Annotated in this window: 104 protein-coding genes (2 of these 104 only partly in view); 33 read left to right on the top strand and 71 right to left on the bottom strand. The window is 68.3% G+C overall.

The window, feature by feature from the left end:
- The 4 genes from RAN53_RS01835 to RAN53_RS01820 form a co-directional block, all read right to left on the bottom strand.
- Nucleotides 1-813 carry the 5' portion of a hypothetical protein gene (locus tag RAN53_RS01835; protein ID WP_305795115.1) on the bottom strand. It extends 348 nt beyond the left edge of the window, so only the first 813 of its 1161 coding nucleotides appear in the window; the start codon lies at nt 811-813; its stop codon lies off the left edge, out of view.
- Nucleotides 814-884: 71 nt separating this feature from the next.
- Nucleotides 885-2312 carry a polyphosphate kinase gene (locus RAN53_RS01830; RefSeq protein WP_305795114.1) on the bottom strand — a complete coding sequence of 476 codons (1428 nt, stop codon included), beginning with the start codon at nt 2310-2312 and terminating at the stop codon, nt 885-887.
- Nucleotides 2313-2336: 24 nt separating this feature from the next.
- Nucleotides 2337-4931, bottom strand: a complete 2595-nt coding sequence (locus RAN53_RS01825) for an ABC transporter permease (RefSeq protein WP_305795113.1) — start codon at nt 4929-4931, stop codon at nt 2337-2339.
- The gene (locus tag RAN53_RS01820; protein ID WP_305795112.1) at nt 4928-5644 is read right to left on the bottom strand and encodes an ABC transporter ATP-binding protein; all 717 of its coding nucleotides are present in this window, start codon (nt 5642-5644) and stop codon (nt 4928-4930) included. The genes RAN53_RS01825 and RAN53_RS01820 overlap by 4 nt, the downstream gene beginning before the upstream one ends.
- Between RAN53_RS01820 and RAN53_RS01815 the strand changes: the two genes are divergently transcribed.
- On the top strand, nt 5643-6314 hold the full coding sequence (locus RAN53_RS01815; RefSeq protein WP_305795111.1) for an arylesterase: 672 nt from the start codon (nt 5643-5645) through the stop codon (nt 6312-6314). The genes RAN53_RS01820 and RAN53_RS01815 overlap by 2 nt on opposite strands.
- A 50-nt stretch (nt 6315-6364) precedes the next feature.
- Here the strand turns inward: RAN53_RS01815 and RAN53_RS01810 are convergent, their stop codons facing one another.
- Nucleotides 6365-7255, bottom strand: a complete 891-nt coding sequence (locus RAN53_RS01810) for a DMT family transporter (protein ID WP_305795110.1) — start codon at nt 7253-7255, stop codon at nt 6365-6367.
- Between the two features lie 122 nt (nt 7256-7377).
- Between RAN53_RS01810 and RAN53_RS01805 the strand changes: the two genes are divergently transcribed.
- The 5 genes from RAN53_RS01805 to RAN53_RS01785 all read left to right on the top strand — a co-directional run bounded on the left by RAN53_RS01805 (nt 7378) and on the right by RAN53_RS01785 (nt 13011).
- Nucleotides 7378-8691, top strand: coding sequence for an MFS transporter (locus RAN53_RS01805; protein WP_305795109.1), 1314 nt, complete (start codon nt 7378-7380; stop codon nt 8689-8691).
- A 173-nt stretch (nt 8692-8864) separates the two neighbouring features.
- Nucleotides 8865-9299: a PAS domain-containing protein gene (locus tag RAN53_RS01800; protein ID WP_232912348.1), complete on the top strand. Its 435-nt coding sequence runs from the start codon at nt 8865-8867 to the stop codon at nt 9297-9299.
- A gap of 190 nt (nt 9300-9489) precedes the next feature.
- Nucleotides 9490-9693 (top strand): PA3496 family putative envelope integrity protein, encoded by a 204-nt coding sequence (locus tag RAN53_RS01795; protein WP_161431032.1) that lies wholly within the window; start codon nt 9490-9492, stop codon nt 9691-9693.
- A gap of 89 nt (nt 9694-9782) precedes the next feature.
- The gene (gene ettA / locus RAN53_RS01790; RefSeq protein ID WP_305795108.1) at nt 9783-11444 is read left to right on the top strand and encodes an energy-dependent translational throttle protein EttA; all 1662 of its coding nucleotides are present in this window, start codon (nt 9783-9785) and stop codon (nt 11442-11444) included.
- Between the two features lie 229 nt (nt 11445-11673).
- Nucleotides 11674-13011, top strand: coding sequence for a DUF2254 domain-containing protein (locus RAN53_RS01785; RefSeq protein WP_305795107.1), 1338 nt, complete (start codon nt 11674-11676; stop codon nt 13009-13011).
- A 16-nt stretch (nt 13012-13027) separates the two neighbouring features.
- Here RAN53_RS01785 and lpxL read toward each other — a convergent pair whose 3' ends face one another.
- The 19 genes from lpxL to RAN53_RS01690 form a co-directional block, all read right to left on the bottom strand.
- Nucleotides 13028-13933 carry an LpxL/LpxP family Kdo(2)-lipid IV(A) lauroyl/palmitoleoyl acyltransferase gene (lpxL, locus tag RAN53_RS01780; protein WP_305795106.1) on the bottom strand — a complete coding sequence of 302 codons (906 nt, stop codon included), beginning with the start codon at nt 13931-13933 and terminating at the stop codon, nt 13028-13030.
- Between the two features lie 51 nt (nt 13934-13984).
- Nucleotides 13985-15106, bottom strand: coding sequence for an alanine racemase (alr, locus tag RAN53_RS01775; RefSeq protein WP_305795105.1), 1122 nt, complete (start codon nt 15104-15106; stop codon nt 13985-13987).
- A 164-nt stretch (nt 15107-15270) separates the two neighbouring features.
- Nucleotides 15271-16251 (bottom strand): RNA polymerase sigma factor RpoS, encoded by a 981-nt coding sequence (gene rpoS, locus RAN53_RS01770; protein WP_414842947.1) that lies wholly within the window; start codon nt 16249-16251, stop codon nt 15271-15273.
- Between the two features lie 113 nt (nt 16252-16364).
- Nucleotides 16365-17531: a peptidoglycan DD-metalloendopeptidase family protein gene (locus RAN53_RS01765; protein WP_305795103.1), complete on the bottom strand. Its 1167-nt coding sequence runs from the start codon at nt 17529-17531 to the stop codon at nt 16365-16367.
- Nucleotides 17524-18510, bottom strand: a complete 987-nt coding sequence (locus RAN53_RS01760) for a DUF368 domain-containing protein (protein ID WP_414842946.1) — start codon at nt 18508-18510, stop codon at nt 17524-17526. The genes RAN53_RS01765 and RAN53_RS01760 overlap by 8 nt, the downstream gene beginning before the upstream one ends.
- 52 nt (nt 18511-18562) lie before the next feature.
- Nucleotides 18563-19243: a protein-L-isoaspartate(D-aspartate) O-methyltransferase gene (locus tag RAN53_RS01755; protein ID WP_305795102.1), complete on the bottom strand. Its 681-nt coding sequence runs from the start codon at nt 19241-19243 to the stop codon at nt 18563-18565.
- Nucleotides 19230-19976 (bottom strand): 5'/3'-nucleotidase SurE, encoded by a 747-nt coding sequence (gene surE / locus RAN53_RS01750; RefSeq protein ID WP_305795101.1) that lies wholly within the window; start codon nt 19974-19976, stop codon nt 19230-19232. Before surE ends, RAN53_RS01755 begins: the two co-directional genes overlap by 14 nt.
- Nucleotides 19977-20004: 28 nt before the next feature.
- Nucleotides 20005-21081: a tRNA pseudouridine(13) synthase TruD gene (gene truD, locus RAN53_RS01745; RefSeq protein WP_305795100.1), complete on the bottom strand. Its 1077-nt coding sequence runs from the start codon at nt 21079-21081 to the stop codon at nt 20005-20007.
- Nucleotides 21074-21589: a 2-C-methyl-D-erythritol 2,4-cyclodiphosphate synthase gene (gene ispF, locus RAN53_RS01740; protein WP_305795099.1), complete on the bottom strand. Its 516-nt coding sequence runs from the start codon at nt 21587-21589 to the stop codon at nt 21074-21076. The genes truD and ispF overlap by 8 nt, the downstream gene beginning before the upstream one ends.
- Entirely contained in the window at nt 21589-22323 is a 735-nt protein-coding gene (gene ispD, locus RAN53_RS01735) for a 2-C-methyl-D-erythritol 4-phosphate cytidylyltransferase (RefSeq protein WP_305795098.1), read from the bottom strand. Before ispD ends, ispF begins: the two co-directional genes overlap by 1 nt.
- Nucleotides 22320-22655: a cell division protein FtsB gene (ftsB, locus tag RAN53_RS01730; RefSeq protein WP_305795097.1), complete on the bottom strand. Its 336-nt coding sequence runs from the start codon at nt 22653-22655 to the stop codon at nt 22320-22322. Before ftsB ends, ispD begins: the two co-directional genes overlap by 4 nt.
- A 135-nt stretch (nt 22656-22790) precedes the next feature.
- Nucleotides 22791-23825, bottom strand: a complete 1035-nt coding sequence (locus RAN53_RS01725; protein ID WP_305795096.1) for a transporter — start codon at nt 23823-23825, stop codon at nt 22791-22793.
- Nucleotides 23826-23997: 172 nt separating this feature from the next.
- On the bottom strand, nt 23998-24792 hold the full coding sequence (locus tag RAN53_RS01720; RefSeq protein WP_305795095.1) for a hypothetical protein: 795 nt from the start codon (nt 24790-24792) through the stop codon (nt 23998-24000).
- A gap of 57 nt (nt 24793-24849) precedes the next feature.
- The gene (locus tag RAN53_RS01715; protein ID WP_305795094.1) at nt 24850-25506 is read right to left on the bottom strand and encodes a C39 family peptidase; all 657 of its coding nucleotides are present in this window, start codon (nt 25504-25506) and stop codon (nt 24850-24852) included.
- A 154-nt stretch (nt 25507-25660) separates the two neighbouring features.
- Complete coding sequence (locus tag RAN53_RS01710) at nt 25661-26782, bottom strand: hypothetical protein (protein ID WP_305795093.1); 1122 nt, start codon at nt 26780-26782, stop codon at nt 25661-25663.
- A gap of 63 nt (nt 26783-26845) precedes the next feature.
- Nucleotides 26846-27505, bottom strand: a complete 660-nt coding sequence (locus RAN53_RS01705; RefSeq protein WP_305795092.1) for a hypothetical protein — start codon at nt 27503-27505, stop codon at nt 26846-26848.
- 571 nt (nt 27506-28076) lie between these two features.
- Nucleotides 28077-28448 (bottom strand): hypothetical protein, encoded by a 372-nt coding sequence (locus RAN53_RS01700; RefSeq protein ID WP_305795091.1) that lies wholly within the window; start codon nt 28446-28448, stop codon nt 28077-28079.
- Between the two features lie 400 nt (nt 28449-28848).
- Nucleotides 28849-30216 carry a sigma-54 interaction domain-containing protein gene (locus RAN53_RS01695; RefSeq protein ID WP_305795090.1) on the bottom strand — a complete coding sequence of 456 codons (1368 nt, stop codon included), beginning with the start codon at nt 30214-30216 and terminating at the stop codon, nt 28849-28851.
- A 176-nt stretch (nt 30217-30392) separates the two neighbouring features.
- Nucleotides 30393-31544 carry a GNAT family N-acetyltransferase gene (locus RAN53_RS01690; RefSeq protein ID WP_305795089.1) on the bottom strand — a complete coding sequence of 384 codons (1152 nt, stop codon included), beginning with the start codon at nt 31542-31544 and terminating at the stop codon, nt 30393-30395.
- A 111-nt stretch (nt 31545-31655) separates the two neighbouring features.
- Here RAN53_RS01690 and RAN53_RS01685 point away from each other — a divergent pair, with 111 nt between their 5' ends.
- From RAN53_RS01685 to RAN53_RS01675, 3 genes are all read left to right on the top strand, one after another.
- Nucleotides 31656-33053, top strand: coding sequence for a coniferyl aldehyde dehydrogenase (locus tag RAN53_RS01685; protein ID WP_305795088.1), 1398 nt, complete (start codon nt 31656-31658; stop codon nt 33051-33053).
- A 112-nt stretch (nt 33054-33165) separates the two neighbouring features.
- Nucleotides 33166-35040: a phosphogluconate dehydratase gene (gene edd, locus RAN53_RS01680; RefSeq protein ID WP_305795087.1), complete on the top strand. Its 1875-nt coding sequence runs from the start codon at nt 33166-33168 to the stop codon at nt 35038-35040.
- Nucleotides 35041-35118: 78 nt separating this feature from the next.
- The gene (locus RAN53_RS01675) at nt 35119-36087 is read left to right on the top strand and encodes a D-hexose-6-phosphate mutarotase (protein WP_305795086.1); all 969 of its coding nucleotides are present in this window, start codon (nt 35119-35121) and stop codon (nt 36085-36087) included.
- A gap of 99 nt (nt 36088-36186) precedes the next feature.
- Here the strand turns inward: RAN53_RS01675 and RAN53_RS01670 are convergent, their stop codons facing one another.
- From RAN53_RS01670 to zwf, 3 genes are all read right to left on the bottom strand, one after another.
- Nucleotides 36187-36861, bottom strand: a complete 675-nt coding sequence (locus RAN53_RS01670; protein WP_305795085.1) for a bifunctional 4-hydroxy-2-oxoglutarate aldolase/2-dehydro-3-deoxy-phosphogluconate aldolase — start codon at nt 36859-36861, stop codon at nt 36187-36189.
- An 18-nt stretch (nt 36862-36879) separates the two neighbouring features.
- A complete protein-coding gene (gene pgl / locus RAN53_RS01665; RefSeq protein WP_305795084.1) occupies nt 36880-37548 on the bottom strand; it encodes a 6-phosphogluconolactonase in 669 nt (222 codons plus the stop codon).
- 85 nt (nt 37549-37633) lie between these two features.
- Nucleotides 37634-39127: a glucose-6-phosphate dehydrogenase gene (gene zwf / locus RAN53_RS01660; protein ID WP_305795083.1), complete on the bottom strand. Its 1494-nt coding sequence runs from the start codon at nt 39125-39127 to the stop codon at nt 37634-37636.
- Between the two features lie 227 nt (nt 39128-39354).
- On the opposite strand from zwf, the gene RAN53_RS01655 reads away from it, so the two are divergent.
- Nucleotides 39355-40215 carry a MurR/RpiR family transcriptional regulator gene (locus tag RAN53_RS01655; RefSeq protein ID WP_305795082.1) on the top strand — a complete coding sequence of 287 codons (861 nt, stop codon included), beginning with the start codon at nt 39355-39357 and terminating at the stop codon, nt 40213-40215.
- Nucleotides 40216-40343: 128 nt separating this feature from the next.
- Here the strand turns inward: RAN53_RS01655 and RAN53_RS01650 are convergent, their stop codons facing one another.
- The 7 genes from RAN53_RS01650 to RAN53_RS01620 form a co-directional block, all read right to left on the bottom strand.
- Nucleotides 40344-40718 carry a RidA family protein gene (locus tag RAN53_RS01650; RefSeq protein WP_305795081.1) on the bottom strand — a complete coding sequence of 125 codons (375 nt, stop codon included), beginning with the start codon at nt 40716-40718 and terminating at the stop codon, nt 40344-40346.
- A 214-nt stretch (nt 40719-40932) separates the two neighbouring features.
- Nucleotides 40933-41787: a universal stress protein gene (locus RAN53_RS01645; protein WP_305795080.1), complete on the bottom strand. Its 855-nt coding sequence runs from the start codon at nt 41785-41787 to the stop codon at nt 40933-40935.
- A gap of 63 nt (nt 41788-41850) precedes the next feature.
- Entirely contained in the window at nt 41851-43338 is a 1488-nt protein-coding gene (locus RAN53_RS01640) for a SulP family inorganic anion transporter (protein WP_305795079.1), read from the bottom strand.
- Nucleotides 43339-43660: 322 nt separating this feature from the next.
- Nucleotides 43661-44539, bottom strand: a complete 879-nt coding sequence (locus RAN53_RS01635; protein WP_414842945.1) for a DMT family transporter — start codon at nt 44537-44539, stop codon at nt 43661-43663.
- A gap of 108 nt (nt 44540-44647) precedes the next feature.
- Complete coding sequence (locus RAN53_RS01630) at nt 44648-45451, bottom strand: slipin family protein (protein WP_305795077.1); 804 nt, start codon at nt 45449-45451, stop codon at nt 44648-44650.
- Between the two features lie 53 nt (nt 45452-45504).
- A complete protein-coding gene (locus RAN53_RS01625) occupies nt 45505-46980 on the bottom strand; it encodes an NfeD family protein (protein ID WP_305795076.1) in 1476 nt (491 codons plus the stop codon).
- A gap of 206 nt (nt 46981-47186) precedes the next feature.
- Entirely contained in the window at nt 47187-47891 is a 705-nt protein-coding gene (locus RAN53_RS01620) for a hypothetical protein (protein ID WP_305795075.1), read from the bottom strand.
- Nucleotides 47892-48091: 200 nt separating this feature from the next.
- Here RAN53_RS01620 and RAN53_RS01615 point away from each other — a divergent pair, with 200 nt between their 5' ends.
- From RAN53_RS01615 to RAN53_RS01600, 4 genes are read left to right on the top strand one after another with little or no spacing between them, the layout of a single operon-like run.
- Nucleotides 48092-49192 carry a phosphotransferase gene (locus RAN53_RS01615; protein WP_305795074.1) on the top strand — a complete coding sequence of 367 codons (1101 nt, stop codon included), beginning with the start codon at nt 48092-48094 and terminating at the stop codon, nt 49190-49192.
- Nucleotides 49192-50412: an ABC transporter substrate-binding protein gene (locus RAN53_RS01610; RefSeq protein WP_305795073.1), complete on the top strand. Its 1221-nt coding sequence runs from the start codon at nt 49192-49194 to the stop codon at nt 50410-50412. The genes RAN53_RS01615 and RAN53_RS01610 overlap by 1 nt, the downstream gene beginning before the upstream one ends.
- A 37-nt stretch (nt 50413-50449) precedes the next feature.
- Nucleotides 50450-52147 (top strand): ABC transporter permease, encoded by a 1698-nt coding sequence (locus RAN53_RS01605; protein ID WP_305795072.1) that lies wholly within the window; start codon nt 50450-50452, stop codon nt 52145-52147.
- The gene (locus RAN53_RS01600) at nt 52144-52776 is read left to right on the top strand and encodes an ATP-binding cassette domain-containing protein (RefSeq protein ID WP_305795071.1); all 633 of its coding nucleotides are present in this window, start codon (nt 52144-52146) and stop codon (nt 52774-52776) included. The genes RAN53_RS01605 and RAN53_RS01600 overlap by 4 nt, the downstream gene beginning before the upstream one ends.
- Before the next feature lie 117 nt (nt 52777-52893).
- Here RAN53_RS01600 and RAN53_RS01595 read toward each other — a convergent pair whose 3' ends face one another.
- The gene (locus tag RAN53_RS01595) at nt 52894-55053 is read right to left on the bottom strand and encodes an FAD-dependent oxidoreductase (RefSeq protein ID WP_305795070.1); all 2160 of its coding nucleotides are present in this window, start codon (nt 55051-55053) and stop codon (nt 52894-52896) included.
- A gap of 177 nt (nt 55054-55230) precedes the next feature.
- Between RAN53_RS01595 and RAN53_RS01590 the strand changes: the two genes are divergently transcribed.
- Entirely contained in the window at nt 55231-55920 is a 690-nt protein-coding gene (locus RAN53_RS01590) for a TIGR04283 family arsenosugar biosynthesis glycosyltransferase (protein ID WP_305795069.1), read from the top strand.
- Nucleotides 55910-56536: a TIGR04282 family arsenosugar biosynthesis glycosyltransferase gene (locus RAN53_RS01585; protein ID WP_305795068.1), complete on the top strand. Its 627-nt coding sequence runs from the start codon at nt 55910-55912 to the stop codon at nt 56534-56536. Before RAN53_RS01590 ends, RAN53_RS01585 begins: the two co-directional genes overlap by 11 nt.
- On the opposite strand, the gene RAN53_RS01580 is transcribed toward RAN53_RS01585, so the two are convergent.
- On the bottom strand, nt 56526-57290 hold the full coding sequence (locus tag RAN53_RS01580) for a lipo-like protein (protein ID WP_305795067.1): 765 nt from the start codon (nt 57288-57290) through the stop codon (nt 56526-56528). The two genes, RAN53_RS01585 and RAN53_RS01580, sit on opposite strands and share 11 nt — an antisense overlap.
- Before the next feature lie 237 nt (nt 57291-57527).
- Here RAN53_RS01580 and RAN53_RS01575 point away from each other — a divergent pair, with 237 nt between their 5' ends.
- Entirely contained in the window at nt 57528-58139 is a 612-nt protein-coding gene (locus RAN53_RS01575) for a sigma-70 family RNA polymerase sigma factor (protein ID WP_305795066.1), read from the top strand.
- Nucleotides 58103-58330, top strand: a complete 228-nt coding sequence (locus RAN53_RS01570) for a zf-HC2 domain-containing protein (RefSeq protein WP_321169811.1) — start codon at nt 58103-58105, stop codon at nt 58328-58330. Before RAN53_RS01575 ends, RAN53_RS01570 begins: the two co-directional genes overlap by 37 nt.
- Before the next feature lie 245 nt (nt 58331-58575).
- Here RAN53_RS01570 and RAN53_RS01565 read toward each other — a convergent pair whose 3' ends face one another.
- The 5 genes from RAN53_RS01565 to RAN53_RS01545 form a co-directional block, all read right to left on the bottom strand.
- Entirely contained in the window at nt 58576-58833 is a 258-nt protein-coding gene (locus RAN53_RS01565) for a hypothetical protein (protein ID WP_305795065.1), read from the bottom strand.
- 169 nt (nt 58834-59002) lie between these two features.
- Entirely contained in the window at nt 59003-59488 is a 486-nt protein-coding gene (locus RAN53_RS01560) for a DUF302 domain-containing protein (RefSeq protein WP_305795064.1), read from the bottom strand.
- Complete coding sequence (locus RAN53_RS01555) at nt 59485-60066, bottom strand: DinB family protein (RefSeq protein ID WP_305795063.1); 582 nt, start codon at nt 60064-60066, stop codon at nt 59485-59487. Before RAN53_RS01555 ends, RAN53_RS01560 begins: the two co-directional genes overlap by 4 nt.
- Before the next feature lie 65 nt (nt 60067-60131).
- The gene (locus RAN53_RS01550) at nt 60132-60476 is read right to left on the bottom strand and encodes a hypothetical protein (RefSeq protein WP_305795062.1); all 345 of its coding nucleotides are present in this window, start codon (nt 60474-60476) and stop codon (nt 60132-60134) included.
- 99 nt (nt 60477-60575) lie between these two features.
- A complete protein-coding gene (locus RAN53_RS01545; protein WP_305795061.1) occupies nt 60576-62936 on the bottom strand; it encodes a PqqD family peptide modification chaperone in 2361 nt (786 codons plus the stop codon).
- A gap of 159 nt (nt 62937-63095) precedes the next feature.
- Between RAN53_RS01545 and RAN53_RS01540 the strand changes: the two genes are divergently transcribed.
- The 3 genes from RAN53_RS01540 (at nt 63096) to RAN53_RS01530 (ending at nt 65484) form a co-directional block, all read left to right on the top strand.
- Nucleotides 63096-63701, top strand: a complete 606-nt coding sequence (locus RAN53_RS01540; RefSeq protein ID WP_305795060.1) for a TetR/AcrR family transcriptional regulator — start codon at nt 63096-63098, stop codon at nt 63699-63701.
- Between the two features lie 109 nt (nt 63702-63810).
- Nucleotides 63811-64380 (top strand): carboxymuconolactone decarboxylase family protein, encoded by a 570-nt coding sequence (locus RAN53_RS01535; RefSeq protein WP_305795059.1) that lies wholly within the window; start codon nt 63811-63813, stop codon nt 64378-64380.
- Between the two features lie 147 nt (nt 64381-64527).
- Nucleotides 64528-65484 (top strand): sulfurtransferase, encoded by a 957-nt coding sequence (locus tag RAN53_RS01530; protein WP_305795058.1) that lies wholly within the window; start codon nt 64528-64530, stop codon nt 65482-65484.
- An 83-nt stretch (nt 65485-65567) separates the two neighbouring features.
- On the opposite strand, the gene RAN53_RS01525 is transcribed toward RAN53_RS01530, so the two are convergent.
- The 10 genes from RAN53_RS01525 to doeA form a co-directional block, all read right to left on the bottom strand.
- Nucleotides 65568-66251, bottom strand: a complete 684-nt coding sequence (locus RAN53_RS01525) for a haloacid dehalogenase type II (protein WP_305795057.1) — start codon at nt 66249-66251, stop codon at nt 65568-65570.
- A 145-nt stretch (nt 66252-66396) separates the two neighbouring features.
- Nucleotides 66397-67824 carry an aminotransferase gene (locus RAN53_RS01520; protein ID WP_305795056.1) on the bottom strand — a complete coding sequence of 476 codons (1428 nt, stop codon included), beginning with the start codon at nt 67822-67824 and terminating at the stop codon, nt 66397-66399.
- 208 nt (nt 67825-68032) lie between these two features.
- Nucleotides 68033-69532 (bottom strand): NAD-dependent succinate-semialdehyde dehydrogenase, encoded by a 1500-nt coding sequence (locus tag RAN53_RS01515; protein ID WP_305795055.1) that lies wholly within the window; start codon nt 69530-69532, stop codon nt 68033-68035.
- A 243-nt stretch (nt 69533-69775) separates the two neighbouring features.
- The gene (locus tag RAN53_RS01510; RefSeq protein ID WP_305795054.1) at nt 69776-72562 is read right to left on the bottom strand and encodes an aminotransferase class I/II-fold pyridoxal phosphate-dependent enzyme; all 2787 of its coding nucleotides are present in this window, start codon (nt 72560-72562) and stop codon (nt 69776-69778) included.
- Between the two features lie 58 nt (nt 72563-72620).
- A complete protein-coding gene (locus tag RAN53_RS01505) occupies nt 72621-73634 on the bottom strand; it encodes a C45 family peptidase (protein WP_305795053.1) in 1014 nt (337 codons plus the stop codon).
- 2 nt (nt 73635-73636) lie between these two features.
- Complete coding sequence (locus tag RAN53_RS01500; protein WP_305795052.1) at nt 73637-75109, bottom strand: biotin carboxylase; 1473 nt, start codon at nt 75107-75109, stop codon at nt 73637-73639.
- 161 nt (nt 75110-75270) lie between these two features.
- Entirely contained in the window at nt 75271-76140 is an 870-nt protein-coding gene (locus RAN53_RS01495; RefSeq protein ID WP_305795051.1) for a carbon-nitrogen hydrolase family protein, read from the bottom strand.
- 175 nt (nt 76141-76315) lie between these two features.
- A complete protein-coding gene (locus tag RAN53_RS01490; RefSeq protein WP_305795050.1) occupies nt 76316-76792 on the bottom strand; it encodes an Lrp/AsnC family transcriptional regulator in 477 nt (158 codons plus the stop codon).
- 16 nt (nt 76793-76808) lie between these two features.
- A complete protein-coding gene (gene doeB, locus RAN53_RS01485) occupies nt 76809-77822 on the bottom strand; it encodes a N(2)-acetyl-L-2,4-diaminobutanoate deacetylase DoeB (RefSeq protein ID WP_305795049.1) in 1014 nt (337 codons plus the stop codon).
- Nucleotides 77823-78049: 227 nt separating this feature from the next.
- Nucleotides 78050-79249 (bottom strand): ectoine hydrolase DoeA, encoded by a 1200-nt coding sequence (gene doeA, locus RAN53_RS01480; protein ID WP_305795048.1) that lies wholly within the window; start codon nt 79247-79249, stop codon nt 78050-78052.
- A 277-nt stretch (nt 79250-79526) separates the two neighbouring features.
- On the opposite strand from doeA, the gene RAN53_RS01475 reads away from it, so the two are divergent.
- From RAN53_RS01475 to dauA, 9 genes are all read left to right on the top strand, one after another.
- The gene (locus RAN53_RS01475; RefSeq protein WP_305795047.1) at nt 79527-80462 is read left to right on the top strand and encodes a 2-hydroxyacid dehydrogenase; all 936 of its coding nucleotides are present in this window, start codon (nt 79527-79529) and stop codon (nt 80460-80462) included.
- A gap of 78 nt (nt 80463-80540) precedes the next feature.
- Nucleotides 80541-81119: an isochorismatase family protein gene (locus RAN53_RS01470; protein WP_305795046.1), complete on the top strand. Its 579-nt coding sequence runs from the start codon at nt 80541-80543 to the stop codon at nt 81117-81119.
- Nucleotides 81116-82489 carry a nicotinate phosphoribosyltransferase gene (locus RAN53_RS01465; RefSeq protein WP_305795045.1) on the top strand — a complete coding sequence of 458 codons (1374 nt, stop codon included), beginning with the start codon at nt 81116-81118 and terminating at the stop codon, nt 82487-82489. The genes RAN53_RS01470 and RAN53_RS01465 overlap by 4 nt, the downstream gene beginning before the upstream one ends.
- Nucleotides 82490-82658: 169 nt before the next feature.
- Nucleotides 82659-83363: a hypothetical protein gene (locus RAN53_RS01460; protein ID WP_305795044.1), complete on the top strand. Its 705-nt coding sequence runs from the start codon at nt 82659-82661 to the stop codon at nt 83361-83363.
- An 86-nt stretch (nt 83364-83449) separates the two neighbouring features.
- Nucleotides 83450-84376: a lysine exporter LysO family protein gene (locus RAN53_RS01455; RefSeq protein ID WP_305795043.1), complete on the top strand. Its 927-nt coding sequence runs from the start codon at nt 83450-83452 to the stop codon at nt 84374-84376.
- Nucleotides 84377-84470: 94 nt separating this feature from the next.
- The gene (locus tag RAN53_RS01450; protein ID WP_305795042.1) at nt 84471-85907 is read left to right on the top strand and encodes an ATP-binding protein; all 1437 of its coding nucleotides are present in this window, start codon (nt 84471-84473) and stop codon (nt 85905-85907) included.
- Nucleotides 85904-86617: a response regulator gene (locus RAN53_RS01445; RefSeq protein ID WP_305795041.1), complete on the top strand. Its 714-nt coding sequence runs from the start codon at nt 85904-85906 to the stop codon at nt 86615-86617. The genes RAN53_RS01450 and RAN53_RS01445 overlap by 4 nt, the downstream gene beginning before the upstream one ends.
- Nucleotides 86618-86722: 105 nt before the next feature.
- Entirely contained in the window at nt 86723-87397 is a 675-nt protein-coding gene (locus RAN53_RS01440) for a hypothetical protein (RefSeq protein WP_305795040.1), read from the top strand.
- 154 nt (nt 87398-87551) lie between these two features.
- Nucleotides 87552-89303, top strand: coding sequence for a C4-dicarboxylic acid transporter DauA (dauA, locus tag RAN53_RS01435; protein WP_305795039.1), 1752 nt, complete (start codon nt 87552-87554; stop codon nt 89301-89303).
- Nucleotides 89304-89327: 24 nt separating this feature from the next.
- Here the strand turns inward: dauA and RAN53_RS01430 are convergent, their stop codons facing one another.
- Entirely contained in the window at nt 89328-89957 is a 630-nt protein-coding gene (locus RAN53_RS01430) for a methyltransferase domain-containing protein (protein ID WP_305795038.1), read from the bottom strand.
- Between the two features lie 126 nt (nt 89958-90083).
- Nucleotides 90084-91604 (bottom strand): aldehyde dehydrogenase family protein, encoded by a 1521-nt coding sequence (locus RAN53_RS01425; protein ID WP_305795037.1) that lies wholly within the window; start codon nt 91602-91604, stop codon nt 90084-90086.
- A gap of 135 nt (nt 91605-91739) precedes the next feature.
- On the opposite strand from RAN53_RS01425, the gene RAN53_RS01420 reads away from it, so the two are divergent.
- The gene (locus tag RAN53_RS01420) at nt 91740-92411 is read left to right on the top strand and encodes a response regulator (RefSeq protein ID WP_305795036.1); all 672 of its coding nucleotides are present in this window, start codon (nt 91740-91742) and stop codon (nt 92409-92411) included.
- Here the strand turns inward: RAN53_RS01420 and RAN53_RS01415 are convergent.
- From RAN53_RS01415 to RAN53_RS01365, 11 genes are all read right to left on the bottom strand, one after another.
- A complete protein-coding gene (locus RAN53_RS01415; protein ID WP_305795035.1) occupies nt 92384-93724 on the bottom strand; it encodes a hybrid sensor histidine kinase/response regulator in 1341 nt (446 codons plus the stop codon). The two genes, RAN53_RS01420 and RAN53_RS01415, sit on opposite strands and share 28 nt — an antisense overlap.
- Complete coding sequence (gene nosP, locus RAN53_RS01410; RefSeq protein WP_305795034.1) at nt 93702-94865, bottom strand: nitric oxide-sensing protein NosP; 1164 nt, start codon at nt 94863-94865, stop codon at nt 93702-93704. The genes RAN53_RS01415 and nosP overlap by 23 nt, the downstream gene beginning before the upstream one ends.
- Before the next feature lie 69 nt (nt 94866-94934).
- Nucleotides 94935-97094 (bottom strand): ATP-binding protein, encoded by a 2160-nt coding sequence (locus tag RAN53_RS01405; protein ID WP_305795033.1) that lies wholly within the window; start codon nt 97092-97094, stop codon nt 94935-94937.
- 27 nt (nt 97095-97121) lie between these two features.
- Complete coding sequence (locus RAN53_RS01400) at nt 97122-97619, bottom strand: molybdopterin-dependent oxidoreductase (RefSeq protein ID WP_305795032.1); 498 nt, start codon at nt 97617-97619, stop codon at nt 97122-97124.
- Between the two features lie 58 nt (nt 97620-97677).
- Nucleotides 97678-98163 (bottom strand): lysozyme inhibitor LprI family protein, encoded by a 486-nt coding sequence (locus RAN53_RS01395; RefSeq protein ID WP_305795031.1) that lies wholly within the window; start codon nt 98161-98163, stop codon nt 97678-97680.
- A gap of 120 nt (nt 98164-98283) precedes the next feature.
- Nucleotides 98284-99111, bottom strand: coding sequence for a DUF2189 domain-containing protein (locus tag RAN53_RS01390; protein ID WP_305795030.1), 828 nt, complete (start codon nt 99109-99111; stop codon nt 98284-98286).
- A gap of 258 nt (nt 99112-99369) precedes the next feature.
- A complete protein-coding gene (locus RAN53_RS01385; RefSeq protein ID WP_305795029.1) occupies nt 99370-99798 on the bottom strand; it encodes a universal stress protein in 429 nt (142 codons plus the stop codon).
- Between the two features lie 13 nt (nt 99799-99811).
- Nucleotides 99812-102406, bottom strand: coding sequence for a TRAP transporter permease (locus RAN53_RS01380; protein WP_305795028.1), 2595 nt, complete (start codon nt 102404-102406; stop codon nt 99812-99814).
- 135 nt (nt 102407-102541) lie between these two features.
- Complete coding sequence (locus RAN53_RS01375; protein WP_305795027.1) at nt 102542-103522, bottom strand: TAXI family TRAP transporter solute-binding subunit; 981 nt, start codon at nt 103520-103522, stop codon at nt 102542-102544.
- A 281-nt stretch (nt 103523-103803) separates the two neighbouring features.
- Nucleotides 103804-105192 carry a KamA family radical SAM protein gene (locus tag RAN53_RS01370; protein WP_305795026.1) on the bottom strand — a complete coding sequence of 463 codons (1389 nt, stop codon included), beginning with the start codon at nt 105190-105192 and terminating at the stop codon, nt 103804-103806.
- A gap of 217 nt (nt 105193-105409) precedes the next feature.
- Complete coding sequence (locus tag RAN53_RS01365; protein WP_305795025.1) at nt 105410-105646, bottom strand: DUF2798 domain-containing protein; 237 nt, start codon at nt 105644-105646, stop codon at nt 105410-105412.
- A gap of 123 nt (nt 105647-105769) precedes the next feature.
- On the opposite strand from RAN53_RS01365, the gene RAN53_RS01360 reads away from it, so the two are divergent.
- Both RAN53_RS01360 and RAN53_RS01355 read left to right on the top strand, forming a co-directional pair.
- Nucleotides 105770-106591, top strand: coding sequence for a carbon-nitrogen hydrolase family protein (locus RAN53_RS01360; RefSeq protein ID WP_305795024.1), 822 nt, complete (start codon nt 105770-105772; stop codon nt 106589-106591).
- Nucleotides 106592-106625: 34 nt separating this feature from the next.
- Complete coding sequence (locus RAN53_RS01355) at nt 106626-107150, top strand: macro domain-containing protein (protein WP_305795023.1); 525 nt, start codon at nt 106626-106628, stop codon at nt 107148-107150.
- On the opposite strand, the gene RAN53_RS01350 is transcribed toward RAN53_RS01355, so the two are convergent.
- The 7 genes from RAN53_RS01350 to modA all read right to left on the bottom strand — a co-directional run.
- Nucleotides 107135-108472 carry a TRAP transporter large permease gene (locus tag RAN53_RS01350; RefSeq protein WP_305795022.1) on the bottom strand — a complete coding sequence of 446 codons (1338 nt, stop codon included), beginning with the start codon at nt 108470-108472 and terminating at the stop codon, nt 107135-107137. The two genes, RAN53_RS01355 and RAN53_RS01350, sit on opposite strands and share 16 nt — an antisense overlap.
- Nucleotides 108462-108941: a TRAP transporter small permease gene (locus tag RAN53_RS01345; protein ID WP_305795021.1), complete on the bottom strand. Its 480-nt coding sequence runs from the start codon at nt 108939-108941 to the stop codon at nt 108462-108464. The genes RAN53_RS01350 and RAN53_RS01345 overlap by 11 nt, the downstream gene beginning before the upstream one ends.
- Nucleotides 108942-109006: 65 nt before the next feature.
- A complete protein-coding gene (locus tag RAN53_RS01340) occupies nt 109007-110017 on the bottom strand; it encodes a DctP family TRAP transporter solute-binding subunit (protein WP_305795020.1) in 1011 nt (336 codons plus the stop codon).
- A 121-nt stretch (nt 110018-110138) separates the two neighbouring features.
- Entirely contained in the window at nt 110139-110636 is a 498-nt protein-coding gene (locus tag RAN53_RS01335) for a DUF192 domain-containing protein (protein WP_305795019.1), read from the bottom strand.
- Nucleotides 110633-111778 (bottom strand): ABC transporter ATP-binding protein, encoded by a 1146-nt coding sequence (locus RAN53_RS01330; protein ID WP_305795018.1) that lies wholly within the window; start codon nt 111776-111778, stop codon nt 110633-110635. The genes RAN53_RS01335 and RAN53_RS01330 overlap by 4 nt, the downstream gene beginning before the upstream one ends.
- Nucleotides 111771-112439, bottom strand: a complete 669-nt coding sequence (gene modB / locus RAN53_RS01325; protein ID WP_305795017.1) for a molybdate ABC transporter permease subunit — start codon at nt 112437-112439, stop codon at nt 111771-111773. Before modB ends, RAN53_RS01330 begins: the two co-directional genes overlap by 8 nt.
- Nucleotides 112439-112627, bottom strand: partial view of a molybdate ABC transporter substrate-binding protein gene (gene modA, locus RAN53_RS01320; protein WP_305795016.1) — the final stretch only. The gene runs 645 nt beyond the window's last position; 189 of the gene's 834 nt are visible here — the last part of the coding sequence; its start codon lies beyond the right edge, outside the window — the gene reads right to left on this strand; it ends in the stop codon at nt 112439-112441. Before modA ends, modB begins: the two co-directional genes overlap by 1 nt.

The raw sequence follows: 112627 nt of genomic DNA, 5'->3' as shown, positions 1-112627 counted from the left end.
AAGCGTGGCGACCTCCGCTCCTTCGGGCAGGGCCAGCAGGCTCTCCAGGTCGATCGCCATGACCAGGGCATCGCGCAGGGTCAGCTCACCGTCACTGAACAGCCTTCCTGTCTGCTCGCCCTCGGGCTCCCAGCGGGCATCGAAGTCGGCATCCAGGCGCAACTGGCCGCTACCGTCGGTCAGCACGTTGCTGGCCATGCGCAGGCGGGTGCGCTCCTCCTCGGGGGAGAGCGTGATCAGGCGGTCCAGGTCGACCGCCAGGGCCTCGAGGGCAAGCCCGCCCTCGCCGTCCTCGAAGTCGCCATCCAGGTCGAGACTGGCCAGGGAGGCGAGCATCCCCTCGGGGTGCTCCAGGCTGAGCTCAGTGAGGGTCATCACATCGAGCCACTCCTCCGCCAGCGCCTCGTCGTCGCGGGGCGGCACGGCGCTGCCGGGATCATCCAGCACGATGCGCCCGACGCCCAGCGTCAGGGAGCCCTCCAGTTCCTGCGGGGCGTCCTCCAGGCGGATCCCCGCCACACGGATGCCCTCCAGCGTGACGCTGTCCGGGCGCGCGTAGTCCCCCTTCACCACGTAGCGGTCGATCCACAGCGTCTCGCCGTCGTGGCTCGCGAAGCGCAGGTCTTCGGCGCGGGGCTCGCCACCCAGCAGCGAGGTGGAAAGGTCGCCGATGACCAGCTCGCCGCGCTCGCCGACCAGGGCGCGCAGGTCGCTCTCGAGACGCTCGACATCGGCGGCTGCCGGGGCGCTGGCCAGCAGGGCAAGCGCCAGGGGCAGCGCCCGGCGCGACAGGACAGGATTCGGGAAACGCATGGGGTCACCTCCGTGTGTGATCGAGCTGTGTGATCGAGCTGTGTGATCGTGGGGTCTGGCAGCAGTCTAGCCTAGTGGGAGGACTGCAGGCGTGCCTCGAGGTGGGCATTGACCGTATCGATGACCGTCAGCCGGGCGCGACGCTTGTCATCGCAGCCGACCAGCGTCCATTCGGCGCCGTGGCGGTGGGTGGCGGCGAACATCTCGTCGATGGCCAGCCGATAGTCGTCCCAGCGCTCGCGATTGCGCCAGTCCTCGTCGGTCAGCTTGTGACGCTTGTGGGGTGTAGCGGCGCGGGCCTCGAAGCGGCGCAGCTGCTCCTGCTTGCTGATGGCGAGAAACAGCTTGATCACCACCCCGCCGTGCTCGAGCAGCTGCTGCTCGAACTGACGGATCTCGGCGAAGCCGCGCCGCCACTCCTCGGGCCTGGCGAGCGCCTCGACTCGCTCCACCAGCACGCGGCCGTACCAGCTGCGATCGAAGATGGCGATGCGCCCATCGGCGGGCAGGCGTCGCCAGAAGCGCCAGGCCCAGGGGCGCAGGCGCTCCTCATCGCTGGGCGCGGCGATGCGATGCACGCGGTACTGACGCGCATCCAGCGCCGCGGTCAGGCGGTGGATGCTGCCGCCCTTGCCCGCCGCATCCAGCCCCTCGAAGACGATGACCACCGGCAGGCGGCGCCGGGCGACCTCCCGCGCGTTGATCGCCAGCCGCGCCTGGGCCTCGGCCAGGCGTTCGCGGTAGCGGGACTTGGCGAGCTTCTCCGCCACTTCGGGGTCGGCAAGGCGCAGCGCGGGGGCATCGGGCAGGGCCGCCAGCGACGCGGACACTATCGGCGGCGCTGAGGCACCAGGCGCCTCGAGGGCGCTCAGCAGCGCCTCGCCCACCCGCGGCAGCTGGTCGTCCGGGGCGCGCAGCGCCAGCCGTTGCCAGGGGGCATGGGGGGCCTGGGTAGCGTCACGCAGGCGCCGGCCCAGTGCCTGGATGGCGGCATGCTGGACGTGGCGCTGCCACTCCACCGGGCCCACCTGCCAGGCATGCGCCGGATCGGCCTGCAGTGCCTGCAGGCGCTCACGCTGGGCGTGGCGGCCGATATCCATCCACAGCTTGATCAGCACCACCCCTTCGGCGGCGAGCTCGGCCTCGAACTCGCGGATCCTGGCCAGGCGATCCTCGAAGGCGCCGGCGGAGAGCCGCCGCTCGGCGCGGGCGAACAGCGCGTCGCCATGCCAGCCGTGGATGAAGATGCCGACCCGCCCGCGCTCCGGCACCCGCCGCCAGTAGCGCCACCAGTAGGGCCGGGCCTGCTCCTCGCCGCTGAGCGCGAGGGCGTGCACCTCGGTATGGCGGTTGTCGAGCCAGTGGTTGAGGCGATTGACCAGCTGGCCCTTGTGGGTCACCGCATGGCCGGTCAGCAGCATCACCACCGCGCGGTCACCGCGGCGGGCCAGTTCGAGCTGGGCATCCAGCAGCCGGTAGCGCAGGGTGTCCTGTTTCATGTCTTGCTCTGCATGCCGTTCTCCTCAGGTCTCGCCGAGCAGGCCCAGGCTCGTCGCCGGGGCCTGGCGGCGCAGGTTCCGGGAGAGCAGGTGGCCGATGGCGCCGATCGCCAGCGCCCCGCCCAGCGGCAGCGCCAGCCATAGCCACGGGTGCAGGCGCGGGGTCAGGTCGAGCCAGGCCAGGTAGAGCGCGGCACTGGCCAGCTCGGCGAGCAATGCCCCCATCAGGCCGCTGGCCAGGCCGAGGATGGCGAACTCGGCGCCCTGCACCCGGGAGAGCAGGCGGTTGCCGGCGCCGAAGACCCGCAGCAGGCCGCTCTCGTGGGCGCGCACCGGAAGGCTGGCGGTGAGCGCCGCATACAGCACGCTGACGCCGGCCAGCAGCACGAAGGCCAGCACCACCTCCACGGCACGAGTCACCCGTGTCAGCAGGTCGCGCACCTGGGCGAGGATGGCGTCGACATTGAGCAGGGTGACGCCGGGGAAATCGCGCACCAGGTTGCGCTGCACCTCGCGCTCCGCATCGTCGAGATGGAAGGCGGTGATATAGCTGTGGCCGAAGCGTTCCAGCACGCCGGGCGGGAAGATGACGTAGAAGTTGGGACGGAAGCTGTCCCAGTCGAGGTCGCGCAGGCTGGTCACCTCGCCGACTACATCGGCGGCGCCGATGGTGAAGGTCAGGGTGTCGCCCAGGGCCAGACCGAAGCGCTCGGCCAGGCCGTCCTCCATGGAGATCGGCACCCGCTCGGCATCGGGTGGCGTGTCGGGCTCGGCGGCTACCTCGTCGAACCAGCCGCCGGATTCGGCACCCTGTGCCGCACCGAACCACTCTCCCGCCACCAGGCGGTTGCCCTCGGGCAGCGTCTCGCGCCAGGTGAGGTTGAGCTCGCGGCGCAGGGCGTTGTCGCCGCTGGCCTCCGGAGGCACCGCCTCGCGCGGATCCATGCCGTTGATGGCGGTGATGCGCCCACGCACCATGGGGTAGAGGGCGCTGCGCGCATCGGCGGCACCGCTGAGCGAGGCCTCGAAGGCCTCGCGCTCGTGGGGCTGGATATTGATGGCAAAGAAGTTGGGGGTGTCGGCGGGGAGCTGCGCCTCCCAGGTAGAGAGCAGGTCGCCGCGTACCAGGGCGATCATCGCCATGGCGAAGAAGGTCACGGCGAAGGCCAGCAGCTGGCCGAGGCTGGCGGTGCGCCGGCGCGCCAGCTGGGCACCGCCCAGGCGCAGCGCCTGGGTGACGCCGGCCTCCGCCCCGTCACGCGGCAGGCGCGCGGCCAGGCGCAGCACGCCGCCGAGCAGCAGCGAGCCCAGCCCCCACAGCACCACCAGCATCACCAGGCCTCCCAGCAGCAGGCCCAGCGCCAGGGCCGGGTCGCCGGAGTAGAGCCACAGCAGCCCGCCGAAGACGCCGCTGGCCACCGCTACCACCAGCCAGGCCGAGGCCGGCAGTGGGTCGAGCTCGCGACGCAGCACCTTGAGGGCACTGACTCGCTTGAGACGCAGCAGGGTCGGCCCGGCGAAGCCCACCAGCACCGCCAGGGCGGTAAACACCCCGAGCCACAGCGGCAGCATGCCCGGGGCCGGAAGCTCCATGGGCAGCAGCGCCGTCAGCAGCGCCAGCAGCGCGGCCTGACCGGCCAGGCCCAGCAGGGCCCCCAGCAGCGAGGCCGCCAGCGCCAGCCACAGCAGTTGCAGGCCGAACAACCGCGTCAGCTCGCCCTGGGTGGCGCCGAAGCAGCGCAGCAGCGCGGCGGTATCCAGGTGGCGGTCGACATAGCGTCGGGTGGACATCGCCACCGCCACGCCGGCCAGCAGCACCGCGGCGAGCCCCGCCAGGCTAAGGTAGCGCTCGGCGCGCTCCAGGGCACTGCCGAGTCCGGGGCGGTCGCGACGCACGTCGCGGACCTCCACGCCGTCGCGACGCAGGCGCTCCAGCAGGGGCGACAGGTCGTCGAGGATGTCCGGCGGCCCGGCGGCCAGCAGCTCGAACTCCACCCGGGAGCCATCCTGGACCAGCTCGGTGGCTTGCATGTCGTCGCGATGCATCATCAGCCGCGGGTTGAAGCTGCCGAAGCCCGCGGACTGGTCGGGTTCGCGCTCCACCAGGCCGCCGACCGTCAGCTCGCTCTCGCCCAGGCGCACGCGGTCGCCGATCTCGGCCTCGAGCAGCAGCGCGAGGCGCGGCGCCAGCCACACCTCACCGGGAGCCGGGCCACGGGCCACTACTTCGACGCCCTCCCCCAGGTCGACGTGCACCCCGCCATAGAGCGGATAGCGCCCATCCACCACCTTGAGGCTGGCGGGCTGGAAGGCGTCCCCCAGGCTGACCATGGAGACCATGTCCACCTGGTCGCTGAGTACCAGGCCCGCCTCCTCGAGGGTGGCGCGCAGCTCGCTGTCGAAGGGCCGCCCTTGCTCCAGCACCAGGTCGCCGCCCAGCAGCTGGCTGGCCTGGCGGCTCAGGCCGCGGTCCAGGCGGTCGAGGAAGAAGCCGATCATGGTGGAGGCGGCCACCGCCAGGGCGAGTGCCACGAACAGCGCACGCACATCAGGCGCGCGCAGGTCACGGGCGAGCCCCCGGGCCGAGAAGCGCGCCAGGCGCAGGACCGAGAGGCTCATGCGCTCACCTCGTCGAGATGCAGCTCCTCCAGGCGGCCATGCGCCAGGCGCAGGCAGCGGTCGCAGCGCCGCGCCAGGGCGTGGTCGTGGGTGACCAGCACCAGGGTGGTGCCCGCCTCGCGGTTGAGCGAGAACAGGGCGTCGATGATGCGCTCGCCGGTGTCGGGGTCGAGGTTGCCGGTGGGCTCGTCGGCGAACACCAGCTCGGCGCCGGTAACGAAGGCCCGCGCCAGGGCCACGCGCTGCTGCTCGCCGCCGGAGAGCTGCTTGGGCAGGTGGTCGAGGCGCTCGCTCAGGCCCACCCGCGTGAGCCACTCCCGCGCCTGCTGCTCGCTGTCGGAGCGCGGCGAGAGCTCCAGCGGCAGCAGCACGTTCTCCAGGGCGGTGAGGGTCGGCAGCAGCTGGAAGTTCTGGAACACGAAGCCGACGCGGCCGGCGCGCAGCCGCGCCCGACCATCCTCGTCGAGATCGGCGAGCCGATGGCCGAACATCTCGAGGTCGCCGTCGGTGGGCAGATCGAGCCCGGCCAGCAGCCCCAGCAGGGTCGACTTGCCGGCGCCGCTCTGGCCGAGGATCGCCACCGTCTCGCCGGGGAACACCGAGATCGCCAGGTCACTCAGAATGGTGAGCCGTCGCTCGCCGCTGATAACCTGCTTGCTCAGCCGCTCGGCGTGTAGAATCGGCGTCGTATCCTTGCGAGAGGTAGCATTCATGAAGAAGGGACTCCCTGATGTGGCATGGCGCTGGGCGCTGGGCTGGCTGCTGTCCCTGGCGCTTGCGCTGGGCGCGGGCGCGGTGTCGGCCGACGGACGCCCCACGCTGCTGGTGATGGGCGACAGCCTGAGTGCCGCCTACGGCATCGAGGCCGACCGGGGCTGGGTCAGTCTGCTCCAGGCGCGGCTCGACGGGAAGGCGCGGGTGGTCAACGCCAGCATCAGTGGCGAGACCTCCAGCGGCGGCGCGGCCCGGCTGCCCGAGCTTCTCGGACAGCATGCCCCCGACATCGTTCTGCTCGAACTGGGCGGCAACGACGGCCTGCGCGGCCTGCCGCCAGGGCAGTTTCAGGCCAATATGCGACGCATGGTCGAGGCGAGCCGAGAGGCGGGCGCCGAGGTGCTGCTGCTGGGCATCGACATCCCGCCCAATTATGGACGCGCCTACCGCGATGCCTTCACCGGGGTCTACCGGCGCCTGGCCGATGACTTCGACCTGCCGCTGGTGCCCTTCCTGCTCGAAGGCGTGGCGCTTGACGATAACCTGATGCAGGACGACGGCATCCATCCCACCGCCGCCGCCCAGCCGATGATTCTCGACACCGTGTGGCCCGAACTCGCCCCCCTGCTCGAGGAGAACGGCCTGACACTGGCCGAGGCGCAGGGCTGACTGACGGCCCGGGGCTTACGACCGACTCAAGGCCGACCGGGCGGGTTGACTCATGGCTGTGCCGCCGGTGCCGGGGCCTTCTGCCACTGCTGCAGCCCGAGGCCGGCGAGGATCAGCACCAGGCCGACCAGCGTCGAGGCCAGGATTGGTTCGTCGACCACCAGATAGAGCAGCAACAGCGACACCGGCGGCGACAGGAAGATCAGGTTGGAGACCCTGGACGTGCGCGACACCCCGTGCACGGCCAGCTGCCACAGCACGAAGGCGATGCCCATCTCGAACAACCCCACGTAGACCCCGGCGCCCAGCGCCGGCCAGCCGTGCCATTGAAGGCCGGGGCCGGCCAGCAGCAGCAGCGTGAGCACCGGCAGCCCGACGCTGAAGTTCTGCCACTGGGCCACCAGCGGCGGGCGATGGTCCCGGGCGTTGAGCAGCCAGTAGAGCGCCCAGACCAGGGTCGAGGCCAGCGCCATGCCCACCCCGAGCGGATCGGCGAAGGCCACGTCGAAGACCGCGCCGCGGGTGGCGATCACCCACACCCCCGAATAGGCGATCAGCCCGGCCACGACGTCCATGCGGGTCAGCCGCTGGCCGAGGATCGGCACGGCCAGGAAGGCCATGGCCAGCGCCCAGGTGTAGTTGAGCGCCATGGCCTCCTGGCCCGGCAGGCGATCGTAGGCGCCGAACAGCATCAGGTAGTAGGCCACCGGATTCATCAGCCCCGCCCAGGCGGCGGTGCGCCAGCCGTGGCGCAGCGCCTGGCCGGCGAGCCCCTGGCGGGCCACCAGCACGCCGATCAGCGCCCAGGAGACCAGCGAGGCGAGCCACATCAGCTCAAGCGGGCTCATGTAGCCCAGCGCCACCTTGAAGGCGGTGGCAACGGTAGACCACAGCGCCACCGCGCCGAGGCCGTGGAGCATTGCCTGGCCGTCGCGGGTCATGGGGCCGGCCTCCGGCAAGTAGTGCGGTCGAGCGGCCCAGGGACGCCGACGCGAGTGATAGGTGACACGGCGGCCTCCCTGTCGCGACAATGGTGGCCCCATCCTACCAGCGAGGAGCCACGATGGCCGCCCCCGAGATCAGCCAGCGCCGCCTCTACGAGCGGCTGACCGGTGACGATGACAGCCGGATGTGCAAGGACATTCCCGACGAGGCCTGCGATGAGCAGCCGCGCAGCTTCTTCCTGCACCTGATCGCCTCGCTGGGCAACAAGCTGGCCGACGAGCTCTCCAGTGCAAGGCTGGTGCTGCCCTGGTTGCTGGGGGTGATCGGCGCCCCGCTGTGGATGGTGGGCCTGCTGGTGCCGATCCGCGAATCCGGCGCCCTGCTGCCGCAGCTGTTCGTGGCCGGCTTCATCCGCCTCAAGCCACAACGCAAGTGGGTGTGGGTGGCCGGCGGATTGCTCCAGGCCGCCGCCGCCGCGGCACTGGCCCTGCTCGCGCTGTTCGGCTCGGGCGGCATCGGCGGGGCCCTGGTGCTCGCCGCCCTGGTGGCACTCTCGCTGGCCCGCGGGCTCTCCTCCATCGCCACCAAGGATGTGCTGGGCAAGACCATCGCCAAGCGGCGCCGCGGCACCCTGATGGGCTGGAGCGGCAGCGTGGCGGGCGCCGTGACCCTGGCCGCCGGCGGCGTGCTGATGCTCTTCGAGGACCGCCCCGGCGAGATCGCCCTGGCCGTGCTGCTCGGGGTGGCGGCCCTGGGCTGGGCGCTGAACGCCCTGTGCGCGGCGCGCATTCGCGAGGCTCCCGGCGCGGTGGAGGGCGGCGCGAACGCCTGGGACAGCATCAAGCTGGGGCTGCGCCTGCTGCGAGAGGATCGCGCCTTCCTGCACTTCAACGTCTCCCGCACCCTGCTGCTGGCCAGCGCCCTGGCGCTGCCCTGGGTGGCGCTGCTCGGCCAGCAGCAGAGTGGCACCGAACTGGGCGGCCTGGGGGTGCTGATAGTGGTCTCGGGACTCGCCGGCATGCTGGCAAGCCCGGTATGGGGCAAGCGCGCCGACACCTCGAGCCGGCGGGTGATGCGCGACGCCGGCCTGGGCGCGGCGGCCTGCTGCCTGCTCGGCGCCGCCATCACCTGGCTGCCGGGCGGCTGGACCCAGACGGTATGGCCCTATGCCCTGGTCTATGCGCTGCTGGTGATCGTGCACGCCGGGGTGCGCCTGGGCCGCAAGACCTATGTGGTCGACATGGCCGATGGCGACAACCGCGCCCTCTATGTGGCGCTCTCCAACACCATCACCGGCGTGCTGCTGCTGGTGGTGGGCGGTGCGGTGGGCGCCCTTGGCCAGTGGCTGGGCAGCCCCGCCCTGCTGGTGGTACTCGCCGCCATGGCGCTGGCCGCCGCCGCCAGTGCCAGCCGGCTCCCCGAGGTAGAGTGATCGCCTGGCCTCGACGGCGAGCGGCCAGCCGCGTGCCGCGTTGAAATCCATGCGCCCACTGGCCATGATATCTGGCACACTTGACCGCAATACGTGACCGCAATACGCACGTCGTCGCCCCAGGCGGCCAGGAAAGGATCCGCGACAGGAACGCCCCATATGGAACGCCCAACATGAAACGATCCCCACTGATCAGCCCTGACCTGCTCGAGCGCATCATCGATGCCTCCGAGGACGGCATCGTGGTCGCCGAACAGGAGGGTGACGAGAACATCCTGATCTACGTGAACCAGGGCTTCGAGCGCCTGACCGGCTACAGCGCCGACGAGATCCTCTACCAGGACTGCCGTTTCCTGCAGAACGATGATCGCGACCAGGAGGGCCTCGTGGCCATCCGCAAGGCACTGGCCGAGGGTCGCCCCTGCCGCACGGTGCTGCGCAACTACCGCAAGGACGGCACCCTGTTCTACAACGAGCTCTCGATCACGCCGGTGCATGACGACGATGACAACCTGACCTACTACATCGGCGTGCAGAAGGACGTCACCGAGCGCGTCGAGGCCCAGCAGGAGCTGGAGCGCCTCAAGGCCGAGCACGGCCTGGAGTAAATGCACCGCCGAACGGGCGGTGAGCGAGGAAATTTGCGCGCGGGGCTTGTACTCCACGCGCGTTGCATATATACAGCGCCCAGGCAACCCCGTTGCCTGGGCGCTTCGGATTCCACAGACGCACAGGGGATGAGAAGCGATACGTGACCGGTCGACGCCCGTCGACCCCTGGCCATGGGAGGAACACCACATGGGCCGTGAACACCTTCTCGATCCTGGATACGATGACGACCAGGAACTCTCCGACGCCATGAACGATGACGACTACGCGCGCCCCCGCGCCAGCAGTCGCGCCGACACCCTGCGCGCTCGACGCCGCGTGGAGGCGCTGCTCGAGGAGCGGCGATTGCGCCGCGCCATCGAGGATGACTGGGCCATCGACGAAGAGGAGTAGCCCCGCCGGAGCGGGCCTTTGGCTGGCCTTTGCCTGTTGCGGGCTCTATCATCCGTGGGTCAGCCAATCCTTCAACCAAGTGGAACTCCATGGCGCAATACGTCTACACCATGAACCGGGTGGGCAAGGTCGTGCCCCCCAAGAAGCAGATCCTCAAGGATATCTCCCTCTCCTTCTTCCCGGGCGCGAAGATCGGCGTGCTGGGCCTCAACGGCGCGGGCAAGTCGACCCTGCTGCGCATCATGGCCGGCGTCGACACCGAGTTCGAGGGCGAGGCACGCCCCATGCCGGGCATCAATGTCGGCTACCTGCCCCAGGAGCCGCAGCTCGACGACGACAAGAACGTCCGCGAGACCGTGGAAGAGGCCCTGGGCGAGATCAAGGACGCCCAGGAGAAGCTCGACGCCGTCTACGCCGCCTATGCCGAGCCGGACGCCGATTTCGATGCCCTGGCCAGCGAGCAGGCGCGACTCGAGAACATCATCGAGGCCTCGGACGCCCACAACCTCGACCGCAAGCTGGAAGTGGCCGCCGAGGCCCTGCGCCTGCCGCCCTGGGAGGCCCGCGTGGGCAACCTCTCCGGCGGTGAGCGGCGCCGCGTGGCGCTCTGCCGCCTGCTGCTCTCCAGCCCCGACATGCTGCTGCTCGACGAGCCTACCAACCACCTCGACGCCGAGTCGGTGGCCTGGCTGGAGCGCTTCCTGCACGACTACAGCGGCACCGTGGTGGCGATCACCCACGACCGCTACTTCCTCGACAACGTGGCCGGCTGGATCCTCGAGCTCGACCGCGGCCAGGGCATCCCCTTCGAGGGCAACTACTCCGGCTGGCTGGAGGCCAAGGAGAAGCGCCTCGAGCAGGAGGCCAAGCAGGAGGCCTCCAAGAACAAGGCCATCAAGCACGAGTTGGAGTGGGTGCGCAGCAACGCCAAGGGCCGCCAGGCCAAGAGCAAGGCGCGCCTCAACCGCTTCGAGGAGATGCAGTCCGGCGACTTCCAGAAGCGCAACGAGACCAACGAGATCTACATTCCGCCCGGCCCGCGCCTGGGCGACAAGGTCATCGAGTTCCATGACGTCCGCAAGGCCTTCGATGGCCAGCTGCTCTACGAGGACCTGACCTTCAGCGTGCCCAAGGGCGCCATCGTCGGCATCGTCGGCGGCAACGGCGCCGGCAAGTCGACGCTGTTCAAGCTGATCACCGGCAAGGAGCAGCCCGACGGTGGCGAGGTGGTGATCGGCGATACCGTCGACATCGCCCATGTCGAGCAGCTGCGCGACGCCCTGGACGACAAGCAGACGGTGTGGGAGTCGGTCTCCGACGGCCAGGACATTCTCAACATCAACGGCTACGAGGTCTCCTCGCGGGCCTATGTGGGGCGCTTCAACTTCAAGGGCAACGACCAGCAGAAGCGCCTGAGCGAGCTCTCCGGCGGTGAGCGCGGTCGCCTGCAGCTGGCCCAGACCCTCAAGCAGGGCGCCAACGTGCTGCTGCTTGACGAGCCCTCCAACGACCTCGACATCGAGACCCTGCGGGCACTGGAGGAGGCGCTGCTGGCCTTCCCCGGCTGCGCCCTGGTGATCTCCCACGACCGCTGGTTCCTCGACCGCATCGCCACGCATATCCTGGCGTTCGAGGGGGACTCCCACGTGGAGTTCTTCGAGGGCAACTACACCGAGTACGAGGCGGATCACAAGAAGCGCGTCGGCGACGACACCCCGCACCGCATGAAGTACAAGCGCATCGATGCCTGACCCGGCGGCGCCGGAGCCATAAGCCATAAGCTTTATGCGGTAAGTGAAAACCCCACGGACCTTGCGGTCGTGGGGTTTTCTGATGGCTTACGGCTTAAAGCTTACCGCTCCGGCGAAGCCGGGTCTTCCAGGCGCGAAGCGCCGCTCTTCCAGCTTCCGGGTACCGGGCGGGGTTGCTCCCAACGACGAGACGCGCCATAAGTAAGACTCTCGCCGCGAGGAGTCACCCATGAGCATCCTGCTGTCCTGGCCCATCCACCTGCTCAAGACCTTCCGGCAGAGCATCGCCTACCAGCCCTCCCTGCTGGCGGTCGCCTACGCCCTGCTGAGTCTGGTCGCCCTGCTGCTGCCGATCTCCGACGACCGACTGCCGACCCTGCTCACGCTTGTCGGCCTCGAGGCGCCGGAGAACACCCAGGCGCTGCTCGCCGCCCTGCTCGGCGGCATGATCTCGCTGATGGTCTTCAGCTTCTCCATGGTGATGTCGGTGCTCTCCCAGGCCGGCGGGCAGTTCTCCCACAAGCTGGTGTTCGGCCTGATCTCGGAGCGGCCTCACCAGTGGGTGCTGGGCCACTACCTGGGCACCATCCTGTTCATCCTGATGCTGCTGATGGTCCCGGACGTCGCCGAGGGCCAGGCGACCTGGCGCTCGCTGGCGATCTACCTGGCCTGTGCCATGGTCATCCACTGCCTGGCGCTGTTCGTCTACTTCATCCACAACGCCTCGCAGTCGATCCAGATCGACGCCGTGGCCGCCGACCTGCACCAATCCACGCTCGTCTCCATGCATGCCCTGCAGCGCCGCCAGCAGGGTCAGGAGTGGCGCATCCTGGCCGTCGCCCCGTCATCCGGCCAACACCAACATGCCGTGCAAGCCCGCCGCGCCGGCTACCTGCAGAATGCCGATCTCACCGCCCTGGCCGAGCTGGCCCGCAGTGTCGACGGCGTCGTGCACCTTCACTTCCGCTTCGGGGACTATGTGGTGGAGGGGCTGCCGATCCTCTCGCTGGAGGCCGCGGCGGCCCCCGAGGCGAACTGGTGCGACGAGGTCCGGGCCACCCTGACCTACGTGGAGGGAGAGTCGATCACCGATCACCATGTGTTCGGCATGACCCAGCTGATGGAGGTCGCCCTGAAGGCGCTGTCGCCGGGCATCAATGATCCCGGGACCGCCCGGCTGTGCCTGCACCGCCTGACCGACCTGCTGCGCCGGCGCCTCGAGTGGCGGCCCTGCGATGCACTCTTCGATCAGGACGCCACCTGCCGGGTGACCTGGCAGGTCGAAGACTTCGAGAGCCTACTCTACCGGCTCTTCCAGCCCATCCTGCGCTACGGCAGGGAAGACCTGAGCATCGGCCTGGGGGTGCTAAAGGCCCTGAAGACCCTCTCGCTGTTCGCCGAGCCGGAGGATCTCGAGACCCTCCAGGCCCATGCCGACCGGGTGGTGGAGACGCTGTCTCACGCGGTGGACCACCCGCTGGACCGGCGCTTCGTCTCGGCACGCCTGGACGATGGCATCCATCGGCTCTCGCTCCCGGCAGCGCTCCCCGAGCCTCGGCGGGCCTGAGCGTCGCCCGCGGGCGTCAGTAGGGCCTGGGCTCGCCGGGAGGGCGGGTCTTGAAGCGCCGGTGCAGCCACAGGTACTGCTCGGGGTGCTTGCGGATCGCCGCCTCGATCACGGCGTTGATGCGCGTGGCATCGGCCACCTCGTCGCCGCTGGGGAAGTTCTCCAGCGGGGGAAGATACTCGAGGGTATAGGTGCGGTCATCGGGGTTGCGGTGAAAGATCAGCGGAATCACCGGGGCGCCGGTCATGCGCGCGATGCGCGCGGTCATCTTGATCGTGGCGGCCTGGATGCCGAAGAACGGTGCGAAGACGCTGGCGTCGCGGCCGAAGTCCTGATCCGGGGAGTACCACACCGCATGGCCGGCCTTGATCCGGCGCACCACGCCACGCAGGTCATGGCGGTCGAGAACCGCCTCGAAGTAGGGGGCCCGGGCGCGCCCCATGAAGCGGGCGAAGAGCGGATTGTCATGGGGGCGCTGCACCGCGTCGGCGCGGAAGTAGAGCGAATGCAGGGCGGCCCCCAGATCCAGGGTCGAGAAGTGCACGCCGAGGATCAGCGCGCCCTGCCCTGCGGCCTCCAGCCGGTCCCGGTGCTGCTGGCCCTTGAACACCACGCGATGACGCAGATGCTCCGGGTCGCGACACCAGCCGGTGGCGGTCTCCATGATGCCGATGCCGTTGGCGATAAAGGTCTCGCGGACCAGCCGCCGCTGCTGCTCGTCATCCAGTTCGGGGAAGCACAACCCGAGGTTGGTCTCGGTGATATGCCGACGCCGCCCGGCGAAGCGCCAGGCGGCAAGGCCGATCACCTTGCCGACCCATAGCTTGAGGCGCCAGGGCAGCCAGGCCGCCACGTGCATGGCGCCGATAGCCAGCCACACGGGCCAGTAGCGGGGATGGGCGAAGTTGGGCCGCGGGCTCATGGGGACAGACCCCGATTAACGGACCGCTCCATGTGAACCTTCTCCTTTCAGTTAATTGGGGTCTGTCCCCGATAGGCCCCCATGATACCGCCTGGGCACCCTGGGCAGCACCCCGGTGAGCAGGGTGTAGCTGATGGTATCGCAGTGGCGGGCCACCTCATCCACCGGCAGCACCCGGCCGTTGGCCGCCCTGCCCCACAGCACGACCTCGCTGCCGATATCGGCTTCTGGGATGTCGGTGATATCGACGGTGAGCATATCCATGGAGACCTTGCCGGCGATGGCGCTGCGCTTGCCCGCCACCAGCACCGGCGTGCCATCCACGGCGTGACGGTCGTAGCCGTCGCCGTAGCCGGCCGCCACCACGCCGATGCGCGAGGGGCACGGGGTGAGCCAGCGCCCGCCGTAGCCCACCGGCTCGCCGGCGGGAAGGTCGCGCACGGCGATGATCGCCGAGCGCAGGGTCATCACCGGCGCCAGCCGGGAGGTCACGGCATTGGGCCTCTCGAGGGGGTCGCTGCCGTAGAGCATCACGCCCGGGCGATTCCAGGCGCCGTGGGCCTCGGGGCGAGCCAGGGTCGCCGGCGAGTTGGCCAGGCACAGGGGGGCGCCCAGGCGCTCGGCCAGGGCCTTGAGCCGTGCCATCTGGCGCTCGAAATAGTCGGTTTCCACCAGGTCGGCGGTGGCGAAGTGGCTCATCAGCTGCAGGTCGCAGGCGTGCTCCGGAGCGGCCGACAGGCGCTGCCATACCGCCTCGACCCGCTCGGGGGCAAAGCCCAGGCGGTGCATGCCGGAGTCCACCTTGACCCATACCGGGATCGGCCTCGCCGGCCGGTGCGCCATCAACGCCTCCAGCTGCCAGTCGCTGTGCACCGCCATCCACAGCCTCAGCTCATCCACCTGGGCGAGTTCGTCGGCCGTGAAGATGCCCTCGAGCAGCACGATGGGGGCCGTGATGCCCGCCTCGCGCAGGGTCAGCGCCTCCTCGATGCAGGCCACCGCGAAGGCGGGGGCGATGCCCTCCAGGGCCCGCGCACAGGCCACCGCCCCGTGGCCGTAGGCGTCGGCCTTGATCACGGCGACACAGCGGCTCTCGGGTGAGCACTCACGGGCGAGACGGTAATTGTGGCGCAGGGCGTCGAGGTCGATCTCGGCGATCAGCGGCCGGGCCATGGCGGACTCCTGAACTGAAGCGAATGGACAAGGCGAGGATTATCGTTGGAAGTGCGCGCCAAATCACGAAAAAAGCCACCATATGACTGGTGGCTTATCGAATCACATCACTAAATATGTCAAGAAAGCTGGAATATCCTGCTGATCACCACGTCAGGCGAGAGTCAGGCGAAGATGGCATCCAGGCTGAGCCCCTGCTTCTCGAGCACCCGACGCAGCTTCTTCAATGCCTCGACCTGGATCTGGCGCACCCGCTCCCGGGTCAGGCCGATCTCCTCCCCCACCTGCTCGAGGGTGGCCGCCTCGTGGCCGCGCAGGCCGAACCGGCGCACCACGACCTCGCGCTGCTTTTCGGTGAGCTCGGAGAGCCACTCGTCCACATGCTGCTTGACGTCGCCGTCGAGCAGGCTCGACTCGGGCCCATGGTCGTTGTCGTCGGCCAGGGTCTCGATCAGCGGCTTGTCGCTGTCACCGCCCACCGGGTAGTCCACCGAGGAGATGCGCTCGTTGAGCCCCATCATCTTCTTGACGGCCTCCACCGGCTTGTCGAGGTGATCGGCGATCTCCTCCGCGGTGGCCTCGTGATCGAGCTTCTGGGTCAGCTCGCGGGCCGCGCGCAGGTAGATGTTGAGCTCCTTGACCACATGGATGGGCAGGCGAATGGTGCGGGTCTGGTTCATCAGCGCCCGCTCGATGGTCTGGCGGATCCACCAGGTGGCATAGGTGGAGAAGCGGAAGCCCCGCTCGGGATCGAACTTCTCCACCGCCCGGATCAGCCCGAGGTTGCCCTCCTCGATCAGGTCGAGCAGCGAGAGGCCGCGATTGAGATAGCGCCTGGCGATCTTCACCACCAGCCGCAGGTTGGACTCGATCATCCGCGAACGGCCGAGGGGATCACCCTTCTGGGCGAGCCGGCCGTAGAAGACCTCCTCCTCGGGGGTGAGCAGCGGCGAGAAGCCGATCTCGTTGAGATAGATCTGGGTGGCATCGAGGCTCTGGTGGCTGTAGCGATCCTCGCGGGTCAGCGCCTTCTCGAAGGCCGTCTCGTCTTCGGCCTCCGGTTCGTCGATGGCATCGACGATGGTGTCATCTTCCTTCTCCTCGAGCGTGTCCAGATCCACATCCTGAAGGTCCCGTTCAAGCATGCTCATCGATGGCTACCCCGTGCTTGCGTCCTGTCGCCGATACCAGGAGCATCGGCGAAACCGATTATTATTGTGTGACAACCCCGCTGGGATTTAACCACCGGAGCACGGCATCAGCGTGAGGGCAAGAACTCCAGAGGGTCCTGGGGCTGACCATCCTTGCGCACCTCGAAATGCAGCCTGACGTCCTCGGCATCGCTGTCGCCCATGGTGGCGATCACCTCGCCGGCCTCGACCACGTCATTCTCGCTTACCCGCAGCGTGTCGTTGTGGGCGTAGGCGCTGAGGAACTGGTCGTTGTGCTTGATCAGGATCAGCTTGCCGTAGCCCCTTACACCGCTGCCCGCATAGACCACGATCCCGGGCCCTGCCGCCTTGACAGGTTGCCCCTTTTGTCCGGCGATATCAATGCCGGCGGTAATCGCGCCACCATCGCCGAACTGGCCGACAACATCCCCCGGTGCGGGCCACTGCCAGGGCACCTCGGCGACCGGCGTATAGGTGCGCGAGCCGCGATCGGCGGCCTGGCTTCCGCCGGCGACGGCGGTGCCTGCATCGGCCTCGGTGGCCTCTTCGCTCGGCGCCTCACGGGCAGGTTCTTCCCGGTCGGCGGTCTCAGCCACTTCCCGGGCCTCGCCGGCCTCTGCAGTCGCCTCGCTGGCCTGCTCGGACGCTTCGCGGGCCTCGGCGAGCTGCTCGGCCTCACCTTCGGCATCACGCTCGCCGCGCTCGGCCAGGTCACGCTCACTCAGGCCGCCATCGGCGCCGGGGCTCTCCGGCGAGTAGACCGGTCCCGGGCCACTGTCGTCGTCGCTGACCGACTGGGCCGCGTCTTCGCCACGCGAGGAGGTGGCGCGATCGGCGCGGGACACGGTCTCGGTCTCACCGCTGGGCAGCAGCCACTCCATGTCGCCGGAATCGGCCTCGGCCTGGGTGCCGCCGAGGGGCGTGGCCACCGCCACGGCACTTGCGCCGTCGTCAGGCTGCCGGGCCGCCGGCTGTCCTTCGCCCCCCCCTCCTTCGAGTGCCAGGCGCTGGCCCGGCTGGATCTCGTAGGGCGGGCCGATGCGGTTGAGTCGCGCCAGGTCGCGGTAGTCCATGTCGTGGCGCCAGGCGATGCCGTAGAGGGTATCGCCCCGCTCCACGGTATAGTGGCTCGCCCCGGTGTCCGTACGGCTCGCCGAGAGGTCGCGCACCGGTACCTGGCCCGGGGAATCCTGCTGGCTGGCACAGCCGGCCATCGCCAGGGCCAGGCCCGAAATCATCAAAACCTTACGCATCAGAGCCTTCCTCCTTGTTTGCTCCTTGAGAGCTTGCCCCTTGAGAGCTTGCCCCTTGAGAGCTTGCCCCATGTGAACCCTTCCCACGAATCGTTGCCGGGCGTCGCCCGGTGCGGTCGAGCAGCAGAACGCCGGCCGCCCCCACCAGCATCAGCGCCACCACGGCCACCAGCTGAGAAGCGTCACCGGTGAGCAGGGCGTAGTCGCCCGGTGTCAGGTATCGGTAATCCAGTGGAATCATCTGTCCGTCCGGGCCGAGCTGGTAGCGTACCAGTTCCCGCCACGGCCAGAGTACCGGCAACGAGCCGATGATGAAGCCCACCAGCAGCTGCAGGGTCCCGGTATGATAGCGGTCGAGCAACCAGGAGAGCAGTCGCGAAAAGGCGAACAGCCCCACCGCACAGCCCATCCCGAACAGCCCGATCAGCCCCAGGTCGAAGCCGCGGATGCCATCCATCACGGTGCCATAGAGGCCCATGGTCAGCAGCAGGAAGCTGCCCGAGACCCCGGGCAGGATCATGGCGCTGATGGCGATGGCACCGCCCACCAGCAGCATCACCTCGCGGCTGCCCAGTTCGGTCACCAGCGGCATCAGCGAGGGCAGGCCGTGGGCCAGCAGCAGCCCTCCGACCAGCGGCAGGATATGCCACCAGCGCCAGTCGGCCGGATGGCGGCTGACCACCACTGCCGAGGCCAGCACCAGCCCGAAGAAGAAGCCGTTGAGCAGCAGCGGGTGGTCCTCCATCAACCACACCACCAGGTGGGCGACGCTGACCAGACTGACGGCGATGCCCAGCAGCAGCGGCAGCAGGAAAGGCAGGTTGAGATGGGCCACCAGGCCCGCGCTCCCGCCCCGGCGCCAGGCACCGAAGGCGCTGGGGCCGAACTGCTTGATGGTATGGATCAGCTCCTCGTAGATGCCGGTGATAAAGGCGATGGTGCCGCCGGAAACGCCGGGTACCGCGTCGGCGGCGCCCATGCCGGCGCCCTTCAGGATGATGCCGAGGTATCGCTTCAACAGCGGACTCCTTTCAACGAATGACGCCCTCGAGGAGCGGCACGAAGCGCACCGGCTCGAGGCGCCGCTTCTCGAACTGGTTGTCCTGACGCTGGATCCGGGTCAGCCACTGGCGGCCCCGGGCGTCGGACAGCGGGGTGATCAGCACGCCGCCCTCGGCGAGCTGGGAGAGCAGCGCCGCCGGCAGCTGGCTGGCGCAGGCGGTCAGCAGGATGACATCGAAGGGCGCGGCCTCCTCCCAGCCATGACCGCCGTCGGCCAGGCGCAGGTGGGCATTGTGCGCGCCCAGCAGGCGCAGCCGCTCGGCGGCGCGACGGTGCAAGGCATTGATTCGCTCGATCGACCAGAGTTCCGGCACCAACCGCGAGAGGATCAGCGTCTGGTAGCCGGAACCGGTGCCGATCTCCAGCACACGCTGGGGCGCCGCCTGCAGGACCAGTTCGGTCATGCGCGCCACCATCCACGGCTGGGAGAGGGTCTGGCCATGGCCGATGGGTAATGAGGTGTCCTCGTAGGCGCGATGGGACAGCGCCTCGTCCAGGAACAGGTGGCGAGGCTCACGGCCCAGGGTCTCCAGCACCCGGGGATCACGGATGCCCTGGGTGGCCAGGCGTTCCAGCATGCGGTCGCGGGTGCGCTGGGAGGTCATGCCCACCCCGCGCACCAGCTCGGTCAGGCGTTCAGGTGAGTGCATCCAGCCAGCCCTTGACGTCCGCGATGGCTGCGTGCCGGGTGAGATCGGTCTGCAGCGGAGTGATGGAAACGAAGCCCGCCTCCACGGCGGCGAAGTCGGTGTCGGGGCCATCGTCGGCGTTCGCGCCCACGGCGGCGATCCACCAGCGCACCCGGCCGCGGGGATCGCGCACCTCCTGGGGCCGAGCCGCGGGACCGCGATAGCCCAGGCGGGTGACCCGGAAGCCCCGGATCTCGCTCCAGGGCAGGTCCGGCACGTTGACATTGAGCAGGCTGCGCGGCGGCAGCGAGAGCTGCTCGGCGGCCCCCACCAGGCTCGCCGCCACCCGGCCAGCGGTCTCGAAGTGGCGATGGCCCACCAGCGACATGGCGATGGCCGCCATGCCCAGGTTGCGCCCCTCCATGGCGGCGGCCACGGTGCCGGAGTAGAGCACGTCGTCGCCCAGGTTGCCGCCGTGATTGATGCCCGAGATCACCAGGTCGGGCTTCTCGTTCCAGACGCCGTTCACGCCCAGGTAGACGCAGTCCGCCGGGGTGCCGTCGACGCTGTAGAAGCCGTTGTCCATCGCCGACAGCGCCAGCGGCCGGGTCAGGGTCAGGGAGTTGCTGGCCCCGCTCTTGTCACGGTCCGGCGCCACCACGCGCAGCTTGGCATGGGGCACCAGCGCATCGTGCAGGGCGCGCAGCCCGGGGGCGTGCACGCCGTCGTCGTTGGAGAGCAGCAGTCGGCGCATCTCGAAATTCCTCACGTAGGCGCATCCGTTACAGGGTCGGGTGCGTGATCAATTCTCGGAGTACGGCGGTGGCGAAGGCGCCGCGGGGCAGCGTGAAGGCGAGCCACAGCTCGCCGTCACCGCGTTCGAGGCTCGCCTCGACCAGGCGCAGGCGCAGCGGGCGTCGCCCCAGGCGTACGCCGGCCGCCTCGAGGCCCGCGCACAGCGCGGGGAAGCGGCTGGCCAGGTGTGCCTCTCGAGCCAGCGCCTCGCCATTCGCCACCGAGCCCCCGGTGCCCCACAGCACGCCGCTTGGGTGCAGGTCGAGGCGCGCCGCGCGGGCCTCGAGCTCGGCATCCGGGGACTCGACGCCGAACTGGCTGGCGGTGCCATCGAGGTTGGCCACCTCACCCGGCAACAGACGATCCCAGCTGCCCTCGCGGATGCGCTCGGCAAGCAGCTCGTTGAACAGGAAGCTGCGCGCCGCCGAGAGCAGCATCCCGTCGCGGTCGTCGCGCTTGCGCCAGCCCCTGGCCAGCAGCGAGCGGGCGCGCAGCAGGTTGCGGCCATCCGGGCCGAAGCGCTGGGGGCCGAAATAGTTGGCCACCCCGCGCTCGAGCAGGCGCTCCCAGCGTGGCGCAAAGGCATCGTCATCCACCACCGGCCCGGTCAGGCGCAGCCGGAAGCGGTTGGCACGGTGCACGCCGCGCTTGAGCTTGCGCGGATGACGCGCCATCTCCAGCACCCGCACGCCGCGCTCGGCCAGGCCCTCGAGCAATCCCGCCGGCGCCTCGCGACCCGGCAGCTGCACCGACAGCCACTGGCGGGTCACGGCGACCCGATCCTTCATCCCCGAGTAGCCCACCACCCGCGGCGAGGCCTCGCACAGCCGCGCCAGTTCCTTGACCACCATGGCGGTGGTCAGGTCGCGTTTCTCGATGTAGAGCCACAGGTGCTCGCCCTCCCCCTCGGGGGCGAAATCGAGCACCTCCTCGACCATGAAGTCCTCGGGGCGTGCCCGGTAATCCCCGCCGACCGGCGGACCGAACTCGGCGTCGAGCACCCGCGGCCAGACCGGTGGCCAGTCGATGGCATCGACCCGGGGTCGTGTCGTGGCATCACTCACCGGCGCGATCGCTCGTCTTTTTCGACACCGGCCCCGAAACCGGCAACAGCAGTGCTACCGCCTCGGCGGCGATGCCCTCGCCACGGCCGGTAAAGCCCAGGCGCTCGGTGGTGGTCGCCTTGACGTTGACCGCGCCGAGCTCGACGCCCAGATCGGCGGCGATATTGGCCGCCATGGCCGCCACGTGGGGCGCCATCTTGGGTGCCTGGGCCATCAGGGTGGCATCGAGGTTACCGACCCGGTAGCCGGCCTCGCCCACCAGGGCCACCACGCGGCGCAGCAGGTCGCGGCTGTCGGCGCCCTTCCAGGCCGGGTCGGTATCCGGGAAGTGGCGACCGATATCGCCCAGGGCGCAGGCGCCGAGCAGGGCATCGCTGATGGCATGCAGCAGCACATCGCCGTCGGAGTGGGCGACGAAGCCGCGCTCGAAGGGCACGGCGACGCCGCCGATCATCAGGTGGTCGCCCTCGCCGAAGCGGTGGACGTCGAAGCCATGGCCGATTCGCATCATCTCTCCGCGACGCCGGTCGGCGCCGTCTCGTTCTGCGCCGAGGCCTGGGCGGCCAGGATCATGCCGGCCAGGGCCAGGTCCTCGGGATGGGTGATCTTGAGGTTGTCACGACGCCCGGGCACCAACCGCGGCGAGTGGCCCAGGGCCTCCACCGCGGAGGCCTCATCGGTCACCGCCGTGCCCGCCGACGCGGCCTCGCGCAACGCCCGGACCAGCAGGCCGTAGCGAAAGCCCTGGGGGGTAAAGGCGTGCCAGAGACCCGCGCGGGGTTCCGTGAGGGCGACCCGGCCGCCGCCGTCGTCACGCTTCATGGTATCCGCCACCGGCGCGGCCAGCAGCCCGCCCACCGGCTCGTCCACCAGGGCCCGCATCAGCCGGCCCAGGTCCGCCACGCTGACGCAGGGGCGTGCCACATCATGGACCAGCACCAGGTCGTCGCCATGAGCCTCGGACTCGATGGCGGCCAGGGCGTTGGCCACTGAGTCGGCACGCTCGACGCCGCCGGGCACGCGGCGCCAGTCGGCGAAGGGTACCCAGGCGGGATCGAACCAGGCGTCGTCGGGGTCCAGGCAGAGACAGAGCCGAGCCTGGGGAAAGGCGGCGTGCAGGCGTTCCAGGGTATGGGCCAGCACCGGACGACCCTCGAACTCCAGATACTGCTTGGGGCGATCGGCGCCCATGCGTCGCCCCTGCCCCGCCGCCGGCACCACCAGCCAGGGAGCCACGTTCATCGGCTCGCCTCCAGGCGTGCGGCGGGCACCGGGTTGACCACCGGCGCGGACTCCACCGTCACGTCGGGCACCCAGAAGAACTGCTCGTCGGTGCGCACCATGCCGATATCGCTGCGCGCGCGCTCCTCGATGGCGTCGAGGCCGGTCTTGAGGTCGAGCACCTCGGCGGCCAGGCGCGCATTGCGGTCACGCAGCGGCTGGTTGGCCGCCTCGAGCGTCGCCACCCGCTGGCGCACCTCGCGCAGTTCCTCGATGCCCCCCTGACCGAGCCACAGCCGGTACTGCAGCAGCGCCACCAGCACCGTCAGCGCCAGCGCCAACCCCTTGAGCATGGTGCCTTCCCGTTACGTCGTTACGATGGCGCGCATTATGCCATCACGGATAGCCACACGGCGAGAAACGACCTCCCCTGCGGCCCGCTTCGAGAGCGGGCCGCAGGGGAGGAGGTGTTGTGTCAGGACGAGTTGCTACAGTTGGAAGGGCATGCGGAAGGTCAGGCTGATATCGGAGGCATCATCGGTCAGCCCGATCCCCAGGCTGGTCACCACCGAGGTGCTGTCGTTCAACGCATAGGTCCCGCCGATGCTGAACACCCCCACGTTGGCATCGCTGCCGACCACCTTGTTGGTCGGCTCGCCCGGCTGGGTGGTCTCGGACTGCATGATGTACTCGTGAGAATAGGAGAGCGACAGGCTCAGCCGCTCATTGAGGGCGAAGGCCGTGCCGAAGCCGGCACGAATACTGTCACCCAGCTTGACGTCACCCGGCTGATCATCTTCCAGTCCCGAGATATCATCGAAGCTTTCTTCAATGTTGTACTTGTAACCCAGGTTGGCGAAGACGATAGCCGGGTCCAGTGTCTTTAGTGCCGAAACACCCGTGCTGACCGACCAGACGCCATTACCCGTCGGCAATTCCGTCGGGTAATTCAGGTTCCCGCCCTGATCATCGTCACTTTTCAGCGAGATACCATAGGGGTCTGTTCCTGTGGGTGCGGTAACACCGAAGTTCAAGACGACGTCTGGCCGCTGCTGGGTTTCCGGGAGCAATCGGTAGGAGAGAGACAGGCTGACATCCCCGATATCCGCCTCATCAACCGTTGCCTCACTGTCACGCTGTGTTGAAAAGTCGAGACCGATAGACTGGTAAGTGGTGCTGCGGTAGACGAAGGGGACGTTGAGCCCCACCTCGAGTCGGTCCGTCAGGCCGTAGCGGGTATTGATATCGAAGGTGGTGATATGACTCTCGACGGTATCCACGTTCAACTCGCCCAGGAAGATCGCATCCAGGGCCAGGAACCCCCGGAGGGCCAGCTGCGAACGATCCGAGTAGGAGTAGTTGATGCCCGGCTCGATGGTCAGGCGATCGGAGAACAGCGCATGCTCTTCCCGAAAAACGTTCTCCACGCTCTGGCTGGGCCTCGCCTCCCGGACCACCTCCTCCGAGCCACTCGACACCTGGGCCAGGGCGAGTGGGGAAAAGGCGCCCAGCGACACCAGCATGGTAATGGAACAGCTCCTGTGCCTTACGAAACGTAATGGCTTTGTCGTTTCCACATGCATCTCCTTGTGTGCCCACGAATGCAAGCCGGGGCCGTGCTGCCGGCCCGAAGCCAGTACCGCCGCTTACCGCACAGTCAGTGTAGAACAGCCGCTGGATTTTTCCTTTTCGGCATCAACGACTCAGTTGACGCACCGACTCGATGGCGCTGCGTACCCCCGGTGCTTGGGCATTGGCGCCCTGCTGCCCCATATAGAGCTGTAGGCGAGTGATGTTCTGGACCCGCTGGAAGTCGCTGGTCAACTGAATCGACTGACGCAGGCCGCGGCTGGGCACGATGGCCTGCTGGACGCGGCCCATGCCGGGCACATCGAGCGCCACGCCCATTCCCCCAGCCCCGTAGTTCACCGCGACACTGGTTCCGTTGGGGAGTCGCTGGGTGCCGGCACTCCCCGAACTGCCGGCCAGGCCGCGGTGCCCGGATGCATCCAGCACATCGATCTGCAGGTCATTGGCAGCGGCGTTGAAGTCACCGCCGGCCTGGATCGACTGCACCACCCCGCGGGCATTGCCGGTACCGGCATCTCTGACGATGGCCCCGTTGCCGGACCGAGCCGCCTCGGAGATGTCGCTGGCAGACACCATGGTCAGGTGCGGTTCGAAGCTGACCCGCGGGGCACTGCCCGTGAGGTCGCCATGCAGGGTGGCACCGGCCACCAGGTGCTCGCCCGCCGAGGTGCGCCACGTGCTGGACATCTGGACGCCGAAGAACATGATGCGACCCTTGTCGACGAAGCGGCCACGCAGCTGGCCCAGTTCGGCATTACTCAGCTGACGCCCGCCGGAGAAGTCCGCAAAGTTGGACGATGCGGCCATGGCCACGGGCGCCAGCAACCCGCTGGTCGCGATGGCCACCAGGGCCGTGATGCCTCCTCTCCTGCAGTGCTGCTTGAACTCATGCATGAACATGATCGTTATCCTCTGAACTGCAGCCCTTCTCATACACCGACCATTCCGACCGGCGATTCAGAACAGATCTGCATGTCGGAAACCGAAATCAAGAAGCTTCTGCCGGGGAACCGGCGAGAAGACATCCTGTAGCCGATGGGCCGTGAGAGGCTGCCTGGGACTGAGCAGCACCGTCTCGCGGTCGAAGCCCTCACCTACCACGGCGAAGATGATGTTGTTCCAGGAGGCCATGAAGTCGTCGCGCGCCATCACGCGATTCCCAAGGGCCGGGTCGCCGACATAGACGCGATCACCGCTGGCCTTCTTCACCACCACGAAATGCTTGTAGCCGTCGAGATCCAGCAGCACGATGACCGGGATCGATACCTCATCCAGGGTGTCGGGTGCCACCTCGTAGCCACGCCCCCGAAAGCCGAGGGTCTCCACGTAGTTCTTCAGATCCAGCAGCGAGAAGCCGCGCTCGAGTACCACCTGGGGATCGGAGACCTCGAGCATGCCGGCCAGCACCGTTTCCTCGGTCACCTCGGGCTGTTGGTAGGCATACTTGAGGATGGTCGCCAAGGATGCGGCGCCACAGGAGAAGTCGGTCCGCTGCTCGATCAGGTTTTCGTAGCGTCTTTCGCGGATCGACTGCACATCCTTCTGCAGCACCGTCCCGGAAACGATATTGCCCAGGCGAATGGTGGCCGCCTGGGCATCGAAATGAACTGGCAATAGCCCGAGCGCCAGGCATGCCAGTAGGGCCGTCCTCCTTGCTGTCATAAGTCCCCCGGGCTACCGAATAAAAAATCTGAGCAAAACCCGGCCTGCCAGGCAGGCCGGGCCCTCACTATCACACTGCCATGTGGATGACAGCCTCTGCCTGAGCTTACTCGCCGGGACCGGTGACACCACCGCCGCTGGAGCTGGCGTTGGCGATGGCCAGCGAGTTACGCTGCAGGTTGTTAGTCCCGGCCGCCACGTTGACACCGATGTTACCGCTGGCATTCGCTAGCGCATCGGCGCCGATGACTGCGTTGTTGCTGTGGAAGGTGTAGACCTGCCGCAGGACGGACCAATCACCACTGACAGTACCACTCAGGGTGGAGTTATCGAGCGCCTTGAAGGCCAGGGCACCTCCATCACCATTAAGGTCACTACCACCTTGAGTCGCGGTATCAAGGTCGACATGCCCGAACCTCGGGCCGTTAGTGGTGTGGCCAAAGTCTCCATTCTCATCCCAGATATCGGGATAGACGTTACCAATCTGATCCATGGTGAAGCCGTGAGTATTGAGGGTGATGTTGGCACTCACCGGCGCCACATCATTTACAGTACGCACATGCGGGCGGTTACTGGTGGTGTTGCCGGCCGTCTGCTGGACGCCGCCCACGGTAGCCCGTGCATGGCCGCTGGCGGAATTATCCGATGCCGAGAGGGCGTTATGCTGGGCGTTGCCCACGCCAGCCGCGATGTTGACACCGACGTTGCCGGTGGCGCCACTCAACGCGCCCCCGCCCATCCGGGCGTTGTTGGGGCTGCCATTGTTAGTGGTTGTGTTGCCCATAGCGTGCTGGGCCGAGAAGATCTCGGCCTGGCCGAAGACATCAGCGGCGTCGTTGGCGGCCAGAGCGGCATCGTTGGCCTGGCTGTTGCTGTCGCCGGCGGCCACGTTGATGCCTACGTTACCGGAGGCACCGGCACCGGCTCCAGCACCCAGGGTGGCGTTGTTCTCGGAGCGCTCATTGGTGACGTCATTACCTCCGGTGAACTGCTTGCTGTCGACCAGGGCGCCGGCGTAGTAGTCGGCCCTGTCGTTGACCCACACATCGACATCGAAATTCTTGTCGGTGTTGGACGTATGATACAGCTGGACATCGATCTCGTTCATAAAGGTAGAGTCGATGGAGCTGGAGGCGCTGAACCCCTGTGCGTCCTGTGCAAATGCCGCGGGTGCGGTCATCAGCGCGGCGATTGCGAGTGCCAGCGGTGCTTTGTGGAACGTTTTCATGATCTTTCTCCTGAATGAACCGAATCGTTCTGTTGTTGCTGCCGTGACTTGCTCCGGGTCACGCTACTGCCCCAGCGCCATGTTCATGCGGAAGCTGTTGCGAGTGGCGTTCCCCGTACCGGCTGATTGGTTGACCTGGATGATGCCCCGGGCACCCTCGAAGGAGGTCTTGTCCACCTCTATTCTTCGATTCGTGCTGCCGGAACCCTCATCGGTACCGCTCAGCCCCTGCTGATCGGCCATAACCTGCTGCAACGTGGCGTCGCTGAGGTTGCTGGCCGATATGCCCAGAACCACTCCCATGGAGTTGCTCTGCACATTCCCTTGGCCCGCCGCCTGGTTGATCGACAGCCAACCTTCTGACTGCCAAAAGGCGCGGTCCTTGATTCCTACTGTCTCCTCACGATTGGCGATACGCTGTTCGATCCTGGAGCTCTGCATCAGGGTGTTGGCGGCATTGGCCGTATTGCCGATGGCCAGCACGCCGCTGTTGCTCTGCAGGTTGCCGTCCCCGGCCGCCATATTGGTGGTGCTCACCCCGGAAACGGCGCTCAGCGCGCTGCCACCGAGAATGGTGCTGTTGCGAACCAGGGCACCCGGTTCGGCCGTGGCCGGCTGCGCCAGGCCGGCCACCAGCCCCAGTGCCATGGCAACCATGTTCACCCTGAAGATCACGCTGAATGGGCGCCTTGCGGCCAGCGGAAAGCAGGATCGAATCGCCATCGTCATTTCCGTCCTGTGAAGGGTGAGAGTGCATTGCCGACGGTGGCGGCGATGCCCGAGGTGGCCGATGTCACGCTGCCGGCAATGCCGCCACCGGCACCGCTGCCACCGCCCAGCGAGCCGGCGACCCGACTAGAGCTGCTTCCCACTCCCTGGCCACCATTGCGTACCAGAGCATCGGAGCCGGGGCTCAGCGCGCGCCCCACGGAGCTCTGTACACTGCTACGAACCCCTGCCGCTCGATCATCCGAGAGGGCCACGATGCCCCCCCCGCTCAGCTGACGCTGAAGATCCACTCCACTGTCGCGAACGTTGACACGCGAAGTGATCGGGCCGGCATGGCGATCCACCGAGCCGATGGGTGCCGGACCCACTCGCCTGATAATGACCACATCGCCGGGCCTGACGCCGGGGTTGAGGTTGTGTTGAGCCGAGGGGTCGGCTGCAGTACCCGCGGGAGCGTGGGCCAACATGCCTGCTGCGACCGCGGCGACCACTGCCGCCCTCAGGGGCCAGTGATGGCATACCCATTCACCCATCGCGCTTGTCGTTTGCCTGGTTGCCGCCATGACTACTGACTCCTCTGCGTGGTGGCCCTTGTGACCTGATGGTTGCTGATCCCCTGGGTGCTGTTGCCGCCAGGAGCACCGGCACCACTTCCGCCCTGCCCGGAACCGCCGGGTCGTTCATCCCACAGGATCACGGCGTCGGTGATCTCGGGCCCGGCCTCCACGAACTTGCCGCGGATACTGGCCAGCCTTGCGTCCTCCAGAGACTCGACTACCTGACTGCCGAACAGCGCCAGTTCCAGAGCGGCCTCGGCTTCATCCGCCGCGGCCTGATGGGCCGTCACCAGGAAGAGCGCGCCGATGCCAGCCGACAGCAGGTGCGTGCAACGCCCTGATGCGCTCTGTCTGCGGTTGGCTGGCTGGATCACGTTCATCTCAGGCTCTCCGTGAAACACGTCCCATCATCGGGTCACTTACAACGTCGTAGTTCTTGATCTTTTCCTTGCTCTTGCCTTTGCTCTTTTCTTTGTTACAGCAATCCTCGTGCCAACATTGACAACCCTTTATTTTCAACAATTTAAAGAAAAAACGAATATTTCAAAGTGTAAAGATCGCGTAACAGACGCGAAGCATTGGCGACAAGATATCCAGGAACCCCGAGAACAACCCCGATAAATCAGTGAGTTGTTGATTTCTCCTCGGATGTAACAGCGCTGATGCATCAGCCACCAAACCGGCAGGAAGAAAAAATCCACGCCTGGTGAGGCGTGGATGCAGGAAGGAAAGGCGTTAGCGGAAAGGGAGGGCGGCGTTCTGGAAGGGGCGTGGGGAGCCTCAGGCCAGCTTGCGGTCGATACCGTGCTTCTCCATCAGCCGATAGATGGTGACGCGGGAGACGCCGAGCTCCTTCGAGGTTGGCTGTATCTGGTTGTGGTTACGACCGAGGGCGGCCAGCAGAATATCTCGCTCAGCCGAATCCCGCGCCTGTTCCAGGGTCATGGTGCAACGAGGCAGGCTACGCCGCTCGATCCCCAGGTCTTCCGGCTGGATGAGCCGGTTGTCACACATGACCATGGCGCGGCGCACCCGGTTGATCAGCTCCCTGACGTTGCCTGGCCAGCGATACTGGCGCATCACCAGCAGGGCCTCGCTGGAGAAGCCCTTGAGTTGGCTGGGCTTCTCATGGCTGAAGCGTTCGAAGAAGTAGCGCGCCAGGATCTCGATATCCTCGGCATGCTCCCGCAGCGGGGGCACCTTGACCTGCAGCACATTCAACCGATGGAAGAGGTCTTCACGGAAGCGCTGCTCGGCCACGGCCTGCTCGAGATCCACATGGGTGGCGGCGAGGATCCGCACATCCACGGGTATCTCCTCGAGGCCGCCGACCCGCTGGATGCGCCGGGTCTCGAGGAAACGCAGCAGGTTGACCTGCAGTTCCAGTGGCAGGTCACCGATCTCGTCCAGGAACAGGGTGCCGCCATCCGCGGCCTCGATCCTGCCGATCTTGCGCTGTACCGCCCCGGTAAAGGCCCCCTTCTCGTGGCCGAAGAGCTCCGACTGGATCAGGTGGTCGGGCAGGGCCCCGCAGTTGATCGCATGGAAGGGCTGCTTGGCGCGCTGGGAGCGCTCATGGATCGCCTGGGCGGTCAGCTCCTTGCCCGTGCCTGACTCACCGCTGATGCATACCGAGGCATCCACCGCCGCCACCTTGCGGATGGTCTTGAAGAGTTTCCACATCGCAGGCGTCGACCCCACCATTTCGTACTCACCTGGGGACGTCTCCACCACCTCGCCGTTGTGCGGGCCCTCCGCCACCTCCTTCTGGAGCTTGCCGAGCCGGGCGGCATGGCGCAGCAGGCAGTCCAGGCTCTCCAGCTCATGGGGCTCGACCACGAAGCCATGGCAGAGGTTGGCGATGACGTTGCGTACCTCATCGTCATCCAGGCAGTCGGGGGAGATGATCCCCACACAGGGAATTCCGGACGAGATGATCAGCGACTCGACGTGCCTGAGCCCCTGCCTGGAGAGGTCCGGAAAGTGAACCACCCCCGCATGACACGCCTGCTGACGCACCTCTTCCACCGAATAGGGAGGCGCCAGGCCATTCACCTCCCATCCAAGCCGACCCAGTTCCTGCTCCATCCGCTTCTGGACCGGTGGCCGTTGGGCGACCATCCAGCAGCGTTGCTGCAACATATCCATTGTTACGCATCCTTCCTGCCGGCATTACCTGGCCGGGCAGGCTTCCTGGGGAATAAAGGCATCACGCGGCGGAACAGGTCCGCTACGTAACCTTGTGCGAGCGGGTCAACAACCCATAGTCCACCCGCCGCAACGCCAAAAAGTATAGCAATGCGGCACAATCCTGCTGTCGAGATTTACCCCTTGAACGGCAGTGCCTGCTCGGCGGCCCGGCAGTAGGCACGCACCTGGACGCGCTCCTCGGCGCAGAAACGCGACACGGCGTCGCGCAGGCGCGGGTCGGCGACATGGTGCAGCGAGGTGAGGAGTCGCGGAGCGAAGCCCCGGGCCAGTTTGTGCTCGCCCTGGGTGCCGGGGTCGAAGGTGGTGAGGCCCCGCTCGAGGCAGTGCTCGATGCCCTGATAGTAACAGGCCTCGAAGTGCAGGCAGTCGGCGGTAACCTCGCTGCCCCAGTAGCGCCCGTAGAGAGTGCTCGCGCCCTGCAGGCAGAGCGCCGCCGCCACCGGCTTGCCGTCGAGGCGCGCCTGCACCAGCAGCAGGCTCTCCGGCAGGCTGGCGTGCAGGCGGCGAAAGAACTCCAGGTTGAGATAGCCGTGGCGCCCACGCTCCCGATAGGTGATCTCGTAGCATCGATAGAAATGCTCGAGGGCCGCAGCATCGATCGCCTCGCCCTCCAGGCGATGCAGGGTCAGCCCCTGATCGGCGACGATCCGCCGCTCGCGGCGGATCGCCTTGCGTCGCTTGGCGGTCATGGCGGCCAGGAAACCAGCGAAGTCGCCGTAACCGGCATCCTGCCACTGGAACTGCACCCCGTGGCGTGCCAGCAGCCCCGGCCGAGCCGCCTGCCACTCGGCTACCTCGGCATCCTCGGCAAACAGCAGGTGCCAGCTCGAGAGCTCGCCTATCTCCCGGTCATCGGTCGGCTCCCAGGCATCGGCCAGGGCCTCGCGCGCCGCTCGCGGGTCGACCTCCGGCGCCAGGGCCAGCCGCGGGCCGGGCGCCGGCGTGTAGGGAATCGCCGTCAGCGCCTTGGGGTAGTAGCGCCCACCGGCGCGCTCCCAGGCATCGGCCCAGGCCCAGTCGAAGACGTATTCGCCGAAGGAGTGGTACTTGTGGTAGAGCGGCATGACGCCGACCAGCGCCTGCCCCTGCCACAGCGCCTGGTGGCGCGGCACCCAGCCGGTGGCCGGGCTTACCGAGCCGCTGGCCTCCAGGGCATGCAGGAACTCGTGGCGCAGGAAGGGATGATCGTCGCCGACCAGGGCGTTCCAGTCGGTGGCGGACACCGCCTCCATGGCGGGCAGGGTCTGACGCGTCAGCATGGACATGCAGTCACTCCGTTCATGGGGCGTCGCGGTGTCTTCCCCTGGTGGCGAGATGGCGCCACCATTGTGCCCAGACCACGACCGACCTTCCATCACCGCGAACAGGATCTCAGCATGAGCGATGCCCGTGATCTAACGGCCCACCTCGACGCCCAGCGCCGCGCCTTCAACGCCGCGCCCTACCCGAGCCTCGCCACCCGACGCGAGAGGCTGACGCGCCTGGCGACCCTGACCCGTCGCCACCGCGACGAGATCGCCGAGGCCATCAGCATGGATTTCGGCCAGCGGGCCGAGATGGAGACCCGCCTGGCCGAGGTGACGACCATCCTCCAGGGCGCAGGCTACGCCCGGCGCAAGCTGCGCCGCTGGATGCGTCCCCGCCGACGGCCGGTCGGCTGGCGGCTGTTGCCGGCCCGGGCGAAGGTTCACTATCAGCCGCTGGGAGTGGTGGGCATCATCTCCCCCTCCAACTATCCATGGAGCCTCGCCTGGCTGCCCGCCATCGATGCCCTCGCCGCCGGCAACCGGGTGATGATCAAGCCCAGCGAGCAGGCCCCGGCCACCTCGGCGCTGATGGCGCGCCTGGCGGCGCGCTACTTTGCCCCGGAGGAGCTCTGCGTGATGGAGGGTGATGCCGGGGTGGCCCGAGCCTTCTCCGCCCTGCCCTTCGACCACCTGTTGTTCACCGGCAGCGCCACCATCGGCCGCGAGGTGGCGCGCGCCGCGGCCGCCAACCTGACGCCGACCACCCTCGAACTGGGCGGCAAGACCCCGGTCCTGGTGGCCGGCGACGCCGACCTGGAGAAGGCCGCCGAGCGCATCGCCTTCGGCAAGTGGCTCAACGCCGGGCGTACCTGCATCGCCCCCGACCATGTGCTGGTGGAGGCCTCACGGCTGGAGGCGTTCCTCAAGGCGATGCAGCGCCAGGTGGCTCGCTTCTACCCCGAGGGCACCGCCAGTCGCGACTACAGTGCGGTGCCAGGCGCCGAGCATCGCGAGCGGCTGGAAGCCATGCTCCACGAGGCCCGGGACCATGGCTGCCGGGTGATCGAGCTCGGCGAGACGCTCGCGCTGGCCGAGGGCGGCGTCAAGCTGCCGCCCACCCTGGTGGTCGACCCCACCGAGCACCTCGCCATCATGCGCGAGGAGATCTTCGGCCCCTGGCTGCCGGTGATCGGCGTGGCCGACATGGACGCCGCCATCGCCCGGGTCCGGCGCGGCTCCCGCCCGCTGGCGCTCTACGCCTTTACCGACGACGCCGAGTTGCGCCGCCGGCTGCTCGAGGCGACCCATTCCGGCGGGGTGGTGTTCAATGACACCCTGTGGCACAACGCCGTGCCGGCGCTGCCCTTCGGCGGCGTTGGCGAGAGCGGCAGCGGTGCCTATCACGGCGAGGCGGGCTTCGCGCGCTTCAGTCATGCGCGCGCCGTCTTTATCCAATCGCGACGCAGCCCGGTAGGCTGGCTCAATCCCCCCTACCGGCGCTGGCTGCTGAGGCTGCTGGGGCTATAGTCCCTGCACGATATTAGCGAGAATCGCTGGAATCGGGGCAGCGAGGGGCCTGTCGCCGGAATAGCGACGAGCGATGCCTTTCTGTCATCGTCCTGCCGCAAGGAGACTCACCATGCCACCGCTCAATGCCACCGTCGCCGACGTCACCCGCCGCATCCGCCAGCGCTCCGGTGAGCGCCGCGCCCTCTACGAGGCGCGCATGGCCGACCAGCACCGCCGCGGCGTGCATCGCGGCGAGCTCTCCTGCGGCAACCTGGCCCACGGCTTTGCGGCCTGCGGCGCGACGGACAAGGACTCGCTGAAGCTGATGAACTCGGCCAACCTGGGGATCATCTCGGCCTACAATGACATGCTCTCGGCACACCAACCGCTGGCGACCTTCCCCGCCACCATCAAGGAAGCGGCACGGGCCATGGGCTCCACCGCCCAGTTCGCCGGCGGCGTGCCGGCCATGTGCGACGGCGTCACCCAGGGCCAGCCGGGCATGGAGCTGTCGCTGTTCTCCCGCGACGTCATCGCCATGGCCGCCGCCGTGGGGCTCTCCCACAACATGTTCGACGCCGCACTATATCTGGGTGTGTGCGACAAGATCGTCCCGGGGCTGTTCATCGCCGCGGCCCGCTTCGGCCACCTGCCGGCGATGTTCGTGCCGGCGGGCCCCATGCCCAGCGGGCTGCCCAACAAGGAGAAGGCGCGCATCCGCCAGCTGTTCGCCGAGGGCAAGGCGAGCCGCGAGGCGCTGCTGGAAGCGGAGTCGCAGTCCTATCACAGCCCGGGCACCTGCACCTTCTACGGCACCGCCAACTCCAACCAGCTGATGATGGAGATGATGGGCCTGCACCTGCCGGGCACCTCCTTCGTCAATCCGGGCACCGAGATGCGCGAGGCCCTGACTCGCTTCGCCACCGAGCAGGCGATCCGCAACACCGAACCCGGCGGCGAGTATCGCCCCTTCTACCAGCAGATCGACGAGCGCGCGATCGTCAACGCCATGGTCGGCCTGCTCGCCTCCGGCGGCTCCACCAACCATACCCTGCACCTGGTGGCCATGGCCGCCGCCGCCGGCCTGACCATCACCTGGGAGGACTTCACCGAGCTCTCCGCGGTGACCCCGAGCCTGATGCGGGTCTATCCCAACGGCCAGGCCGATATCAACCACTTCCAGGCCGCCGGCGGCATGGCCTACCTGTTCCGCGAGCTGCTCGGTGCCGGCCTGATCCACGGCGACATCCCCACGGTGTTCGGCACCGACCTGACCGCCTACACCCGGGAGCCCTTCCTCGAAGAGGGCAAACTCACCTGGCGCGAGGGTCCCGAGCAGAGCCTGGACGAGGAGGTGCTGCGCGGCGTGGCCGCCCCCTTCGCCGCCACCGGCGGGCTCACCGTGGTGGACGGCAACCTGGGCCGCGGGGTGATCAAGGTCTCGGCGGTGGCCGAGGAGCATCGCGTGGTGGAGGCCCCGGTGAAGATCTTCGAGGACCAGAACGACCTCAAGGCCGCCTTCGAGGCCGGCGACCTGGACCGCGACGTGATCGCCGTGGTGCGCTTCCAGGGCCCCAAGGCCAATGGCATGCCGGAGCTGCACAAGCTGACCCCCTACCTCGGTGTGCTCCAGGACCGCGGCTTCAAGGTAGCGCTGGTCACCGACGGCCGCATGTCCGGCGCCTCCGGCAAGGTGCCGGCGGCCATCCATATCACCCCCGAGGCCCTGGACGGCGGGCCGCTCGCCAAGCTGCGTGACGGCGACATCGTGCGCCTGGACGCCGACGCCGGCACCCTGGAGGCCAGGGTCGACGCCCATGTCTGGGCCGACCGCGAGCGCCGCGTCGCCGGGCTGGATCACTACCACGTCGGCCTGGGCCGCGAGCTGTTCACCGGCTTCCGCCACCTGGCCAGCGGCTCCGAGCAGGGCGCCTCGGTGTTCGGCGGCTTCGAGGCCGACGACCTGGCCCGCCAGGCCGCCCAGATCCACGCAGACGATGCCTGAGCCCGGCGGGCCTGGCGTGCTAGGCTATGCCGCCATCGTCACCCCATGTCCGCTGCGCCGCCAGCCCAGGAGACTCGCATGATTCCCGCTTCGCTCAGAACCCTGCTCGACGAGACCACCGGCCAGCGCCGCGCCGAATGGGCCGGCCGCGAGGTCTGGCTGGCCAACGAGGCCTGGGGCGAGCTCGCCCTTTCGCTGCAGGGAGGACAGCTCCTTCACTATTTACCCGCGCCCGAAGACGCGCGAGCCGCAGGCGCTAATCCATCGCCCGAAGACGCGCGAGCCGCAGGCGCTAATCCGTCGGCCGACGCTGCACCGGAAGCTATGGTGCAGGGTGGCTGGCTGTGGGTGACCCCCACGCCCCAGGCGCTGCCCGGGGCGATCCGCGGCGGCATCCCGCTGTGCTGGCCGTGGTTTGCCGATGACCGCTATGCCGACGAGTCGGAGGATCACAGCGGCCCCTTCCACGGCACCGCGCGCCAGGCCCAGTGGCGCCTGGACGCCGTGGATGAGCACGAGGAGGGGGTGGAGCTGCATCTCTCCCCCGAGCAGCGCCTGCATCGCCAGCTCACGCCCCGCCTGGTGGTGCAGGCCAATGCCAACCGCCTGCATGTGGAGCTGATCACCGAGCACACCGGCGAGACCCCGGTGAAGATGAGCGGTGCCCTGCATACCTATCTGGCGGTGGCCGATGCCTTCGCCTGTCGCCTGGAAGGGCTCCCCGGCGCCCGCTACCTGGACAAGCTGGCCGGCTTCGCCGAGGGCGAACAGCAGGGCGAACTGGGAGTGCGCGGCGGCATCGACCGGATCTACCACAGCAACGCCGAGCTGGTGCTGGACGACGGCGAACGCCGCCTGCGTATCGCGCGCCAGGGCAGCGACTCCGCGGTGGTCTGGCACCCCGGCGAAACCCTCCCCGAGGACACCCCCGCCGAGGTCGCCCGCCGCTTCCTCTGCGTGGAAGCCGCCAACACCCGCCTCGACCCGGTGTGGCTTGTCCCCGGCGCCCAGCACCTGCTGGGCACCACGCTGTCGCGTGGCTGGTGAGCGCCGCTGCGCGGCGGGTGAGGGGTGAGCGCCCTTCGCGCTTGTGAATGGTGAGGGGTAAGCACGCCCGGTAAGCGCCAGCTCACCGGGCGGGGTGGTTCAGTGGTGGTAGCGCCGGGCCACCTCGCGGGCGAGCTGGCGGATGCCATTCCAGTCCTCCGCCTCGACCAGCGAGGCCGGGGTCAGCCAGGAGCCGCCCACGCACATCACGTTCTTGAGCGCCAGGTAGTCCTCGGCGTTATCCAGGTCGATGCCACCGGTGGGGCAGAAGCGCGCCTCGGGCAGCGGGCCGGCGAACGCCTTGAGGGCCTTGACGCCGCCGCTGGCCTCGGCGGGAAAGAACTTGAAGCGGCGGTAGCCGTACTGCCAGCCGGCCATCAACTCTGAGAGGGTGGCCACGCCGGGCAGCATCGGCACCGGACTGCTCACGCCATGGCGGCAGAGCGCCTCGGTGATACCCGGGGTAACGACGAAGTCGGCCCCCGCCTCCTCGGCCTGGCGATACTGGGCCGGGGTGAGCACGGTGCCCACGCCGATGCTGGCCTGGGGCAGCGCCGCCTTGATGCGCCGGATCGCCTCCAGGGCGCAGTCGGTGCGCAGGGTGACCTCCAGCACGCTGAGGCCGCCCTCGACGAGGGCGCGGGCCAGGGGCACGGCGTCCTCGAGACGCTGGATCGCCAGCACCGGGATCACCTCGGCCTTGAGGCAGATGCTATCCAGTTCGGTGGTGCGGGTAGAGGGCAGCTGCTTATCGATGCTGTTCTGAAAGGTCATGGCTATCTCTCCGTGAGATCAGGGGGCCCAGTAGGTGGCCAGCGGGCAGGCCAGGAAGGCGCGGATCGGCAGCTCGCGCACGTCGTCGCCGGCCAGCGCCCGGGCCAGCACGGCGCGCTTGTCGCCGCCGGTGATATGCAGGAAATGGCGGCGCGCCAGATGCAGACGCCCGGCGCTCAGGGTGATGCGCGGCTGGAGCTGGCTGGGGGCGCGCACGGCCACCGTGGTGGCATCGGTGGTCAGCGCCAGGGCGAGCTCGCGGCTGTCGGGGAACAACGAGGCGGTGTGGCCATCGCCGCCCATGCCCAGGATCACCGCGCTGGCCGGCCAGGCCAGGGCCTCGACGCGCTCGGCCACGACGGCCGCCCCCTGCTCGGGGGTAGGGTGGTCGCTGGTCAGCGGCACGAAGGTGGCCGCCGCCGCGGGGCCCTGGAGCAGCTGCTCGCGCACCAGGCGGGCGTTGCTGTCGGCGGCCTCCTCCGGCACCCAGCGCTCGTCGGCCAGCGTCACCTGGACACGCGCCCAGGGCAGCTCACGGCTCGCCAGGGCCGCGAAGAAGGGCTCCGGGGTCGCCCCACCCGACACCACCAGCAGGGCGCGCTCCTGGGTCGCCAGGTCGGCGCGCAGCGCCGCGGCCACTGCCTCGGCCAGCTGCCGGGCCAACTGTTGTCGGCACTGCTCGCTCATCTCGCTTCCTCCTGAGGGACCTTCAAGCATCGCGCGACACCTCGCGCTCCTACGGCGCAGCCGGGCCCCCTCTTCCAACTTAAAGCTAATAATCCTCGTACCAGCTGCGCCCATCCTGGGTGATCATGGCGATCGACGCGACGGGACCCCAGGAACCCGCGGGGTAGCGCCTTGGCGGCTCGTCATGCTCCTCCCAGGCGGCGATCAGGTTATCGCACCACTGCCAGGCATGCTCCACCTCGTCACGGCGCACGAAGAGATACTGCTGCCCCTTCATGACCTCGAGAAGAAGGCGCTCATAGGCGTCGGGGATGCGCGTCTTGGGGAAGGCGCTGTGGAAGTCCAGGTGCAGCGGACCGCGGCGCAGGCGCATGCCCTTGTCCAGGCCGCTGTCCTTGGTCAGTACCTCCAGGGCGATGCCCTCCTCCGGCTGCAGGCGGATCACCAACTTGTTGGCGGCCAGGCCGCGCTGGTCGGGGTCGAAGATATAGTGCGGTTGCTGGCGAAAGTGGATGACGATCTGCGAGAGCTTCTCGGGCATGCGCTTGCCGGTGCGCAGGTAGAAGGGCACGCCGGCCCAGCGCCAGTTGGCCACGCCGGTCTTCATGGCCACGAAGGACTCGGTGTGGCTCCCGGTGTTGGCCCCCGCCTCCTCCAGGTAGCCGGGCACGCTTGCCCCATCGATGGTGCCGGCGGTGTACTGGCCACGCACCACATCGCGCCCCAGCATATCGTCGGTGAACGGCGTGAGCGCCTTGAGCACCTTGACCTTCTCGTCGCGGATAGCGTCGGCATCGAGGTTGGCGGGCGGATCCATGGCGATCAGGCAGACCAGCTGCAGCAGGTGGTTCTGCACCATGTCGCGTAGCTGGCCGGCCTGGTCGAAGTAGCCCCAGCGCCCCTCGATGCCGACCTGCTCGGCCACGCTGATCTCCACATGGGAGATATGGTTCTGGTTCCACTGGGTACCGAACAGCGGATTGGCGAAGCGCAGCGCGATCAGGTTCTGCACCGTCTCCTTGCCCAGGTAGTGATCGATGCGGTAGATGCGCGACTCGGGGAAGGCGGCGGCGATGGCGTCGTTGATCTCCGCCGAGGAGGCGAGGTCGTAGCCGATCGGCTTCTCCACCACCACCCGGCTCTCGTCGTCCAGGCAGCCGCCCGCCTCGAGATGCCGACAGATGTCGCCGTAGAGCCGCGCCGCCACCGAGAGATAGACCACCATGGGCCGACCGGCGCCTTGGCGCCACTCGCGGATGGCGCCATAGCCTTCGGGGCGGGTGAAGTCGAGGGGGCGGAAGTCGAGGCGGGCCAGGAAACGGTCCAGCGTCTCACGGTCGAGCTCCGCGGCCTTGACGCGCGCCTCGAGCGACGTCTCGACCCGCCCGCGAAAGCCGTCCAGGTCGTGCCCCTGGCGGGCCAGACCCAGCAGGCGGGTGGCGGGGTCAAGCAGCCCCTCGCGCTCCAGGTGGTAGAGCGCCGGGAACAGCTTGCGCTGGGCCAGGTCGCCGAGTGCGCCGAACAGCACCAGGTCGATCTCCGTGCTGACTGCCTGGCCGGTTCGGTTGCGTTGCCGCATGCCCGCCTCCCTTTCGTTAACTTACCAAAAAAATATGCATGGATCGGAAATTACTCAAGGAAAAGACGTTAACTTACGTTAATTCAGCATGGCGCGGCACACCCTGTGGCCGCTGCACGCCGTCTCGAGCTAGCATAGACGGCATCATGTAGTTAAATCACCACATCATTGATCAAGGCTTCACCCTGCGGCGACGCGCCGCCCCAGCAAGGAGAGCTCTCCCCCACATGGCCCGTCACGACCTGATCGACCGCATCCGCCAGCGCCTCGAGGAACTCAACCGCTCCGAACGCAAGGTCGCCGACGTGATCCTCGCCGACCCGGCCGCCGCGACCGGCATGAGCATCGCCACCCTGGCCCAAGCCTCGTCGGTCAGCGAGCCCACCGTCAACCGCTTCTGTCGCAGCTTCGACGCCAAGGGCTACCCGGACTTCAAGATCAAGCTGGCCCAGAGCCTGGCCAGGGGAACCCCCTATGTCAGCCAGGCGGTGGAACCCGACGACAGTGCCGCCGACTATACCCAGAAGATCTTCGGCGCCACCATTGCCGCCCTGGACACCGCGCGCCGCCAGACCGACGCCACCCGGATCGAGCGAGTGGTGGACTTCCTGACCCAGGCCAAGCAGATCCACTTCTTCGGGCTGGGCGCCTCGGGCGCCGTGGCCCAGGACGCCCAACACAAGTTCTTCCGCTTCAACCTGCCGGTGACCGCCTACGTCGACGTCCTGATGCAGCGCATGGTGGCCTCCACCTGCCATACCGGTGACGTGGTGGTGGTGATCTCCTGGACCGGGCGCACCCGCGAACTGGTCGACATCGCCAGGCTCGCCCGGGAGAGCGGCGCCGTGGTGCTGGGCATCACCGCGCCGGACTCCCCGCTGGCCCGGGAGTGTAGCGAGACCCTGGAGGTCGCCACCCCCGAGGACACCGACTATTACATGCCGATGACCTCGCGGATGATCCAGCTGGCACTGATCGACGTGCTGGCCACCGGGGTGACGCTGCGTCGCGGCGAGGACTTCCTCGGCCACCTCAGGAAGATCAAGGAGAGCCTCAGGCCAACGCGCTACCCGGACAATAATGGCTGACGCTTCGGTTCTCGTCCCTTCCGCCTCCCCTGCAGACCGCTGCCCCAGCACAACCCCGCCCCGCCGGCGTCCGACGGGGCGGCGTGTCGACTGCGCCCGACAGAGGGCCATGCTCGGGCCCCGCGTGGCTAGAAGCTGTAGCCCTTGCCGCCGATGGCGGCGGTGACGGTCACCTCCACCTTCAGCTCGTCAGAGGGCATGGGGGCGCACACACAGGTACGCGCCGGGGCATGGCCGGTGGGCACCCAGGCGTCCCATACCGCATTCATGGCGGCGACATCGTGGCCATCCTTGAGGTAGACAGTCGCGGTGAGCAGGTTCTTGCGGTCGCTGCCGACCTCCTTGAGCAGGGCATCCACGCGCGCCAGCATGCTCTCGGTCTGCGCGGTGATGTCGCCGTGGCGGGCCTCGGGGCCGGCCACCTGGCCGCACAGGTAGGCGATACCGTTGTGGATCACGGCGCGGCTCATGCGCGCCTTGGTGTCGTAACGGTTGATAGTCATGGGCTGTCTCCTCGCCGCCTCATGGAAGGGAGAGCCGATTATGGCCGCTGTGCCGGTCAGCGTCGATGCCCTGGCCATCGCCGACATGCCGGCCTTCCTGGTGGCTGGCCCAGGGCCTGCTCGGGGAACTCAAGAGCTCGCCGTGACAGATGACGACGCCCCGGGCCGAGGCGGCAGCGGGGCGTCGTAGCGGTGAGGAACTGGCGTAACGCCGTCAGCGCAGCAGCAACACCGGCCCCCTGGCCTTGCGCAGCATGGCGGTGGTGGTGCTGCCCACCAGCAGGTGGCGGATGCGCGAGTGGCCGTAGGCGCCCATCACCAGCAGATCGATGCCGTGCTCCTCCAGGTAGGCGCGCAGGGTCGCCTCCACCTCGCCGGCGCGGATCGCCCCCTCGGCCGCGTGGCCGGCATCCGTCAGCGTCTTGAGCGCCCAGTCGAGCTGGGAGCGGTTGTCGCCGGTCTCGGCGCCGACGATCACCACATGCACCGGCACGCCCGCGAAGAGGGGGCTCTTGGCCAGCATCTCCACCCCCTTGCGGGTGGTCTTGCTGCCGTCGAAGGCCAGCATCACCCTCTCGGGCCGCTTGAAGGTGTGGGGCACCATCAGGATCGGCCGGTGCAGGCTGCGCACCACCCGCTCAAGGTTCGAACCCAGGTGGCCGCTGTCCTGGTGGGCGGTCTCGCCGCGCTTGCCTACCACCAGCAGGCGGATCTCCTCCTGGAGCTCCTCGAGGGTCTCCACCAGGGTGCCGTTGCGCTGGCGACCGGCGGGCTCGGCCACGCCGTTCGCCACCGCGCGCTCCCTGGCCGCCTTGAGCATCAGCCGGCCCTGCTCCTGGGCCACCCTGGCGCGTCGCTCGTCGAGCTGGGAGAGCTCTTCCAGAAGGTGCTCCCGCGCCCCCAGTCCGATATTGCCGGAGAGGTCCGCCTCGGCGGTCTGGGGGTGGTTGTCGTTCACATGCAGGAAGGTCAGCGGAGCCCCCAGCGCCAGGCTGGCCCAGGCGGCGTAGTCGCACACTCCTTCCGAGAACGTCGAGCCGTCGATGGCGGCCATTACCTGTTCGGTCATCGTCTTGTCCTGATACTGGCGTATTGGGTCATGGTGTCACGTTCTCCCTCATCGTGGCGGGCGTCAATGACCGCCCATCAGCTTCTCCACCGCCTCGGGGTCGTCGTGCACCGCGTAGCGGTCGACGATGGTGGCGCTGGCCTCGTTGAGGCCGATCAGTTCCACCTCGGTGCCCTCGCGGCGGAACTTGATCACGATGCGATCCAGCGCCTGGACGGCGGTGATATCCCAGAAGTGGGCGCGTGACAGGTCGATGGTGACCTTCTCCACCGTTTCCTTGAAGTCGAAGGCATTGCCGAAGCGCTCGGAGGAGGCGAAGAACACCTGGCCTACCACCGTGTAGATCCGGCGCCCCTCTTGCGGCGTCTCGGCGCCAACGTAGAGAATATTGCCCACCTTGTTGGCGAAGTTCATGGCGGCGAGCAGCACGCCGACGAAGACGCCGATGGCCAGGTTGTGGGTACCGACGGTCACCACCACGGTGGCCACCATCACCAAGTTGGTGCTCATCGGGTGCTTCCTGAGGTCCTTGATGGAGCTCCAGCTGAAGGTACCGATGGAGACCATGATCATCACCGCCACCAGGGCCGCCATTGGGATCTGCGAGACCCAGTCGGCGAGGAATACCACCATCAGTAGCAGCACTACGCCGGCGATCAGAGTGGAAAGGCGCGTGCGGCCACCCGACTTGATGTTGATCACCGACTGACCAATCATCGCGCAGCCCGCCATGCCACCGATCAGGCCGGTGCCGATATTGGCCAGGCCCTGGCCCTTGCACTCACGGTTCTTGTCGCTGGGCGTGTCGGTGAGGTCATCGACGATGGTGGCGGTCATCATCGACTCGAGCAGGCCCACCACGGTAAGCATGATCGAGTACGGCAGGATGATCGCAAGCGTCTCGAGGGTCAGCGGCACCTCCGGCCACAGGAACACCGGCAGGCTGTCGGGCAGCTCGCCCATATCGCCGACGGTGCGGATCTCCATGCCGGTCAGCAGGTAGACGGCGGTAAGCACCAGAATACAGACCAGCGGCGAGGGAACCGCCTTGCCGATCTTCGGCAGGTAGGGAAAGCCATAGATGATCGCCAGGCCTGCCGCGGTCATGGCATACACATGCCATGTAACACCCGTCAATTCGGGAAGTTGGGCCATGAAGATCAGGATCGCCAGGGCGTTGACGAAGCCGGTGACCACCGAGCGCGACACGAAGCGCATCAGGTCGGCGAGGCGCAGATACCCGGCCAGGATCTGCAACACGCCGGTGAGCAGGGTGGCAGCCAGCAGGTACTGCAGGCCGTGCTCCTTGACCAGGGTGACCATCAGCAGCGCCATGGCCCCGGTGGCCGCCGAGATCATCCCCGGTCGACCGCCGGCGAAGGCGATGATCACCGCCATGGAGAAGGAGGCGTAGAGGCCGACCTTGGGATCGACCCCGGCGATGATCGAGAAGGCGATCGCCTCGGGAATCAGCGCCAGGGCGACGACGATACCCGCCAGGGTGTCGCCCTTGAGGTTGGAGAACCAGCTCTGTTTCATCGTTTCGTACATGCTGCGGTCCAGTCAGGGGAATGGATGGGCCGTGAGGCGTCGGAGTCCTGTCGTCCACATGCCCTCTCCGACACCTGTCAGGAGGGTGCTGTCGCCTCAGAAGGACGGCGGCGAGGGCGTGAATCACGAACAGTGAGGCGCACAGGGGCGCAAGTGACATCATGATGATGTCAAACGATGACGCACCGAAGACGGCGGCATCGCCGGGAGATAGGAGGGGGTGCGCTAGGGCGGAGTGGCCAGCCCTGCCAGGGGGGTCATCATGTGCTTGGGGTTCATAAGACGGAGATCCATGGGGTGCGTGCGCCAGGAGCGCGGAATTCTAGCAGAACTCATGCTGCGCCGCACCCAACGCCCGCCGACGGCGCTCGACCCGCCGGTCCACCAGCCCCTTCACCAGCAGACTACCCAGCACCAGGGCGCCGCCGGCGAAGGCCGCCGGGCTCGGGCGCTCGCCGAGCAGCCACCATACCCAGAGGGTGCCGACCACCACCTCCAGTAGCATCAGCAGCCCCACCTCGGCGGCGGGCAGGTAGAGCGGACCACGCTGGATCAGGGTGAACCCCAGCGGCAGCAGCACCAGGCAGAGCACCACCAGCCACAGCAGTGAAGGGCCGGAAGGCAACTCGACACCGGGACCAAGCAGGCCATAGAGCCCCGCGGCGACCGCCACGATCAGCCCGGCCAGGGTGAGCATGGGGCTCATGTCGACCCCCGGCCGGGTGCGCGCCAGGGTGAAGTTGGCGGCCAGGGCCGTGGCGGCGAGCAGCGCGAAGCCATTGCCGAGCCAGGAGCCCGAGCCGGCATCATCCAGGGCGATCAGCGCGATGCCGACCAGGCAGGCGAGGATCGCCAGCCAGGTGCGCCGGGGCAGGCGCTCATCCAGGAAGCACCGGGAGAGCAGCGCGGCGATCAGCGGCGCGCCGGCCAGGATCATCAGCACGTTGCCGCCGCGGGTGTACTGGTTGCCCAGCACGAAGCCGAAGGTGGAGAGGCTGAAGAGCAGCGCCACGCCGATGCCGGTCCAGCCGCAGCGGCGGTAGGCGGCGAGCGCCCCGCGCCCGTGGCGGGCGACGACGATGGCGATGAACCCGAGCGCGGTGAGCAGCCCGCGCCAGATCAGGATCTCGGCGTCGGGCAGGCCGATCACCTTGATCAGCAGGGCGTCGGGGGAAATGATCAGGGCGCCGCCGCCGGTCATCAGCAGGCCCTGCTGGCGGAGAGAAAGGGGAGCGGGGCTCAAGGCAACCTCGATTATCGCGATGGGCCCCTCAGCATGCCACGGCCAGCCGGCCGTGGCATCAGCGGGTCAGGAAGCGCTGCCGTCCTCAGGCGCCTGGCCTCCCGTGCGTGCCTGGGCGGCCGGAGAGGCCTTGAGGTGGCGGAAGGCCTCCATGATGTCCATGGGCAGCGGGAAGACGATGGTGGAAGCGTTCTTGTTGCTCATGTCGCTCATGGTCTGCAGGTAGCGTAGCTGCAGCGCCGCCGAGTTCTCGGCCATGACGTTGGCGGCCTCGACCAGCTTGCGGGAGGCCTGCAGTTCGCCCTCGGCGTGGATCACCTTGGCGCGGCGCTCGCGCTCCGCCTCGGCCTGGCGGGCGATGGCGCGGATCATGCTTTCATCGAGGTCGACATGCTTGATCTCGACGTTGGCCACCTTGATGCCCCAGTTCTCGGCGGAGCTGTCGATGATCTCCTGGATATCATCGTTGAGCTTGTCGCGCTCGGAGAGCATCTCGTCGAGGTCGTGCTTGCCGAGCACAGAGCGCAGGGTGGTCTGGGCCAGCTGGCTGGTCGCCTGGGTGAAGTTCTCGACCTGGATGATCGCCTTCTCGGGATCCACTACCCGGAAATAGAGCACCGCGTTGACCTTGACGGTGACGTTGTCCCGCGAGATCACGTCCTGCTCGGGCACGTCCATGGTGACCACCCGCAGGTCGACCACCTCCATCTTCTGGATGCCGGGGATGATGATGATCAGCCCCGGCCCCTTCACCGACTGGAAGCGCCCGAGGAAGAAGACCACCCCGCGCTTGTACTCCGGCAGGATGCGGATCGAGGCGGCGAGCAGCATCACCACCAGGACGACCGGTACGAGATAGGAAATCAGCATGGTTGCCTCTCCTCACTGGGTGTGGCAACGGCGGTCGCCGTCACCGACTAACGTCATTCGGATGGCGCCTCGGGCACCACCTCCAGGGTCAGGCCGTCCACCGCGGTGACCCGTAGCGTCTGGTCCCGGGTCACCGGCTCGTCGCTGCGGGCGTTCCAGCGCTCGCCCATCAGGCGCACATGGCCGCTGCCGGTGAAGTCCTCCAGCGCCACGGCCTCATGCCCGACCAGCTCCTCCTGGCCGGTGCGGGCGCGCCGTCGGCGCAGTCCGGCGAAGCGCATCAGCACCCATAGCATCAGCGCCGAGGCGATCAGCGCCACGCCACCGATCAGCGGCAGCGAGAGTCTCAGATTCTCCGCGTCCATCAGTATCACCGATCCAATCACGAAGGCGGCGATGCCGCCGATGCCGAGGATGCCGAAGCTGGGCATCAGCGCCTCGCCCACGATCAGCGCCAGTCCCACCAGGATCAGGGCCAAGCCGGCGTAGTTCACCGACAACACCTGGAAGGCGAACAGCGCCAGCAGCAGGCAGATGATACCGATGGTGCCCGGCACCAGGCTGCCCGGGTTGGAGAGCTCGAAGATCAGCCCGTAGAAGCCGATGATCATCAGGAAATAGGCGACGTTGGGGTCGGTGATCACCGACAGCAGCTCGGTGCGCCAGTCGGGATCGAAGCGCTCGATGGCGAGCCCCGCGGTGGACAGGGTGCGCTCGCCGTCGTCCATCACCACCTTGCGCCCGTCGATCTTCTCGAGCAGGTCGTCGAGGTCTCGGGCCACCACGTCGATAACGTTCTCCTCGAGTGCCTCCTCGGCGGTGAGGTTGACCGCCTCGCGCACCGCCGCCTCGGCCCAGTCGGCGTTGCGTCCGTGGCGCTCGGCCAGGCTGCGGATATAGGCCACCGCATCCTCCAGTACCTTGCGCTCCATGGCGGTCTCACCGCGGCGGGGCTCGTCGCTCGCCTCCTCGGCGGCGCCCTCTCCCTGGGTGCCATTCTCTCCCTCGGCGCCACCCTGACCCTCGACGTTGTCGCCCTCGCCGCCCTCCTCGGGCGACGACTCGTCGCCGCCGAGCCCCGGCAGGCCACCGCCCCCCAGCTGCACCGGCGTGGCCGAGCCGAGATGGGTCGCCGGCGCCATGGCGGCAACGTGGCTGGCGTAGAGCAGGTAGGTCCCGGCGCTGGCCGCCCGGGCGCCGGCCGGCATGACGTGGATCGACACCGGCACCTGGGAAGCGAGCATGTCGCGGATCATGTCGCGCATGGCGGCATCCAGGCCGCCGGGGGTATCCATCTCCACCACCACCAGCTCGGCGTCCAGCTCGGCCGCGCGCGCAAGCCCCCGCCGGAAGTAGTCCGCGGTGGCGGGGCCGATGGCACCCTCCACCGTCATCACCAAGGCCGTACGGTTGCCCTGCTGGGCCTGGCCCGCGGCCTGGCCGACCAGCAGCAGGGCGCCCAGCACCAGGCAGGCGAGGCTGAACAGCAGCAGGCGGCGCCCGGTGGGGGCGGCGGAGAATCGGTTCATGGGATCATCCCTGCGCGGCTTCTCTGGGCGGGTAGGCGTCTCTCAGGGTGAGAGTCCCGTCACGCCGGCGGGTTCACGCCGACGGATACCCTCAGCGTAGGCGGCGGGCGACCGGGCTGGCAAACCCGTGTCGCCGGACGCGACAGCCTGCCGCGCCCGGCGACACGGCCGCTTCACGGGGAGTGGCGCACTGCACGGGGCACGGGTCAGAGGTCGTGGGACTCGCCGGCGAAGCGGCGCTGCACCTCGACCACATAGGCGGCGAGTGATGTCAGCTCCTCGCTGCCCCAGGCCAGCGGCTCGGCCTCCATGGGGGCCACCATGCAGATCTGCACCATCTCGTCGGCGTGCACCTGATTCATGCCAAACTGGTTGTCGGCCATGGCCACCCGATGGGGGAAGGGCTGCGCGAAGGTCGCCAGGTAGCCGATATCATTGCCGTCGCTGCCGTGGCAGCTGGCGCAGGCCAGGCCGTTGCCGCTCAGCGAGGTGTCGTAGTAGAGCGACTCGCCTCGAGCCAGCAGTTCGGCGGGGTTGGAACCGCTTTCGCTGTAGGCCGGCACATGGCCTTCGGGGCGGCGCACGGCCTCGGCGCTGGCGGCCTCGCCTTCCGCTTCACCCTCCGCTTCACCTTCACCCTCCGCCTCACCTTCGGCTTCTGCCTCGGATTCAACTTCTGCTTCGGCTGCTGCCTCTCCTTCGGCTTCACCTTGCGCTTCCGCCTGGGCCTCGGCGCCTCCCTCGGCATAGGCACTGGAAAGGAACCAGGCTCCCTCCCGTGCCTCGGGGGTGGCCTCGGCATCCACCAGGGATATGCCTCCCGCGGCCAGGGCGAGGATCGGGACGGTACCGGCCAGGCCGCGACCCAGCCGGCTCAGCAGGCGACGGCGTTTGTCGTTATCGTATGTCATATGCACTCTCCTTCATGACTTCCCAAGAAACCCAAAGCTTGTTCGAATCGGGGAGTGACGCTACCCCGGGCCGCCATGCTGTGGCGGTGAGTCTTGGTCTACCGACAAGGCAATTCCTTACGCCCCTGACCTACCGGCTGTAAGGAGTCACTGCCTGACCCGACAATCAACTCACCCTGTTGCCAACCGCGAGGAGCCTGATGACGCCGACCCGCCACGCCTGCCCCGAGCACGCCCAGGTATCGTGCGACCCGACGCTTGCCGAGGCGCTGTCCCGAGCGCTCGCCGAGACGGGGCACGATCGCCGGGTGAGCGCGCTTCGCCCCATGGCCGACACCGGCCTGGCCCACCACCACCTCTGGCTCGAGCGCCACGGCGAGGACTGGGTGGCCCGGCTGCCCAAGCAGAGCCAGATGGATCTCGCCCCCGGGGAGAACCTCGACTACCAGGCCGCCTGCTTCACCCGGGCCGCCGCAGGCGGCCATGCCCCGGCACTGCACGGCGTGCTGCCCCCCTCGGCGACGCTGCCCCGCGGTGGCCTGCTGGTGGAGGCCGTGCGCGGCCGCCCGGCGCGGCTGCCCGAGGACCTGCCGGCCATCGCCGAGGCGCTCGCCGCCCTGCACGCCCTGCCGCTGCCCGAGCCGGCGTCGCGCCCCCCGCTACTGGCCCCCGCCGACCCGTGGCGCGCCATGCGTGACGAGGTGGCCGCCCAGGCCGAACACCTCGACGACGCCGGCCTCTCCCCCGCGGTGATCGCGGCGCTTCGCGAGGAGCTTGCGGCGCTGCCCGCACGGCTCGGCGACGACGCCATGGCCGAGCCGCGACTGATCAGCTTCGACGCCCACCCGGGCAACTTCCTGGTCCGCGACGACGGCCGCGCCGTGCTGGTGGACCTGGAGAAGTGCCGCTACGGCCTGCCCGGCTTCGACCTGGCCCACGCTAGCCTCTACACCTCCACCACCTGGGACCCGGCCAGCCATGCCGTGCTGGAACTGCCGGCGCTGGCCGACTTCCACCGCCGCTGGATGGCCCGCACCGGCCTGCACTCGGTCGACACCCTGCTCTCCTGCCGCCGCGCCATGTGGCTGTGGTCGCTTACCTGGTGCGCCAAGTGGCGCGCCCGCCAATCCCGGGCCCGCGACGCCCGAACCCGCGGCGAGGACTGGTCCGCCGAACTCAGCGACGCCTCACTGATCGCCCATGTCCGCGACCGGGTCGACCATTACCTGACGCTCGCCACCATCGACCATGTCCGGCGCGAGTTCGACGCGCTGGACCATGCCCTGAAGAAGGACGCCTGATGCGCCACTCCCTTTCACGACTCGCCAACCTGCTGGGCGGCCTGGCCCTGGCCGCTCCCCTCGCCGCCAGCGCCGCCCCCGACCTCGCCGACTGGGACGCCGTGCGCGACGAGGCCCGCGGCCAGACCGTCTACTGGAACGCCTGGGGCGGCGACACCCGCACCAACGGCTACATCGCCTGGGTGGCCCAGCGCATGGCCGAGGCGCACGGCGTCGAGGTGGTGCACGTCAAGCTCGATGACACCAGCACGGCGGTCTCCCGGGTGGTGGCGGAGAAGGCGGCGGGTAACGTCGACGAGGGCAGCATCGACCTCATCTGGATCAACGGCGAGAACTTTGCCGCCATGCAGGAGCGCGAGCTGCTCTTCGGCCCCTTCGCCGAGGCGCTGCCGCACTTCTCCCTGACCCGCCCCGAGGCCAACCCCGAGGTGGTCACCGACTTCACCCAGCCCACCCAGGGCTACGAGTCGCCCTGGGGCAAGGCCCAGATCACCTTCTACTACGAGGCCGAAGAGGTGGCAGAGCCGCCCGGCAGCATCGCCGCTCTGCTCGACTGGGCGCGGGCCAACCCCGGGCGCTTCACCTACCCGCGCATCCCCGACTTCACCGGCAGCACCTTCCTCAAGCAGGCGCTGATCGCCCTGACCGACCAGCCAGAGGCGCTCTACGCGCCGGTGGAGAAGAGCGACTTCGCGGCGGTGACCGCCCCGCTGTGGGCGTATCTGGATGCCCTGCACCCGCACCTGTGGCGGGACGGCCGCCAGTTCCCCGACTCCGGCCCGGCGCTGCGTGGCCTGATGGGCGACGGCGAGCTGGCCCTGGCCTTCACCTTCTACCCCTCGGAGCCGGCGGCCGCCGTGGCGGACTTCGAGCTGCCCGAGAGCACCCGCAGCTACGTGCTGGACGACGGCACCCTGGGCAACGTCCACTTCGTGGCGATCCCCTTCAACTCGCCACACAAGGCCGGCGCCCTGGTGCTTGCCGACTTCCTGCTCTCCCCCGTGGCCCAGGCCCACAAGCAGGACCTCGCCGTGTGGGGCGACCGCACCGTGCTCGACGTCGCTCACCTGGACGAGGCGACCCGGTCGCTGTTCGCCATCGACGCGGAGAACCCCGCCATGCTGTCCCCCGAGGCGCTGCACAAGACCCTGCCCGAGCCGCACCCGAGCTGGATGACGGCGCTGCAGGCGGCGTGGCAGGCACGCTACACCGCCCGGTGAGGCCACACGGACAGGAATTCGGGAGGCATCGGCTGCCATGCTGCTACGGCTGACCCCGGCACTGATCGTCACCCTGCTGGTGGGGCCGATCCTGTCCGGGGTGGCGATGGTCCTGCTGCCGGCCTTCGGCTACCTGCCGGCGCTGGGCGGCGAAGGGTTGAGCCTGGCACCCTGGCGCGAGCTGCTGGCCCAGCCGGGGCTGGCCCGCTCGGCGGGGGTAAGCCTGGCCGCGGGCCTGGCCACCACCGCGGTGTCGCTGGCCGCGGTGCTGCTGTTCCTGGCCGGCGCCTCGGGCACCCGCCTCGACCGCTGGCTGCGCCGGGCGGTATCGCCGCTGCTGTCGTTGCCCCACGCCGCGGCGGCCTTCGGCCTCGCCTTCCTGATCGCCCCCTCGGGGCTGATCGCGCGGCTGCTCTCCCCCGGGCTCACCGGCTGGGAGCGCCCGCCGGACCTGGTGATCCTCCAGGACCCCTGGGGCCTCTCGCTGATGGCGGGGCTGATCCTCAAGGAGCTCCCCTTCCTGCTGCTGATGAGCCTGGCCGCCCTGCCCCAGCTCGATGCGCCCCGCCGCGTCGCCATGGCCCGTTCGCTTGGCTATCGCCCGACGCTCGCCTGGCTGAAGACGGTGGCCCCGGCCCTCTATCCGCTGATCCGGCTGCCCGTCTACGCGGTGATCGCCTTCGCCACCTCGGTGGTGGACGTGGCGATGATCCTGGGCCCCAGCCTGCCACCGACGCTGGCGGTGGCGGTGCTCGAGTGGTTCCACGACCCGGACCTCTCCAAGCGCTTCCTGGCCGCGGCGGGCGCCGTGCTGCAGCTGGGCGTGACGCTGGCCGCGCTGGCCCTGTGGTGGGCCCTGGAGTGTCTGGTGCGCCGGCTGGGGCGGCGCTGGCTGGTGAACGGGGCGCGCCGGCGGGGGGATCGCCTGCTGCGCCTGACCGGGCGCGGCGCCCTGCTCGCCACCACCCTGGCCGCCGGCCTGGGCCTCGGTGGCCTGGCGCTCGCCTCGCTGGCCGGCTTCTGGCGCTTCCCCGCGGCGCTGCCCGACCCGTTCACGCTGCAGCACTGGCAGCGCGCCCTGCCCACCCTGGGCGGCCCCGTCGCCACCACCCTGCTGATCGCGGGGGGTGCCACCCTGCTGGCCCTGGTGCTGGCGCTGGCGGCGCTGGAGAACGAGCAGCGCGGCGCACGGCGGCCCGCGGAGGGGCGGATGCTGTCGGCGCTGACGCTGCTCTATCTGCCGCTGATCGTGCCCCAGGTCGCCTTCCTGTTCGGGCTGGTGGTGCTGCTCGAAGGCCTGGGGCTGCGCGCCCGGCTGGGGCTGGTGATCTTCGCCCACCTGCTGTTCGTGCTGCCCTACGTGTTCCTGTCGCTGGCCGAGGCCTACCGGCGCCTCGACCCGCGCTGGGCGCGGCTCGCCCTGAGCCTCGGCCACACGCCCAACGGCGTCTTCTGGCGGGTGCGCCTGCCGATGCTGCTGGCCCCGCTGCTGACCGCCGCGGCGGTGGGGCTGGCCGTGAGCATCGGCCAGTACCTGCCCACCCTGCTGCCCGGCGCCGGACGCGTCGCCACCGTGACCACCGAGGCGGTGGCCCTGGCCGGCGGTGGCAATCGCCGCGTCATCGGGGTCTGGGCGCTGGTGCAGGCCGCCCTGCCGCTGCTCGGCTTCGTCATCGCACTGGGCCTGCCGCGGCTGCTATGGTCGAACCGTCGCGGCCTGCGAGGAACACCATGAACGAACCCACCGCCCTGCGCCTCGAGGAGGTGCGCATCGCCCTGGCCGGCAGGCCGCTGGTGGAAGTGGACGCCGAAATCGGCCCCGGCGAGGTGCTGACGGTGATGGGCCCCTCGGGGGTGGGCAAATCGACCCTACTGGCCTTCATTGCCGGCTTCCTCGACCCCGCCTTCGAGGCCGGCGGCCGCGTCAGCCAGGCGGGGCGCGAACTCACCGCCCTGCCCGCCGAGTCACGCGGCGTCGGGCTGCTGTTCCAGGACCCGCTGCTCTTCCCGCACCTCTCGGTGGCGGGCAACCTGCGCTTCGGCATGCCGCGTCGCGAAGGCGACAAGCGCGCCCACATCGACCAGGCCCTCACCGAGGTGGGCCTCGCAGGCTTCGGCGAGCGCGACCCCGCCACCCTCTCCGGCGGCCAGCAGGCCCGGGTGGCACTGCTGCGCCTGCTGCTCTCGCGGCCCGGAGCGGCGCTGCTCGACGAACCCTTCTCGCGGCTCGACCGCGCCCTGCGCCAGGAGACGCGACGGCTGGTGTTCGAACGCCTGGCCGAGGCCGGTCTGCCCTGCCTGCTGGTGACCCATGACCACGAGGACGCCGAAGCCGCCGGGGGGCCGGTGATCACCCTCGGCTGACGCGCCTCGGCTCGGCCTCTGCTCAACCTCGACGTGGGGACGGCGGAAGGGCTGGGTGTCGAGTGCCACGATCATCAGGTTGGCGGGCCAGCGCCGGTCGCAGGGCATCCTGAGGCATCAGTCGGGATCGCTTCGCCGCCAGGCGAAGTAGCGAGCCAGCCAGCCCAGCAGGCGCTCGGGCTTGTGGGCATTCTTCCACACCCCGGCGGTGGCCTTCACCGCTTCGCTGCGGGTCGGGTAGGGATGGATGATAGACAGCAGGCGGTTGAGCCCGATCCCCCGGGTCATCGCCAGGGTAAAGGAGGCCAGCATCTCGCCGGCCCCTTCGCCGACGATGGTGGCGCCCAGGATGCGGTCCCGGCCCGGCGGCGTCAGCACCTTGACGAAGCCCCGCGACTCACCCTCGGCCAGGGCGCGATCGAGCTCGCCCAGCGAGTAGCGGGTGACCTCGACGTCGATGCCCCGAGCGCGGGCCTCGCGCTCGTTGAGACCGACCCGCGCCACCTCGGGCGTCGTGAAGGTCACCGCGGGAAGCGCTCGGTAGCTCACCCGGAAGCGCTTCACCTCCCCGAACAGGGCGTTGACGGTGGCGTGCCAGGCCTGGTGCGCACCGGCATGGGTCAGCTGGAAGGGACCCGCCACGTCGCCGCAGGCCCAGACATTGGGAAGCACGCTGCGCAGCGTCTCATCCACGTCCAGGGTGCCATCGGCGCGGGTCTCCACCCCCAGGGACTCGAGCCCCATGCCCGAGACATTGGCCTGCCGCCCCACGGCCACCAACAGATGGCTGAACGGCAAGCACTCGAGGTCACCCCGGGCATCGCGCACCTCAAGCGCCACCCCCGCCTCATCCTCCACCACACGCAGCGCCTGGCGGCCGAGGCAGACCCGCAAGCCGTCCCCCTCCAGCGTCTGCTTAAGCGTGTCGGCGACCTCGGGGTCCTCTCGAGGCAGCAACTGGTCGGCGAATTCCACCAGGGTGACCCGGCTGCCCAGCATGGCAAGGCTCTGTCCCAGCTCGCAGCCGATCGGCCCGCCACCCAGCACCACCAGTCGTTCGGGAAGCGCCTCGAGTTGCCAGAGGTTATCGGAGGTCAGCACCTTCGCCGATTCGATGCCGGGCAGCTCGGGCACCCGGGGCCGTGCCCCGCTGGCGATGATCACGTGGCGCGTGGTCAGGGTGCGCTCCCCCTCGGGGGTCGCCACCCGCACCTGCCAGGGGCTCGTCAGCCGGGCGTCGCCCGCGACCACGTCCACGCCCAGGCCCTCGTAACGCTCGGCGCTGTCGTGGGGCTCGATGCGCGCGATGGCGCCGTGCACATGGCCCATCACGGCGGCGAAATCCACGCTGGGTTCGCCCACCCGAACGCCATAGCGCGCCGCCTGGCGGATCTCCCGTAGCGAGCGGGCGGCCCGGATCAGTGCCTTGGAGGGCACACAGCCGGTATTGAGACAATCGCCGCCCAGGCGCTCCCGCTCCACCAGGGTCACCCGGGCCCCCACCGCGGCGGCAATGTAGCTCGCCACCAGCCCCGCCGCCCCGGCGCCGATCACCACGATGTCACGATCGAAACGCCTGGGGCGCCGATGCTTTCGCGCCAGAGCCCGGCGCCGAACCAGCGCCACGCCTCCCTTGGCCAGCCAGGGAAAGAGGCCGATCAGCGCGAAGGATGCCAGCAGCGAGGGGGAGAGAATGTCGCTGAGCGCCTGGAGCTCTGCCAGGGCACTGCCGGCATTCACGAAGACGGCGGTGGCCGGCAGCATGCCCAGCTGACTGACCCAGTAGAAGGTGGTGAGGCGCATGCGCGTCAGCCCCATCACCAGATTGATCACGAAGAAGGGGAAGAGCGGTATCAGGCGCAGAGTAAAGAGGTAGAGCGCCCCCTCACGACGAATGCCGGCATTGATGCGCTTCAGCTGGCGGGCATAACGTCGCTCCAGCGGCGCGCGCACCAGGGTCCGCGCGATCAGTGCCGCCAGGGTCGCCCCGATAGCGCTGGCGAAGGAGACGATCAGCAAGCCCCAGACCAGGCCGAAGAGGGCGCCGCTGAGTAGCGTCATCAGCGTGGCCCCCGGCAGCGAGAGCGCCGCCATCACCACGTAGAACAGGAAGAAGCCGCCGACCACGGTGAGCGGTTCTCGCTCCAGCCAGGCGTGGAAGCGCGACTGTTCTGCCTGGAGGGTTTCGAGGGTCAGGTAGTCGCTGGCACCCGACAGAAAGAAGGCTGCCACCAGGGCAGCGATGATCACAAGCAGCAGCAGGCGGCGAGAACGCATCGTATCTCCTTGGAGCCTGATAAGTGTGGACCTGAGTCGCCGACTGTCCGGTATCCTTACATCGTTCGATGACCGCCCAAGGATGCCGGCGAGAAGCGCGTATCGGATCGGTAAGGATGCGCGCATCCCGGCGACCAAGCCACCCTGGCCCTGGCCGACACACCCACCAGAGGGAGAATGACCGTTCCAACCCTGAGCCTGATCCTCCCGGTGCTTGACGAGGCCGCCACCCTCGAGTCGACCCTGACCGCCCTGGCGCCGCTGCGCCGGCGCGGCATGGAGGTGATCGTGGTCGACGGCGGCAGCCGTGACGCCAGCGTGGCGCTGGCCGAGCCGCACTGCTCCCGGGTCGTGAGCTCCTCCGCCGGGCGCGCCCGACAGATGAACCACGGCGCCGCCGCGGCCCGGGGGGACATGCTGCTCTTCCTGCACGCCGACACCCGGCTGCCCGAGAGTGCCGACACACATATCACCCGCGCCCTGGCCGCCGGGCATCGCTGGGGACGCTTCGATATCCACCTGGAGGGGCGCAGCCGGCTGCTGCCGGTGATCGCCCGGGCCATGAACCTGCGTTCGCGGCTGAGCGGCATCGCCACCGGCGACCAGGCGCTGTTCATGAGCCGCGAGGCGTTTGCCGCGGTGGGCGGCTTCCCCGACCAACCGCTGATGGAGGACATCGAGATGTCGCGCCGACTGAAGCGCCTCTCGGCGCCCGCCTGCCTACGCCAGCGGGTGACGAGCAGCGGGCGGCGCTGGGACAGCGAGGGCCCCTGGCACACCGTGTGGCGCATGTGGCGGCTGCGTTGGCGCTACTGGCGCGGCGCAGCCCCGGAGGATCTGGCTCGGGAGTATCGCCATGTGCGCTGAAGCGGTTCATGCCGAGGTCCGGCTGGCCATCCTGGCCAAGGCCCCGCTGCCCGGGCGGGTCAAGACGCGCCTGATCCCCGCCTGCGGCGCCGAGGAGGCCGCCCGGATCCACGCGACGCTGCTGCGCCACACCCTGGCGGTGGCCTGCGCCGCCCTGCCGCCATCGCGGATCACGCTGTGGACGGCCCTCGAACACGAGCACCCGCTGTTCGTCGAACTGGCCGCGCGGCACGGCATCGCCCGGCGCCCCCAGCCCGAGGGCGACCTGGGCGAGCGCATGTACTACACCCTCGCCCCGGGTCCGGCCATGGTGATCGGCAGCGACTGTCCCCCGCTGACCCCGGCGCTGCTGCGCCGCTGCGCCGAGGAACTCGCACGCCACGACGCCGTCTGCCTGCCCGCCGAGGATGGTGGCTACGCCCTGCTCGGCCTACATCAGGCCCATCCCAGCCTCTTCACGGGCATCGCCTGGGGCGGCGAGCGCGTGATGGCCCAGACGCGTCAGCGCCTCGCTGCCCTGGGCTGGCGGCTCGCCTGCCCCGCCACCGTCTGGGACCTCGACCGCCCCGAGGACCTCGAGCGCTGGCGCAGCATGAACTCGGTCGCTAGCCGCTGATTGCATCTTCTGCCGGCGTCTGCCACTTCAGACGGCAGGGGTCGAAGCCGGTCGTCAGCGTCGGCTTGACGATCTGGAAGTAGGGGGAAAGGTCGAAGTCCCGTGGCGTGAACAGCGTCGGATGACGCCGTCGGTAAACTGTCGACTCGGCCCCCGCCCCCTGCGGTCCCGGCTCGAGAATCGGCAGGATCGGATAGCGGATAGCCTGGAAGGCCTCGGCGATGAGGGTGGAGCAGATCGCGCGGGTGGGATCCCCACTTCCCAGGCTGAGCATGTCGCGACGAAAGCGGGCCGGCACCGGCGGCAGGGGCAGCAGGTAGCGGGCCAGGTCGAGGATATTGCGCAGGTCATAGCGGTGGCCGACACGCCTCAGGAGATGCGTGACAAGGCGCTCGATGGCGTCGTCGGTCAGCCCCACCGGGCGACAGACCCGCAGCGGGTAATCGGCGAACTCCCCGGGGCCTACCAGGCGAACCCCATCGACGAGGTCGGCCTCGATGAAGGCGCTCCCCGGAGGTCCCCCGGCCCGCTGGGCGGCGTCGGGGCCCACGAACAGCGCCGCATGGGACCAGCAGGACTGTGTCAGGTACTTGATGACCGTGCTCAACCGCGATGACCCTTCGACCAGCAGCACGTCGCCGACACGCAGGCAGGCCAGGGCCTCCCGACCTCCCGGCCCGTCGACCCGATGCCACGCCCTCGGCGTGGAGAGCCAGCAGCTCAGGTGGTAGCCACAGCGTTCCAGGGCACTCATACTCGAGCCTCCACGACGGATTCACTGCCTCAACACGACAGGCAGCGCATTGGACTGTGTCGCGCGAAGCCGGCCAGGCTTACGCAAACCGCCCGCCAATGTGGCGACTCACCGACGTTCAATGGTCAGACTAAAAATGCACCCGCTCCCTGTAAGGGACCAGCTTGGGCGACGACCCAAGGTAATGGACACCGTACCCATAGGCCCTCGTGGCTCTAACGAAGGAGCCTGTTTGAAATGACCGACCACATTACTATCGAGGACGCTCCTATCGACGATGATCGCCCCACACGCATGGAGCGTCTTTCATCGGTAAGACCCAGACTCCTTTCATTTGCCAGGATGCATTTGCGAGACAATGCACTGGCGGAAGATTCCGTGCAGGAATGCCTGATGGCAGCCATCGAGAAAGACGCCACCTTTGCTGGGCGCTCCGGGTATGAAACATGGGTATTCGGCATCCTGAAATACAAGATACTAGACATCATGCGCTACCAGAAACGACAAGGAAATTTCCAGCCTTTCGATGAAGAGTGCGAGGATGATGCCATTGATCGACAGTTTCAGCTCAACGGCCGTTGGAACGAATCTTCACGCCCAGCCAAGTGGGGAGAACCCGACACCGTATTCGAGAATCAGAATTTCTGGAGGGTCTTTGACGCCTGCATGATCGCCCTGCCCGACAACATCGCCAGGGTCTTCTCGTTGCGAGAACTGATGGGACTATCTACAGACGAAATCTGCCAGACATTAAATATCAAGGAAAACAACTGCTGGGTCATTCTGCACCGGGCCCGTTTGCGCCTACGCCAATGTATCGAGGAAGGTTGGCTCGAGGGAGAAAAGTGATGATGATGTGCAAAGAGGCTACACGTTTGATGTCACTCAAGCAGGATCGCCCCCTGACCTTCCAGGAAAGGGTGTCGCTGCGCATACACCTTTCGATGTGCGGTGCCTGCAGGGAATGTGACAGGCAGTTCATTCTATTGCACAAGGCAGGGGACAGGCTACGTACCGACCTCGATGAAGCGGACCGGTAAGATGATACGGACTGCCAAGGGGTCAGGCCATGTCCGACACTGGCGACGCTTTCCGGCTTTTCAGACGAGGCCTAGACTTGTGATCTTTAGCGTCCAGGCTGCAGGGTTACCACAAGGATATCTCACGGTTCCGTAACATCACCCGGATCCGGAAAAACCGAACCCGGGTGAAGCAAGGCGCTGAGATTATTCCATGAATCAAGACATTACAAGTACGGATCGACACTTACCTTGACTCCCCCTCATTACAGCCACCAATGACGAAGGGCTTCTCGAGTCTTATCTCCAAAGGCCGACACTACGCCATCGCCCTCATCACGTACTGAGCCTACCAGGTCAAGCCTGTTTTCCTGGCGGGCTTCACTCAGTTGGGAAACATTGCTCTCGGCTGTCTCACTGATCTGCTTTCGACGCTTCTCCATGTACTCTGAATCCATTGCCATCAGCGCTCCAGACCCCAGAAACATCGTCAAGGAAGCCAACACTACCATTACCTTTTTCATGACACCACCTCCGCTGTCAGTTGACTAACAAGACCTTTGAAAGGTCTTGTTAGTTGGTAATTGAAAGCGGCACTTCCTTACATCGACCCGGATACACTCCTCGGCTATATCATCTGGACAAAGAGCCTTTCATGGAACATCTATCAGACGAACCACCCCCTCAGGGGGCTCACTTCGAGACGCGGTCGGCGATGGCCGCGAAGACATCATCCAGCTCCTCGGCGATCGTCTCCAGTGCTTCTCCATCCTCCCCGATGTAGGGCGCGAGCACATGGCTCGGCGTCTTCCACGAGAGGGTGGCACTGCCATCGTCCTCCTCGGTGACATAGAAGCGCATCGGCGCCTCGATCATCGCCGGCACGCTGAGACGCAGGATCTCCACCGCGTAGTCGTTGCGAAACACGCCGACGACCCGGTTGCCGGGGATGGTAACGCCTCGGCTGGCGGCAGCCTCGGTGGGGCCGGCCTCGGTGACGACGAACATCCCCTCCGCCTCGACGGCGGCCTTGAGCTCTTCGAGCAGCATGGGGTAGGACATCGAGGTGGCGTGGACTTCCCAGCCCTGCTCGGGCCACTCCGTCTCGGCGACCAGCGGGGCGGCGAGAAACGCCGCGGTCACACCGATAGCCGCCGTGATACAGGATAGTGTCTTCATGCAGTCTGTCTCCTTGGGGTGATGGCCGTTGGGGCGATCACCTCGTCGCTCTGCCGACGCCAGTGTCGGAGCGTGGAGGGGTGCACGCCGAAATCATCGGGCAGCGCCACCCCGAGTTGCTGCGCCAGTAGCCCCAGCAGGGCCATGTGGTGCACGGCATGACTGGTCAGGAAGGCCAGTTCACGAGCCAGGCTGGTGGTCAATGACAGGCTGACACCGCCCTCCTCGACCGGGTAGGTCAGCTGCAGCGGGGTCGAGGAGTATTCGGTCAGGCGTTCCAGCCCGTCGCGGATCTCGAATAGCCGCTGCAGGGCCCGGGCCGGCTCCCGCTCGAGGACGGGGTCCCGATCACGGGTCTCGTAGTCGATGCGACCCGCCCCGCCGCCCTCCAGCAGGGCCTGGTAATGATCGAGGATATGGCGCAGGTGGCGTCCCAGGGTCTGCTTGCCCTCGGCGTCGAAGGCATGCCGATACTGCGCCGGTGAGAGCACCGCCAAGAACGCCTCCAGCTGCTGGAGGCTCCAGAGGCTCTCATCGACCAGGGCGTCGAGGCAGGGTGGTGGGTGGGTCTCGCTCATGGGCTCACACCTCCGGTAATGGCGACGCCGCACCGGCCTCAGGCCGGTGCGGCGGATGGTCGGCGTCAGTTAGCCCCTTCGCCTTCGGCCTCACCTTCAGCCTCACCCTCACCTTCACCTTCGGCGTGACCCTCGGCCTCGCCTTCAGCTTCGCCCTGAGCTTCCTCCTTGTCGTGGGCGCCGGCTTCGGCACCACCTTCCGCACCAGCTTCTGCTCCGCCCTCGGCATGGGCCTCGGCGAGCATCAGTGGGGCCTCCTGGCCGCTGGTGTAGGCGGGTGCGGTGGGCTCATCGGCCACCGCCTGCATCGCCGCACCGCTGGCCACCAGCGCAAGCGCGGGTGCCGCATGCCCCAATCGACGGCCGAGCCGCTCGATCAGGGTCCGGCGTTTCTCGTCTGTTTCCGTCATGACATGACCTCCGTCAGGATATCGCGGGCAGGGTCATTCCCTGCCCTCGGGCGAGAAGGCGGCACGCCTCCTCGACAGGGGCGCCGTGGCTCCCACTGTTCAGGCATCGACCGAAGCATCGGTCGTTTCTTCAAGATGGGCGCCGCCGCGGGCAACCAGCCGGGCGGCCAGCTGCTCCGGTGGCGCCTGGGTGTCGATGCGATGGCGCACCACGCCCTCCAGCCAGGCGTCGAGACGCGCCATCGCCGCGGCCGACGGCGACGTCTCGCCGGCGCCATGGGCCAGTGGTAGCAGCGCCGCGAGGGCGTCGAGCCGGCCCAGTGGTCGAGGCGCGTCGGTGTCATCGCCATCCTCCTGCATCACCACCAACGGCACGTCGCCGGCCGCGAGGGGCGGCGGCGTCCCGACTCGACGACCTGCCAGGGGCAGGCCCAGCGGCTCCAAGCGTACCTGCGCTCCCTCGAACACCAGACGCACGCCGCGGCTGACCTCTCCGGGCAGGGCGCCGAGTGCGTCGCCGCCCGCGGCCTTGTCGCACGCCACAAGCGCCGCCTGGCCGGAACTCGGCTGCCACCAGGCGAGGTCGAGCACCGTCTGTCCGGGGCTCGCGGCGAGGCACAACAGACGCGTGCCCAGCGCCGGTACCACCTCGGCCAGGGAGAGCCGGCTCGCCACCAGACGCCCACCCTCTGCCAGGGCGTAACCGGTCGACGAGGCGAGCACCGCCAGGAACGCAGACGACGCGCGGTCAGTGGTCTCCGACAAAACGGGAGAGAGCCACTCACCGAAGGCATGGCACAGGCGTCGCTCGACCGCCGCGTCAGGCAACATCAGGGCCCAGTCGCGGGCGTCGAAGCGCAGCCGCCAGCGGGACTGGCGCACCTCGACAGGCGCCTCGGCGTCACGCTCGACATCGCTCTCGTCCTCCCCCTGGGTCGGGTGCTGGCCCTGACAGAGCAGTCCCTCGCGGCACCACTCCCCCAGGGTCGACCACACCGTGTCGCGCAGGGTCTCCGTCGACGCCGGCGGGTCGCTCGCCTCGGCGAGGGCCTCCACAATGGCGTCGGGATCCAGGCCCTCGGTGGCCAGCAGCCAGATCAGCGCCGCCGCATCGTTGGGACGATAGAGCCGGCCGCTGTCGGCGGCATAGAGGGCCAGGTGGTCCTCCTCATGGAGCTCGGCCACGCGGCGCCGCATGAGTCGTGGCCGTGGCAATGCCCGCCCCACCAGGGCCTCGGCCAGGCTGAGGTCGGCCAGGCTCGGCAGCGAGAAGGCGGGCAGGTAGCGCTCCGGCTCGTCCGCCGGCAGCAGGCGCCGGAAGCCGCCGGCCCGGCTCTCCTCGGCCCGGGCCTCGGCCAGCAGGGTCGCGGCGTCGAGCCCCTCGGCCGGCGGGTGATCGCCGGCGACGTCCACCAGGCTCAGCATGTCGCGCACCAGTTCGCCCTTGATGCGCTCCTCGACGAGACCGCCATCCTCGGGGGCGGCGCAGGTACCCAGGGACGGGCTGAGGTTGCACTCCAGGATCCACGGCTTGAGGTCGGCATCGATCATGCAGTCGAGCCCCAGCAGTTCAAAGCCGCCGCGGGGGTCGGCGCCCACCTCCGCGGTGCGCGCGCGCAGGGCATCCACGGCAGAGATGGCGGTCAGGGTCACCAGGTCCTCGATACGCGCGAAGAGCCTGGCATCGTCATGGCCCTGGTCGCGCAACCAGGTGCGGTAACGCGCGAGGTCGATGAACTCCACCGGCACCTCGACGCGGGTGTTGAGCGCGTTGATATCGGGATTGGTGAGCTGGCTGAAGGGATTGTCGGCATCCTCGGGGTCCCAGGGCTCGGAGGCGAGCTTGGCGAAGCCCTGGTGGTAGAGGTAGACCCGCAGCGGGGTGAGCGAACTGACCAGCACATAGAGGCGCAGCACGTACTTGTGGCCACGGATGGTGTGGGGGCGGTCGAGGTAGGCCTGCACCAGGTGGTCCCGAGCCGTCGTCGCCTCGGCCACATCGCGCAGCACCCGCACGCCCTTGCCCTTGGAGGCATTGGTGGGCTTCTCGATCCAGCGCGCCTCGGGAACCGCCAGGGCCGCCAACTGCAGCGCCTGATAGGCGCGGGGCATGGTCCAGGCATGGGGGAAGAAGTCGAGCCGGGCGACCAGCGGGTGTGCCGCACCGAAGCCGTCGACCAGCCGCGCGCGCAGCGCCGACAGGCTCTCGTGCAGGCGACTCTTGACCGTCAGGGCGGCATTGCCGGGGATATGGTTGAGCTTGCGGTGTGGGGCGACGCGGCGAAACTGCACCGGCGGCGGCATACCGGTGACCCAGGCGGCGTCCCAGTTGGTCTCGTCACCCTCCTTCCACCCCTGCGCCTCCAGGGCCTCGCGAAAGAAGCGATCCTGTTCAGCGGCACGCTGGCCGCTCAGCCAGAAGCGGCGGGGGAACCTGTCCTGGCTCTTCTGCTGGGGCATGCGGAATCTCCTCCTGTCGTGCCGGCGGCCGATCATGGGCGTTACTGCTTGGTCGTCGCGATACGGCATCCCTTACAGACCTTACCCTACAGCCATAGCAACTCGGCGGGTGTCTGTCGCGTCCTTGAATTATGGATCAATTGGTACTAAATTCCATGCATGACACGTGGACGCCCCATCGCCTTCAGCCCCGACCAGGCCACCAGTGCCGCCATGCGAGTCTTCTGGCAGTACGGCTTCGAGGCGGCTTCGACCCGCGACCTACTCGAGGCCATGAGCATCTCGCGGAGCAGCCTCTATCAGGCCTTCGGCAACAAGGAACAGCTGTTCCTCGAGTCCCTGCGCCGCTATCGCGAGGCACTACTGGCACGCCTGCAGCGCCGACTGGACACCGCGCCCTCGGCCATGTCCTGCCTGGAAACGTTGTTCGGCGATACCGCCGACGAGGCAGGCAGCGAGCGCGCCGCCCTGGGCTGTTTGATCTTCAACTCCGCCACCGAGCTCGGCCAGCGTGGCGACCCGCCCGCCGAACATGCCCGTGAGAGCCTCGCCGCCATCAACGCGTTCTTTCAGCGCGCGGTGCTCCAGGCTCAGGCGGAAGGCGACATCGCCCTCGAGCGCGACACCGAGGCGCTGGCCGGCTACCTAACCATGGGCATGGCCGGGCTGCGCACCCTGCTCAAGAGCGGGGCCGACGCTCGCCAGGCCCGCCAGTCGGTGGACCTGTTGCTGGAGACCCTGAAGCGGCCCCCGCCGGATGGTTGAGTTTTTTTGCCACATATGGACCGATCGTTCCATATTTGGCGTATCGCGAAGTCCACGATCACCCGACCCGTTCGACCATCAGACCCGTTCGAAAGAAGGAGAACGCACCATGGCAGCCGACTACAAGATGAAACTCGAGCCTCAGACCCTCGACAACGCCGATGCCAAGGCCAGGCCACTGCTCGAGGGGGCCAACCAGAAGATGGGCTTCGTGCCCAACATGTACGAAGGCATGGCCAAGGCGCCGGGCGTGCTGAGTACCTACCTGCACGGCTACGAGCTGTTCCGCAACGACTCCGGCTTCACGCCACCCGAACAGGAGGTGATCTTCCTGACCATCAGCCGGCTCAACGGCTGCGGCTACTGCATGGCCGCCCACAGCATGCTGGCCGACAAGATGTCCAAGGTGCCGGCCGAGGTGCTCGAGGCGATCCGTGCAGGCAAGCCAATCCCCGATGCGCGCCTGGCGGCGCTGGCCGAGTTCACCCGGGTGATGTTCGAGAGCCGTGGCATGCCCGGCGAAACGGACGTCGAAGCGTTCCTGGCGGCGGGCTTCGAGGAGCAGCAGGTACTGCAGATCGTGCTGGCCCTGGCGGTGAAGACGCTCTCCAACTACGCCAATCACGTCAATCACACGGAACTCGACGATGCCTTCGCCGACCACGCCTGGCAGGGCTAAAGGCGTCGCCGGACCTCGCAAAGAGGGATAGCAGAAGTATTTTATATAACCGAAAAAACTAACTGTGTCAGGAAGCATTCTTGGCGAGGGAGCGCCGCTTCGTTGCAGCATGAAGCCCAACCCCATTCCTGACGAGGAGGATCCGCCATGAGATCCCGACTGATCATCGCCGCCGGTGCCCTGGCCGTGGCCGGCCAGGCCCACGCCCTGCACCCCTCCCCCCTGGTGGAGGCCGAATGGCTGAGCGAGCGCCTGGGCAGTGACGACCTGGTGGTGCTGGACGTGCGCTCGGCCATCGATGACGGTGGCGACCGCGATAGCTTCGAGGCGGCGCGCATCCCGGGCAGCCGCTACTCCAACTATACAGACGCCGGCTGGCGCGAGAGCCGCGATGGTGTGGCCGGACTGATGCCGGAGGTGGAGGCGCTGGAGACGCTGATCGGCGAGCTTGGCATCGACAACGACGATACCGTGGTGGTGGCCGCCGCCGGCACCGGGCCCACCGACTTCGGCAGCGCCGCGCGGGTCTACTGGACCTTCAAGGCGCTGGGCCATGACGAGGTGACGATCCTCAACGGCGGCGTCGCCGGCTGGCAGGCCCAGGGCTTCGAGGTCGCTTCGGGCAGCCCGAAGGCCGTCGCGGCCACCGACTTCGAGGGCAGCCTGCAGGAAGCGCTGCTGGCCACCACCGCCGAGGTAGAGGCCGCCCGCCAGGCAGACGACATCCTGGTGGATGCCCGCCCGGTGGACTTCTATCGCGGCGAGACCCAGTCCCCCGCGGCGCGGGCGCCGGGCACCATCCCCGGCGCGGTCAACCTGCCCCACCACGACGCCCTGGTCGAGCGCGGCGGCGCCTACTACCTGGACGCCGAGGCACTGAGGGCCAACATCGCCGAGCTGGACCTGCCCCCCGAGGCGCCCACCGTGGCCTTCTGCAACACCGGCCACTGGGCCGCCAGCGGCTGGTTCCAGCTCAGCGAGGTCGGTGGCCTCGAAGATGTCAGCATGTACGACGGTTCCATGGCCGAGTGGACCCGGGACGACGCGCGACCGCTGCACCTGGCGGAGCGCGGCATCGTCAGCGTAGGCGAACTGGTCGACTGAGCCAGCCACGCCCTGCGCTGCCCACAGGCACCGAGGCCCCGCGAGCAGAAGCTCGCGGGGCCTCGTCGTTCCTGCCTATCGCGTCAGCCGAGCCGCGAGGCCAGGGCGTCGAGATCGCTGACGGTGAGGTCGGGTTCGATGCCCCAGGGGTCGAACGGCGCCTCCGGGCTGCGCCGCACCCAGGCGGCGTGCAGGCCGGCATGGCGAGCCCCGATCACATCGAAGGCGTTGCTGGAGATCAGCCAGGTATCGCCGGGCTCGCTCTCGAGGCGGTGGCGCAGATGCGCATAGACCGCGGGGTCCGGCTTGAAGCGCTTGACCTCGTCGACGCTGACCACGTCGGCGAAGTGGCCGCGGATGCCGGCCTGGTCGAGCAGCCCCTCCACCGCCGCCGCGGTGCCGTTGGAGAAGGCCACGCAGGTCACACCGGCCTCGGCAAGGCGCGTCAGGGCGCCGGCGGCCTCGGGGAAGGCCGGCAACTCGGCGTACACCTGCATCAGGTGGTCGCGGTCGGTCTCGGAGAGGCCCGCCTGCAGGACGCGGTCGGTGAATATCAGCGCCTGCTCGGTGCACTGACCGAAGGGGACATAGGCGCCCATCAAGCCACGGCGGAAGCTGTACTCGAGCTGCTTGTCGCGCCAGCGCCGCGAGAACTCCGGCGCCAGCTCGGCCTTGCCCAGGGCGCCGAGGCGCCGCTCCAGTTCGGTGACCACCCCGTGGGTGTCGATCAGGGTGCCGTAGACGTCGAAGGCCAGGACCTCTGCCATGGGAAGCGCTCCTTCACTGCGGGTGGATGCTGCGAGGGTGTGCCAGCCAGGCCGGCAAGGCAAGCATTACGCCTCAACGACATCGCCGCGGGACGGGCCCGCGGCGATGTAGCGGCCGGAAGGCCGAGAGGGGATAAGTGCCGGATCAGGCGACGGGCGCGGTCACCGCCTTGAGGACCCCCTCGCGCACCAGCTCATCGGTGACGCGATCCACGGCACGACGGGCGCGAGCGACGATCTCGTCGACCTGGTCGCGGGTGGCGATCAGCGGCGGCGCGAAGCCGAGGATGTCGCCCTGGGGCATGGCGCGGGCGATCAGATTCTCGTCGAGCGCCGCGGCGGCGATGCGTGCCCCCACCTTGAGCGCCGGGTCGAAGTGCTCGCGCTTCTCCGGGTTGGCAGAGAACTCCAGTGCGGCCAGCATGCCCACGCCACGCACGTCGCCGACGATGGGGTGGTCGCCGAAGGCATCGGCCATGGCCCGCTGCAGGTAGGCGCCGGTCTCGGCGGCGTTCTCGGTCAGCTTCTCGCGCTCGATGATCGCCAGGTTGGCCAGCGCCGCGGCGCAACCCAGGGCGTGGCCGGAGTAGGTCCAGCCGTGGCCGATGGGGCCATACTCGCCGGTGCCCTGCTCCAGCACCCGCCAGACGCGGTCGCCGACGATGACGCCGGAGAGCGGCTGGTAGGCGCTGGTCAGGCCCTTGGCCACGGTGATCAGGTCGGGCTTGATGGCGTAGTGGTGGCTGCCGAAGTCGGCGCCGATGCGCCCGAAGCCGCACACCACCTCGTCGGCGATCAGCAGCACATCGTACTTGGCGAGCACCGCCTGGACCGCCTCCCAGTAGCCTTCCGGGGGCGGCACGATGCCGCCGGTGCCGAGCACCGGCTCGCCGATGAAGGCGGCCACGGTCTCCGGCCCCTCGGCCAGGATCATCTCCTCGAGCTTCGCGGCGCAGTAGCGTGAGAACTCACGCTCGCTCATGCCCTGCTGCTCGGCGGCGCGGTGATAGTAGAACGGCGCCTCGGTGTGCAGGATGCCTTCGAAGGGCAGGTCGAACTGGTCGTGGAACGCCTTGAGGCCGGTGAGCGAGCCGGTGGCCAGGCCCGAGCCGTGGTAGCCACGCATGCGCGAGATCACCTTCTTCTTCTGCGGGCGACCGAGCACGTTGTTGTAGTAGCGCACGAGCTTGAGCTGGGTCTCGTTGGCATCACTGCCGCCGAGGCCGTAGTAGACCTTGGACATGCCGGGGCCGGCGAGCTCGATGATCTTCTCGGAGAGGGCGATCTGCGGCTCGTTGGAGTGGCCCACGTAGGTGTGGTAGTAGGAGAGCTCCAGGGCCTGCTGGTAGATGGCCTCGGCCACCTCGGTGCGCCCGTAGCCGATATTGACGCAGTACAGTCCGGCGAAGCCATCGATGAACTCGCGGCCGTCCTTGTCGCGGATGGTGATGCCCTGACCGCCGGTGATCACCCGGCCCGGCGCATCGCCGTGGGCGAAGTCGCGCAGGTGCGAAGACGCGTGAAAGGTGACCTTGCGGTCGCGGTCGATCAGGTCCTGGTGCTGCTGGCTCATCTCGTTCTCTCTGTTTTCAAGGGCTCCCCGGCATCCCGCCGGGGAGAAGGTACAACGAATCGGTTACAAACAACGGTGACCATCGCTGTAGGAGGGAGGCTCCGCCTCGCGACTGGCGCCGCAGGCGCCTCCTCCAGCGCTGGTGGCACTGCCGGGCGCCTATCGGCGCCTTCGCCCGGCAGAGCCGGCCTCCCACAGTGTTACTCTCTCAGCTCCCGGAAACCGAGCCCAGGGCACCGAGGCAGTAGTACTTGGTCTCCAGATACTCGTCGATGCCGGTGATGCCGCCCTCGCGACCCAGGCCGGAGTGCTTGACGCCGCCGAAGGGCACCGGGGGGCCGGTCATCTTCACCGAGTTCACCGAGACCATGCCGAACTCGAGTGCCCGCATGATCTTCCAGATGCGGCGGATATCGTGGGTGTAGATATAGGCCGCCAGGCCATACTCGGTGTCGTTGGCCATCTCGATGACCTGATCGTCGTCGGCGTAGGCGGTGATCCCGGCCACCGGCGCAAAGCTCTCCTCGTGCCAGATCTTCATGTCATGGGTCACCCCGGTGAGCAGGGTGGGCATGAAGAAATTGGGGCCCGGCGCCTGGCGCTGGTCGCCGGCCACCAGGGTGGCGCCCTTGGCCAGGGCGTCGTCGACGATGGCCGCGGCCTTCTCCACCGCCTGGGCGTGGATCAGCGGGCCCAGGTCGATCTCGCTCTCAAGACCGTTGCCCACGGTCAGCGCCGCCATGCGCTCGGCGAAGTGCGCGACGAACTCGTCGTGGATCGACTCGTGGACCAGGATGCGGTCCGCGGCGAGGCAGTCCTGGCCGGCGGTCTGGAACTTGGCCGATACCGCGGCGAAGGCCGCCTCCTTGGGGTCCATGTCCGGGCCGACGATAAAGGGCGCGTTGCCGCCCAGTTCCAGCGACACCCGCTTCACGGTGTTGGCGCTCTGCTCCAGCAGCAGGCGACCGACCCGGGTGGAGCCGGTGAAGGAGAGCGCCTTGACGCGGTCATCAAAGCACAGGATCTTCGACACCTCGGCGGGCTCGCCCAGCACCACGTTGAAGACCCCGGCGGGGATCCCGGCACGCTCGGCGAGCTCGGCCAGGGCCAGCGCCGAGAACGGGGTCTCGCCGGCCGGCTTGACGATCACCGGACAGCCGGCGGCCATGGCGGCGGCGGCCTTGCGGGTGATCATCGCCAGCGGGAAGTTCCACGGCGTGATCAGCGCGGCGATGCCCACCGGCTCCTTGATGGTGCCCAGGGCGGCATTGGGAATATGGCTGGGGATGGTCTCGCCGAAGGTACGCTTACCCTCCTCGGCGAACCAGCGCACGAAGCTGGCGCCATACTCCACCTCGCCGCGGGCATCGGGCAGCGGCTTGCCCTGCTCCAGGGTCATGAGGGTGGCCAGGTCCTCGCGGTTGGCCTGCAGCAGGTCGTACCAGGCCAGCAGGCGCTCGCAGCGCTCGTCGGCGCGCAGCGCACGCCAGTGCACGAAGGCGGCCTCGGCGGCGTCCACGGCACCACGGATCTGGTCGGCCTCGAGCCACGGGATATGACCGATCACCTCGCCGGTGGCGGGATCGATCACGGCCTCCTCGCGGCCGCCGTCGCCGTGGGTCCACTTGCCGTCGACATAGGCGTACTGACGGAACAGACGCGGGTCGTCGAGCAGGGTGGACAGCGTCCTGGACAGCTTCATGTTCATGCGGCACCTCCCCTTGCGCACTGGCCGGATTGACGTTGTGGGCCAGTACGAAAAAAAAAACGGGCGAGCCGCCCGGTCACGTCCGGGGCGGCTCGATGGGGTCATGATAGGGGAGAAGGTGCGGCGGGAGTTTTGGTTAGCCGGCGAGACCCATGCGCTTTTTTTCGTCCTCGCCGGCGTGACACGAAGTTTTTCTGTGGCGGTCATCCGTTGCGTGCGTGATGCTCAACTCGTCATGGGGGCTCAGCCCGCCTCCGGGTCGACCAGCGCGGCCTCGGTGAACACCAGCAGCCCGAGCTCCGGGCGGTAGCCGTGAATCTCGGTGACGTCCAGGGCCTGCAGGAAGTGGAGGATCTCCTCGCTGACCACCTGCCCCGGCACCAGCACCGGGAAGCCCGGCGGATAGGGGATCACGAAGCTCGCCGAGACCGCGTCGCGGCCCTGGCGCATCTGGCCCTGGAGCTCACCGTTGTCGAAGCGCAGGTACTCGGTGTTCTCGTCGTCATAGCTGAGGAAGTAGGCCCGTCGGATGTCCCCCTCCGGCGTGTTGCCGCCGGGGTGCGGACGGAAGGCATCGTGGAAGCGGCTGAAGTCCGGCAGCGGCGGCAGCTCCTGGGTCAGCGAGTGGACCCGGTTCTCGATGATCTTGCGCTCCGGCCGACTGCTCTCCTCCCAGCGATACTCGAACTCCTTGGCCAGCTTGATCAGCACGTCGAGCAGGTAGGCGATGGAGCCCCGGGTGGTGCCGATGTTGGTCATGAACAGGACGGTGTTACGCGAGGTCTTGTTGATCTGGATGCCGTACTTGTTCATCAGGTATTCGTTCTTGAAGGTATCCCCATCGATGCCGGTGGCGCCGATGGCGATGGTGATGCGGCTGGGATCGACCACGAACTCGTCGTTGGCCCAGGCCTCCTCCATCTTGTTCCAGCCGGTAACCGGGTCATAGAAGGTATCGACGCCCGACTGGCGGTACTCCAGCGGCACCATGTCCTTGTTGATCAGGACTCGGAAGTACTTCTGCAGCAGCGGGTGGGTGTAGAGCTGCTCGCGCAGCGACAGCGCCGCCTCGACCTGGGCGTGCACCAGCTCGAAGCCCTCCATCTCCGCCTGCATGCGGCCCACGTCCAGCGAGGCGATGATCTGGTAGTTGGGCGAGGTCGAGGTATGGGTCATGTAGGCCTCGTGGAACGGCGCCTCGACCTTCTGGCGATAGTCCTGATCCCAGACGTGGATCATCGAGCCCTGGCGCAGCGAGGTCAGGGTCTTGTGGGTGGAGTGGGTGGCATAGGCGCGGATGCGCACGGCGTCGGGGGCGGGCAGCAGGCGCCGGTCGAGCCAGGTGGCATCGTCGTCGGGGTCGAGGGCGTCGAACTCCGCCTTCCAGGCGGCGTACTCCTCGCGATAGGCCTCGCTGCGGTAACGATCGCGCAGGGTGCGCGCGGCGTGCATGGCGGTGCGCGGCCGATAGGTCGGGTTGAAGCCGGCGAAGGCGAACCACGCCTCGTCCCACAGGAACACCAGGTCGGGCTTGATCGCCAGGCACTCCTCCATCACCCGACGCACGTTGTAGACCACGCCGTCGAAGGTGCAGTTGGTCAGCAGCAGCATCTTGACCTTGTCGAGCTGGCCCGAGCGCTTGTAGCCGAGCAGTGTCTTCTTGATCTCCTTGAGCGGCACCGCGCCGTACATGGAGTAGTCGTCGAGCGGGTAGGAGTCCAGGTAGCTGACGTGGGCGCCGGCCAGCACCATGCCGTAGTGGTGCGACTTGTGGCAGTCGCGGTCGATCAACACGATGTCGCGGGGCTTGACCAACGCCTGCACCACGATCTTGTTGGCGGTGGAGGTTCCATTGGTAACGAAGAAGCTCTGCCGGGCACCGAAGGCCCGGGCGGCGTACTCCTGGGCCTTCTTGATCGGCCCGTAGGGCTGCAGCAGGGAGTCCAGCCCGCCGGAGGTGGCCGAGGTCTCAGCGAGGAAGATGTTGATGCCGTAGAAGTCGATCATCTGCCCGGCCCAGTGGGAGCGGGTGATCGACTTGCCCCGGGAGATGGGCATGGCGTGGAAGACCCCGGTGGGCTTCTTGCTGTACTCGCGCAGGGCATCGAAGAAGGGCGTGCGGTAGCGGTTGTCGATGGCACGCAGGATGGTGTGGTGCTGTTCGATGTAGTCCGTCTCGCGGTAGAAGATGCGATTGAAGTGACGGATGTCGCGGCTCGCCGTGGCCTCCACGTCGCCGCTGGTCACCAGGAACTGGTCGATCTCGGGGCGCAGCTCGTGGATCATGCTGCTCAGCAGGATGCTGCGCTCTGCCTCGGACTGGCTCTCCAGCTCCTGCTCGGAGAGCCCCTCCAGGTAGTTGCGCAGGGCGCTGAGGTTGTACTTCGACTTGTAGGGGAACTCGTAGCGGATCAGGCAGGCCTGGATATTGGGATTGACCAGCACCGCGATCAAGGCATCCTCGAAGCTCCTCACCGTGACCACGTCGTAGACGAAACGGTCCTCCGGGCGGCGCATGTTGTGGAAGGCCTCCCGCACCACCTCCTCCTCCTGGGCCGAGAGGTTGTCGACGATCAGCAGTTCGAAGTAGGGCTGGGCCGAGCTGTTCGAGGCCGGGTGGCCGCGTCGAAGCTGGGCCAGGGCATCCAGGGTCTCGAGGTCCTCGGCGTCACCATCGGTCTCGCTGAGGTCGACCTGGCGCCGGCGATAGGACTCGCTGATCAGCGCCCGCACCAGACGCTTGACCACCTTCTCCAGCAGCGAGTACTCCTCGCGATCGAACAGCGACCAGAGATGCCGGAAGTCCTCCTTGGAGGGAAACGCATGGTAGTCCTCGATGATCTCCAGCCGAGTCAGCTTGACGTCGACTGCCTTGACCAGGGTGCGCGCCCGGGGGCTGGCCGCCTCCTGCCGCACCAGCTGTCCGAGGTCGCGCTTGAGGGCGTTCCAGGTATCGGCACGCAACTGAGAGATCTTGTGATAGAACCCCAGTGCGGTGTAGGGCGTCTCGGTAGGACTCGTCTCTTGCATGGCAATACCCTTACATGGTGATTGTATTTATCTGTGTCGTTGATTCTGTTGCCCGCCGTCAGACGCCGAACCGCTCGCGTGCGCCGTAGCGCACGGTGACCCACTCCTCGGGGAAGTGGTCGAAGCCGAGGTCCAGGTCGAGGCCCGGCCAATGGAAGCGCACGCGCCCCTCGGCGGGACGGTAGAAGGCGGTATAGACGGTGCCCAGGCCGCGCCGATAGTCGTGGCGAAACAGCGGCGGCGCCTTGAAGGCCGCCTCCAGTCGCGCCTCGTCGGTGGCCTCGTCGTCCACCAGGATGGAGAGCTGACGCTCGCGGATCAGGGTCTCCGAGGCCAGCGCGTGTGCATACCACTCGATCCTCTTCTGATGGTTGGTGGCCACCGGCACCCGGCGGATGCTGGCACGCCGGTCCGGGGCGATCATCGCCGTGACGTAGCGCCCCGCGGCATCGGCCACGGTGATGTTGTAGGCCATATGGGTGGGCACCCGTGCCAGCACCTCGGCGGCCTCGGGCACCGTGTCGCAGAACTCGAGGATGTAGCGCAGGATGATCGGCGCACCGAAGCCGTCGCCCACCGCCTTGCGCCCACCGAAGGCCAGCGACACGGCGAGCCCGCGGTCGTTCATGCCATCGAGCACCCCCCACAGGCAGTCGCTCATGGCGATCACCCGGCGCTCGTTCCAGTGCGTGTAGAGGATGGTGCCCTCGCACAGCTCCGGCGGATAGTCGTAGTTGCGCGCCAGCAGGGTGGCGCCGGGACGCGCCAGCACCGCCTGGGAGCAACCGGTGATATAGGGCGGCGGCTGGTAGAGGCTGAGGAAGCGTGACGCCAGGTCGCCCCCGCCGGCCAGCGAGCACAGCGCCTGATAGGTCGGCAGCAGCTCGGGCATGTGCCGGCGCAGGGCATTCAGGCAGGCCAGGTAACCCGGCCGCTCGCGTTCGCCTTCGGCCAGGTACCACGCCTCGTAGGCGTGCCAGTGGGTGTCGAACAACGAGCGCCACTTGGGCCCCGGCGCGAGCTCGATCAGGCTGCGAAAGCGCAGCGTCTTGTCATCCATCGCATCGGGCATGCTCACAGGATCTTGAAGTTACCGCCGCCCACGGCGTGGCTGACGGCGACCTGCTCCACCACCGGGTCCTGCAGCGACTGGCCGGCATACTGACCGCGGATGCCGTCGATCCAGGCCTTCGCCCGCTCATTGAGCTGAAAATCGTCGTCCATCAGTCGCCCGCGGGTGATCAGGATGCCGAGGTCCGCCCCCTCGTAGCGGAAGTCGCCGGCGCCGCTGATGCGCAGGAAGAAGCCCTCCTGTTCACTCTCGGCGGCGTGGGGGTGGTAGCTGTAGTGGTCATAGGCGATGCTGCCGTCCGCCCCCATCTTCCACACCCCGGTGCGCGGCGCGGCGGTGAGCAGGTCGACGCTCTCGTCGGTATGCTTGATCACCAGCTGGCTCCAGCTGTCGACGCTCTCCGGGTGGGCCCAGCGCTCGTTGATGTCATTGATATCGAGGTCGAAGTCGACATCCGAGAACTCCAGCAGGTGGAACAGGAACAGCGGGATATCGGAGTGGGCGAAGGCGGCCACGTTGGTCAGCGAACTGGCCCCGGTGACCCGCGGATTGAGCTCGCCCAGATAGACCTCGCCGTTGTCCATGTCGATCAGGAAGTCGAGCTCGAAGTAGCCACGGTAGCCCTCCTCGCGCAGCGCCTCGCCGAACTTGAAGGTATACTCCCGGGCCTTGTCGCGGATCTCCTGGGTGAAGGCGCCGGCGAACATCTCGTTGCCGCACCAGCCGCCCTTGTAGGGCGTCAGCGTCTTGAAGCCGACGAGCTCGGTCATCAGCGGCCCCACCACGGTACCGCAGCGGGTGGCGCAGGCCTCGATGGCCGAGCCGCGGCAGTTGATCCGCTTCATGATCTTGACCTCGGACTCGGCCTCGATCTCCTCGGCGTGCTTGTAGTAGTCGTCTTCGCCGGCGATGAAGAAGGTGGTGTGGCCGGAGTCGCCGAAGGCGGTCTGCACCACCAGGTCATTGCCCAGGTCCTTGCTCACCTCGCAGAGTTCCTGATAGCTGCCGACCCGGGCCAGCACGTTGGGCACGCTGGGCACCCCGGCCTTGTTGCCGATGCGCACCGTCTCGATCTTGTTGTCCATGCGTTGACGCAGCGCCGCCGGCGGGAAGGCGACGCGCAGCCCGAGCTGCTGGCAGACCTCCTCGGTGTGCTCGTCGAACATCAGGAAGGCGGCCACGCCGGCGTTCTCACCATCCGCCCGGGACTGGATGAAGTCGATCACCTCCTTGTGCTCGAGGAGGTAATTGTTGATGTCCTCGATGCTCTCGAAGTCCCGGGGAAACTTCTCCCTGGGCACGAAGACGTTGCGCTGCTGGCCCTCGAAGCAGTCGATATAGTTGATATGCCGGAAGTTGCCCACCCAGTCGCCGATGCCGAGCAGATTGAAGTTGGTGGCCGAGATGAAGTAGATCGGCTCCTTGTTGTTGAGGAAGTGGCGGCGGACGTCGGCGATGCTGGTGATCTTGTTCATTGTGGTCGCTCCAACGGTATCGGATGAGGGGGTACCGGCCGCTCCCGCGGCGGGCCGAGACGCGTGTCGGGAAACGGAGTCCCCGCGGCCGAGCAGCCGACACAGGGTGCGCTTCAGGGACTCCAGCATGGCATGGCCCTCCGGGTGGGCATGATCGGTGATCAGTACTCCTCGATATTAGCGCGCTGGGGCTTCTGTAGCGGGCCGAGGGTATCGAGGAAGGGCGACGAGCGGGTCTCGCTGCGATAGAGCGAGAAGTCGACGGCGCGGTCGCGGAAACTCTTGAGCGGTTGACCCAGCCCGCGCAGGCCGGTCTCGCGCTCGCGCCGCACGCGGTTGAGGTCGACCTCGATGGGCATGACCTCCTCGCCGGTGCCGGCCTGGTGGATCACGTCGCCGGAGGGGCCCACCACGATGGAGCGGCCGTTGCCGATGGCGCCGGCGCCGTTGATATCGAAGAAGTAGCACTGGTTGACCGCGGCATTGGTGCGCGCGATGGAGAGCTCGATATCGCGGTCGATGGTGTCGGTCATGGTCGGATGCAGGATGACCTCGGCGCCCATGGCGGCCAGGGTACGGGTGGTCTCGGGGAACCACATGTCGTAGCAGATCGAGACCCCGAAGCGCGCCACATTGGGCACGTCGAAGACTACAAACTCGCTGCCGCTCTCCACCCCCGCCTCGTAGGGCCGGAAGGGGAACATCTTGCGGTAGCGGGCCACCACCTGGCCGTGGGGATTGATCACCGACAGGGTATTGAAGATGCCATCGTCGGTCTGCTCGAACATCGAGCCCGGGATCAGCCAGATACGGTGCTGCTCGGCGATCTGGCAGAACAGTTGCTCGGCGTGGCTGGGCATCGGCTGGGCGTGGTGCGGCGAGGCCCCCATGGGCATCAGCTCGCTGAACAGGACCATCTGCACCTGGGGAAAACGGCTCATCAGCACGTCGATCCGGTGACGCATGGCCTCGGTATTGTCGCCGTGGTGGAGAGCATGCATCTGCACCCCGGCAATGGTGAAGTAGGACATCGTCGTCTCTCTCGTCAGGCGATCCGGGTATTGCGTGGGGACTGCATCTCGTCCGGCTAGTCGCGGTGCCGGATAGATCGCCCGGCCAGTGGGCTTTCGCCCAACCTATTAGTTACCAGTTTAGTCAGCAGGCGTCCAGCGCCCTTCAACGGTCTACTCGCGCAGAGGCATGGATTCAGCCGACGAAGTCGTCGCGGGAGAACCCCGGGGCGGGGCGCTTGACGCTCTTGGTGACGATATAGGTGAAGTAGCGCTCGATGCCGGCATCGCCGGTGAGCCAGGCATCGATCAGGCGCTGATAGGCGTCGATGGAGTCGGCCTCGACCTTGATCAGGTAGTCGACGCCGCCGCCCACGGCGACGCACTCTGTGACCTCGGGGGTCTCCTGTACCAGTGCCTCGAAGCGGGCGAAGCTCTCGGCGTTGTGGGCCTTGAGCTCGATCTGCACCCACACCGGGGTGCGCCGCACCAGCGCCGCGGCGTTGATGCGGGCGCTGTAGCCCTCGATGATGCCGGCCTTCTCCAGCCGGCGTACCCGTTCCCAGCAGGGGCTGACCGAGAGGTTGATCGCCTCGGCCAGCCTGGACTTGGTGATGCGCCCATCGTGGGAGAGGATCTCGAGGATCTTCAGGTCGTAGCGGTCGAGTTTCATCGCGATGTCGGCCGCCTCATCCCAGGGAGTCGACGATATCGGCGATCACCGCGATGGTGTCGCCCATGTTGACCCGTGCCGGATGGCGCCGCGCCGCCAGCACCCCGCTACGCGCGGCGTGATACGCCACCGGGGCGGTGCCACTGCGGGTCATGTCGTAGACCCGGGCCACCACCTCGCCCTCCTCGACCCGCTCGCCCAGGGCGTGGCAGAGCTCCAGCACGCCGGAGTGTTCGCTCTGCACATAGCAGCTGGCATCGGGCATGTCGAGGTAGACCTGGGGGGCGTCGGGCATCTCCACCTCGCCGGCCACCAGGCCGTAGTGGATCAGGAAGTTGCGCACGCCGCGCTCGGTGATCGCCATGCTCTCGGGGGTGGAGGTGCCGCCGCCGCCCAGTTCGGTGGCCACGAAGATCTTGCCCTGGCTCTCCACCGCAGTGTCGAAGAGCGCGGCGGCGTCGAGCTCGAACATCATCATGGCGTAGGGGGCACCGAAGGCCTTGGCGCCTTCCAGCGCCTGGCGCTGCTGCTCGGGGTCATCGAGCACGTGGGAGGCACCGAAGGGGATGATGTCCAGGGTGCGTCCGCCGGAGTGCAGGTCGAGCACCACGTCGCACATGGGCACCATCACCCGGGTGAAGTAGTCGGCGATCTTCTCGGTCACGCTGCCGTCGGGGTCACCGGGGAAGCTGCGGTTGAGGTTGCCGCCGTCGAGCCCGGAGGTGCGCTTGCCGGCCATCACCGCCGGGGTGTTCATGCAGGGCACGATGATCACCCGGCCTGTGACCTCCTCGGCCTTGAGCTCGCTCGACAGCTTGAGCAGCGAGGTGATGCCCTCGTACTCGTCGCCGTGGTTGCCGCCGGTGAGCAGCGCGGTGGGCCCCTCGCCGTTCCTGACCACGGTCACCGGGATCATCACCGCCCCCCAGGCGGAGTCGTCCACCGAGATGGGCAGCTTGAGGAAGCCGTGCTGGACGCCATCGGCGTCGAAGTCGACGGTGGCGCTGATGGGGCTGGGACGCTTGGTCATGGTGTACCTCTCCTTGTTCTCATATGGCGTCGGCATGCTGGCCCTAATGCCACTCGGGGCTAATCTGGCGACAGATCTTCGAGGGTCGCTCGTGGCTTTACCGGTGACAAGCCTGCGGGGAGGCGCTGTGGACCCGTCCCTGGGCGCTACCTCGGCCGTCCCTGGTCCTCGGACCTCCCCTCCGGCCTGTCCCCGGCGCCCCTCGCTGTGGTGGTTATCGCATCCTGTCAGCGCACGAAGAGCTGGCGCGGGAAGTCGGCCAGGGTCTCGCAGCCCGTCTCGGTGATCAGGATGCTCTCGGTGATCTCCAGGCCCCAGTCGTCCTCCCACAGGCCCGGCATGAAGTGGAAGGTCATGCCCGGCTGCAGGATGGTCTCGTCGGAGGGGCGCAGGCTCATGGTGCGCTCGCCCCAGTCCGGCGGGTAGCTGATGCCGATGGGGTAGCCGCAGCGGGCGCCGCCACGGTCGAAGCCGTACTTGTCCATGGCCGCGCCCAGCGCCATGGCGATGTCCGCGGTGCGGTTGCCGGGCCTGGCCACCTCCAGGCCACGCTCGATGCCCTCGAGCAGGGCCGACTCGGCGCGAATGAACTCCTGGGGCGGCCGACCCAGGAAGACCGTGCGCGACATCGGCGCATGGTAGCGCTTGTAGACCCCGGCGATCTCGAAGAAGGTGCCCTCCCCCTTGCGAAACGGCGTATCGTCCCAGGTCAGGTGGGGCGCGGCAGCGTCCTTGCCGGTAGGCAGCATCGGTACGATGGCCGGATAGTCGCCGCCGAACACCCGGCCGCGCTCGTCTCGCCACCCCTCGATCGCCACCCGGTAGATCTCGGAGACCAGCTTGCTCTTGGGCAGGCCGGGCTCGATCACCTCGAGGATCCGCGAGTGCATGCCCTCGACGATCTTCGCCGCGACGCGCATGTACTCGATCTCCTGGGGCGACTTGATCGCGCGGCACCAGTTGACCAGGGCGTTGGCGTCCATGAAGCGGGCGTGGGGCAGCTCGCGCAGCAGGCTCTGGTAGGCCTTGGCGGAGAAGTAGTAGTTGTCCATCTCCATACCGACCACGCCCTGGTGCCAGCCGCGATCGGGCATGATCGACTGGGCCAGGTACTCCATGGGGTGCATGTCGGGGTTCTGGACGTAGTAATCCGGGTAGTAGGTGATGTTGTCCGCATCGATCCAGCAGGTGCGCAACGCCCCGTTGGCATCCATGCGCCGGCCATACCACACCGGCTCACCCTCCAGACCGACCAGCACGCACTGGTGCACATAGAACGACCAGCCATCGTAGCCCGTGAGCCAGGCCATGTTGGAGGGGTCGCTGACGATCAGCACATCGATGCCCCGACTCGCCATCTCGGCGCGGACCTTCCACAGCCGGGTGGCATATTCCTCACGAGTGAAGGGCAGGTTTACCTGGGTCATTGGGCCACTCGCCAAAGCAACATCAAGAAAATGGCCCTCTCGACGAGGAGAAGGCCGGGGCCAGGGTCACGATCACTGTCGAATGCCTGAACGGGCCGCAGGCTACGGGCCACTCAGCTGCACCAGGCAGTGGGGGAGGACCCCCATAGCGGGAGGTTACTGCCAACCCACGGTAGCCGGTCAAGCATTTCCTGATGTGCAGGACACCGGGAGGGCGGGCTTGTTCGCGAGACCCGGGCCCGGGATGATGGGACCATCACGACGCCCGGGAGGAAACATGAAGGTATTGGTCCATATCGACGACGCCGAACGCTGGCAGGAGGCCCTCGCCGAGCGCCTGCCAGAGGCCGATATCTTCACCAGTGCAGCGCCGGCCGAGAGGCGCCGCGAGGCCGACTACCTGGCGGCGTGGAAGCCCCCCGAATCCCTGCTGAGCGAGCCCCTGGCCCTCAAGGGGATCGTCAACCTGGGCGCCGGCGTGGATGCCCTGCTCAACAACCCCGGGCTGCCCGCGGGCGTGCCCATCGTCAAGCTGCGCGACGCCGGCATGGCGGAGCCCATCGGCGACTATGTTCGCTACGGCCTGCTGCACTTCCAGCGCGACTTCGACCGCTACCGTCGCCAGCAGCACGTGCGGCAGTGGCACGAGCACGCCCCGGTGGACAAGGCCGACTGGCCGGTGGGGGTGCTGGGCCTCGGCGCCATCGGCGCCAGGGTCGCGGCCATGATCGCCACCGACGGCTTCCCGGTGCATGGCTGGAGCCGCTCACCCAAGTCCCTGGAAGGCATCACCTGCCACCACGGCGATGATGGCCTCGCGGCACTGCTCGGCCGTGTGAAGAGCCTGGTGCTGCTGCTGCCCGACACCCCGGCCACCCGGCACATCATCGACGCCGAGGCCCTCGCCCGGCTGCCCGAGGGTGCCAGCCTGATCAATCCCGGGCGCGGCACCCTGATCGACGAGGCCGCCCTGCTCGATGCCCTCGGGGAGGGCGAGGCCGAGGGTCGGCTGCGCGGCGCGCTGCTCGATGCCTTCCCCGCGGAGCCGCTGCCCGCGGCGAGCCCGCTGTGGGGACATCCGCGAGTGTGGGTGACCCCGCACATGGCCGGGCCCACGCCGCTCGGCGCGGCGCTGGACCAGGTGGCCGAGGCGCTGCGCGCCTTCGCGGCCGGCGAGCCCCAGGCCACCGTCGACCCGGACGCCGGCTACTGAGCCCCGCCCCTGTCACAAGCCCCGGGAAGGCCTTACGCTGAAGGCAGGAGAACACGACACCCTGCGAGGAGGTAGGCGATGCGCATGAACGTGGAGTACGGCCCCGACGACGCCCTGCTGGTCGTCGACATGCAGAACGACTTCTGCGAGGGCGGCGCCCTGGCGGTGGCCGGCGGCGCCGCCCTGGTGCCGGGCATCAACGCCGAGATCGCCGCGGCCCGTGCCGCCGGCGCCCCGGTGATCGCCTCCCGGGACTGGCACCCGGTGGACCATGTGAGCTTTGCCCATCGCGGCGGCCCCTGGCCGGAGCACTGCGTGCAGGACACCCCGGGGGCGGCCTTCCATCCCGACCTGGCACTGCCCGATGATGCCATCCGCGTCAGCAAGGCCTGCGCCTTCGATGCCGACGCCTACTCGGCCTTCGAGGCCACCGGGCTCGGCGGCTACCTGCGCGGCCGCGGTATCGAGCGGGTGATCGTCTGCGGCCTGGCACTGGATGTCTGTGTTCAGGCCACCGCCCTGGAGGCCCGTCGCGAGGGCTTCACCACCCTGCTGCTGGCGCCGCTCACCGCCGCGGTGGACCCGCAGGGCATGGCGGCGGTCCTCGACGAGCTCCGCGATGCCGGCGTGGCGATCGACGGCGAGGCGCGCTCATGACCCAGGCGTCCGGCACCCTCCCCCCACATGCCCTCCCGCCCTATGCCGTCCAGGACGACGACCTGGCGCTGCTCACCGACCTCTACCAGCTCACCATGCTCCAGGCCTACTGGGCCGAAGGCATGCAGGCGCGCGCCACCTTCAGCCTGTTCTACCGCCGCCTGCCCGAGACGCGCCGCTTCATGCTCGCCTGCGGCCAGCAGTACGCCGCCGAGCTGGCCACGCGGCTGCGCTTCAACGACACCCACCTGGCCAGCCTCGCCGACACCGGGCAGTTCCGCGATGACTTCCTCGCCTGGCTCGGCCAGTGGCGTTTCACGGGGGATATCTGGACGCTGCTGGAGGGCACGCCGGTATTCGAGAACGAGCCCTTCATGGAGGTGGACGCCCCCCTCGCCGAGGCGCAGCTGCTCGAGAGCCTGGTGATGAACCTGGTGCAGCTGGAGACGGTGATCGCCTCCAAGGCGGTGCGTGTGGTGCTCGCAGCCGGGGACCGCCCGGTGATGGACTTCGGCCTGCGCCGCATGCACGGAACCGACGCCGCGGTGCGCGGGGTGCGCGCCTATCGCACCGCGGGCCTGGCCGGCACCAGCAACGTGCTCGGCGGGCTGCGCCACGACATGCCGCTCTCCGGCACCATGGCCCACAGCTACGTGCTGGCCCACGACGACGAGGAGGCCGCCTTCGCCGCCTTCGCCCGCCACTACCCCGGCACCACCCTGCTGGTGGATACCCACGACACCCCGGCCGGCGTGACCAAGGTGATCGCCTTGATGGACGCCGACCCCGAGATGCGCGTCGGCGCCATCCGCCTCGACTCCGGCGACCTGGGTGCACTGGCCCGGGAGGCACGCTCGCTGCTCGACGCCGCGGGATATCCCGAGGTGAAGGTCGTCGCCAGCAGCGGCCTGGACGAGTGGAAGATCGCGAAGCTGGTCGCGGCCGGCGCGCCCATCGACGCCTTCGGCGTCGGCACCGAGATGGGCGTCTCCTCGGATGCGCCGGTCATCGACCTCTCCTACAAGCTGGTGGAGTACGCCGACACCCCGCGGCTCAAGCACTCGCCGGGCAAGATCAACCTGCCCTGCCCCAAGCAGCTCTACCGTCGCCGCGACGGCGAGGGTCGCTACGCCGGCGACATCATCGCCCTGCGCGACGAGCCCGGCATCGAGGGCGAGGCGCTGCTGCGTCCGATGGTGCGCAACGGCCGGGTGGCAGACGACGAGATGGCCCTCGCCGAGGGTGCCCGGGAGCGGGTTGCCGACGCCCTGCGCTGCATGCCGGCGTGCCTGCTGCGCCTGGAGGCCGGCCACGCCGACTATCCAGTCGCGCTCTCCCCTGCCCTCGAGCGCCTGCGCTCGCGCAGCTGACGCCCGCGCCTGCCAACGGCGGTGGAAATGTGGCATCGTCGGGTAATGGGGAACCTCCGGGCAGGCGCTGGCCTCATACGCCACGGGCCATGTCGGCCCAGCCCGGTTCCCGCGACGGAGAGCGACCATGCCCAAGCGAGCCCCACCGCGGTCTCGGCCCAGTGGCCCGATGGCCCGCCTCGTTCCCTGGCTGTTCGCCTGCCTGCCGCTGCTGGCGGTGGCCGATGCGCCGGCGGCACCGGGACCCACCCAGCGCAGCGTCGAGAATCGCGAGGCCACCGCCTCGATTGCGCCGCGTCCCTTCACGGCGCGCTACCGCCTGGAGGTCAAGGGCTGGCCGGCGGCCTATGTCGACCATCGACTGTCCCATGAGGGCGACTACTGGGAGAGCCTGATGGAAACCGGCATCCGCGTCGCCCGCGGCAGCGAGCGCAGCCGCTTCCTGCTGGAGGACGAGGGCATCCAGGCCGTCTATTACGCCAGCGGCTATATGCTGCTGGGGGTGGGCGACAGCTACAGCCTCTCCAGCGACAGGCTGACCGGCCTGCCGGATCGCCAGACGGCACTCTTCGCGCTCTCGCGTCGCATCATCGATGGCGACTGCGCCGCCAGCGCCTGCGATATCCGCTACCTGGATCACAAGGGGCGCGAGGAGGCCCTCAGGGTCCAAGCCCAGGGCCGCTCGCGGGTCACCCTGCCCGCAGGCACCTTCGAGGCGCTGACGGTGGAGGCCAGGGAGGCCGACAAGCCCGATCGCCGGCTGGTGTTCCACTTCCATCCCGAGGTGCCGGGCCTGCTGCTCTCGGTGGACTACCACCGCGGCGGCGAACGCCGCAGCCACCTGGCACTCAGCGAACTCAGCGTGCAGGAGTAGCCACCCGCTTGGGGAGGTCCTCGGCGGCTGCTAGAGTAGCCGCTTTCTCGCCGCCCCGAAGCGGCCACAGAGGGAAGGGAGTCTCCATGCTGAGCGGCCTGCTGATCGTGCTGCTGCCCCTGGTGCTGGGTTACCTGGTACCGGTGCGACACCCCGCCGTGCTGGCGGCGATCAACCAGGGGGTCAACGCCTCCGTCTATCTCATCCTGCTGCTGATGGGGTTCGGCCTGGCCGGCCTCGAGAACCTCGCCGGCCAGCTGTCGCGCATGGGCGGACAGGCGCTGACGCTGTTCGTGCTGACCTCGGCCTGCAACCTGGCGGGGTTGTGGTGGCTGTCATGCCGCCTGAGGCTGACCACAGACCCCTCTCGCGTGGTGCCCGGGGCGCCGACCAGCAAGCTCGCCGCCATGGCCGGCTCCCTGGCCCTGGTGGGGGTAGTGGTGCTCGGCGTGACGCTCGGCCTGGCCGCCGGGTGGTTGTCGGCGGCGCCGCTGCACGCCATGGCCGAGACCCTCGCCGAATGGGTGCTCTATGTCCTGCTGGCATTGATCGGCTGCCAGCTGCGCAACTCCGGCATGCCGCTGCGCCAGATCCTGCTCAACCACCACGGCCTGGCCATCGCCCTGACCCTGGCCACCACCTCCCTCGCCGGCGGCCTGATCGCCGCGCCGCTGCTCGGACTGCGCTGGAACGAGGGGCTGGCCATGGCCGCCGGCTTCGGCTGGTACTCGCTGTCGGGCATCCTGGTGGGCGACGCCCTGGGGCCGGCGCTGGGCGCCGTCGCCTTCTTCAACGACCTGACCCGTGAGCTGGTCGCCTTCGTGCTGATCCCGCTGGTGATCCACCGCCATGCGGCCCTGGCCATCGGTTACGGCGGCGCCACCTCCATGGACTTCACCCTGCCGGTGATCCAGCAGCATGGCGGGGTCGGCTGCGTGCCGGTGGCGGTGGTCTCGGGCTTTCTGCTCTCGCTGCTCTCGCCGCCCCTGATCCTGTTTTTGCTGACGCTGTGAGTCGCGGCTTGCACGCCGCTTGCACATTCGCTGACCATTGGCTGCATCCCGGCGAGCCATGCTGTGGCCCTATCCTTACCGCGGCGAGACGACCATGCGCCTGACCCTGCCTCGCCCCGCCATCTCCCGGCTGGGCATCAAGCTGTTCGCGGTGATCCTGGTGGTCAATGTGGCCATCTCCGGTCTGGTATTCCTGGCGGTATCGAGAAGCCTCGACCAGGGCTTCCTCGACTACCTGGACAAGACCCAGACCCAGCGTGCCGAGACCCTCGCCGCGGGACTCGCCGAGGAGTGGTCGCGACGCGGCGACTGGCAGTGGCTGCGCGCCTCGCCCCGCGCCTGGCACCGCCTGGTCCGTCACCAGCTGTGGCCCGGCGCCGGCCCGGCCCCGGTGGGCATCGAGCGCCAGCTCGGCGATCCCAAGGACTTCGTGCTTCACGACGCCGGGGGGCTGCCGGTGATCGGCCTGCCGCCGGACGACGACGAGGAGGCCGCCACCCTGCGCTGGCTGCCCATCGAGCATCGAGGCGAGCACGTCGGCACCCTCGGCTATCGCCCACCGGAGCAGCTGGTGGCGCGCATGGAGCGCGTCTTCCTTAGCCGCCAGCAGCGCAACCTGGGCATCATCATCGGTGCCCTGGGCCTGGCCTCGCTGCTGCTGGCCGGCGGCCTCTCCTGGTGGCTGGGGCGGCGCACCCGCGGCATGGCGCTGGCCACCCGCCGCCTGACCGAAGGCGACTACGGCACTCGCCTGCCCGAACGCGGCCGCGATGAACTGTCGCGACTCTCCCGCGACTTCAACGTGTTGGCCGCCACCCTGGAGGCGAGCCGCGAGGCGCGCAGCCGCTGGGTCTCGGACATCGCCCACGAACTGCGCACCCCGCTGGCGGTGCTGCGCGGCGAGATCGAGGCGATGCAGGACGGCATCCGCCGCCTGGATCACGAGAGCCTGCACTCGCTTTCCCAGGAGGTGGAGCAGCTCGAGCGCCTGGTCGCCGACCTGCGACTGCTCTCCCAGAGCGACGCCGGCGCCCTGGAGGTCCAGCTGGCGCCGCTGAACCTCGCCGACAGCCTGCGCCAGCGCCTCGACGAGGCCAGCGGCTGGCTGGACGATAGCGGGCTCACTCTGGAGTGCACGATCCCCGAGACGGCCTGGGTCCGCGGCGACGCCAGCCGCCTGAGGCAGCTGTGGAGCAACCTGCTGGACAACACCTGCGCCTATACCCGCCCTCCCGGCCGGCTGCGCGTCAGCCTGGAGAGCACCGCCGATGGCGTGCGGATCCTCTGGGATGACAGCGCACCGGGCGTCCCGGCTACCCAGCTGTCACGGCTCACCGAGCGGCTCTATCGGGTCGAGGGCTCACGCAGCCGGGCCAGCGGCGGCAGTGGCCTGGGGCTCTCCATCGCCACCGCCCTGGTCAAGGCCCACGGCGGCGACATGACCGCTGCCGCCTCGCCGCTGGGTGGGTTACGCTGGGTCCTGCGCTTCCCGCCACTCGATGACGCCACGCTCAAGGAGGAGACCCCATGACCCAGGCCGAGCACCCCCAGCGCATCCTGATCGTCGAGGATGAACCCAAGATCGCCCGGCTGGTGGCCGACTACCTGGCCGGCAGCGGCTTCGAGCCCCATCACCTGGATCACGGTGACCGCGTGCTGCCGTGGCTGGAGGAGACCCGCCAGGCCGGGGAGGGACCGGCGCTGGTGCTGCTCGACCTGATGCTGCCCGGCACCGACGGCCTCACCCTATGCCGCGAGATCCGCCAGCGTTGGCCGGCCCTGGCGGTGATCATGCTCACCGCCCGGGTCGAGGAGGTCGACCGCCTGCTGGGCCTCGAACTGGGCGCCGATGACTATATCTGCAAGCCGTTCAGTCCCCGGGAGGTGGTGGCCAGGGTCAAGGCGGTGCTGCGTCGCAGCCAGCTGGCCAGCGAACCCGACGCCGCCGTCAGCGACCTGGTGCTGGACGAGGAGGGCTGGCGCGCCCTGGCCGACGGCCGCGACCTGAGCCTCACCGCCGTGGAGTTCCAGCTGCTCAAGGTGATGATGCACGCCCCGGGGCGGATCTTCTCCCGCGACCAGCTGATGGACCATATGTACCGCGACCACCGCATCGTCTCCGAGCGAACCGTGGACAGCCACGTCAAGAAGCTGCGCCGCAAGATCGCCGAGACCTGGCCGGAGCGCGAGGTGATCCGCTCCGTGTACGGGGTCGGCTACAAGTACCAGCCCGAGGAGTGAACTGCACCATCGTTGCACCGTCGCTGCACCGACCTTGCACGCCGGCGGCGCAGAGTGACAGTCGTCAACTCGTGAACAACACTTGTGAACAACAGGAGCTTCTCCATGCAGACCCGACTCTCTCGCCGGATCCTGGCCCCCGCCCTGCTCGCCATGGCCATCGCCCCCCTGGCGCTTTCGGCCACCGCCGCCCCCGGCGACAGCGAACGTGCCGAGCAGCGCCAGCAGTGGCAGGAGGCCCGCGCCGAGCGCTACGCCGAGAAGCGTGCGGCCCTCTTCGAGCGTGCCGACCTCGATGCCGAGACCCGCGAGGCGCTGGAAAACGCCTACCGCGAGCATCGCCAGGCGATGGCCGATCTGCGCGAGGAGCATCGCGACCGCGTCGATGAACTGCTCAGCGATGACCAGCAGGCCGCCCTCGACGAGGCCCGCCGGGAGATGCGCGAGGAGTATCGCGACGCGAAACGGCAGCATCACGCCAAGGCCCTGCAGCAGCGCATGACCGAGATGGTCGATGGCTGGGACCTCTCCGACGAAGAGCGAGACGCCCTGGGTGAGCTGCGCCAGTCCCACTATGCCGACATGGCCGAGCTGCGCAGCCGCGACTTCGACTCCCGCGAGGAGCGCCGCGAGGCCTACCAGGCGCTGCGCGACGAGCACCAGGCGGCGCTGGCCGAGCTGCTTTCCGAGGAGCAGATCGAGGAGATGCAGCAGGCCGCCCGCAAGGCCTTCGGCAAGGGCGACGGCTCCCGCGCCGGCAAGAGCAACGGCAACGACTGACTCGCCCGGTGACTGACGCCACCACGACGCCCGGCCACGTGCCGGGCGTCGTCGTACTGGGCAGAGCCGGCCTGCGACATAAGGCGCCTTGCGGCATCGCAACACGTAGGCGTAACGTAACACCTCCCGCTCTTTAGCAAGCAAAGGAGTTGTCATGTCCCGCGCCTCCGATGGTACCGGCTATCGCCTCCCGCTGCCCGGCAGTGCCCTGGTCGCCGCCTGGCGCCGGGGATACGGACTTGCCGAGTTGCGTCGCGACCTGCTCGCCGGGCTGACCATCGGCATCGTCGCGGTACCGCTCTCCATGGCCCTGGCCATCGCCACCGGCGTGCCGCCTCAGCACGGCCTCTATACCGCCATCGTCGCCGGGGCCATCATCGCCCTCACCGGTGGCTCACGCTTCAATGTCTCCGGCCCCACCGCCGCCTTCGTGGTCATCCTGTTCCCCATCGTCGCCAGCCACGGCATCGGCGGCCTGCTGATCGCCACCCTGATGGCCGGATTGATCCTGGTGGCCATGGGACTGGCCCGCCTGGGCAGCCTGATCCAGTTCGTGCCCTATCCCGTGGTGCTCGGCTTTACCGCCGGTATCGCCGTGGTGATCGCGCTGCTGCAGCTGCCCGACTTCCTCGGCCTGGAGGTGGAGCTGGGCGAAGGCACCCTGGGCAATGCCGCCACCATCGCCCGGGCGCTGCCGGGACTCGACCCGGCGGAGCTGGGGGTCGGCATGGTCACCCTGGCCACCCTGATCCTCTGGCCGCGCCTGCGCCTGCCGGTCCCCGCGCCGCTGGTAGGCCTCGCCGTGGGCACCCTGGCGGCCCTGGCGGTCACCCCGCTGGGCATCGAGGTCGACACCATCGCCTCGCGCTTCAGCTGGAGCCTGCAGGGGGAAAGCGGCAGTGGCATCCCGCCCTTCGCGCCGAGCCTGATGCTGCCCTGGCAGCTGCCCGGGCCGGACGGCGCGCCGCTGGTGGTGGACTTCGCTCTGATCCGTGAGCTGCTGGGCCCGGCACTGGCCATCGCCATGCTGGGCGCCATCGAGTCGCTGCTCTGTGCGGTAGTGGCCGACGGACTCACCCGCACCCGCCACGACCCCAACGCCGAGCTGCTGGGCCAGGGACTGGGCAACATCGCCGCGCCCTTCTTCGGGGGCATCACCGCCACCGCGGCACTCGCGCGCACCGCCACCAATATCCGCAGCGGCGCCGTCTCGCCGGTGGCCGCCGTGGTCCATGCCCTGGTGGTGCTGCTGGCGGTGGTGCTGCTGGCGGGTGTGCTGGCCCTGGTGCCCATGGCGGCACTGGCGGCCCTGCTGTTCATCATCGCCTGGAACATGAGCGAGGCCCGCCACTTCCTGCACACCCTGAAGAGTGCCCCGGCGAGCGATGCCGCCATCCTGGTGATCTGCTTCGCGCTGACGGTGGTGTTCGACATGGTGCTGGCGGTGGCGGTGGGCATGGCCCTGGCGGCGGCACTGTTCATTCGCCGCATGGCCGAGGTCACCCAGACCCGACGGCTGGACGAGGAGGATCGGCACCTTCCCCACGACCTGCCACACGGCGTCGCCCTCTATGATATCGATGGCCCGCTGTTCTTCGGCGCCGCCGAGAAGGCCGTCTCGTCGCTGCAGGTGGTCGACCCGGATATCCGTGTGATGCTGCTCGACATGCACGATGTGCCGAGCCTCGATGCCACCGCCATCGTCGCCCTGCAGACCCTCGCCGACGAGCTGCACGAGCGCCATATCGGCGTGGTGTTCATCGGGCTACCCCCGCGGCTGGTGCTCAAGCTGCGTCGTGCAGGGCTTCGTCGCGAGCCCGGCCGTCTGGCCGTAGTGGCCGACCAGGCCCGCGCCCTGCACCTGGCCAGGCGCTGGCTGGCGACTCCCTCTGGAAACCGTGGATAGCCCTGCCAGTGGGCAGAGGCGGCATCACGAGCCGCTCGCCTCACGGCTGAAACACGCCAGCTGGGTCGGCTGGCCGAGGTGGGCGTGCATCTCGCCGACCCCGGAGAAGCGCACGCGGTAGCCGTTGCGGCGCGCCACGCCCTGGCTCCAGTGGCGAAAGCGCGCCCGGTCCCACTCGAACCGGTGGTCGGGGTCGCGAAACTCCCCCGGGCCCATGTCATAGAGCGGGTTGTATTCGTGGTTGGGGGTGGTCATCACCAGGAAGCGAGGCCGCAGACCGGCGAAGACCGCGCGCTCGACCCGGGAAAGCGCCTCGGGAGGAACATGCTCGATGGTCTCCACCATGGCCGCGGCCTCGAAACCGGCCAGCGTCGGATGGGGGTCGGCATAGGAACCGCAGACCAGCTCGAGGCGCCCCGCCCGGGCGGCAGGCAGATCCTCCAGGCGCAGCTTGGCCTGGGCCAGCAACTCACCGGAGAGCTCCAGGCCCACCATCCGCTCGAACCGGGTATCGCGCAGCAGGTACTGCAGCAGCCCGCCGGAGCCGCACCCCAGGTCGAGCACGCGTCGCGCACCACTGTCACGGATCAGCGAGGCCACGCGCTGCAGCCGCTGCTGGTGGAGGTCGGGGGCCTCGAGATCGATCATCGCCATGCGCTCTCCGCGTGAATCGGGCGGGAGATGATGACGCAAAGCGGCCGGAAGGTGTAGCGGCGTGACAAAAAGGGCGCGACTCGCGTCGCGCCCTTCTGCTGCCGAGTAACGACGAAACGTCGCCGCTCAGAAGAAGCCCAGCGGATTGATGTCGTAGCTGACCAGCAGGTTCTTGGTCTGCTGGTAGTGCTCCAGGGCCACCTTGTGGGTCTCGCGGCCGACGCCGGACTTCTTGTAGCCCCCGAAGGCGGCGTGGGCCGGGTACTGGTGGTAGCAGTTGGTCCACACGCGGCCGGCCTGGATGCCGCGCCCCATGCGGAAGGCGACGTTCATGTCGCGGCTCCACACGCCCGCGCCCAGGCCGAACTCGGTGTCGTTGGCAATGGCCAGCGCCTCTTCCTCGTCCTTGAAGGTGGTCACCGCCACCACCGGGCCGAAGATCTCCTCCTGGAAGACCCGCATCTTGTTGTTCCCCTTGAGCAGGGTCGGCTGGATATAGAAGCCGTTGTCGATGCTCGGATCCAGGCTCTCCTTCTCGCCGCCGGTGAGGAACTCGGCACCCTCCTCCCGGGCGATCTGCATGTAGGACATGATCTTGTCGAACTGTTCCTGGGAGGCCTGGGCGCCGACCTGGACGTCGGTATCCAGCGGGTTGCCGCGCTTGATCTGGCCCACCTTCTCCATGACCTTGGCCATGAAGGCGTCATACATGGACTCCTGGATCAGCGCCCGGGAGGGACAGGTGCACACCTCGCCCTGGTTGAAGAAGGCCAGCACCAGGCCCTCGGCGGCCTTGTCGATGAACGCCGGCTCGGCATTCATGATATCGGCGAAGTAGATGTTCGGCGACTTGCCGCCCAGTTCCACGGTGGAGGGGATGATATTCTCGGCGGCGCACTTGAGGATGTGCGCGCCTACCGGGGTGGAGCCGGTGAAGGCGATCTTGGCGATGCGCTTGCTGGTGGCCAGTGCCTGGCCCGCCTCGGCGCCATAGCCGTTGACGATGTTGATCACCCCCGGCGGCAGCAGGTCGCCGACCAGCTTCATCAACTCCAGGATCGAGGCCGGGGTCTGCTCGGCGGGCTTCAAGACCACGCAGTTGCCCGCGGCCAGGGCCGGGGCCAGCTTCCACACCGCCATCAGCAGCGGGAAGTTCCAGGGGATGATCTGCCCTACCACGCCCAGCGGCTCGTGGAAGTGATAGGCGACGGTGTTGGCATCGATGTCGGCGGCGGTGCCCTCCTGGGCACGGATGCAGCCGGCGAAGTAGCGGAAGTGGTCCACGGCCAGGGGCAGGTCGGCGTTGAGGGTCTCACGCACCGCCTTGCCGTTGTCCCAGGTCTCGGCCACGGCCAACATCTCGAGGTTCTGCTCCATGCGCTCGGCGATCCTGAGCAGCACGTTGGAGCGCTCGGCGGCGGAGGTCTTGCCCCAGGCCGGGGCGGCCTGGTGGGCGGCGTCCAGCGCCTGGTCGATGTCCTCGGCACTGGAGCGCGGGATCTCGCAGAACACCTGGCCGTTGACCGGGCTGACGTTGTCGAAGTACTGCCCCTTCACCGGCGGCACGAACTCGCCGCCGATATAGTTGCCGTAGAGCTTCTCGAAGGCGATGACGGCGCCGGACTCGCCGGGATTGGCGTAGATCATGGCATGGCTCCTGAATGTTGTCGTTATATGAGGCTGTGCCCTGTCAGTCTTGGTCGTCATCACGATCTGGGACATACTCCGGTGGCAGGAGATGCCCTCCTTCCTTGGTAGGAGGGCCGGGATAAGGAGAGCACCATGACCACCCTGATGGTCGCCGACGACCATCCGCTGTTTCGCGAGGCCATCGCCGCGGTGATCGCCGCCGGCCTGCCCGACAGCACCCTGCTGGAGGCCGACAGCCTGGCCCAGGCCATGCGCGAGGCACGGCGCCACGAGGCGAGCCTCGACCTGCTGCTGCTCGACCTGGGGCTGCCCGACGCCGCCGGGCTCGATGGCCTGGCGCGGCTGCGCGATGCCCTGCCCGCCCTGCCGGTGGCGATCCTCTCCGCCGAACAGGATCGGCGCACGGTGCTCGAGGCCATCGACCTCGGGGCGGTGGGCTACATCCCCAAGTCGACGCCCCGCGATGACCTGCTGGCCGCGCTGGAGCGCATCCTGGAGGGCCACCTCTACCTGCCGCCCCAGGTGATGCGCCGCCCGCCGCCCGCCAGGCCCGATTCGTCGCCGGCGCCCCTCGACGATCGCCTGACGAGGCTCACCGACAAGCAGCTCGAGGTACTGGAGGCTCTCGGCCATGGCGCCTCCAACAAGGGCATCGCCCGCAAGCTGGGTATCGCCGAGACCACGGTGAAGACCCACGTCTCGGCGATCCTGCGCCGCCTCGGCGTCACCAGCCGCGTCCAGGCGGTGCTGCTCGCCGGGGAACTCGACCTGGCCGCCTACCTGGCCGCGCGACGGGGGCGCTGAGCCTCCAGCAGCGTGGCCAGCAACACCCTCAGCCGCAGCGGCTTGAGCGGCTTATGCAGGCAGGCGTAGCCCGCCTCGCGGATGCGGGCCTTGAGGGCCGCGTCATGGTTGGCGGTGATCACCACCACCGGAAGCCCCGGATAGCGCCGCCTCAGCCGACCGGCCACCGCCAGACCATCCGGTTGCCCCTCGCCGAGGTGATAGTCCACCAGCAGCACCTCCGGCGGCGCGCCGGCCAGCCCATGCGGGGAGGCGGCGCCTGCCACCCGGCATCCCCAGCCGCCCAGCAGGGCGGCCATGCCGTCGCGGATATCGGCATCGTTGTCGATCACCCAGACACGTGCGCCCGCCAGGGGCCCGGGCGCCTCATGCCCCACCGCCCGGGGAGTGGCCGGTGCGATGCCGTAGGGCACCCGCACCGAGAACAGCGACCCCTGGCCCGGGCGCGAGGCCAGGCCCAGCGGATGGCCCAGCATGCCACTGATGCGCTCGACGATCGCCAGGCCCAGCCCGAGGCCGCGGTCGTCGCCCTCCCCGCCGGCACCGAGCCGATGGAATTCATCGAAGATCACGCGCTGCTGGGCCGGGGCGATGCCCGGACCGGTATCCCCGACCATGATCTCCAGCCCCTCACCACGCCGCCGACAGCCGAGCAGGATGCGCCCGTGGCGGGTATAGCGAATGGCGTTGCTCAGGAAGTTGCGCACCACCCGCGCCAGCAGCGCCAGGTCGGAGGTGATCACCGCGCGGCTCGGCACATGGCGCAGCTCGAGCCCCCGGCTGGCGGCCACCTGGCGATACTCCTCGGCCAGCACCCCGAGCAGCTCCTCGGCGGGAAAGCTGGTCACATCGGGCCGCAGCACCCCGGCATCGAGCCGCGAGATGTCCACCAGGCTACCGATCAGCGCCTCGACGTCCTTGAGCGAGCGGTTGATGCTGCCTACCAGGCGGTGCGACTCGTCGGGCAGGCGGTGCCCCTCCAGGGCGCTGGCGAAGAGCCGGGCCGCGTTGAGCGGCTGCAGCAGGTCGTGGCTCACCGCGGCGAGGAATCGGGTCTTGGAGAGGTTGGCCGCCTCGGCATCGGCCCGGGAGCGCTCCAGGGCGGCCAGGGTACGCTGCAGCGTCTCGGTGCGCTCACGCACCTGTTCGGCGAGCAGCACCGAGTGCTCGAAGGCGCCATAGGGCCCCCCGTGGGGCACGCCACCCGACTCCACCCGCTCGATCAGGGCGGCACAGATGCGTCGCAGGCGTGCGTTCTCCTCGGCCAGCGCCTGGGGCGAGGCGGAGGGCTCAGGGGCGCGACGCGGATCCAATGGCCACTCCGGTGAAGGTCTGGTTGAGGTGCATGCCATGGTGCTGCTCGCCGTAGGTGTTGAAACCGATGACCCGGGAGCGCGCCAGCAGCCGCGAGGCGGTCGCCAGGTCTCCCCGTGCCTCGATCTCGAGGCGGCGCAGGAAGCAGTCGCAGCCGATCACCAGGGCCGGCTCGCCGAGGCGCTGCGCCAGGCCATCGAGGACCGACTCGAGCTGTTCGAGCATCGGCGTGGGACGCATGGCGGTGAGCACGATACCGGTCTCCACGGCGCAGTAGAAGCTCAGGCTGCCATCGGGATTGACCCGCTGTACCGACCGCACGTAGTGGGCGTCGGCGATGCGCACCGCCAGCGGGTGCAGGGCGAAGGCCTCGGCATCCAGCGCCGCCACCGGCACCCCCACCAACCGCGCATACTCCTCGGCCGCGGGTAGCGCATTGAGCTCGAGCACCCGGCGCGTCTCGCTGTCCGCGCGGGTGACCACCAGCTTGTGGTCCAGCGGCTGCAGGTGGTGGGTGGTGAAGACCTCGAAGGGCAGCCGCGTCGCCACCATCACCACCACCGCCGCCCGGGAGTGGAAGCGCCCCTCGGCATAGACGTGGGTGCGCGTCAGGCGGTTGTCGTCACCGGCGGAGCCGCCGAAGCCGGGAATACGCCCCAGCGCCGCCTCCAGGGTGGCCAGCACCTGCTCCTCGCGACTGGAGAGGCCGTCGAGCAGGGTCAGGGCGAAGCGTCCCGCGCCGTCCGGCACCACGTCGCGACACTCCTCCAGCAGGCCATCCACCAGCCGCTGGGCCGCGAGAAGATCGAAACGATCCAGGTCCAGCACCGGGGCGCTTGCGACCGCGAAGGCCTCCCGCGACAGGCCGATGGCCACGATGCAGCCGCGCTCATAGCCCGCCGGGCTGATCTCGCCGGCGGTGGTGCACCCCACCACCGGTACCCGCCCGAAGGTGTGGGTGAGCGCCCGAGAGAGCCCCTCGAGCGGATAGTCGGCGCTGCAGAAGAAGAGCACGAAGCCCAGCGCCGGATGGCACAGCGCCTCGCCCAGCTCGGCCACGGCGGCCGCCGGGTCGGCATGCCGCGAGACCGCGCTGCACAGGGGTGGGGCGTCGGGGGGCGGGGCAGAATCGGGGCGCATCATCGACTCCGGGAGCGAGGCAGGCTGCCAGTGTAGGTCGGCACCCGGCGCGGCCACAACGCCCGGGCGTCAGTCCGAGGCGGCTCCTGCCCGGCGGGCCAGGGAATCCAGGGTGGCGGCGAGGCAGGCATGCAGCTCCTGAAGGGCGGGACGTGCCGCCGCGAGCGCCTCCTCGACGGCCAGTCGCTCTAGCCGTGCCGCCAGTCCCGCCACCTTCACCGCGCCCAGGCTCGCGGACTCTCCCTTCAGCTGGTGTGCCGCATGTCGCATCCCCCCGGCGTCGCCCGCCGCGAGGGCCGAGTCGAGCTGGGCGAGATGTGCCTCGGCCTGGTCGCGGTAGAGCGCCACCATCGGCACCAGCCCCGATTCGCCGAGGGAGTCGAGCAGCGAATCCAGGATCCACGCATCGACCAGCGTCTCCTGGCTCATGGTGACGGCCGGCACCGAGGCCGGGGTGGCGCCCCCCAGATGACGACTCAGCACCTCCAGCAGCGCCTCCTGGAGCAGTGGCTTGGTCAGGTAACCGTTCATCCCCGCGGCCAGGCAGCGGGCCTGCTCCCCCCCCGGGCCGCCCGCGGTCATCGCCACGATGGGCACTCCGGCCGCCCAGCCGTGACGCCGACGCAGCCGGCGGGTCACCTCCAGGCCATCCATGCCGGGCATCTGCACATCCATGAAGATCAGGTCGAAGTGCCGGCGTTCGGTCAGGGCCAGTGCCGCCTCACCGGACTCGGCCAGGCTGACGCGACAGCCCAGTCGCTCGAGCATCGCCTGGGCGACCCGCTGGTTGACCGGGTTGTCCTCCACCACCAGCAGTCGCGCCCCCTGGGGCTGACCGAGCTCGACCCGGCCCGCCGCGGCTGCCTGCGCCGGCTCGGCGGCGGGCACCAGTGGCAACAGGCACCAGAAGCGACTGCCGACGCCGGGCTCGCTCTGCATATCGATGCTGCCCCCCATGGCGTCGATCAGGCGGCGTGAGATCGCCAGGCCCAGCCCGGTACCGCCGAAGCGGCGTGCCGTGGAGGCATCGCCCTGGCGGAAGGGTTCGAAGATTCGCTCCCGCTGCTCGGCGGGAATCCCGCAGCCAGAATCACGCACCTCCAGCCGCAGGGTCTCGTCATCCTCCAGCGATGCCTCGAGGACGACCCGCCCCTGGGCGGTGAACTTCACGGCATTGGAGACCAGGTTGAGCAGCACCTGACGCAGCCGCGCCGGATCCCCCATCACCCAGGGGGGTAGCGCCTCGGATAGCCGCGCCTCGAGCCTGATCCCGCGTGACTCGGCGCGGGCGGCGAAGATCGACACCGAGCCCTCCACCAGCGCCGCCAGCGACAGCGGCTGATATTCCAGGTCGAGTCGACCGGCCTCGATCTTGGAGAAGTCCAGCAGTTCGTTGATCAGCCCCAGCAGCAGGTTGGCGCTATCGTGGATGGTCGCCGCATACTCCCGGGCGTGCTCCTCGAGGGGCTCCTCCAGCAGCAGGTCGCTCATGCCGATCACCCCGTTCAGGGGCGTGCGTATCTCGTGGCTCACCGTGGCCAGGAACTCCGACTTGGCGCGGCTGGCCGACTCCGCTCGCCGCGCGGTGGCCTGCAGCTTGTGGCTGAGGGTCTCCAGGTCGCGGCGGGCGGCGGCGTTGTCACGCGCCTCGCGGAACAGCATCATCGCCACCAGCAGGGCGGCGAAGCTCATGGCGAGGATCAGCACCAGCAGCAGGCCATAGAGCCATTGAAGCTGGCGGCGCTCGTGGGTCGCGCGCTCGGCCAGGTAACCATTGATGGCGATCACCAGGCGCTCGGTGCGGTTACCCAGCACCTCCAGGCGCTGCTCCAGCTCCCCCCGAGCCTCCCCTGCGAGGGAGGCGTATTCGCCGATGACGTCGTCCAGCCTCTCGATGCGTGCCTCGATCTCGTCGATAAGGTCGACGGCGGCGGGAATCCGGGCGATCAGCTGGGTGACATCGCCCTGGCGCATCAGGGTCAGGCGGCTGTAGAAGAGCTCGAAGCGCAGCCGCAGTCCAGGCAAGACCGCATCGGGCTGGGCGAGGTAGCTGCGCATCTGCACGGTATCCCGGTCGAGCTTGTAGGCGTGCCAGACGGTATCGCCGCCGACGCTGCCCGCCAGGCTGTCCTGGCGCCAGGACACCAGGCCCACCACGACCAGGGCGGCGGCGAACAGCAGCAGGGCACTGATCGCCCCCAGCCTCAGGCGAAGGGGCAGCTTCAGCATGCGCCGCATCCCGCTGAAAGCGCCGGCTCAGGGCGCATGGATCTCCGCCACGTGCCAGACCGAGCGAAAGCGCACCGCCTCGTTATGCAGCTCCGGATGATCGTCGAAGGGATAGAGCACGAAGAGCGGCCCGAACTCGCGAATCGGCATCGGCTCGCCGTCGCGGCTCATGGCCAGGATCACATCGTAGTCATGCAGCTCCTCCACGGGAATCTCGGCCCGGAACTCATTGAGGGCCTGCACCACGATGCGCTCCCCCTGTACCCCCGCCGCGGAGAGCACCTCACGCATCAACGGGCCCGTGAAGCAACCCGACTCACGGTGCCAGGGGGTGCGGGTGCAGACCGTCAGGGGCGAAAGCGCCATCAGCATCGAACGGTCGAAGAGCGCGGCCGCTCCGACATTGGGACGGGAGATATCTCCGGTGACGGTAAGCAGGACCTCTCCCTCCGGCACCGGCAGCTCGTCGCCGACGGCGAGCAGGGGCAGACAGGCCAGCAGGAGGGCGATGATCGACAGGCGCATGGCGGGTACCCTTGGCGGCGACTTCTGGGCGCCAGACTACCCGATCACGACGCCATGGTCAGCTCGACGAAGGCGGCAGGTCGGGATCGGGCAGCGAACGCAGCCCATCGAAGAGGCGCAGCAGCAGGTTGGCCCGCGCCTCGAAAATGGCGTTGCGCTGCAGCTGGTGGGACAGCTCGAGCATGCCCGGGGCGACCAGCTCCACCTCCTGCAGCTGAGCGTGGTAGGCCGCCATCAGCGACAGGTCCGCCTCGCGACTGGCCTCCCAGGCCTGCTGCGACATCGCCAGTGCGTCGCGCGCCTCCTCGCCCAGGGCCCGATCCAGCCGCCCCGTGAGTCGCTCGACCTGCTCACGCCAGCCCGCCTCGGCCGTGTCGGCACAGGCCAGCATGGCGTCGAGGGCCTCCCCGGCCTCCACCAGGCAGGCATGCATCTCATGCTGCAGCGACTCGACCTGGGCGGAGGGGTCGGACTGGGCCAGGAGCGGCTCACCGATGAGGGCAAGGGCGGTCAGCAGGGTGGCGGCAGGCAGAGAGCGCGGCATGACAGACTCACAGGGCATGGAAGGAAAGACCGGCACTCATAAAAAAGCCGGGAGGCGTTCACGCCCCCCAGCATAGTCGTTCAAGAGATCAGTGGCTTGTCGAGTGACACTCCAGGCCGATCAGCCCTGCAGCTCGTGCCTTTCCTCCTGAGGCTTGATGACCACCAGATCCTCGTAGGCGTGCCAGCTGGCGAAGCCCAGCACGGGCAAGATAAGCGCCAGGCCGATATAGAAGGTCAGCACCCCGACCAGCACGCAGCCGGTGAGGATGACGGCCCACAGCAGCATCGGACGGAAGTTCTTCGATACCGACCGGATGCTGGCCTCGATGCCTTCCATGAAGGTCAGGTCCTGGTCCATCAGCGTCGGGATGGCCACCACGCTGATGGCGAAGGCGCCAAAGGCCAGGATGCTTCCCAGCCCGGTGCCGACCGCGATCATGCCGAGCCCCTGGGGAGTCGTCAGCAGGGCCGCATAGAGGGCATCGGGGCTGGGCACCTCGAAGCCGAAGAAGAGCGCGAACAGCAGGGTCGCCACACGGATCCAGGCGAGGAAGAAGATCATCATCATCACGCCCATCATCGCCAGCTGACCGGCATGGGGGCGCCAGGCGCCGAAGGCATCGCCCAGGTGCGGGGCGCGGTTGGCCTCCAGGGCACGACTGATGCCGTAGGAGCCCACCGCCACCAGCGGACCGAGGAACATGAACCCCGCCACCAGCGGCAGCAGCCAGTGCCACAGGCCGAGATAGATGGCGCCGACGGTGACCGCGATGCTCAGCCCTACCCAGAACATGCCATAGGCGAGGCTGACCGCGGCGGCCTGTCGAAAATCCTCGATGCCAGCGGCGAGCCAGGCCCTGGGGCGATCCATTCCCACCGGCTGGATGGTGATCCTGACGCCCTGCGCTGCCGACGCGTCACGTGATTTCGCGGATGCCGCATTCATGTGTCACCTCTCTTCACCGATTACCGCCCGACCGGCTCGGGCGCTGCGCGGATGGTCCGGCTCGGGTCCGGCCCATCGAAACAGGTTAACGGAGCCTTTCCTCGTTAACTCTGTCTTAATCTAGTTGATCGGGGTCAACTCTGCAGGCCATCTCGCTTGCCTTTTTTCACGCTCTGCGCACCGCGCAAACGCGGAGGGCCCCGACACTGGGTCGGGGCCCTCCGCAAGGCCGGATAGGGTGACGAGCGCCACCCTCACTCAGCGCACGATCATCACCGACACCCTGGAGTGGTGCACCACGTGCTCGGCGTTGGGGCCGAGCACGTAATCGGCGAACTTGCGCTTGTTGTGGGAGGCCATGACGATCAGGTCCACCTCGAGCTTCTTCGCCGCCTTGACGATCGCCTCCCAGGGCGAGCCGTCGACGATGACGCTCTGGGCCGTGATGTCCTCGGGCACGTGGTCACGGATGAACTCGTGCTGGGCCTCCGCAATCGCCGCATGGGCCTTCTTGGCGAAGTCCTTGGGAAAATAGGAGCCGACCAGCGGCATGCGGTAGTCCGGCAGCACCGTCACCACGTGCAGCGAGGCACCGAAGCTGCGGCACAGCGCCACCGCCGTCGGCAGCGCCTTGCTCCAGGAGGCATCCTCGTTGAGATCCACCGGCAACATGATCTTCTGATACATGACGCTCTCTCCTTCAGGCAGACGCCGAGGCGGCAGTGCGATCACGCCGCCGGCGCTGCATCACTACGATCAGGCCGAACACCAGGAAGGCCGGAATCCACATCAGCTCCTTGGTCCAGCGGTCCACCGGGGCCAGCACCTCGATGATCTCCTGGTCGAAGTCGAAGCCCAGATCCGCGGCCTGGCTGCCATAGGCCACCATGTCGACCACGGCCCGCTCGTCCTCGATGATCAGGTCGAGCCCCAGGTTCGCCAGGCGCTCCTCGCCGGTCTCGCCCTCCGGCACCGGCAGTTGCATATAGGTGGTCAGCGGGTCGCCGAAGTCATCCTCGCCGAGGATCTGCAGCCGCAGGGTGCTCTCCTCGTCGACGCTGCCCAGCGCCTCGACGAACTGTGCCGGCGGCACCGACTGGTAGGGATCGTGGATCATGTCCATCCAGAAGCCGGGCCGGAACAGGGTGAACGCCACCAGCAGCAACACGATGGACTCGTACCAGCGGTTGCGGGCGATCATGAAGCCCTGGGTGGCCGCGGCAAAGATCAACATGGCGATGGTCGATACCACGAAGATCACCACGCCCTGCAGGAATGTGACATCGATCAGCAACAGGTCGGTGTTGAAGATGAACAGGAACGGCAGCGCCGCGGTACGCAGGCTGTAGTAGAAGGCCTGGAAGCCGGTACGGATCGGGTCGCCTCCCGAGACCGCCGCCGCGGCGAAGGAGGCCAGCCCCACCGGCGGTGTAACGTCCGCCATGATGCCGAAGTAGAACACGAACAGGTGCACCGCGATCAGCGGCACCAGCAGGCCGTTCTGCTCGCCCAGCTGGACGATCACCGGGGCCAGCAGCGCCGACACCACGATGTAGTTGGCCGTGGTCGGCAGGCCCATGCCGAGGATCAGGCTGAGCACCGCGGTGAAGATCAGGATTAGCATCAGGTTGCCCATGGAGAGGATCTCCACCACGTCGGCGAGCACCAGGCCGACGCCGGTCTGGGAGACCGCGCCGACGATGATGCCGGCCGTGGCGGTGGCGATGCCGATGCCGATCATGTTGCGGGCACCGGTCACCAGGCCGTTCCACAGGTCCAGGGCGCCCTCGCGCAGGTCCGCCGCCATATCCCCCTGGCCGCGGAAGATCGCCATGATGGGACGCTGGGTGAGGATGATGAAGATCATGAACACCGTGGCCCAGAAGGCCGACAGCCCCGGCGAGAGGCGCTCCACCATCAGGCACCAGATCAGCACGATCACCGGCAGGATGAACTGCAGGCCGACCATCACCGTGGGCCGGGTCTGGGGCAGCTTGTAGATGGGAGTATCCGGGTCGTCGAGTTCCAGCTCGGGATAGTGCGAGCCCACCTTGAGCAGCCCCACATAGATCACCGCCAGGCCCACGGCGATCACCCAGGGCGCCGCATCGCCCAGCACCGGCTTGAGCCAGCCCAGGCCGTAGTAGACCGCGAGGGCGGTGATCATCATCAGCAGCAGGCCGCCGAGGAAGCCGATCACCTTGCGTACCAGGGGCTTGGGCGGATTGCTGCTCTCCAGCCCCTGCAGGCCGGCCTTGAGCGCCTCGAGGTGGACGATATAGATCAGCGCGATATAGGAGATCAGCGCCGGCAGGAAGGCGTGCTTGATCACCTCCACGTAGGAGATGCCCACGTACTCGACCATCAGGAAGGCCGCGGCGCCCATGACCGGCGGCATGATCTGGCCATTGACCGAGGAGGAGACCTCCACCGCACCGGCCTTCTCGGCGGAGAAGCCGACGCGCTTCATCATCGGCACGGTGAAGGTGCCGGTGGTCACCACGTTGGCGATGGAGGAGCCGGAGATCAGGCCGGTCATGCCGGATGCCACCACGGCGGCCTTGGCCGGCCCGCCCTTGTAGTGACCGAGCAGCGAGAAGGCGACCTTGATGAAGTAGTTGCCGGCGCCGGCCTTGTCGAGCAGGGCGCCGAACAGCACGAACAGGAAGACGAAGCTGGTCGAGACCCCGAGCGCAATGCCGAAGACCCCCTGGGTCGTCAACCACTGGTGGTTGACCAGCCCGAAGAGGCTGACCCCGCGGTGGGACAGGATGCCCGGCATGTAGGGGCCGGCCAGCGAATAGATGATGAAGATCGAGGCGATGATCATGAGCGGCGGGCCGAGCGCCCGTCGCGTGGCCTCGAGCAGCAGCAGGATACCCGCCACACCGATGATCACGTCCTGCAGGATCGGTGCGCCCGGGCGCTGGGCCAGCTGTTCATAGAACATGAACATGTAGGCGCCGCAGAACGCCGCCGCCGCCGCCAGGACCCAGTCCTGGATGGGGATGCGGTCGCGCGGCGAGCGTTTGAGCGCCGGATAGGCCATGTAGGCCAGGAACAGCGCGAAGGCCAGATGGATCGAGCGGGACTCGGTGGCGTTGAAGACCCCGAAACCGATCATGAACGGCAGCGGGGACGCGATCCACAGCTGGAAGAGCGACCACACGGCGGCGATGCTGACCAGCAGCTTGCCCGGCGCCCCGGCCGGCTTGCGGGCCCCGGTATCGCTCGAGGCCACCATATCCTCGAGATCCACCTCGTGCCCCGCGGCCCTCTTGTTGTCCTCAGTCATAAGCGTGCCCTGCTCTGTAACGTTTGCCCTGGGAACCCCTGCTGGCGATGCCCTTTGGCATCCCAAACAGAATGCGCGGCCCCCTCGGGTGACCGCGCATTCTTCACCGAGGTGACATCACCTCAGATTCTCGGATCACTCGATCCAGCCCTGCTCGCGATAGTAGCGGGCGGCCCCGTCATGCAGCGGGGCGGAGAGGCCTGAGGAGACCATCTCTTCCGGATCGAGATTCTCGAAGGCCGGATGCAGCTGCTTGAAGCGGTCGAAGTTGTCGAAGATCGCCTTGACGGTCTGGTAGACGATGTCCTCGTCGGTCTGAGCGGTGGTCACGAAGGTCGCCGCCACGCCGAAGGTCTCGACGTCCTCGTCGTTGCCCTTGTAGAGGCCGCCGGGAATCACCGACTTGGAGTAGTAGGGGAACTCCTCGACGATGCCATCGATGGCTTCGCCGTTCAGCGGGATCAGGCGCGCATCCACGGTGGTGGTAGCCTCCTGGATGGAGCCATTGGGGTGACCCACCACGTAGACCATGGCATCGACGTTGTTGTCGGCCAGGGCGGCGGCCTGCTCGGCGGCATCCAGCTGGGAGGCCAGGGCGAAGGTGTCCTCGGTCCAGCCCTTGGCTTCCATCACCACTTCCATGGTGTTGCGCTGACCGGAGCCCGGGTTGCCGATATTGACGCGCTTGCCTTCCAGATCATCGAGGCTCTCGATGCCGGAGTCGGCGCGGGCCAGCAGGGTCAGCGGCTCACCGTGGACGCGGAAGACCGCGCGCAGGTCTTCATAGGCGTCACCCTCGAAGTTGCCGGTGCCGTTGTAGGCCTGGTACTGGACGTCGGACTGCACCACGCCCATGTCCAGCTGACCGGACTTGATGCCGTTGACGTTGGCCACCGAGCCGCCGGTGGAGGGCGCATTACACTTGATGTTGGCGTCTTCCAGACGGTTCACCAGGCGGCAGACGGACTGGCCGACCACATAGTAGACGCCGGTCTGGCCACCGGTACCGATGGTGATGAACCTCTCTTCATCCTGAGCCATGGCCGGCGACGCGAACATCGCGGCCCCCAGGAGCGCGCCGGTGAAGGCTACAGCAGAGAATGCATGGCGTTTCATGGACATACCTCTTTGACGTTGTCGGCAATCGAGCGGTGGGGATCGTGACCACGCTAGGCTTCGAATCTACCACTCTATTCTACTTTAGCGAAAAAACTTCTCCGGTGATAATGCCGGAGACAAGGCCGTCAGAACATGGCCGACGGGGTTGTTCCCCCCTAGTCTAGTCCCGAAGAGCGTTTACGAGGCGTTTATCTTATGCTGCATCACAGCAAGGAGGCCGCCCCCAAGGGCGGCCTCCTGATCGTGCCAGCGGCCCAGGAGCCGCATCGCTCGACGCCTCACGACGCCTTCATGATCAGCGCCTGCTTCTCCTCCTTCATGGCGGAGAATTCGGCCTCATAGAAGAACTCGCTCTCCCCCAGTGCCGGCTCCAGGTGGTTGAGCCATGTCGCCTCTTCGTCGTATTTCGCGAAGAAGGGCCGCTGCACCCAGTCGCGGTCGCGCCCCTGGATGAAACGCAGCACGAAGACCTTCTCGCCATGGATCTCCGTCACCCCCTGGATCTCCACCTTGCCCGGATCGGCGGACATCGACGGCCCACGAGCCGTGCGCGCCAGGCCCGGCACCTGCTTCATCGCCTCGCGGTAGATCTCCCAGGCCCGCACCAGCGGCACCTCGAAGTAGTGGCGGGCGCCGGTGTCGCGCTCCACGAACATGTAATACGGGATCATCCCCAGACGCAACTGGGTGGTCCACATGCGCGCCCACTGGTCGGCGTCGTCGTTGATGTGCTTCAAGAGCGGCGCCTGGGTGCGTATCTCCGCCCCGGTGGCACGGATGCGGCGGATCGCCTCGCGGCAGATGGGGGTGTCCATCTCCTTCCAGTGGTTGAAGTGCGCCATGAAGGCGACATGTTTCCCAGCAGCCACCAACTCTCTGAACAACTCGAGGATATCCTCAGCGTCCGGGTCGGTGACAAAGCGGTAGGGCCAGAAGGTCAGGCTCTTGGTGCCGATGCGGATGTCCTGAACGTGATCCAGCTCAGGCGCCATCAGCCCCTCCAGGTACTGACGCAGGTGCTTGGCCTTCATCACCATGGGGTCGCCGCCGGTCATCAGGAGGTCGGTGACCTCGGTATGCTCGGCCAGATAGCGGTGCAGGGAATCCGCTTCATTGGAGGCGAACTTCAGGTCCTTGTCGCCGACGAACTGCGCCCAACGGAAGCAGAAGGTGCAGTAGCTGTGGCACACCTGGCCCTGGCTGGGGAAGAACAGCACCGTCTCGCGGTACTTGTGCTGCATGCCCGGCAGTGGCTCGCCGTCGAGCAGCGGCAGGTTGAGATCCATCTGCCCCGCCGGGTGGGGGTTGAGTTCGGAGCGGATGCGCTCGATCACCGGCTTCATCTCGGCGGCGGAGGCCTCGCGGCGCATCAACTCGGCCACCTCGTCGAAGTGCTCGGAGCGAAGCATGCCGCGCTGGGGGAAGGTGAGCTGGAAGACCGGATCCGCCGGAATGTTGTCCCAGTCGATCAGCTCCTCGATCACGTACTCGTTGACCCGGAACGGCAGCACCTGGCTGACCACCCGCATATCGAAACGCAGGTCGTCGGGCAGGCTCTGGATCGCCTCGATCCTGTCGAGCTGGCGGTGGGTATAGACCTTGAACTGCCGGGCCTCGAAGGCCTCCGCCTCGGGGCTGCCGAGCTCGATAGTGACGCGCTGGTTCATCTCGCCTCCTCCGGTTGTCGTGTCCGGCGCTCCGGCACAAAGGCCCGGAGCATCCGCCACGGGAGGCGGTGCCGGCATCGGTTGTCTGGGGGAGGCTATTGGTACAGGGACGGGACACTACCTGCAACTTTATGTCGCCATTTGCAACGAATGTCGCGAAAACTTCATGAAAGCGCAACACCCCATTCACCTGACTCCAGCTAGCTCGAGGGCTTGGCTAGCGGGAGGGCTTGCGGATCAGCCTTGCGGTAATGCGCTGAAGTCGCGGTGCACCGATCAGGATCAGCGCGAAGGCGATCGGCCAGGCGATATAGAAGGCGCGCCACCAGCGCCCCACGAGGCCTTCGCCCAGGCCGGTGTTGACCCAGGTGATCACGAAGGTCATGAGGCTGACCATGTAGAGCGACATCATCACGGCGAAGACGAGTGGCGCGAAACGTGGCGGGAAGAACATCGAAACTCCTGTTAGCCTGAAGACGAGAAGGGACGGCCAGGAGTATACGCCAGCGGTGATGGCCTTCGCCCGCGCCCTTTTGTCGCCCGGAGCCGTCGGGGCTCGCGCCCCAGGAGGTCGCCCATGGAGTTGCTCGCCTGCCAACCCGCCATACCCCCCATCCGCTGCCGGGGCGACCAGCTCGCCTGGCTGCGCCACCTGACCCGGGAGATCGAGGCGCGCTGCGAGGCGAGCAGCCCCGACCTGATCGTGCTGCCCGAGCTCACCACCCTGGAGTACGGCAGCCGCGCCTTCGCCTGCCTGGGAGACCTGGACGACGACCTGCAGGGACCCGTCTATGAACGCTTCAGCGAGCTGGCACGCCGCCTGGGCTGCACCATCGCCTACGGCACCGCCCGGCGCAGCGCGCGGGGTCGGCATATCAGCCAGGTGCTGGTGGGACCGGATGGTGCCCTGGCCGGCGTCTACGACAAGCTGCACTGTGCCCAGTTCGGCGCCTCCAGCGAGGCGGCCCACTTCACGCCCGGCGAGTCCCTGCTGGTCGTGGACATCGCCGGCTGGCGGGTCGGGGTGATGATCTGCTACGACCTGCGCTTCCCCGAACTGGCCCGGCGCCTGGCCGAGGAGGGCGTGGAGCTGGTGCTGCACCCGGTGGCCTTCACCCGGGACTTCTCCTTCGCCAGCTGGCACGCCTTCGTCACCGCCCGCGCCATGGAGAACCAGCAGTGGTGGCTGAGCCTCAACCGCGCCGGTGAGGCCTGGGGCCACTCGCTGCTGTGCCCGCCGCTGGTGGACGAGGCCCATGTCGCCGAGGATTTCGGCCCCCTCGAGGCGTGGCGACAGCTGTCACTCTCCAGGCAGGCCCTGGCCGAGGCGCGGGAACGACTGCCGCTCTCCCGCGACCGTCGCGACGACCTGGCCGACCTGGCGCTGTGGCGGCCTTGAACGCGCCCTGAGCGATCGCAATCGAGGAGACACCATGATCGAGTGCATCCAGGGCGATATCGCCCGACAGCCCGACATCGAGGCGGTGGTCAACGCCGCCAACGCCCAGCTGCGCCCCGGCGGCGGCGTGGCCGGTGCCCTGCACCGCGCCGCCGGCCCCGAGCTCGACCACGCCTGCCGCCCCCTGGCGCCGATCCGCCCCGGGGAAGCGGTGATCACCGCGGCCTACGGCCTGCCCAACCGTCATATGATCCACTGCCTCGGGCCGGTCTACGGCGTAGACGAACCGTCGGAAGAACTGTTGGCGGCCTGCTACCGCCATGCGCTGGAGCTGGCGGAACGACACGGCATCGTCTCCATCGCCTTCCCGGCGCTCTCCGCGGGTGCCTTCGGCTACCCGCTGGCGGAGGCCGCGCGGGTGGCAATCGAGACGGTGATTGACACCCTGCCCCGCTGCCCCTGCATCGAGCGGGTACGCTTCGTGCTCTTCGACGCCGAGAGCGCCGCGCTCTTCCGGCGCCTGCTCGACGAGCGCCAGGACGGTCAGCCGACGTTGTAGCCGAGCACCCGTGGCAGCCACAGCGCGATCTCCGGGAACACCGCGACCAGCGCCAGGGCGCCGGCCATGGCGGCGACGAAGAGCAGCGCCCAGCCCACGGTCTGCTCGAGGCGAATCTTCGCCACCTCGGTGGTCACCATCAGGTTCACCGCCACCGGCGGGGTGAACTGGCCGATGGCGATGTTCATCGCCAGCAAAATGCCGAACCACACCGGGTTCCATTCGAAGTGCTGCATCACCGGGATCAGGATCGGCATCATGATCAGGTAGATGGAGATGGCATCCAGCAGCATGCCGGCGGCCAGCACCGCCAGCATGACCAGCACCAGCAGCACGACGCCGCTGTCGGATAGCGAGATGATCCACTCCGCCAGGTGGCGGAAGGTGCCGAGCATGGTGCCCGCCCAGGCGAAGATGCCCGCCAGGGCGATGATCAGCATCACCACCCCGGAGATCACCGCCGCCTCGCCGAACAGCGCCCAGAGGTCGCGCCAGCCGAGCTCGCGGGTGACGAAGAGCCCGATCACCACCCCGTAGGCCACCGCCACCACCGCCGCCTCGGTGGGGGTGAAGAGCCCCGAGCGCAGCCCCCCGAGGATCAGCACCGGGGCGAACAGCGCCGGCAGCGCCTGCTTGAAGGTCTCGCCCACCCCGAGTCGCTCGGCGCCCGCCACCGGCGCACCGCCCTCCCAGCCCCGACCTTCCCAACCCCGACCTTCCCAACCATAGCGCTTCGAGACCAGCAGCGCCGGCACCAGCAGCGCCAGCCCGGCGAGCACACCAGGGAAGAGCCCCGCGGCGAACAACGCACGCAGGTCGACCCCCGGCACGACGATGGAGTAGAGGATCAGCGCCACCGAGGGCGGGATCAGGATCGCCGTGGAGGCCGAGGCGGCGATCAGCGTGGCCGAGAAGGGCCTCGGGTAGCCGGCCTTCGTCATGCTGGGCAGCATCACCATGGCCACCGCGGCGGCATCCGCGGGCCCCGAGCCACTCATGCCCCCCATGATCATGCACACCAGCACCGCCACTAGCGCCAGGCCACCGTGGCGTGGGCCGATCAGCGCCTGGGCGAAGCGCACCAGGCGCAGCGCCACGCCGGAACGCTCGAAGATCAGCCCGGTCAGGATGAACAGCGGGATGGCGATCAGCGGGTACTTGGCGATGCTGTTATAGGTATTGGTGCCCAGCGTGGCCAGCATCGCGGGAGACAGCCCGCTGAGAATCCCCACCGCCCCGGCCAGCCCCAGGGAGAAGGCCACCGGCACACCGGCGATGAGCAGTCCGGCGAAGGCCAGCAGCATCCACAGGTCAGCACTCATCGTCGAGCCTCCCGCGCAGGCGGTCCCGTGTCTGCTGCAGCTGGCGCACCAGCATCACCGCCGCCAGCACGGGCAGCCAGACGATATACCACCACTGGGGCAAGCCCAGCCCCGGCGAGGTGCTCCCCCACTGGTACTCCTGCCAGGCCAGCTTGGTGCCGAACCAGGCGATCAGCCCCAGCACCACGACCCCGCAGAGCCCCTGGAAGAGCACCAACAGCCGGCGCGGACCGGGCGGCAGCGCCCGCTCCAGCATGCCGATGCGGATATGACCGTTGCGACGCAGCGCCACGGCGGCGCCGGCAAAGGTCAGCACCACCAGCAGGAACACAGAGAACTCCTCGGTAAAGGCGAGCGAGCCGCCGGTGATGTAGCGGGTCACCACGTTACCCAGGCTGATCAGTGAGATGATCACCAGGGCCAGGGCGGCCAGCCAGCGCTCCGGCCGGGCGTCGGGAGAGGGAATCATGGGTACCTCACAAGGCAGCGGCCGGCCACGAGGGCCGGCCGGTCGGTCGGAAGGAAGAGTGGGGATCAGCGCGCCTCGACGGCGACCCGGGCGGCCTCGACGATCTCTTCGCCGATCTCGGGAATCCACTCGTCGTGAACGCCGGCGGTAGCCTCGACGAAGGCCTGATACTGCTCATCGGAGAGCTCGGTGACGGTGACGCCACGCTCCTGGATGGCGGCCAGGCGATCACTCTCCTCCTCGCGGGTCATGGCGATCTCCCACTCGCCCGCCTCCATCGCGGTCTCGCGCAGGATCTCGCGATCGCCCTCGTCCAGGGACTCCCACACCTGGCGGTTCACGGCGAAGATCAGCGGGTCGTTCATGTAGTTCCACAGGGTCAGGTGTTCCTGCCCCACCTGGTCGATGCGCGCCACATCGAACACCGAGAGCGGGTTCTCCTGGCCGTCCACCGCGCCGGTGGTCAGCGCGGGTTTGGCATCGGCCCAGCTCATCTGGGTGGGGTCGGCGCCCAGGGCGTCGAAGGTGTCCTGGAACAGCGGCGAGCCCACCACGCGGATCTTCAGTCCCTCCAGGTCCGCGGGCTCGTCGATCGCCCCCCGGGAGTTGGAGAGCTGGCGGAAACCGTTCTCGCCCCAGCCCAGCGGGATGACATCGCGAGACTCGATGGCCGCGAAGATCATCTCGCCGGCCTCGCCGCCAGTCACGGCGTCCACCGCCGCCTCGTCGGGCAGGAAGAAGGGCAGCGAGAAGAGGTTGAGCTCCGGCACCTGGGGCGACCAGTTGATGGTGGAGCCCACCGCTGCGTCGATCAGGCCGGAGCGCATGGCGGAGAATTCGCGGGTCTGGTCGCCGTTGACCAGCTGGGAGTTGGGGTAGACGCGCATGGTGAGGCGCCCCTCGGTGCGTTCCTCCACCAGCTCGGCCCACTTCTCCGCCGCCTGGCCCCAGGGGAAGGCGTCGGAGAGCACGGTGGAGACGGCGATCTCGCGCGCCTGAACGGAGAGCGAGGCGGAGAGCACGGCGGCGCCGGCCAGGGCGGCGGCCAGCTTGGCAAGCGGTCGATGGGGCATCATGGCGTGTCCTTGCAGCGGCGCCTCGAGGAACTCGAGCCGCGGTTATGGTTATGGGTCGTGCGATGCGGCAGCATGGCCGCTCGGTCCTATTCTAGGGCGCCCAGCGTTGAATGACAGCCCGTCACTCCAGCGCCTGGCAGCGCTGCTCCTCTCCCGGCCAGGCGACGCAGTCGCCCACGCCGATGCCCAGCGCCGCGAAGGTGCCGGCGTTGACCTCCAGCGCCGCCCGATAGGGCACCCCCGGGCGGGTCACCGCACAGTCGGCGGGGGCGCTGGAGCCGCAGGGCTCCATGGTGTGGGTCGAGACGATGCGCCCCGCCCCGTCGATGAAGGCGATATCCAGCGGGATCAGGGTGTTGTACATCCAGAAGCCGCTGCCGCCGGGCTGCTCGGCGGCGTAGAGAAAGAGCATGCCGGCGTCCTCGGCGAGGCGCTCGCGCCCCATCAGGCCGCGGCTGCGCTCGGCCGGCTCATCCGCCACCTCGACCCGGAAGTCATGCGGCCCCGAGTCGCCGTGAACGGCGAGCCGCCAGCGTTCCGCGGGTGTCTCGGCGAGGCTCGTCGCGGGAAGCGCGAGCGGGCCGAGGAGCAGGATGGCAACGTGAAGCAGGCGTTTCATGGCAGGTTCCTGGTGTCATCGCCGGACGCGGGGGCATCCGGCATCGGGTGGATGCCCGCGGCGAGCAGCGAGACCTGCACCGCCTCGCCCCGGGCCAGTCCGTTGCGGCGGGCGGCGTGGGTGGCGATCTCGAAGCCGAGCCGCTGCGGGGTATGGTCGAAGGCCAGGGTCACCGAGGTCATCCCGCCCAGCACCACCAGCTCTTCGACGCGGGCACTCACCGGGTTCTCACGCTCGCCAAGCGAGGGGCGCCCACGGCGGTGCAGCACCACGTCCGAGGGTGGCAGGTACCAGGCCACCCGGGCGCCCAACGGCAACGATGCCAGCCCCTCGGCCACCTCCAGCGTCCAGGGTCCCCAGGCCAGGCGGCGCTCACCGCCCTCCTCCACCACCTCGCCGGTGAAGACGTTGTGGCGGTCGAGCAGCCGCGCCACCTGGGGCGAGGTCGGCCGGCGGAACAGCGCCTCCGGCGGGCCATCCTGCAGGGTGCGCCCGGCATGCAGCACGCACAGGCGATCCGCCAGCGCCGCCGCCTCGTCGAGGTCGTGGGTGACCAGCACGATGGGGATGCGGATCTCCTGACGCAGCAGCGCCAGCTCGCGCTGCAGGCGTCGCCGGGTGACCTGATCCACCGCCGAGAAGGGCTCATCGAGCAACAGCACCCGAGGATTGCGCGCCAACGCCCGGGCCAGCGCCACCCGCTGGCGCTGGCCACCGGAGAGCTCGCCGGGATGGCGCCCGGCCAGGCCATCCAGGCGCACCCGAGAGAGCCATTCCTCGGCACGCCGCCGGCGCTCGGCGGAGGGCAGATGGCCCAGGGCGACCATGACGTTGCCCAGCGCCGTCAGGTGGGGGAAGAGCGCATAGTCCTGGAACACCAGCCCGACGCGGCGGCGCTGGGGCGAGAGGCAGATACCCGCCTCGGCATCGAGCCAGGTTTCTTCGCCGACGCTGACCCGCCCTGTCGCCGGACGCGCCAGGCCGGCGATGGCCCGCAGCAGGGTCGTCTTGCCGCTGCCGGAGGGCCCCACCAGGGCCAGCAGTTCGCCGGCGGCGCAGTGGAAGTCGGCGGCCAGCGGGATGGGCCCCGACTGGTGGAGGCTGACGGAGAGGCTGACCGAGGGCACGGCGGGTTCAACCACGGCGCCACCTCCGCCTGCCCGCCAGGCCGTAGACCACGCCGATGGTGAGGAAGGAGGCCAGCAGCAGCATCGCCGACATGCTGGCCGCTCCGCTCTCGTCGAAGGCCTGCACCCGGTCGTAGATGGCGATGGCGAGGGTGCGGGTCTCGCCGTCGATGGCACCGCCCACCATCAGGATCACCCCGAACTCGCCCAGGGTATGGGCGAAGGTGAGGGCCAGGGCCGAGACGATGCCAGGCCACACCAGCGGCAGCTCGATGCGCCACAGGGTGTGCAGCGGCGAGAGGCCGCTGCACCAGGCCGCCTCACGCAGGTTGGCCGGCACCGCCTCGAAGGCGCGCTGCACCGGCTGCACCGCGAAGGGCAGGTTGGCCACCAGGGAGGCGAGCAGGATGCCCTCGAAGGTGAAGTTGAGCCCCACGCCGAAGAGCTGCTCCCAGAGGCCGCCGAAGGGGGCCTCCACGCCGAAGGCCTGCATCAGGTAGAAGCCCAGTACCGTGGGCGGCATCACCAGTGGCAGGGCGATCAGCGCCTCGCCCAGCGGCTTGGCGCGGGAGCGGCTGGCGGCCAGGGTGCGCCCCAGCCACAGCCCCACCGGCAGCAGCAGCAGCGCCGTCAGGGCCGCCAGGTGCAGCGAGACCGAGAGCGCGATCCAATCCATCAGGGTCCAGTGTCCTCGGGGAGGCGGAAGCCATCGCCGGGGGCGCGAAAACCATAGTCGGCCAGGATCGCACGAGCCTCCTCCTGCTGCAGCCAGGCATAGAAGGCACGCGCCGTCTCACCGGCATCCTCGACCAGCGCCATGCGCTGGATAAGCGGGGCATGCCAGGATTCGGGAATCAGCACATG

The sequence above is a fragment of the Halomonas sp. SSL-5 genome (assembly GCF_030708455.1).
Classification (GTDB): Bacteria; Pseudomonadota; Gammaproteobacteria; order Pseudomonadales; family Halomonadaceae; genus Halomonas.
Note: the sequence above shows the minus strand (reverse complement) of the source record. Positions and strands in the feature narration are given on the sequence as shown.

Excerpts from the sequence above, each read along its gene's own strand:
- RAN53_RS01645 (WP_305795080.1), bottom strand. The coding sequence starts at position 41,787 with ATGACCGAACAGGTAATGGCCGCCATCGACGGCTCGACGTTCTCGGAA.
- lpxL (WP_305795106.1), bottom strand. The coding sequence starts at position 13,933 with ATGAGCCCGCGGCCCAACTTCGCCCATCCCCGCTACTGGCCCGTGTGG.
- RAN53_RS01625 (WP_305795076.1), bottom strand. The coding sequence starts at position 46,980 with ATGAACCGATTCTCCGCCGCCCCCACCGGGCGCCGCCTGCTGCTGTTC.
- RAN53_RS01570 (WP_321169811.1), top strand. The coding sequence starts at position 58,103 with ATGTATCGAGGAAGGTTGGCTCGAGGGAGAAAAGTGATGATGATGTGC.
- RAN53_RS01795 (WP_161431032.1), top strand. The coding sequence starts at position 9,490 with ATGGGCCGTGAACACCTTCTCGATCCTGGATACGATGACGACCAGGAA.
- RAN53_RS01800 (WP_232912348.1), top strand. The coding sequence starts at position 8,865 with ATGAAACGATCCCCACTGATCAGCCCTGACCTGCTCGAGCGCATCATC.
- RAN53_RS01755 (WP_305795102.1), bottom strand. The coding sequence starts at position 19,243 with ATGCACTCACCTGAACGCCTGACCGAGCTGGTGCGCGGGGTGGGCATG.
- rpoS (WP_414842947.1), bottom strand. The coding sequence starts at position 16,251 with ATGCTTGAACGGGACCTTCAGGATGTGGATCTGGACACGCTCGAGGAG.
- RAN53_RS01465 (WP_305795045.1), top strand. The coding sequence starts at position 81,116 with ATGACCCAGGCGTCCGGCACCCTCCCCCCACATGCCCTCCCGCCCTAT.
- ispF (WP_305795099.1), bottom strand. The coding sequence starts at position 21,589 with ATGCGAATCGGCCATGGCTTCGACGTCCACCGCTTCGGCGAGGGCGAC.
- RAN53_RS01760 (WP_414842946.1), bottom strand. The coding sequence starts at position 18,510 with ATGGGCGCCGCCGACGCGGTACCCGGCGTTTCCGGCGGCACCATCGCC.
- modB (WP_305795017.1), bottom strand. The coding sequence starts at position 112,439 with ATGGATTGGATCGCGCTCTCGGTCTCGCTGCACCTGGCGGCCCTGACG.
- RAN53_RS01675 (WP_305795086.1), top strand. The coding sequence starts at position 35,119 with ATGATTCCCGCTTCGCTCAGAACCCTGCTCGACGAGACCACCGGCCAG.
- RAN53_RS01430 (WP_305795038.1), bottom strand. The coding sequence starts at position 89,957 with ATGGCGATGATCGATCTCGAGGCCCCCGACCTCCACCAGCAGCGGCTG.
- RAN53_RS01350 (WP_305795022.1), bottom strand. The coding sequence starts at position 108,472 with ATGAGTGCTGACCTGTGGATGCTGCTGGCCTTCGCCGGACTGCTCATC.
- RAN53_RS01590 (WP_305795069.1), top strand. The coding sequence starts at position 55,231 with ATGACCGTTCCAACCCTGAGCCTGATCCTCCCGGTGCTTGACGAGGCC.
- RAN53_RS01785 (WP_305795107.1), top strand. The coding sequence starts at position 11,674 with ATGAGCATCCTGCTGTCCTGGCCCATCCACCTGCTCAAGACCTTCCGG.
- RAN53_RS01805 (WP_305795109.1), top strand. The coding sequence starts at position 7,378 with ATGGCCGCCCCCGAGATCAGCCAGCGCCGCCTCTACGAGCGGCTGACC.
- RAN53_RS01390 (WP_305795030.1), bottom strand. The coding sequence starts at position 99,111 with ATGAATGCGGCATCCGCGAAATCACGTGACGCGTCGGCAGCGCAGGGC.
- RAN53_RS01400 (WP_305795032.1), bottom strand. The coding sequence starts at position 97,619 with ATGCGCCTGTCGATCATCGCCCTCCTGCTGGCCTGTCTGCCCCTGCTC.
- RAN53_RS01630 (WP_305795077.1), bottom strand. The coding sequence starts at position 45,451 with ATGCTGATTTCCTATCTCGTACCGGTCGTCCTGGTGGTGATGCTGCTC.
- zwf (WP_305795083.1), bottom strand. The coding sequence starts at position 39,127 with ATGCGGCAACGCAACCGAACCGGCCAGGCAGTCAGCACGGAGATCGAC.
- RAN53_RS01550 (WP_305795062.1), bottom strand. The coding sequence starts at position 60,476 with ATGACGGAAACAGACGAGAAACGCCGGACCCTGATCGAGCGGCTCGGC.
- RAN53_RS01765 (WP_305795103.1), bottom strand. The coding sequence starts at position 17,531 with ATGCGTAAGGTTTTGATGATTTCGGGCCTGGCCCTGGCGATGGCCGGC.
- RAN53_RS01345 (WP_305795021.1), bottom strand. The coding sequence starts at position 108,941 with ATGATTCCCTCTCCCGACGCCCGGCCGGAGCGCTGGCTGGCCGCCCTG.
- RAN53_RS01450 (WP_305795042.1), top strand. The coding sequence starts at position 84,471 with ATGCGCCTGACCCTGCCTCGCCCCGCCATCTCCCGGCTGGGCATCAAG.
- RAN53_RS01445 (WP_305795041.1), top strand. The coding sequence starts at position 85,904 with ATGACCCAGGCCGAGCACCCCCAGCGCATCCTGATCGTCGAGGATGAA.
- RAN53_RS01610 (WP_305795073.1), top strand. The coding sequence starts at position 49,192 with ATGCGCCACTCCCTTTCACGACTCGCCAACCTGCTGGGCGGCCTGGCC.
- RAN53_RS01560 (WP_305795064.1), bottom strand. The coding sequence starts at position 59,488 with ATGAAGACACTATCCTGTATCACGGCGGCTATCGGTGTGACCGCGGCG.
- RAN53_RS01650 (WP_305795081.1), bottom strand. The coding sequence starts at position 40,718 with ATGACTATCAACCGTTACGACACCAAGGCGCGCATGAGCCGCGCCGTG.
- RAN53_RS01490 (WP_305795050.1), bottom strand. The coding sequence starts at position 76,792 with ATGAAACTCGACCGCTACGACCTGAAGATCCTCGAGATCCTCTCCCAC.
- RAN53_RS01685 (WP_305795088.1), top strand. The coding sequence starts at position 31,656 with ATGAGCGATGCCCGTGATCTAACGGCCCACCTCGACGCCCAGCGCCGC.
- RAN53_RS01690 (WP_305795089.1), bottom strand. The coding sequence starts at position 31,544 with ATGTCCATGCTGACGCGTCAGACCCTGCCCGCCATGGAGGCGGTGTCC.
- RAN53_RS01605 (WP_305795072.1), top strand. The coding sequence starts at position 50,450 with ATGCTGCTACGGCTGACCCCGGCACTGATCGTCACCCTGCTGGTGGGG.
- RAN53_RS01810 (WP_305795110.1), bottom strand. The coding sequence starts at position 7,255 with ATGACCCGCGACGGCCAGGCAATGCTCCACGGCCTCGGCGCGGTGGCG.
- surE (WP_305795101.1), bottom strand. The coding sequence starts at position 19,976 with ATGCGCCGACTGCTGCTCTCCAACGACGACGGCGTGCACGCCCCCGGG.
- RAN53_RS01815 (WP_305795111.1), top strand. The coding sequence starts at position 5,643 with ATGAAGAAGGGACTCCCTGATGTGGCATGGCGCTGGGCGCTGGGCTGG.
- RAN53_RS01580 (WP_305795067.1), bottom strand. The coding sequence starts at position 57,290 with ATGAGTGCCCTGGAACGCTGTGGCTACCACCTGAGCTGCTGGCTCTCC.
- RAN53_RS01720 (WP_305795095.1), bottom strand. The coding sequence starts at position 24,792 with ATGTTCATGCATGAGTTCAAGCAGCACTGCAGGAGAGGAGGCATCACG.
- pgl (WP_305795084.1), bottom strand. The coding sequence starts at position 37,548 with ATGAGCGAGCAGTGCCGACAACAGTTGGCCCGGCAGCTGGCCGAGGCA.
- RAN53_RS01365 (WP_305795025.1), bottom strand. The coding sequence starts at position 105,646 with ATGTTCTTCCCGCCACGTTTCGCGCCACTCGTCTTCGCCGTGATGATG.
- RAN53_RS01385 (WP_305795029.1), bottom strand. The coding sequence starts at position 99,798 with ATGTATCAGAAGATCATGTTGCCGGTGGATCTCAACGAGGATGCCTCC.
- RAN53_RS01370 (WP_305795026.1), bottom strand. The coding sequence starts at position 105,192 with ATGAACCAGCGCGTCACTATCGAGCTCGGCAGCCCCGAGGCGGAGGCC.
- ispD (WP_305795098.1), bottom strand. The coding sequence starts at position 22,323 with ATGAACGTGGCTCCCTGGCTGGTGGTGCCGGCGGCGGGGCAGGGGCGA.
- RAN53_RS01545 (WP_305795061.1), bottom strand. The coding sequence starts at position 62,936 with ATGCCCCAGCAGAAGAGCCAGGACAGGTTCCCCCGCCGCTTCTGGCTG.
- RAN53_RS01615 (WP_305795074.1), top strand. The coding sequence starts at position 48,092 with ATGACGCCGACCCGCCACGCCTGCCCCGAGCACGCCCAGGTATCGTGC.
- RAN53_RS01455 (WP_305795043.1), top strand. The coding sequence starts at position 83,450 with ATGCTGAGCGGCCTGCTGATCGTGCTGCTGCCCCTGGTGCTGGGTTAC.
- ftsB (WP_305795097.1), bottom strand. The coding sequence starts at position 22,655 with ATGCTCAAGGGGTTGGCGCTGGCGCTGACGGTGCTGGTGGCGCTGCTG.
- RAN53_RS01820 (WP_305795112.1), bottom strand. The coding sequence starts at position 5,644 with ATGAATGCTACCTCTCGCAAGGATACGACGCCGATTCTACACGCCGAG.
- RAN53_RS01670 (WP_305795085.1), bottom strand. The coding sequence starts at position 36,861 with ATGACCTTTCAGAACAGCATCGATAAGCAGCTGCCCTCTACCCGCACC.
- RAN53_RS01710 (WP_305795093.1), bottom strand. The coding sequence starts at position 26,782 with ATGAAAACGTTCCACAAAGCACCGCTGGCACTCGCAATCGCCGCGCTG.
- RAN53_RS01535 (WP_305795059.1), top strand. The coding sequence starts at position 63,811 with ATGGCAGCCGACTACAAGATGAAACTCGAGCCTCAGACCCTCGACAAC.
- RAN53_RS01495 (WP_305795051.1), bottom strand. The coding sequence starts at position 76,140 with ATGTCCTACTTCACCATTGCCGGGGTGCAGATGCATGCTCTCCACCAC.
- RAN53_RS01380 (WP_305795028.1), bottom strand. The coding sequence starts at position 102,406 with ATGACTGAGGACAACAAGAGGGCCGCGGGGCACGAGGTGGATCTCGAG.
- RAN53_RS01540 (WP_305795060.1), top strand. The coding sequence starts at position 63,096 with ATGACACGTGGACGCCCCATCGCCTTCAGCCCCGACCAGGCCACCAGT.
- RAN53_RS01515 (WP_305795055.1), bottom strand. The coding sequence starts at position 69,532 with ATGAACATGAAGCTGTCCAGGACGCTGTCCACCCTGCTCGACGACCCG.
- RAN53_RS01595 (WP_305795070.1), bottom strand. The coding sequence starts at position 55,053 with ATGCGTTCTCGCCGCCTGCTGCTGCTTGTGATCATCGCTGCCCTGGTG.
- nosP (WP_305795034.1), bottom strand. The coding sequence starts at position 94,865 with ATGCGCCCCGATTCTGCCCCGCCCCCCGACGCCCCACCCCTGTGCAGC.
- RAN53_RS01425 (WP_305795037.1), bottom strand. The coding sequence starts at position 91,604 with ATGATCTACGCCAATCCCGGCGAGTCCGGCGCCGTCATCGCCTTCGAG.
- RAN53_RS01360 (WP_305795024.1), top strand. The coding sequence starts at position 105,770 with ATGGAGTTGCTCGCCTGCCAACCCGCCATACCCCCCATCCGCTGCCGG.
- RAN53_RS01440 (WP_305795040.1), top strand. The coding sequence starts at position 86,723 with ATGCAGACCCGACTCTCTCGCCGGATCCTGGCCCCCGCCCTGCTCGCC.
- ettA (WP_305795108.1), top strand. The coding sequence starts at position 9,783 with ATGGCGCAATACGTCTACACCATGAACCGGGTGGGCAAGGTCGTGCCC.
- RAN53_RS01705 (WP_305795092.1), bottom strand. The coding sequence starts at position 27,505 with ATGGCGATTCGATCCTGCTTTCCGCTGGCCGCAAGGCGCCCATTCAGC.
- RAN53_RS01600 (WP_305795071.1), top strand. The coding sequence starts at position 52,144 with ATGAACGAACCCACCGCCCTGCGCCTCGAGGAGGTGCGCATCGCCCTG.
- doeA (WP_305795048.1), bottom strand. The coding sequence starts at position 79,249 with ATGACCCAGGTAAACCTGCCCTTCACTCGTGAGGAATATGCCACCCGG.
- RAN53_RS01470 (WP_305795046.1), top strand. The coding sequence starts at position 80,541 with ATGCGCATGAACGTGGAGTACGGCCCCGACGACGCCCTGCTGGTCGTC.
- RAN53_RS01830 (WP_305795114.1), bottom strand. The coding sequence starts at position 2,312 with ATGAAACAGGACACCCTGCGCTACCGGCTGCTGGATGCCCAGCTCGAA.
- RAN53_RS01395 (WP_305795031.1), bottom strand. The coding sequence starts at position 98,163 with ATGCCGCGCTCTCTGCCTGCCGCCACCCTGCTGACCGCCCTTGCCCTC.
- RAN53_RS01505 (WP_305795053.1), bottom strand. The coding sequence starts at position 73,634 with ATGCCCGATGCGATGGATGACAAGACGCTGCGCTTTCGCAGCCTGATC.
- RAN53_RS01530 (WP_305795058.1), top strand. The coding sequence starts at position 64,528 with ATGAGATCCCGACTGATCATCGCCGCCGGTGCCCTGGCCGTGGCCGGC.
- doeB (WP_305795049.1), bottom strand. The coding sequence starts at position 77,822 with ATGACCAAGCGTCCCAGCCCCATCAGCGCCACCGTCGACTTCGACGCC.
- RAN53_RS01375 (WP_305795027.1), bottom strand. The coding sequence starts at position 103,522 with ATGAAACGCCATGCATTCTCTGCTGTAGCCTTCACCGGCGCGCTCCTG.
- alr (WP_305795105.1), bottom strand. The coding sequence starts at position 15,106 with ATGGCCCGGCCGCTGATCGCCGAGATCGACCTCGACGCCCTGCGCCAC.
- RAN53_RS01725 (WP_305795096.1), bottom strand. The coding sequence starts at position 23,825 with ATGCTGGTGTCGCTGGGCGCCTTTTCCCCACTCGCCCTGGCCCAGGTG.
- RAN53_RS01585 (WP_305795068.1), top strand. The coding sequence starts at position 55,910 with ATGTGCGCTGAAGCGGTTCATGCCGAGGTCCGGCTGGCCATCCTGGCC.
- RAN53_RS01500 (WP_305795052.1), bottom strand. The coding sequence starts at position 75,109 with ATGAACAAGATCACCAGCATCGCCGACGTCCGCCGCCACTTCCTCAAC.
- RAN53_RS01340 (WP_305795020.1), bottom strand. The coding sequence starts at position 110,017 with ATGATGCCCCATCGACCGCTTGCCAAGCTGGCCGCCGCCCTGGCCGGC.
- RAN53_RS01420 (WP_305795036.1), top strand. The coding sequence starts at position 91,740 with ATGACCACCCTGATGGTCGCCGACGACCATCCGCTGTTTCGCGAGGCC.
- RAN53_RS01475 (WP_305795047.1), top strand. The coding sequence starts at position 79,527 with ATGAAGGTATTGGTCCATATCGACGACGCCGAACGCTGGCAGGAGGCC.
- edd (WP_305795087.1), top strand. The coding sequence starts at position 33,166 with ATGCCACCGCTCAATGCCACCGTCGCCGACGTCACCCGCCGCATCCGC.
- RAN53_RS01825 (WP_305795113.1), bottom strand. The coding sequence starts at position 4,931 with ATGAGCCTCTCGGTCCTGCGCCTGGCGCGCTTCTCGGCCCGGGGGCTC.
- RAN53_RS01575 (WP_305795066.1), top strand. The coding sequence starts at position 57,528 with ATGACCGACCACATTACTATCGAGGACGCTCCTATCGACGATGATCGC.
- RAN53_RS01525 (WP_305795057.1), bottom strand. The coding sequence starts at position 66,251 with ATGGCAGAGGTCCTGGCCTTCGACGTCTACGGCACCCTGATCGACACC.
- RAN53_RS01655 (WP_305795082.1), top strand. The coding sequence starts at position 39,355 with ATGGCCCGTCACGACCTGATCGACCGCATCCGCCAGCGCCTCGAGGAA.
- RAN53_RS01635 (WP_414842945.1), bottom strand. The coding sequence starts at position 44,539 with ATGACCGGCGGCGGCGCCCTGATCATTTCCCCCGACGCCCTGCTGATC.
- RAN53_RS01695 (WP_305795090.1), bottom strand. The coding sequence starts at position 30,216 with ATGGATATGTTGCAGCAACGCTGCTGGATGGTCGCCCAACGGCCACCG.
- RAN53_RS01640 (WP_305795079.1), bottom strand. The coding sequence starts at position 43,338 with ATGTACGAAACGATGAAACAGAGCTGGTTCTCCAACCTCAAGGGCGAC.
- RAN53_RS01700 (WP_305795091.1), bottom strand. The coding sequence starts at position 28,448 with ATGAACGTGATCCAGCCAGCCAACCGCAGACAGAGCGCATCAGGGCGT.
- RAN53_RS01620 (WP_305795075.1), bottom strand. The coding sequence starts at position 47,891 with ATGACATACGATAACGACAAACGCCGTCGCCTGCTGAGCCGGCTGGGT.
- RAN53_RS01335 (WP_305795019.1), bottom strand. The coding sequence starts at position 110,636 with ATGAAACGCCTGCTTCACGTTGCCATCCTGCTCCTCGGCCCGCTCGCG.
- dauA (WP_305795039.1), top strand. The coding sequence starts at position 87,552 with ATGTCCCGCGCCTCCGATGGTACCGGCTATCGCCTCCCGCTGCCCGGC.
- RAN53_RS01460 (WP_305795044.1), top strand. The coding sequence starts at position 82,659 with ATGGCCCGCCTCGTTCCCTGGCTGTTCGCCTGCCTGCCGCTGCTGGCG.
- RAN53_RS01520 (WP_305795056.1), bottom strand. The coding sequence starts at position 67,824 with ATGAGCCAGCAGCACCAGGACCTGATCGACCGCGACCGCAAGGTCACC.
- RAN53_RS01555 (WP_305795063.1), bottom strand. The coding sequence starts at position 60,066 with ATGAGCGAGACCCACCCACCACCCTGCCTCGACGCCCTGGTCGATGAG.
- RAN53_RS01565 (WP_305795065.1), bottom strand. The coding sequence starts at position 58,833 with ATGAAAAAGGTAATGGTAGTGTTGGCTTCCTTGACGATGTTTCTGGGG.
- RAN53_RS01355 (WP_305795023.1), top strand. The coding sequence starts at position 106,626 with ATGATCGAGTGCATCCAGGGCGATATCGCCCGACAGCCCGACATCGAG.
- RAN53_RS01405 (WP_305795033.1), bottom strand. The coding sequence starts at position 97,094 with ATGCTGAAGCTGCCCCTTCGCCTGAGGCTGGGGGCGATCAGTGCCCTG.
- RAN53_RS01510 (WP_305795054.1), bottom strand. The coding sequence starts at position 72,562 with ATGCAAGAGACGAGTCCTACCGAGACGCCCTACACCGCACTGGGGTTC.